Annotated in this window: 110 protein-coding genes, 1 other RNA gene and 1 pseudogene (1 of these 112 running past the window's edge); 35 read left to right on the plus strand and 77 right to left on the minus strand. The window is 46.5% G+C overall.

The window, feature by feature from the left end; all coding sequences use genetic code 11:
• The 12 genes from QUA44_RS07780 to QUA44_RS07835 form a co-directional block, all read right to left on the minus strand.
• On the minus strand, nt 1-311 hold a 311-nt coding region (locus QUA44_RS07780), incomplete at its 3' end, for a tetratricopeptide repeat protein (protein WP_333249657.1).
• Nucleotides 312-368: 57 nt separating this feature from the next.
• Nucleotides 369-974 carry a tetratricopeptide repeat protein gene (locus QUA44_RS07785; protein WP_333249659.1) on the minus strand — a complete coding sequence of 202 codons (606 nt, stop codon included), beginning with the start codon at nt 972-974 and terminating at the stop codon, nt 369-371.
• Nucleotides 975-1,001: 27 nt separating this feature from the next.
• Nucleotides 1,002-1,130, minus strand: a complete 129-nt coding sequence (locus tag QUA44_RS07790; RefSeq protein WP_333249661.1) for a hypothetical protein — start codon at nt 1,128-1,130, stop codon at nt 1,002-1,004.
• A gap of 356 nt (nt 1,131-1,486) precedes the next feature.
• Entirely contained in the window at nt 1,487-3,508 is a 2,022-nt protein-coding gene (locus tag QUA44_RS07795) for a S8 family serine peptidase (protein WP_333249663.1), read from the minus strand.
• Nucleotides 3,509-3,532: 24 nt separating this feature from the next.
• Entirely contained in the window at nt 3,533-3,778 is a 246-nt protein-coding gene (locus QUA44_RS07800; RefSeq protein ID WP_333309610.1) for a hypothetical protein, read from the minus strand.
• 64 nt (nt 3,779-3,842) lie between these two features.
• Nucleotides 3,843-4,079, minus strand: a complete 237-nt coding sequence (locus tag QUA44_RS07805; protein ID WP_333249667.1) for a hypothetical protein — start codon at nt 4,077-4,079, stop codon at nt 3,843-3,845.
• 37 nt (nt 4,080-4,116) lie between these two features.
• Nucleotides 4,117-4,758: a hypothetical protein gene (locus QUA44_RS07810; RefSeq protein ID WP_333249669.1), complete on the minus strand. Its 642-nt coding sequence runs from the start codon at nt 4,756-4,758 to the stop codon at nt 4,117-4,119.
• A 329-nt stretch (nt 4,759-5,087) separates the two neighbouring features.
• Nucleotides 5,088-7,418 carry a CHAT domain-containing protein gene (locus tag QUA44_RS07815; RefSeq protein WP_333249671.1) on the minus strand — a complete coding sequence of 777 codons (2,331 nt, stop codon included), beginning with the start codon at nt 7,416-7,418 and terminating at the stop codon, nt 5,088-5,090.
• Between the two features lie 6 nt (nt 7,419-7,424).
• Entirely contained in the window at nt 7,425-8,249 is an 825-nt protein-coding gene (locus QUA44_RS07820; RefSeq protein WP_333309613.1) for a DUF928 domain-containing protein, read from the minus strand.
• 147 nt (nt 8,250-8,396) lie between these two features.
• Nucleotides 8,397-10,352 (minus strand): CHASE2 domain-containing protein, encoded by a 1,956-nt coding sequence (locus tag QUA44_RS07825; protein ID WP_333249675.1) that lies wholly within the window; start codon nt 10,350-10,352, stop codon nt 8,397-8,399.
• Nucleotides 10,353-10,418: 66 nt separating this feature from the next.
• The gene (locus tag QUA44_RS07830) at nt 10,419-11,090 is read right to left on the minus strand and encodes a response regulator transcription factor (protein ID WP_333249677.1); all 672 of its coding nucleotides are present in this window, start codon (nt 11,088-11,090) and stop codon (nt 10,419-10,421) included.
• A gap of 31 nt (nt 11,091-11,121) precedes the next feature.
• Nucleotides 11,122-11,346, minus strand: a complete 225-nt coding sequence (locus QUA44_RS07835) for a hypothetical protein (RefSeq protein WP_333276453.1) — start codon at nt 11,344-11,346, stop codon at nt 11,122-11,124.
• A gap of 71 nt (nt 11,347-11,417) precedes the next feature.
• On the opposite strand from QUA44_RS07835, the gene QUA44_RS07840 reads away from it, so the two are divergent.
• The gene (locus tag QUA44_RS07840) at nt 11,418-12,236 is read left to right on the plus strand and encodes a methyltransferase domain-containing protein (protein WP_333249678.1); all 819 of its coding nucleotides are present in this window, start codon (nt 11,418-11,420) and stop codon (nt 12,234-12,236) included.
• A 423-nt stretch (nt 12,237-12,659) separates the two neighbouring features.
• On the opposite strand, the gene QUA44_RS07845 is transcribed toward QUA44_RS07840, so the two are convergent.
• The 6 genes from QUA44_RS07845 to QUA44_RS07870 all read right to left on the minus strand — a co-directional run bounded on the left by QUA44_RS07845 (nt 12,660) and on the right by QUA44_RS07870 (nt 18,253).
• Nucleotides 12,660-13,259, minus strand: a complete 600-nt coding sequence (locus QUA44_RS07845) for a Uma2 family endonuclease (RefSeq protein ID WP_333249680.1) — start codon at nt 13,257-13,259, stop codon at nt 12,660-12,662.
• A 79-nt stretch (nt 13,260-13,338) separates the two neighbouring features.
• Nucleotides 13,339-15,579 (minus strand): phosphoketolase, encoded by a 2,241-nt coding sequence (locus QUA44_RS07850; protein WP_333249681.1) that lies wholly within the window; start codon nt 15,577-15,579, stop codon nt 13,339-13,341.
• A 217-nt stretch (nt 15,580-15,796) separates the two neighbouring features.
• Nucleotides 15,797-17,020, minus strand: coding sequence for a COP23 domain-containing protein (locus QUA44_RS07855; RefSeq protein ID WP_333249683.1), 1,224 nt, complete (start codon nt 17,018-17,020; stop codon nt 15,797-15,799).
• On the minus strand, nt 17,017-17,229 hold the full coding sequence (locus QUA44_RS07860; RefSeq protein WP_333249685.1) for a hypothetical protein: 213 nt from the start codon (nt 17,227-17,229) through the stop codon (nt 17,017-17,019). Before QUA44_RS07860 ends, QUA44_RS07855 begins: the two co-directional genes overlap by 4 nt.
• On the minus strand, nt 17,226-17,684 hold the full coding sequence (locus QUA44_RS07865; protein WP_333249688.1) for a hypothetical protein: 459 nt from the start codon (nt 17,682-17,684) through the stop codon (nt 17,226-17,228). The genes QUA44_RS07860 and QUA44_RS07865 overlap by 4 nt, the downstream gene beginning before the upstream one ends.
• On the minus strand, nt 17,645-18,253 hold the full coding sequence (locus QUA44_RS07870; protein ID WP_333249690.1) for a COP23 domain-containing protein: 609 nt from the start codon (nt 18,251-18,253) through the stop codon (nt 17,645-17,647). Before QUA44_RS07870 ends, QUA44_RS07865 begins: the two co-directional genes overlap by 40 nt.
• 681 nt (nt 18,254-18,934) lie before the next feature.
• Here QUA44_RS07870 and QUA44_RS07875 point away from each other — a divergent pair.
• Together QUA44_RS07875 and QUA44_RS07880 are read left to right on the plus strand one after the other, a co-directional pair.
• Complete coding sequence (locus QUA44_RS07875) at nt 18,935-19,540, plus strand: hypothetical protein (RefSeq protein WP_333249692.1); 606 nt, start codon at nt 18,935-18,937, stop codon at nt 19,538-19,540.
• A gap of 138 nt (nt 19,541-19,678) precedes the next feature.
• Nucleotides 19,679-21,055, plus strand: a complete 1,377-nt coding sequence (locus QUA44_RS07880) for a cytochrome P450 (RefSeq protein ID WP_333249694.1) — start codon at nt 19,679-19,681, stop codon at nt 21,053-21,055.
• A gap of 540 nt (nt 21,056-21,595) precedes the next feature.
• Here QUA44_RS07880 and QUA44_RS07885 read toward each other — a convergent pair.
• Nucleotides 21,596-21,883, minus strand: a complete 288-nt coding sequence (locus QUA44_RS07885; protein ID WP_006632921.1) for a hypothetical protein — start codon at nt 21,881-21,883, stop codon at nt 21,596-21,598.
• A gap of 57 nt (nt 21,884-21,940) precedes the next feature.
• Between QUA44_RS07885 and QUA44_RS07890 the strand changes: the two genes are divergently transcribed.
• Nucleotides 21,941-22,150 (plus strand): hypothetical protein, encoded by a 210-nt coding sequence (locus tag QUA44_RS07890; RefSeq protein ID WP_333249697.1) that lies wholly within the window; start codon nt 21,941-21,943, stop codon nt 22,148-22,150.
• Between the two features lie 225 nt (nt 22,151-22,375).
• Nucleotides 22,376-22,636: a MoaD/ThiS family protein gene (locus tag QUA44_RS07895; protein ID WP_333249699.1), complete on the plus strand. Its 261-nt coding sequence runs from the start codon at nt 22,376-22,378 to the stop codon at nt 22,634-22,636.
• Between the two features lie 10 nt (nt 22,637-22,646).
• On the opposite strand, the gene QUA44_RS07900 is transcribed toward QUA44_RS07895, so the two are convergent.
• Entirely contained in the window at nt 22,647-22,907 is a 261-nt protein-coding gene (locus QUA44_RS07900; protein ID WP_333249701.1) for a hypothetical protein, read from the minus strand.
• Between the two features lie 108 nt (nt 22,908-23,015).
• Between QUA44_RS07900 and thrC the strand changes: the two genes are divergently transcribed.
• Both thrC and QUA44_RS07910 read left to right on the plus strand, forming a co-directional pair.
• Nucleotides 23,016-24,314: a threonine synthase gene (gene thrC / locus QUA44_RS07905; protein WP_333249703.1), complete on the plus strand. Its 1,299-nt coding sequence runs from the start codon at nt 23,016-23,018 to the stop codon at nt 24,312-24,314.
• 162 nt (nt 24,315-24,476) lie between these two features.
• On the plus strand, nt 24,477-24,752 hold the full coding sequence (locus QUA44_RS07910; RefSeq protein WP_333249705.1) for a MoaD/ThiS family protein: 276 nt from the start codon (nt 24,477-24,479) through the stop codon (nt 24,750-24,752).
• A 127-nt stretch (nt 24,753-24,879) separates the two neighbouring features.
• On the opposite strand, the gene QUA44_RS07915 is transcribed toward QUA44_RS07910, so the two are convergent.
• The 3 genes from QUA44_RS07915 to QUA44_RS07925 all read right to left on the minus strand — a co-directional run bounded on the left by QUA44_RS07915 (nt 24,880) and on the right by QUA44_RS07925 (nt 29,175).
• The gene (locus tag QUA44_RS07915; protein WP_333249707.1) at nt 24,880-26,760 is read right to left on the minus strand and encodes a ribonuclease J; all 1,881 of its coding nucleotides are present in this window, start codon (nt 26,758-26,760) and stop codon (nt 24,880-24,882) included.
• A 370-nt stretch (nt 26,761-27,130) separates the two neighbouring features.
• Complete coding sequence (dapA, locus tag QUA44_RS07920) at nt 27,131-28,024, minus strand: 4-hydroxy-tetrahydrodipicolinate synthase (RefSeq protein WP_333249709.1); 894 nt, start codon at nt 28,022-28,024, stop codon at nt 27,131-27,133.
• Nucleotides 28,025-28,131: 107 nt separating this feature from the next.
• Nucleotides 28,132-29,175 (minus strand): aspartate-semialdehyde dehydrogenase, encoded by a 1,044-nt coding sequence (locus QUA44_RS07925; RefSeq protein ID WP_333249710.1) that lies wholly within the window; start codon nt 29,173-29,175, stop codon nt 28,132-28,134.
• Between the two features lie 563 nt (nt 29,176-29,738).
• Here QUA44_RS07925 and tig point away from each other — a divergent pair.
• The 4 genes from tig (at nt 29,739) to QUA44_RS07945 (ending at nt 34,461) form a co-directional block, all read left to right on the plus strand.
• Nucleotides 29,739-31,154, plus strand: coding sequence for a trigger factor (tig, locus tag QUA44_RS07930; protein ID WP_333249714.1), 1,416 nt, complete (start codon nt 29,739-29,741; stop codon nt 31,152-31,154).
• Between the two features lie 353 nt (nt 31,155-31,507).
• A complete protein-coding gene (gene clpP / locus QUA44_RS07935; RefSeq protein WP_333249716.1) occupies nt 31,508-32,197 on the plus strand; it encodes an ATP-dependent Clp endopeptidase proteolytic subunit ClpP in 690 nt (229 codons plus the stop codon).
• A gap of 9 nt (nt 32,198-32,206) precedes the next feature.
• Nucleotides 32,207-33,550, plus strand: a complete 1,344-nt coding sequence (gene clpX, locus QUA44_RS07940; protein WP_333249718.1) for an ATP-dependent protease ATP-binding subunit ClpX — start codon at nt 32,207-32,209, stop codon at nt 33,548-33,550.
• A 152-nt stretch (nt 33,551-33,702) separates the two neighbouring features.
• Nucleotides 33,703-34,461, plus strand: coding sequence for a GNAT family N-acetyltransferase (locus tag QUA44_RS07945; protein WP_333249720.1), 759 nt, complete (start codon nt 33,703-33,705; stop codon nt 34,459-34,461).
• A 4-nt stretch (nt 34,462-34,465) separates the two neighbouring features.
• Here QUA44_RS07945 and QUA44_RS07950 read toward each other — a convergent pair whose 3' ends face one another.
• Entirely contained in the window at nt 34,466-36,544 is a 2,079-nt protein-coding gene (locus QUA44_RS07950; RefSeq protein ID WP_333249722.1) for a DNA polymerase III subunit gamma/tau, read from the minus strand.
• A 537-nt stretch (nt 36,545-37,081) separates the two neighbouring features.
• Here QUA44_RS07950 and QUA44_RS07955 point away from each other — a divergent pair.
• Entirely contained in the window at nt 37,082-37,993 is a 912-nt protein-coding gene (locus tag QUA44_RS07955) for a hypothetical protein (RefSeq protein ID WP_333249724.1), read from the plus strand.
• Nucleotides 37,994-38,010: 17 nt separating this feature from the next.
• Here the strand turns inward: QUA44_RS07955 and QUA44_RS07960 are convergent, their stop codons facing one another.
• The 5 genes from QUA44_RS07960 to QUA44_RS07980 form a co-directional block, all read right to left on the minus strand.
• On the minus strand, nt 38,011-38,733 hold the full coding sequence (locus tag QUA44_RS07960) for a DevA family ABC transporter ATP-binding protein (RefSeq protein ID WP_333249726.1): 723 nt from the start codon (nt 38,731-38,733) through the stop codon (nt 38,011-38,013).
• 107 nt (nt 38,734-38,840) lie between these two features.
• Nucleotides 38,841-39,680 (minus strand): Uma2 family endonuclease, encoded by an 840-nt coding sequence (locus QUA44_RS07965; RefSeq protein ID WP_333249728.1) that lies wholly within the window; start codon nt 39,678-39,680, stop codon nt 38,841-38,843.
• A gap of 195 nt (nt 39,681-39,875) precedes the next feature.
• The gene (devC, locus tag QUA44_RS07970) at nt 39,876-41,036 is read right to left on the minus strand and encodes an ABC transporter permease DevC (protein WP_333249729.1); all 1,161 of its coding nucleotides are present in this window, start codon (nt 41,034-41,036) and stop codon (nt 39,876-39,878) included.
• Nucleotides 41,037-41,206: 170 nt separating this feature from the next.
• Nucleotides 41,207-42,850: an HlyD family efflux transporter periplasmic adaptor subunit gene (locus QUA44_RS07975; RefSeq protein WP_333249731.1), complete on the minus strand. Its 1,644-nt coding sequence runs from the start codon at nt 42,848-42,850 to the stop codon at nt 41,207-41,209.
• 71 nt (nt 42,851-42,921) lie between these two features.
• Nucleotides 42,922-43,659, minus strand: coding sequence for a phycocyanobilin:ferredoxin oxidoreductase (locus tag QUA44_RS07980; RefSeq protein ID WP_333249733.1), 738 nt, complete (start codon nt 43,657-43,659; stop codon nt 42,922-42,924).
• A gap of 130 nt (nt 43,660-43,789) precedes the next feature.
• On the opposite strand from QUA44_RS07980, the gene tatA reads away from it, so the two are divergent.
• Entirely contained in the window at nt 43,790-43,987 is a 198-nt protein-coding gene (gene tatA / locus QUA44_RS07985; protein WP_333249735.1) for a twin-arginine translocase TatA/TatE family subunit, read from the plus strand.
• A 61-nt stretch (nt 43,988-44,048) separates the two neighbouring features.
• Here tatA and panB read toward each other — a convergent pair whose 3' ends face one another.
• From panB to QUA44_RS08015, 6 genes are all read right to left on the minus strand, one after another.
• Complete coding sequence (panB, locus tag QUA44_RS07990) at nt 44,049-44,825, minus strand: 3-methyl-2-oxobutanoate hydroxymethyltransferase (RefSeq protein WP_333249736.1); 777 nt, start codon at nt 44,823-44,825, stop codon at nt 44,049-44,051.
• 213 nt (nt 44,826-45,038) lie between these two features.
• Nucleotides 45,039-45,455: an aspartyl protease family protein gene (locus QUA44_RS07995; RefSeq protein ID WP_333249738.1), complete on the minus strand. Its 417-nt coding sequence runs from the start codon at nt 45,453-45,455 to the stop codon at nt 45,039-45,041.
• 153 nt (nt 45,456-45,608) lie between these two features.
• Nucleotides 45,609-46,091, minus strand: a complete 483-nt coding sequence (locus QUA44_RS08000) for a hypothetical protein (RefSeq protein ID WP_333249740.1) — start codon at nt 46,089-46,091, stop codon at nt 45,609-45,611.
• A 57-nt stretch (nt 46,092-46,148) separates the two neighbouring features.
• A complete protein-coding gene (locus QUA44_RS08005) occupies nt 46,149-46,946 on the minus strand; it encodes a hypothetical protein (protein WP_333309616.1) in 798 nt (265 codons plus the stop codon).
• 101 nt (nt 46,947-47,047) lie between these two features.
• The gene (locus QUA44_RS08010; protein ID WP_333309619.1) at nt 47,048-47,482 is read right to left on the minus strand and encodes a hypothetical protein; all 435 of its coding nucleotides are present in this window, start codon (nt 47,480-47,482) and stop codon (nt 47,048-47,050) included.
• A gap of 64 nt (nt 47,483-47,546) precedes the next feature.
• A complete protein-coding gene (locus QUA44_RS08015) occupies nt 47,547-49,307 on the minus strand; it encodes a serine/threonine-protein kinase (protein WP_333249745.1) in 1,761 nt (586 codons plus the stop codon).
• A gap of 785 nt (nt 49,308-50,092) precedes the next feature.
• On the opposite strand from QUA44_RS08015, the gene QUA44_RS08020 reads away from it, so the two are divergent.
• The 3 genes from QUA44_RS08020 (at nt 50,093) to QUA44_RS08030 (ending at nt 52,452) form a co-directional block, all read left to right on the plus strand.
• Nucleotides 50,093-51,523 (plus strand): form I ribulose bisphosphate carboxylase large subunit, encoded by a 1,431-nt coding sequence (locus QUA44_RS08020; protein ID WP_106332410.1) that lies wholly within the window; start codon nt 50,093-50,095, stop codon nt 51,521-51,523.
• 137 nt (nt 51,524-51,660) lie between these two features.
• Entirely contained in the window at nt 51,661-52,071 is a 411-nt protein-coding gene (rcbX, locus tag QUA44_RS08025; RefSeq protein ID WP_333249747.1) for a RuBisCO chaperone RbcX, read from the plus strand.
• A gap of 45 nt (nt 52,072-52,116) precedes the next feature.
• A complete protein-coding gene (locus QUA44_RS08030; RefSeq protein WP_333249749.1) occupies nt 52,117-52,452 on the plus strand; it encodes a ribulose bisphosphate carboxylase small subunit in 336 nt (111 codons plus the stop codon).
• Between the two features lie 186 nt (nt 52,453-52,638).
• Here the strand turns inward: QUA44_RS08030 and QUA44_RS08035 are convergent, their stop codons facing one another.
• A complete protein-coding gene (locus QUA44_RS08035) occupies nt 52,639-53,280 on the minus strand; it encodes a restriction endonuclease subunit R (RefSeq protein ID WP_333249751.1) in 642 nt (213 codons plus the stop codon).
• A gap of 69 nt (nt 53,281-53,349) precedes the next feature.
• On the opposite strand from QUA44_RS08035, the gene QUA44_RS08040 reads away from it, so the two are divergent.
• Nucleotides 53,350-53,625, plus strand: a complete 276-nt coding sequence (locus QUA44_RS08040) for a hypothetical protein (RefSeq protein WP_333249753.1) — start codon at nt 53,350-53,352, stop codon at nt 53,623-53,625.
• A 27-nt stretch (nt 53,626-53,652) separates the two neighbouring features.
• Here QUA44_RS08040 and QUA44_RS08045 read toward each other — a convergent pair whose 3' ends face one another.
• Nucleotides 53,653-53,886: a hypothetical protein gene (locus QUA44_RS08045; RefSeq protein WP_333249754.1), complete on the minus strand. Its 234-nt coding sequence runs from the start codon at nt 53,884-53,886 to the stop codon at nt 53,653-53,655.
• A gap of 9 nt (nt 53,887-53,895) precedes the next feature.
• Nucleotides 53,896-55,131 carry a hypothetical protein gene (locus QUA44_RS08050; protein ID WP_333249756.1) on the minus strand — a complete coding sequence of 412 codons (1,236 nt, stop codon included), beginning with the start codon at nt 55,129-55,131 and terminating at the stop codon, nt 53,896-53,898.
• Between the two features lie 254 nt (nt 55,132-55,385).
• Between QUA44_RS08050 and QUA44_RS08055 the strand changes: the two genes are divergently transcribed.
• Complete coding sequence (locus tag QUA44_RS08055) at nt 55,386-55,655, plus strand: hypothetical protein (protein ID WP_333249757.1); 270 nt, start codon at nt 55,386-55,388, stop codon at nt 55,653-55,655.
• 106 nt (nt 55,656-55,761) lie between these two features.
• Here the strand turns inward: QUA44_RS08055 and QUA44_RS08060 are convergent, their stop codons facing one another.
• Complete coding sequence (locus QUA44_RS08060; protein WP_333249759.1) at nt 55,762-56,136, minus strand: hypothetical protein; 375 nt, start codon at nt 56,134-56,136, stop codon at nt 55,762-55,764.
• 409 nt (nt 56,137-56,545) lie between these two features.
• On the opposite strand from QUA44_RS08060, the gene QUA44_RS08065 reads away from it, so the two are divergent.
• Nucleotides 56,546-57,115: a Uma2 family endonuclease gene (locus tag QUA44_RS08065; RefSeq protein ID WP_333249761.1), complete on the plus strand. Its 570-nt coding sequence runs from the start codon at nt 56,546-56,548 to the stop codon at nt 57,113-57,115.
• Nucleotides 57,116-57,122: 7 nt separating this feature from the next.
• Here the strand turns inward: QUA44_RS08065 and ruvC are convergent, their stop codons facing one another.
• The 3 genes and pseudogenes from ruvC to QUA44_RS30665 form a co-directional block, all read right to left on the minus strand.
• Entirely contained in the window at nt 57,123-57,656 is a 534-nt protein-coding gene (ruvC, locus tag QUA44_RS08070) for a crossover junction endodeoxyribonuclease RuvC (RefSeq protein ID WP_333249763.1), read from the minus strand.
• A 90-nt stretch (nt 57,657-57,746) separates the two neighbouring features.
• Nucleotides 57,747-58,856, minus strand: a complete 1,110-nt coding sequence (gene bchI / locus QUA44_RS08075) for a magnesium chelatase ATPase subunit I (protein WP_445243646.1) — start codon at nt 58,854-58,856, stop codon at nt 57,747-57,749.
• Between the two features lie 163 nt (nt 58,857-59,019).
• Nucleotides 59,020-59,226: pseudogene (locus QUA44_RS30665) on the minus strand (DUF4926 domain-containing protein).
• A 407-nt stretch (nt 59,227-59,633) separates the two neighbouring features.
• Here QUA44_RS30665 and QUA44_RS08085 point away from each other — a divergent pair.
• Entirely contained in the window at nt 59,634-68,306 is an 8,673-nt protein-coding gene (locus QUA44_RS08085; protein WP_333249768.1) for a PA14 domain-containing protein, read from the plus strand.
• A 163-nt stretch (nt 68,307-68,469) separates the two neighbouring features.
• Here the strand turns inward: QUA44_RS08085 and QUA44_RS08090 are convergent, their stop codons facing one another.
• The gene (locus QUA44_RS08090; RefSeq protein ID WP_333249770.1) at nt 68,470-68,607 is read right to left on the minus strand and encodes a hypothetical protein; all 138 of its coding nucleotides are present in this window, start codon (nt 68,605-68,607) and stop codon (nt 68,470-68,472) included.
• Between the two features lie 11 nt (nt 68,608-68,618).
• On the opposite strand from QUA44_RS08090, the gene QUA44_RS08095 reads away from it, so the two are divergent.
• The 3 genes from QUA44_RS08095 (at nt 68,619) to QUA44_RS08105 (ending at nt 69,541) form a co-directional block, all read left to right on the plus strand.
• Nucleotides 68,619-69,020, plus strand: coding sequence for a hypothetical protein (locus QUA44_RS08095; protein WP_333249772.1), 402 nt, complete (start codon nt 68,619-68,621; stop codon nt 69,018-69,020).
• Nucleotides 69,017-69,274 (plus strand): type II toxin-antitoxin system RelE/ParE family toxin, encoded by a 258-nt coding sequence (locus QUA44_RS08100; RefSeq protein ID WP_333249773.1) that lies wholly within the window; start codon nt 69,017-69,019, stop codon nt 69,272-69,274. The genes QUA44_RS08095 and QUA44_RS08100 overlap by 4 nt, the downstream gene beginning before the upstream one ends.
• A 135-nt stretch (nt 69,275-69,409) precedes the next feature.
• Nucleotides 69,410-69,541 (plus strand): hypothetical protein, encoded by a 132-nt coding sequence (locus tag QUA44_RS08105; protein ID WP_333249775.1) that lies wholly within the window; start codon nt 69,410-69,412, stop codon nt 69,539-69,541.
• Nucleotides 69,542-69,566: 25 nt separating this feature from the next.
• Here the strand turns inward: QUA44_RS08105 and QUA44_RS08110 are convergent, their stop codons facing one another.
• From QUA44_RS08110 to QUA44_RS08140, 8 genes are all read right to left on the minus strand, one after another.
• On the minus strand, nt 69,567-69,899 hold the full coding sequence (locus QUA44_RS08110; RefSeq protein WP_333249777.1) for a DUF5615 family PIN-like protein: 333 nt from the start codon (nt 69,897-69,899) through the stop codon (nt 69,567-69,569).
• The gene (locus tag QUA44_RS08115; RefSeq protein WP_333309622.1) at nt 69,874-70,206 is read right to left on the minus strand and encodes a DUF433 domain-containing protein; all 333 of its coding nucleotides are present in this window, start codon (nt 70,204-70,206) and stop codon (nt 69,874-69,876) included. Before QUA44_RS08115 ends, QUA44_RS08110 begins: the two co-directional genes overlap by 26 nt.
• A gap of 46 nt (nt 70,207-70,252) precedes the next feature.
• Nucleotides 70,253-70,450, minus strand: a complete 198-nt coding sequence (locus QUA44_RS08120; protein ID WP_333309625.1) for a hypothetical protein — start codon at nt 70,448-70,450, stop codon at nt 70,253-70,255.
• 167 nt (nt 70,451-70,617) lie between these two features.
• The gene (locus QUA44_RS08125; protein WP_333249784.1) at nt 70,618-70,914 is read right to left on the minus strand and encodes a DUF2442 domain-containing protein; all 297 of its coding nucleotides are present in this window, start codon (nt 70,912-70,914) and stop codon (nt 70,618-70,620) included.
• 14 nt (nt 70,915-70,928) lie between these two features.
• Nucleotides 70,929-71,063, minus strand: a complete 135-nt coding sequence (locus QUA44_RS08130; RefSeq protein WP_333249786.1) for a DUF4160 domain-containing protein — start codon at nt 71,061-71,063, stop codon at nt 70,929-70,931.
• Nucleotides 71,047-71,151: a DUF4160 domain-containing protein gene (locus tag QUA44_RS30670; RefSeq protein ID WP_445243649.1), complete on the minus strand. Its 105-nt coding sequence runs from the start codon at nt 71,149-71,151 to the stop codon at nt 71,047-71,049. Before QUA44_RS30670 ends, QUA44_RS08130 begins: the two co-directional genes overlap by 17 nt.
• Nucleotides 71,152-71,280: 129 nt before the next feature.
• Nucleotides 71,281-71,559 carry a hypothetical protein gene (locus tag QUA44_RS08135; protein WP_445243650.1) on the minus strand — a complete coding sequence of 93 codons (279 nt, stop codon included), beginning with the start codon at nt 71,557-71,559 and terminating at the stop codon, nt 71,281-71,283.
• Nucleotides 71,543-74,065 carry an EAL domain-containing protein gene (locus QUA44_RS08140; protein WP_333249789.1) on the minus strand — a complete coding sequence of 841 codons (2,523 nt, stop codon included), beginning with the start codon at nt 74,063-74,065 and terminating at the stop codon, nt 71,543-71,545. Before QUA44_RS08140 ends, QUA44_RS08135 begins: the two co-directional genes overlap by 17 nt.
• A gap of 303 nt (nt 74,066-74,368) precedes the next feature.
• Between QUA44_RS08140 and dapB the strand changes: the two genes are divergently transcribed.
• Nucleotides 74,369-75,196, plus strand: a complete 828-nt coding sequence (gene dapB / locus QUA44_RS08145; protein ID WP_333249790.1) for a 4-hydroxy-tetrahydrodipicolinate reductase — start codon at nt 74,369-74,371, stop codon at nt 75,194-75,196.
• A 335-nt stretch (nt 75,197-75,531) separates the two neighbouring features.
• Here dapB and QUA44_RS08150 read toward each other — a convergent pair whose 3' ends face one another.
• Nucleotides 75,532-75,750 (minus strand): hypothetical protein, encoded by a 219-nt coding sequence (locus QUA44_RS08150; RefSeq protein WP_333249871.1) that lies wholly within the window; start codon nt 75,748-75,750, stop codon nt 75,532-75,534.
• On the opposite strand from QUA44_RS08150, the gene QUA44_RS08155 reads away from it, so the two are divergent.
• The 4 genes from QUA44_RS08155 to QUA44_RS08165 all read left to right on the plus strand — a co-directional run bounded on the left by QUA44_RS08155 (nt 75,680) and on the right by QUA44_RS08165 (nt 77,751).
• The gene (locus QUA44_RS08155) at nt 75,680-76,390 is read left to right on the plus strand and encodes a phosphate ABC transporter permease (protein WP_333249792.1); all 711 of its coding nucleotides are present in this window, start codon (nt 75,680-75,682) and stop codon (nt 76,388-76,390) included. The genes QUA44_RS08150 and QUA44_RS08155 overlap by 71 nt on opposite strands.
• A gap of 209 nt (nt 76,391-76,599) precedes the next feature.
• Nucleotides 76,600-76,791, plus strand: coding sequence for a transposase family protein (locus QUA44_RS30675; RefSeq protein WP_445243647.1), 192 nt, complete (start codon nt 76,600-76,602; stop codon nt 76,789-76,791).
• A gap of 58 nt (nt 76,792-76,849) precedes the next feature.
• Nucleotides 76,850-77,509 (plus strand): ISAs1 family transposase, encoded by a 660-nt coding sequence (locus tag QUA44_RS08160; protein WP_333249868.1) that lies wholly within the window; start codon nt 76,850-76,852, stop codon nt 77,507-77,509.
• 29 nt (nt 77,510-77,538) lie between these two features.
• Complete coding sequence (locus tag QUA44_RS08165; protein ID WP_333249794.1) at nt 77,539-77,751, plus strand: hypothetical protein; 213 nt, start codon at nt 77,539-77,541, stop codon at nt 77,749-77,751.
• A gap of 294 nt (nt 77,752-78,045) precedes the next feature.
• On the opposite strand, the gene QUA44_RS08170 is transcribed toward QUA44_RS08165, so the two are convergent.
• The 4 genes from QUA44_RS08170 to QUA44_RS08185 form a co-directional block, all read right to left on the minus strand.
• On the minus strand, nt 78,046-78,669 hold the full coding sequence (locus QUA44_RS08170; protein WP_333122874.1) for a precorrin-8X methylmutase: 624 nt from the start codon (nt 78,667-78,669) through the stop codon (nt 78,046-78,048).
• Nucleotides 78,670-78,975: 306 nt separating this feature from the next.
• Nucleotides 78,976-79,782 (minus strand): TPM domain-containing protein, encoded by an 807-nt coding sequence (locus tag QUA44_RS08175; RefSeq protein WP_333249795.1) that lies wholly within the window; start codon nt 79,780-79,782, stop codon nt 78,976-78,978.
• 184 nt (nt 79,783-79,966) lie between these two features.
• Nucleotides 79,967-85,438, minus strand: a complete 5,472-nt coding sequence (locus QUA44_RS08180) for a WD40 domain-containing protein (RefSeq protein ID WP_333249798.1) — start codon at nt 85,436-85,438, stop codon at nt 79,967-79,969.
• 684 nt (nt 85,439-86,122) lie between these two features.
• Complete coding sequence (locus tag QUA44_RS08185) at nt 86,123-87,454, minus strand: ATP-binding protein (RefSeq protein WP_333249800.1); 1,332 nt, start codon at nt 87,452-87,454, stop codon at nt 86,123-86,125.
• A 336-nt stretch (nt 87,455-87,790) separates the two neighbouring features.
• Between QUA44_RS08185 and QUA44_RS08190 the strand changes: the two genes are divergently transcribed.
• Nucleotides 87,791-88,693 carry an FtsQ-type POTRA domain-containing protein gene (locus QUA44_RS08190; RefSeq protein ID WP_333249802.1) on the plus strand — a complete coding sequence of 301 codons (903 nt, stop codon included), beginning with the start codon at nt 87,791-87,793 and terminating at the stop codon, nt 88,691-88,693.
• Nucleotides 88,694-89,068: 375 nt separating this feature from the next.
• Nucleotides 89,069-90,337, plus strand: a complete 1,269-nt coding sequence (gene ftsZ / locus QUA44_RS08195; protein WP_333249804.1) for a cell division protein FtsZ — start codon at nt 89,069-89,071, stop codon at nt 90,335-90,337.
• A gap of 149 nt (nt 90,338-90,486) precedes the next feature.
• Here the strand turns inward: ftsZ and QUA44_RS08200 are convergent, their stop codons facing one another.
• On the minus strand, nt 90,487-91,266 hold the full coding sequence (locus tag QUA44_RS08200; RefSeq protein WP_333249806.1) for an MBL fold metallo-hydrolase: 780 nt from the start codon (nt 91,264-91,266) through the stop codon (nt 90,487-90,489).
• Between the two features lie 195 nt (nt 91,267-91,461).
• Between QUA44_RS08200 and thiD the strand changes: the two genes are divergently transcribed.
• Nucleotides 91,462-92,271 (plus strand): bifunctional hydroxymethylpyrimidine kinase/phosphomethylpyrimidine kinase, encoded by an 810-nt coding sequence (gene thiD / locus QUA44_RS08205; protein ID WP_333249808.1) that lies wholly within the window; start codon nt 91,462-91,464, stop codon nt 92,269-92,271.
• A gap of 62 nt (nt 92,272-92,333) precedes the next feature.
• Here the strand turns inward: thiD and dndE are convergent, their stop codons facing one another.
• The 5 genes from dndE to QUA44_RS08230 form a co-directional block, all read right to left on the minus strand.
• Nucleotides 92,334-92,735: a DNA sulfur modification protein DndE gene (gene dndE, locus QUA44_RS08210; protein WP_333249810.1), complete on the minus strand. Its 402-nt coding sequence runs from the start codon at nt 92,733-92,735 to the stop codon at nt 92,334-92,336.
• A 265-nt stretch (nt 92,736-93,000) separates the two neighbouring features.
• Nucleotides 93,001-94,998, minus strand: a complete 1,998-nt coding sequence (gene dndD / locus QUA44_RS08215) for a DNA sulfur modification protein DndD (RefSeq protein ID WP_333249812.1) — start codon at nt 94,996-94,998, stop codon at nt 93,001-93,003.
• Nucleotides 94,999-95,270: 272 nt separating this feature from the next.
• Nucleotides 95,271-95,900: a GxxExxY protein gene (locus tag QUA44_RS08220; RefSeq protein ID WP_333309629.1), complete on the minus strand. Its 630-nt coding sequence runs from the start codon at nt 95,898-95,900 to the stop codon at nt 95,271-95,273.
• A gap of 61 nt (nt 95,901-95,961) precedes the next feature.
• Nucleotides 95,962-97,677, minus strand: coding sequence for a DNA phosphorothioation system sulfurtransferase DndC (gene dndC, locus QUA44_RS08225; RefSeq protein ID WP_333249816.1), 1,716 nt, complete (start codon nt 97,675-97,677; stop codon nt 95,962-95,964).
• A gap of 22 nt (nt 97,678-97,699) precedes the next feature.
• Nucleotides 97,700-98,668, minus strand: a complete 969-nt coding sequence (locus QUA44_RS08230) for an HNH endonuclease (protein WP_333249818.1) — start codon at nt 98,666-98,668, stop codon at nt 97,700-97,702.
• A 223-nt stretch (nt 98,669-98,891) separates the two neighbouring features.
• Here QUA44_RS08230 and QUA44_RS08235 point away from each other — a divergent pair, with 223 nt between their 5' ends.
• Nucleotides 98,892-99,503, plus strand: a complete 612-nt coding sequence (locus tag QUA44_RS08235; RefSeq protein WP_333249820.1) for a hypothetical protein — start codon at nt 98,892-98,894, stop codon at nt 99,501-99,503.
• A 19-nt stretch (nt 99,504-99,522) separates the two neighbouring features.
• Here QUA44_RS08235 and dndB read toward each other — a convergent pair whose 3' ends face one another.
• Entirely contained in the window at nt 99,523-100,644 is a 1,122-nt protein-coding gene (dndB, locus tag QUA44_RS08240) for a DNA sulfur modification protein DndB (protein WP_333249822.1), read from the minus strand.
• Between the two features lie 248 nt (nt 100,645-100,892).
• On the opposite strand from dndB, the gene QUA44_RS08245 reads away from it, so the two are divergent.
• Nucleotides 100,893-102,485 carry a DGQHR domain-containing protein gene (locus QUA44_RS08245; protein ID WP_333249824.1) on the plus strand — a complete coding sequence of 531 codons (1,593 nt, stop codon included), beginning with the start codon at nt 100,893-100,895 and terminating at the stop codon, nt 102,483-102,485.
• A gap of 53 nt (nt 102,486-102,538) precedes the next feature.
• Here QUA44_RS08245 and QUA44_RS08250 read toward each other — a convergent pair whose 3' ends face one another.
• The 13 genes from QUA44_RS08250 to QUA44_RS08310 form a co-directional block, all read right to left on the minus strand.
• A complete protein-coding gene (locus tag QUA44_RS08250; RefSeq protein WP_332972632.1) occupies nt 102,539-102,754 on the minus strand; it encodes a DUF6887 family protein in 216 nt (71 codons plus the stop codon).
• A 14-nt stretch (nt 102,755-102,768) separates the two neighbouring features.
• Nucleotides 102,769-103,692 (minus strand): endonuclease/exonuclease/phosphatase family protein, encoded by a 924-nt coding sequence (locus QUA44_RS08255; RefSeq protein WP_333309632.1) that lies wholly within the window; start codon nt 103,690-103,692, stop codon nt 102,769-102,771.
• A 133-nt stretch (nt 103,693-103,825) separates the two neighbouring features.
• Complete coding sequence (locus tag QUA44_RS08260) at nt 103,826-104,296, minus strand: DNA phosphorothioation-associated protein 4 (protein WP_333249828.1); 471 nt, start codon at nt 104,294-104,296, stop codon at nt 103,826-103,828.
• An 80-nt stretch (nt 104,297-104,376) separates the two neighbouring features.
• Nucleotides 104,377-104,697 (minus strand): nucleoside triphosphate pyrophosphohydrolase, encoded by a 321-nt coding sequence (locus QUA44_RS08265; RefSeq protein ID WP_333249830.1) that lies wholly within the window; start codon nt 104,695-104,697, stop codon nt 104,377-104,379.
• A gap of 12 nt (nt 104,698-104,709) precedes the next feature.
• A complete protein-coding gene (locus QUA44_RS08270; protein WP_333249831.1) occupies nt 104,710-105,369 on the minus strand; it encodes a Uma2 family endonuclease in 660 nt (219 codons plus the stop codon).
• The gene (locus QUA44_RS08275; RefSeq protein WP_333249833.1) at nt 105,356-107,419 is read right to left on the minus strand and encodes an AAA family ATPase; all 2,064 of its coding nucleotides are present in this window, start codon (nt 107,417-107,419) and stop codon (nt 105,356-105,358) included. Before QUA44_RS08275 ends, QUA44_RS08270 begins: the two co-directional genes overlap by 14 nt.
• Nucleotides 107,416-107,691: a hypothetical protein gene (locus QUA44_RS08280; RefSeq protein ID WP_333249835.1), complete on the minus strand. Its 276-nt coding sequence runs from the start codon at nt 107,689-107,691 to the stop codon at nt 107,416-107,418. Before QUA44_RS08280 ends, QUA44_RS08275 begins: the two co-directional genes overlap by 4 nt.
• Before the next feature lie 186 nt (nt 107,692-107,877).
• Nucleotides 107,878-109,224, minus strand: coding sequence for a DNA phosphorothioation system restriction enzyme (locus QUA44_RS08285; RefSeq protein ID WP_333249869.1), 1,347 nt, complete (start codon nt 109,222-109,224; stop codon nt 107,878-107,880).
• Between the two features lie 90 nt (nt 109,225-109,314).
• On the minus strand, nt 109,315-109,890 hold the full coding sequence (locus tag QUA44_RS08290) for a Uma2 family endonuclease (protein WP_333249837.1): 576 nt from the start codon (nt 109,888-109,890) through the stop codon (nt 109,315-109,317).
• A 34-nt stretch (nt 109,891-109,924) separates the two neighbouring features.
• The gene (locus QUA44_RS08295) at nt 109,925-110,368 is read right to left on the minus strand and encodes a hypothetical protein (protein WP_333249839.1); all 444 of its coding nucleotides are present in this window, start codon (nt 110,366-110,368) and stop codon (nt 109,925-109,927) included.
• A 198-nt stretch (nt 110,369-110,566) separates the two neighbouring features.
• Nucleotides 110,567-110,947, minus strand: a complete 381-nt coding sequence (locus tag QUA44_RS08300) for a phasin-related domain-containing protein (RefSeq protein WP_333249841.1) — start codon at nt 110,945-110,947, stop codon at nt 110,567-110,569.
• A gap of 23 nt (nt 110,948-110,970) precedes the next feature.
• An RNA gene (gene ffs, locus QUA44_RS08305) (signal recognition particle sRNA small type) lies at nt 110,971-111,067 on the minus strand.
• A gap of 23 nt (nt 111,068-111,090) precedes the next feature.
• The gene (locus tag QUA44_RS08310; RefSeq protein WP_006632991.1) at nt 111,091-111,357 is read right to left on the minus strand and encodes a YciI family protein; all 267 of its coding nucleotides are present in this window, start codon (nt 111,355-111,357) and stop codon (nt 111,091-111,093) included.
• A 120-nt stretch (nt 111,358-111,477) separates the two neighbouring features.
• Between QUA44_RS08310 and QUA44_RS08315 the strand changes: the two genes are divergently transcribed.
• Nucleotides 111,478-112,059, plus strand: coding sequence for a 2'-5' RNA ligase family protein (locus QUA44_RS08315; RefSeq protein ID WP_333249843.1), 582 nt, complete (start codon nt 111,478-111,480; stop codon nt 112,057-112,059).
• A gap of 183 nt (nt 112,060-112,242) precedes the next feature.
• Here QUA44_RS08315 and QUA44_RS08320 read toward each other — a convergent pair whose 3' ends face one another.
• Nucleotides 112,243-112,929: a ComF family protein gene (locus QUA44_RS08320; RefSeq protein WP_333249845.1), complete on the minus strand. Its 687-nt coding sequence runs from the start codon at nt 112,927-112,929 to the stop codon at nt 112,243-112,245.
• A gap of 72 nt (nt 112,930-113,001) precedes the next feature.
• Between QUA44_RS08320 and QUA44_RS08325 the strand changes: the two genes are divergently transcribed.
• On the plus strand, nt 113,002-115,343 hold the 5' portion of the coding sequence (locus tag QUA44_RS08325) for a putative PEP-binding protein (protein ID WP_333249846.1). 145 nt of this gene lie beyond the right edge of the window; 2,342 of the gene's 2,487 nt are visible here — the first part of the coding sequence; it begins with the start codon at nt 113,002-113,004; its stop codon lies beyond the right edge, outside the window.

Below are 115,343 nucleotides of genomic sequence, written 5' to 3' on the forward strand. Positions count from 1 at the left end.
ATGGCTAAACTGAGCTGTGTATACTCAATGGCTTTGGTATAGTCGCCCAAATTGAGGTAAGCACCTCCCAAATTGCCAAGTGCTGTACCTTCCCCAAGACGGTCTTGAATTTCGCGGGCGATGGCTAAACTGAGCTGTGTATACTCAATGGCTTTGGTATAGTCGCCCAAATTGAGGTAAGCACCTCCCAAATTGCCCAGTGCTGTACCTTCCCCTTCGCGGTTTTTAATTTCGCGGGCGATGGCTAAACTGAGCTGTGTATACTCAATGGCTTTGGCCGAGTCGCCCAAAGAGCGGTAAGCGATTCCCAAATTGCCCAGTGCCCAACCTTCTGTCTGGCGGTCTCCAATTTCGCGGGCAATGGCTAACTATTGCTGTGCATACTCAATGGCTTTGGCCGAGTCGCTCAGAGAGCGGTAAGCGATTCCCAAATTGCCTAGTGCTCTACCCTCCCCTTCGCGGTTTTTAATTTCGCGGGCGATGGTTAAATATTGCTGTGTATACTCAATGGCTTTGGTATAGTTGCCCAGATAGAGGTAAGCACCTCCCAAATTGCCCAGTGCTCTACCCTCCCCTTCGCGGTCTTTAATTTCGCGGGCGATCGCTAAACTTTGTTGTGAATACTCAATCGCTTTGGCCGAGTTGCCCAGATCGAGGTAAGCGACTCCCAAATTGCCCAGTGCCCTACCTTCCCCGTCGCGGTCTTTGATGGAGCGGAAAATTTGCAGTGCTTGTTGCCAGGAGTCCAGCGCAGTTGGGAATTGGCTAGTCTGATATTGTTGAATTCCCTGCTGCAACAGTCGATCGGCCTCAATTTTACGATCATCGGTAGTTTGAGCGATCGCTGGCAAGAGAGAGCCAGGAGTAGTTAATAGCGGGATAGTGGCAAGCAGGAACAGGGAAATGGAAGCTAGGAAAACATTAGTGAGCCTAGAGTGGGTCGATTTGAGTCGCTTAAATGGGGAATAGAGCATAGGATTCTAGAGTTGGAATTTAGAGAATTAGCCCGATCGCTCTTTCTGCCGTCGTGCGATCGCCTCAATCTGCCACAGGCGATCGACCTTCATCAAAAAATTGGGTAGAAACCCCGTCCTTTTAGGACGGCTTTTTGTTACAATATAATTGGTCAATGACCCACCCGCGACGATGGAGACATAAACCCTAACACCAAAGCTTGCAATGACTGCAACGGGGAAGAAAAATCGGTAGACCGGGAAAAGAGGACAGGGCAATGGGCAGTCCACCCCTAGAATCAAACAACAAAGATTTTTGTTGGTATTCGACACATAAAACCGCAGGGCTTGCGGGGTTAGTCTGTGGAGCGAGCATAAGACCAAATCTCCTTGAGGGTGGAGGCCGCTGCTAAGAAGCAGAAAGGTTCAAGAAGTGATTCTGGGAATCACCGTGCCTTTAGGTCGGTGAGGATGTCAAAGAAGCTTACTCTGCCTCTCCAATCTCGCTGCAGGGATGGGAACTCTAATCTGAATTAGACGACTATTTTAGCGATCGCCCGATCGGCTTGAATCAAACCAGATCCACTAGCATAGTCAAATCCAACATCAAAACCGGGCGTGTTTGGATCGTCCATCTCCAGAGCCGTCTGCTCTAGTGCTCGATTAATTTCCGCAGGAGTTAAGCGGGGATTTGCTTGCAGCATCAAAGCCGCAACTGCCGCTACATGAGGAGCCGCTGCCGATGTGCCCGGAAAGTTGGGGAAACCGTCAGCATCTTGAGGAATGTCTGTGCCAAAGAACGTCGTATTGGTGTTGTCAGGCCCGACGAACTTCGGCTGCGGGCGAAACTCAGGTTTGGGTAAACGATTACCCCTCTCGTCAAACAGAATCGGAGTGCCGCCAGCCGAAGAAAAGTCTTCTAATCTTGCAGGATTTACACCGTAAGCAGGGGTGCCAAAGTAAGGGGCGGCTCCGACTGCTGCAACTCCCCTGGCATTTGCGTTGCCATATATAGTTGAACTATTGGTGTTGTAATTGTTGATTTTGAAGGTAGAGGAACCACTCGCCACGTACTTCATCAAACCGGGAGCAGAACCCGATCGCTTGCCAATCATGAGATTGAACTGATCCGAGCCAAACGAACCATCATTGCGGAATGTGAAATACTCGATCGGATCTCCTCCCACATTTGACAGTTGGCTGCCAGCCAAGATTTTTTGTTTTGTATTGTCAACCAGGTAAATATCGAGGTCGTTGGTTGAACGATCGAGCGGCGAGTCCCATTGGAATGAGATCGCGAGGGAATCGTTTTTCGCCAGTGTGATGCTTTGATAGAAATCGACCCCAGTTCCTGGATCGAAGTCATGAAGTTCTCCATAATCCGCGAAGAACCCAGCCGACTTGAAATCACTTTGATAGCTATCGCGAGCAAAGTTACCCGCAGCAGTAAAGTAGGAAACACCCTTTTTGACGACCTCATCGATCGCTTGGGCAATGATGCCATCTTGGAACATCGGTTGAGATGAAAAGCGCAGGTCGTCTACAATGATTTGCGCTCCTTGAGCTGCCAATGCGCGAATACCATCAGCCATAGCCTTTTCACTTGCTTTTAACAATTCTAGCGGGCTGTTGAACTGACCGCTGGCATAGCCTGTATGAAACAACAAATCGGCTCCTGGAGCAACATCGTGAATAAGTTGCAGCATGGCTCTGCCTTCATCGTTCGGCGGAAAAAAGTTATTGCCCAAATCTTCTGCCAACACCTTGCCTTTTACGGGCAAGTCACCGCTTGCAATGTCTTGGGCCGCCCCACCCAGCCTGTTGAAACTATTAGATAAAACCCCGATTTTGATGCCCGTGCCGTCTACCCGAAAACGATCGCGCGCGATATCCGATCGCATTGCCCGATCGCCCTGGCTGGTTATTAATCCTCGATTCCCCAAGGTGAGAAAGGCTGCATTGCCGATCGTGCTTGCATGGGTGTTGTTCAGAATTGCCAGTAGCTCACCGGTCTCGGTGCTGATTAATGTATCGTTGCGATTGTCTCCTGTGCCCTGAGAGATGGTCAACTCATCAAAAGTTAACCCTCCAGCTAAACCGATCCGATCGCGCTCACTCAGGTTGAAATCAACAATCGTATCAGTTCCTTCCTGTGGTTTCAGCGCAAAGATATCGCGATCGCTCCCACCGATTAAAACATCTCGCCCCGCACCGCCCCAGAGTGTATCGTTGTCAGCATTACCCCAAAGTGTATCGTTGTCACCGTTGCCCAAGAGTATATCGTTGCCAGCATTGCCCAAGAGTATATCCTTGCCAGCGTTGCCCCAGAGTGTATCGTTGCCAGTAGTGCCCCGCACGATGTCATCACAGCCCTGTCCAGCCATGCGATCGTCGCCGCCTTGTCCATCGATCGCATCGTTTAAGTGGTTGAATCCTTGAATCTGATTGTTCAGATTATTCGGGAATGCGATCGGGCTGGCGCTGTTGCTGTTGAGAAGAAGATTGTTTTGAGCGAGGGAAGTAGACAAGGTTATATCTGCAAAATCATTTTTCATGGAAGTTGCTCCAAATTACAAAATTCATTCATTAGGACGATCGCACGGGTGGTCAGAAACCGGGTTTTTTAGCGAATCTGCGGGTCGCAACCAAATATTTTCGTAAAAACCGGTTTCGAGGAGTCGGAGTGCGTCCAAGACTGTTCCTGCGAAACTAGACAGCACCTGGGCGAGGAAACGGTGCGTGAAATACATCTGAATTGACAAAGCAATCAACCCTTCAATCCTGTGTGTGCTTTTTTCTATAGATTGAAAAGCCAGTAATATCATTTCCGGTTGCATCGGAATGATGTTGACGGTTAACTGTTGACGGTTAACAGTTAACAGTTAACCGTTAACAGTCAACTCCTCCTCCATAACAAGTTGTTTGTTGATTTTTTTTAGTGACGATGCCCGAAGTTCTAACTGCTCTAGCTCGAAAGCCCACTTCGGTTCGAGAGCGATCGGGAATCGTCACATACATCGATCCGGCTAATGACCAGAAAAAACCAGGCAGGAATATGAAAAACAAGAGCTTTTCAAAACAATCATTGGTGTTATTTTTGTGGTTTTTGAGCATCGATCGATTCATTTGATTTCAACTCCTTTCCTGAGTTCAAAAGATTGATTTATCGACGCCTTCTTGGCTTATCCTTCTGCAGGTCATATTCCCTCTGCTGGTTATATTCCCTCATCTGGTCATATTCCCTCTGCTGGTTATATTCCAATTCACATTCCCTAGCACTTTTGCCAGCAATACTCTGATAGCGTTGTCTGCTTTGAGTTTGGTGGTCAATTCTAGCGGTGAAAGTACCAGATTCAATGATGGTATTACCGCGTTTGATATCATAGGAAAAGTGGTTTTCTCCGGGTTGCACAGCTAAAAATCTACCACGGTGAATTGTGCCAAGAGACACTTTAAATCCTTCCGAAGTTGGAGGTTTATCGTATTTACGATCGGTATAGGGAGAAGGGTTTTGGTCAATCCCAGGAGTGACATTTCGGATCGCAACGCGCAAACCTGGAGCAGGCGGCGTATTGCTGGAAATGAATGTTGCGCGCTCGGAGGCTTCCTCCGTGTGAGTATTGGTGTAAGTCTGAAAATTAGAGAAGTAAAACTGACCGTGACAACTGCCGGAGTCTCCTTCGTAAGTTGTAGAGACCGATACAGTAGTGACTGCACCCACATTGAATTCCTGAGATTGTTTAAATCTGAATCCGATTTGAGGGGCAGGCGATCCGGCGGATTGTGCATGGGTAAGATTGGACATGAGTGGAACACTCAACAGTGAAAATCCAATGACTTGAGAGACCCATTTTGCTTTGGTTGGTAGAATTGATTTTTGTGTTTTCATCGGCTTTACCTTGCAAATATCTGCAATGAACAGCGACTTTGAACAAACAGACGACTGATTTGAGAAATTATTTTTTAATTCGAGTCGTTCTTTACTTGAATCTTAAGCAACCCAGATGGGAATTTCACTCGTTCTACCCACAGACCTGATGAAGAGAGGGGTGCAATGTTGATTGCGGGAAAGTGCAACTGTACTGCAACGCACAAACTAACCCTAATCCAATAGAGAGCGCCCTTAATAAAAACTCACTCTGCCTCCCCAATTAAAGTAAATGCTGCCCAATCTCGCGGTTGTGGATGAGTTTTCATCGTGGTTAACATGGCCTGCCGTAATGCCTGGGCTTTATCGGGATTATTTTCCAAGTTTTGATAAAATTCCTGCATTAATTTGGCTGTAGGCGCATCGGGAACCCTCCACAGGGAGACGATCACACTGGGTACTCCTGCTGAAATGAGCGCTCGCGATAAGCCAATCACTCCATCCCCAGTAATTCTGCCTTCTCCAGTGTTGCAGGCACTCAAAACAACTAAGCTGGCTTGCAGTTTCATATCGAAAATTTCCTCTGCGGTCAATAAGCCATCATCGGTGCCAGAGGGAGCCAGGGCGATCGCACTTGCCAATCCGTTTACATTATCAAGCAATCCATGCGTTGCAAAGTGAATAATTGATGCTTGCGGCATTTTTTGGACGATCGCAGCTTTTGTCCCTTGTGCGCCTAAGATCGCTTGAGTATTGAGCAGAGGCGCGATCGCGATCGCTTCGGCTTCGGCTCCAGGTAGAGGAGACAATTGCTGTTTGGGAGCTCCCAGATAGGCAGACACGATCGGCATCGTAGGATTGCCCAAGACTAAAGCATTACCGCTGTGGGATTGTTGGCTCGATCGCTTCTGTCGTTGCTGTCGGGTTAAATCCAATACTTGAATCGAAGGGGCGGTGAGAATCGTGTGTTTTTGGATTAAGTAAGTGCCGTTGGCATCTTGGAGAGCTGGGAAAGGTACTTGGAACAGGGAACCTTGGGGAATGAAAATGACGTGGGCATTGGGATCTTTGGGGAGGAGACTGGCAATGGGATCGATCAGCAGTTGATGCAGGGTGGGTAAGTCGATTGGGCATTCGGTCAAGCCCGTGCTGCTGCGACTGCGGATAGCAAAGGATTCTTGTGTGCAAATGACTGGGTTGGCTAGGGAGACTTTGTACTTTTGCCAAAGGGGTTTGAGGTCAACTTGACGGAAGGTGATTTCGCCTGTGGGTTGAATCACCCAGATGTAGAGCGCCGATTCCCGCCCTACTTGTTTGCCCTGGATCTGGAAATTATCGTAGACGATCGAATACTGCACCAAAGTGGCGTTCTGTGCTTTGACGATTTGGCGGATTTGCTCCTGGTTGGGAGCAGTGGCGATGACCGAACTGGCATCACCAGTTGATAAGCGCTCTGTCAGGAGATCGACAAAAGCACGAGCACGTCCCCGTTCGGAAATTTCTAACGCGGCGATCGTTTTATTTTGATCCACCCGGACTTGTTGTAAAGTTCCATAAGTGCCAGCTTGTCCTTCAAAGATGGAGACTTTATTAGCGTCATTGGGGCCGAGCATTTGACGCATCGATTCCCAAACTTGAATCGCATTGATGAGCATTTTTTCAGCTTCTGTTGGGTTGCCAGTTTTCAAGAAAGCCACTCCGAGGTTGTTGAGCGCCCAACCCTCCCCGTCACGGTCTTTAATTTCGCGGGCGATCGTTAACCATTGCTGTGTATACTCAATCGCTTTGGCATAGTCGCCCAGATAGATGTAAGTACCTCCCAAATTCCCCAGTGCTGCACCCTCCCCTTCGCGGTTTTTGATTTCGCGTGCGATCGCTAAACTCTGCTGCATATACTCAATGGCTTTGGCATAGTTCCCTAGAGAGCGGTAAACGAGTCCCAAATTACCCAGTGCCAGACCTTCCCCTTGACGGTTTTTAATTTCGCCGGTGATAGCTAACCACTGCTGCATATACTCAGTAGCTTTGGGATAATCGCCTAGAGAGTAGTAGGCGAGTCCCAAATTGCCCAGTGCTGCACTCTCCCCGTTGCGGTCTTTAATTTCGCGTGCGATCGCTAAACTCTGCTGTCCATGCTCAATGGCTTTGGCATCGTTGCCTAAAGAGCGGTAAGCGAGTCCCAAATTGTTCAGTGCCGCAACTTCCCCTTCGCGGTCTTTAATTTCGCGGGCGATGACTAACTGTTGCTGTCCATACTCAATGGCTTTGGCATAGTTATCCAGAGAGTTGTAAGCGGCTCCCAAATTGCCCAGCGCCCAGCCCTCCCCGTAACGGTTTTTGATAATGCGATAAATTTGCAGTGCCTGTTGCCAGGAATTCAGCGCGGCTGGGAATTGGCTAGTGTGATACTGTTGAATCCCCTGCTGCATTAGCCGATCGCCCTCTGCTTCACTAACCTCCATCGCCTGAGCAACAACCGGGAGTGAGAAATGCGGAGGAATGTAAAAGGCAACAGACAAAAGGCAAAAGGCGAGGGGAAACAGGAAGCCCGATCGCACTTTACAATTGGATTTAAGTTTTAGCGAGAAAGACTGCATGGGATTTTAGGGTTTAGGTTGCGGGAGTTGGCGCTGTTGTTCGATCGCCCTAATTTGTCGCAATCGATCGCTCCATTCCTTCAGCGGTTGGGCTTCCGAACTAGCGAGAGCATCTAGCAATTCCAGCACGGGCGTTTGGTTTTGAGAAGTCTCAGAAGCTTTGCGCGCTTCGGCGATCGCGTCATACCACAGCCCAGCATCCGCATACAGATCGATCCGCTGTTGGGGAGTTGACGCGGCTGCAAGTTGAGCCTGCAACGACGCAGCAGGCTGAACTACTTGGATTTCTGCCTCCACCACCACATTCATCGAAGGAACGCTCGGCTCACACACCAATACTACTTGCCACTTGTACCATTGCCCGATCGACAGTGGGGGCAGATTTGGCGGCAGCGAAAACTGCATGATTCCCGGCTGACTCTGCATCTCGGTTCTGTAGAGTCCTTGTCCCGTAGAGCTCAACAGGCGGAATTGCATAAGATGAGGAGAGCGATCGGGTACAAACCAGGTAAAGGTCGGATGCCCAGAAATCGTCTCTCCCACATGGCTAAACGGCACCAAGACAGTCAATCCCGCCGATGAATTAGCTTCGCAACTGCCGCCGCGAGTGGTATTCGTGCTCGTTTGTTTCGGCGCAGAAGGCTTTTTAGGAGGAGTGTATTTTGCCAGCGCTACAGGAGCGATCCAGAACGAAACACTCAGCATTAAACTCGCAATGCCGGCAGAGTAAATGGTTCGACGCTTCAATCCGTGAGTCATCATCGCAATTCCCTCTGTAACTATTTCTACAGTAATCAACAATACACAAACAGAATAGAGGACAGCCCACAAGCTTCGTTTGCGGGAAAGCGCAAAGATATAGCAAGTGTGATATCAATTCCAGTTCGATCGGAATGATTTAACCGCAGAGAACGCAGAGAACACAGAGGAAGAGAAGAGAAAGATGAATACAGGACGATGCTAACTCTGAGGAACCAATTACCAGAACCACCGCCGCTTGGCTGACCAGGTTAATTCGCACACTATTCCCCTCGGTTGATTTGGGTAGCGCCGAAAGGTTCCGCCTAATTGTTTGGCTAAGTTCTTTGCCAACTGCGTGCCTAATCCTGAAGGTTGAAGTTTAGGGTTTAAATCTTCGCTTATCTCTCTGTCTCGATCGATTTGGGCTAAGCTAAGCGTTTCTGACTGAGACGGGTTTCCCTTGCCATTATCCGCCACCCGAATCACCTGCCGATCGCCTTCTTGAGTGCAAATTACAGTCAAGCGAGTGGCTTCGATCGCGTGTTTGCCGACATTGCAGAGCGCTTCTTCCAGAAAGCGGCAGAGTCCTCGCTTGTGTTCTAACCGCAGATGTGAGGTGTTCAAGGCATCGAACTGCACAATTTTGAATTTGAGCGTTTTGAGGTAAGGCAATTCTTGTTCGAGCGTGTTGCAATAGACCTTGTAGAGCAATTCATGCAGTGGAGCCTGCAGGGCCAATTCGATCGCGCTTCCCATGCGAAGATGCGGTTCATCTGCGATCGCATCTCGCTGCACCGATCCGTAAACTGCCCGTAATTCTTGATTCAGGCGTTGCAAATCCGGTAGAAATAACGGCGGTGTGGCTTCTCCCTGAGCGGTTCTCAAAATTCCCACCAATGTTTGTAAAGGCCCGCTGTGAATGGCATTAAACGTCTGCTCGATCGCAAACTGACGTTCCTCCAACCGCAGTCGCAGTTCCTGTTCGTGGCGATAAAATAATCCTGCCGTCAACCCAGCCCCATTCAACACGAGTACGAGCAACACAGGCACGATCGGCACCCACCATCCCAACAGCATCAGCCAGTAACAAAGCGCGATCGGGCTAATGCTGCCGATTAAGAGTCCGAGCAAAATTTTCCAGGGCGATCGCAGAAATCGTCCCAAACTCATCCCCAAGAGTCCCCAGACCGAAATCCAGAGCATTTCCCAGCCCTCCCCCCAAACCTGAAGCAACGGCCGCCGATCGAGTACCGCGCTAATAATCTGGCTGGTTTCGTGGGCTTGCATTTCGACTCCGTAAATCCGTCCGGGATTGATGCCTGCGATCGCACCTGAACTTACCAAATCCTTCGCGCTAAAAGACATCATCCCAATCAGCACAATCCTGCCTTGAATCCAATCCCGGTTGACCTTTCCCGATTTGATTTGCGAGAGAGAAAGCACGCGAAACGGCATTGTCCCGCTGCGAACATTCAGCAAAATCTGGTTTCCACCAGCCTCCGCCCCCACATATCCGCCAGAGTTTGACTGCACTCTGGTCAATTCAATGCTGCCAAAGCGCTTCGCGTCTGGGTCGCGTAGTCCATTACCCAACTCAATTCCTTGGGCTTCTAAATAGCGTTCTGCCAGCCGGATCGCCAACGAAAAACGGTATTCCTGCTGGGGGTTGTGAGCGCCCAATAAACTGCGGCGCTGGTAGCCATCCGCATCGAGAACGGCATCTGCAAAGCCAATTTGTTCTGGTGGTAGCGCGGGCCCAGGTGCGACGGTAAAGCCACTGCGATCGGGCAAGGCAATCTCCACTCCGATCGTATTCTTATTGCTACGAAACACCGATGTTAGTTCAGCATTACCCGGCTCAACCGGAATATCGCGGACAATATCCAGCCCGATCGCGATCGGTTGATAGGCCTGCAACCGTTTAAGCAAATCGGCAATTTCGCGATCGGGAATCGGATAAGTTCTGGCGCGTTGAATATCTTCCTCAGTGATACCCACAATTACAATCCGGTCATCCATTGGCTCAGGAGGGCGCAAGCGCAGAAATCGATCGAACGTCACCAACTCCCAAAACTGAAGCGCACCGGTCAATCTAGCCACCATCACAGCGACAATCACCATCAACCCTGGAAGCGAGCCTCGCCACCAAGTCGAGATATCTGCTCTCACTGCTTGTCCTCGATCGCGCTTCATCTCGTTTCCGGTTGCATCAATCAGTATTGTTCAAACAATTAAGAGTCAACAGTCAACAGTCAACAGTCAATCAATCAGTCCTTCTTCCCTAGCCCGCACTTCCGTTTGAATCCGCAGATTTTTGTCATCTTCGGGATACACTTCTAGCACATCTCGAATCTTCGTCCAGTAATACTGTACGGTGCGTTCGGAAACATTCATCCGTTTGGCGATCGCAGTGTCCTGCAAGCTATCTTGAAAAGCGAATTGCAACACCTCCATCCAAGCGGGTTTGAGTTGCAGCCCATTACGGATTTCTCTGGGAGTATAAATACGCTCGTGTAGCGCCCAATCGACCATCGTCAGCAACTCTTTCATCGGCTGACTCTTATCAACAACCGTGAATCCGCCCATGTGATTGTCGATCGACGGTTTCAGCCAAACCAATGTGCGAACATGAGCACTCTGCACTACAATATTCAGACTCGGATACTGCTCCATCAGCGTTTTGAGGAGTTGAAGCCCTGAATTGGCCTGAGCAGTTTCGCCGATCGCCTCTGGCATCACCAAATCCACAACCGCCAGATCCGGGGTTGTCTGCGCTATTTGCTCAAGGGCTTCCTGAGCCGTTGAAGCTGTCACAATCTCTACTTCTGGATACTCCTGCCTCAGAATATTAAGCGTACCGCCTAAAACCATCGCATGATCGTCCACGACTAAAAATGTTCGTTTCTCCGGTTGAGGTAAAATCTGGGGCATAATTGATTCGTTGCCGCACAACATCGTCAGTTTAGGTAATCCATCCTCTTATTACAATAGAGCCATTACCTGTCTCTCGTCCTGCATCTGTCCGCCAAATGTAGTTGTGGATGTCAGCAACGAGAATTGCACTAAAGCGCAGTTCCGGTAGAATCCGCACTTCATCATAATTATTCATCTCTCTCTTCTCTTCCTCTGCGTTCTCTGCGCTTTCTGTGGTTAAATCATTCCAATGCCACAACGATATTACGCACAAATAACTCGATCGGAGATTTAATTATATTTATGTTATAGTCCGGGTATCCGACTAAGAATAAAGATGATTCTATGCAAACAGAAGGTTCGTATAAAGCAAACACGTACAACCTGGAATTTGAGGGGGAAATCCAGCGGTTAAAAGCTCAAGTTCTGATAAGTTGGGAAAAGGAAGCGCGCAATTTAAAGTGGTTCGGTTTAGCAGACGGGATGAATGTTTTAGAAGCGGGTAGCGGGCCGGGATTTTTTACCGAAAAGCTGTTAGAATTGCTGCCAAACAGTTCGATAACAGCGGTAGAAATCGATCCGGTATTGCACGAAAAAGCAGTAGAATATTTAGAGGACAAAGGGGGCGATCGAGTAAATCGCATCGAAGCATCGGTTGCGGATACTGGTTTGGATGATAACACTTTCGATTTTGCGATCGCCCGTTTGCTGTTCGTTCACCTCCCAGATCCCGTCGCAGCAGCTAGAGAAATATTCCGCATCTTAAAACCCGGCGGAAAACTGCTGATTATTGATAACGATGCGGATCTATTTTGGCTGACAAATCCGCCTTGGTCAGTCGAGATTGTCAGGGAGAAATTCAAGCAGGTGATAGCATCGCGGGGCGGCAATTTATGCGTCGGGCGAAAGCTGTGTCGCATTCTCAAAGAAGCTGGGTTTGTTAGCGTTGATTTAGAAGCCGTTGTCAGCCACAGCGATATCATCGGAATTGAGGCGTTTCAACCTTTGCTTGACTCCGGCCCCATTTTGCAGATGGTCAAACAGGGGTTGATTTCAGAGTCGGAAATAGCCAGCTATCTGGTTTCGCGGGATGAGTTTGTCGCTGCGGGCGATCGATTAATGATGAGTTTTTGGTTGATGGCTTGCGGGGAAAAAAATCAATAAATTTAAGACAAATTTTTCACAAAACATTGATGTTCCGCCGCAGCAAAACCTCTAGCACTCTCCCTTCCGCTAGCATCGTCGGGCGTCAAATCTAGTCAACAGCCAAAAATCACGGATCGTGCAACCGGACTCGATCTAATTCATCTGCGTTAATCTGTGTTGCATCTGCCCTCATCTGCGGTAAAAAAAGAGAATTTCTCGGGCCGCAGATGACAATGGATTGACGCTGATTCACGCAGATGAAGGAAGAGAGAGAGGAATAATTTAGTAACTTTACACCTACAAGTCTAACCAATCGTTGGAGCCGATCGCGCAAAGGTTGTTTGTGAGAGCCAATCGTTGTCTGTCACATTTTAGCTTAACCAATCAAATCGTTAGCGAAGCCCTCGTAGACGATCGCACTTTTTACCAACTCCTCAGCATTCAACCCACTTGCCTAACCCCATTAAGAAACTCTGTCCTTCCCTCAATTATTGAAGGCATTAAAACGCAGCGTACCAACAATTCTAAATCCAACTCCGGCAAAAACTCACTTCTTGAAACTTGCTCGTAATCATCCTCGCGCAGCCGATAGACAGCAAGCCGATTATTTTCCCAAAACCAAACTTCAGGAATGCGAAGTCGCAGATATTTAGCTAGTTTATTTGTGCTACCGCTAGTAATCGTTACTTCCACGGCTAAATCGGGATGCTCTTTTCTTGAACCTATATAATAAGACTCGTCTGGTTCAAATGATACATCTCTTGCCCGGTCTCTGCGAGTTGCACTCCCTACAGGAAAGAATTCAATTCCGAGTTCAAAAAAGTATGCTTCCAGTAATATAGCGATCGCTTTTTTAAAGCTTTCATGTTCTTCCCCCACTGTCATAAACTCGATCCACCCATCAAGATAACTTATCCGCAAACCAGGAGAGTCTGCCATCAAAGATTCGATCGCCTCAAATTGCTCCCAACTATAATAACCGGGGAGAATCAATCGCTGTTCGCCAAGCGTAGCTATTTCTTTTAAAAGTTGTGCAGTCACAGGTATCACCATTTTATTTTAAATATTGCTAGCCCCTACCTAGCCAAAACCAGGCAGGGGCATTCACTCACATTCTAACTTAATGAACTAGCTCGATCGCCCTTTTAGTCAAAGCCTCAGCAGTCAACCCATTAAACGCCATCAACTGACCAGCACTAGCAGTAGTTTCCCCCCGCTTCCAAGCGAAAGTATCCCGCTTGCAATTGCTGCGTAGCATCACAGGTTCCAACATCCCAGAAGCACCACCTGTCACGCCAATTAAGGCATCTCCGCCAAACATTTCGGCAAATTTATCATCGCTCAAAAAGCCGCCGTCAGCTTCCGAACAAGTATCCCAAGCAACATCGCTAGCACGGTACAAACGCCGGGGATTCACAACAGAAACAATCCGCACTCCAATCCCTTCTGTTTCCAAAAATGCCGCCGCTTCAAACACTGGCATTAAAGTCATGTCGCCGACAACTGCAAACACAACTTTCTTGCTCCCCCCTTGATTGTGGGGAGCTTGCGGGGAATCGACTTCGTGCAGCACTATTGCACCGTCTTGCAAACCTTGGCGAGTCTGTTCAAAAGTAGTGCGAATTGGCAGCGGCGACTTGCTTGCAGTAATCACAACTCCCTTATTTTTAGCAGTCAAAGCCCACTCGTAACAAGCTTGAATGCTGTTAGCATCCGGTGGAAACAAAGGAAACACATTTCCGTTCCGCATCATCGCCGCAAAATAAGCCTCAATTTCCGGCCGCTGGTGCGTCCAACCGTTGCGGCCTTGTTCCAATGCACCCGCTGTAAATAAGGTGACAGTTGCGGGAGTTGGACGGCGCAATTCTGCCATTGCTTGGGTTACAGTTTGCCAAATTGGTAAACCGTTGATGGCAAAAGATTCGTAGGAACACCACAAACTCCGCGCTCCGAATAGCGATAAACCTACGGCTAAACCAGCGCAAGCATCTTCGCTCAAAGGTTCGTAAACTTGACCGTTAGGCGATTGATTGTACAGGTCATCTGTCGTCGGGTGAATAATCTTGAGAGCTTGGTTGATATTGGCAATTGCCGATGCTTCATTGCCGTCAGCATTAGTCACAAGAAAAGTGCGATCGCACTCGCCGACTTTCGCTACCAAACGTCCCATTGCTGTTGTCGAAATCTTCGAGTCTCCGCCAACCGCAAATTCTTCTAAAGGCAATTCGCCTAAATCTGCCAGTGGCAATGTAAACTCAGTAACAACGGTTTTCGCCGCAGGCCCGCCACCAGCGCGCTCGCAATTTGTCCGCACCAACTGCCAAGCCTCAGCAGTCAAAGCGCGCTCTTTTAAAGCGCTGATAATGTGCGGAGCATCCAGCGTATCTTTTGGATAAAGATTGTGAGATTTTGCTCCGCGCGCGTGCACGCCGGCACCTTTCAACTGTTTGATAATAAACACAGTTAATTTGCCGCCGAGAGCAGATTTTGCCGCTTTGTCAACTCCTTGTAAAACAGCTTTGGTAAATGCCATGCGCTGTTCGAGCGAAAAAGCAGTGCTGTCAACATAAGCTTCCGGTTGATTTTTATCGTCAAATTCCTTAGCATCAACTAAGATAATTTCTTCAAAACCGTTACCTTGCCAATAAGCAATCATTTCAGCATTAGTTTTAGTCGAAACCATGCTGTGATGTTCTTGAGAATATCCGTTCCAAACTAACACTGGTAAAAAGTTAGTAGCCTTGGGATAAGCAGTGTGGAAATGCCCCATGCTGCTCATCGGATAGGGTTCGCCCATGCCGCCGTCGCCCATTGTAAAAGGGAACAGTTTGTCGGGGTGCAAAAGCGCTCCCGCCATTGCAAAATGCTGCCCTTGTCCGAGGGGGCCAGCAGGTGCTAAAAGGCCGGGAATGAAACCGGAAAGATGTCCTAATAAACCGTCTTTTTCGCGGAATTTATCGCGCACTTGCTGTACGTTGACAATTCCCATGTCTTCTAAAGATCGATCGAGAAACATGGCACTATAAAAGCCGGGGGCGTGGTGCCCTACTTCGGTGACAATGTTCTTGTGTCCGAGCATCACCAAAGCGGCGTAGGCCTCTGCTTGGCTGGCAAAACCGCCCGGATGTCCCGATGCCTTGCTGGCGGTGACTTGCAGCGTCAGGTAGCGCAGGGCGTCTGCTCCCAGCATTGTTTGAAAGACGGCGACGGGATCTGCCGCATCGGCGATCGACTTGCTCCCCTCGGCGATCGCAGGTGCTTTCCCATAAGTCTCAAAACCAGGGACTGTTTCAGAAAAATATTGAATGCCTTCACAAAAAGCGGGCGTTGTTGACGTTGCCTGCGGGGTAGTTGCTGTCATGCTTGATACCTGAAAAATTTGAATTGGATTAATGTAAGAGTAATTTTATAGCTTCCGTGTTCCAAAAAATCATTAGTTCTATTATGTCAGTGATAAATAAGTAAAATATCTCAATTTTTAAGCTAATAAGTAGTTGTTTGAGAACCCCGACTTTTTTCATAAGTCGGGGTTCTCTGTTTACCCATTACTAATCCATCTCAAATCCCAAATCCCAAATCTAAAATTGTTCCAGCCGTTCCCGAACATCAATATAAAGCACAGTACCGCTTTCAGAAAGAGAAGGCACAGCCTTTTGATTCCCCAGCCAAACAAAAAAACTGCTCAGTGCAGGAGTCGGATCTTGATCGCGGCGCAGGGTGTAGATCAAACCTTCGCAAGGCCCATTAACGCGGCTACTCGTGCAAATCGCTTTCTGGTTATTTACAATACCCACAGTCACATAATTTAGCTGTTTATTGCGGTTATAATTCTCAAGGCGCTGAGTTACTTGTTGGCAGCGAGTTAGAGGATCGTAGCCAGAACTAGAAAAGAAATTAGAATTCCAGCGAATCCAAGGCTCCCTGAACCCTTGCGGATTTTGATACACAGTCACCGGCTCGCCCGTTGAGGTATCGCACACAAATCCTCCATAACCCAGACTCGGCTGGTTTTGATCCGAGGTGCTGCTGAGAGAAAGATTGCTGAGAATATCAAAGCCGTTACGCTTATTTTGTGATAGCAATGCCATAAAAGCATCAATCGGGATTGCCGCGTTCAACCCCGTTTTTATCTCCTCAATCTGACCGTTCCACTGACTCCTAATTGTGCCAATAGTATCCCCCTGGCCGTGAATTCCTACCACCCTGCCATCAGCATCAAATACAGGCCCGCCGCTCATTCCGCGCCTGGTTACAGCTTGGTAACGCAGACGATACCCCGATGATGCGCTGCCCAAGCGAGAAGAGATGATACCAGTAGTAAACTCAAGTTTTCGTTCAAATCCCGAAATTGGCAGCGGATAGCCAGAAACGTAAATAGCAGAACCAACAACAGCACGTTCTGACTCGCCCATTGGTGCTACTGGATACTGTTCTCGGCTCTGAAACTGTATCAAAGCCAAGTCTATATCCCGGTCATTTTTCGGGAGTCTCTGTATTCTAATCGCAGCATAATCCTTCTCCAAATGAGTGCGAATGCTGTATTTTTGAGCCAGGCTTGCCACCACATGATTAGCTGTCAGAATAGTGTAAATATTACCCTGTTTGGCAATAATTACTCCCGATCCACTAGCAAAAAAACCCAGCGTATTGTTGACTTCCACAGTTGTCAACGTTGCTAGCTGGGCAATTTCTTCGGCTGTTTTGGCACAGGCAGCATATTGTTGGCTGACAACCGCCGTCACTGTTAATGCACCTGTCAAGATGATTGTCAGCGCGTCAAACCGCAAACTCCACACATTCATCGATAACTCCCTAGATGAAACGAGGCGAACTGCAAATATATACTAATCGGAATTCCCCAACTGGATTTAACCATTTTCTCCAATAATTCCGCTGTTGGTTCATTTCCATCTTCAAAAGCATAGACGCCAAAATTTGGATCTCGATACTTGCCCCTACCGTTAATCCCCACCAAGAAACCTTTGGCATTAAAAATCGGGTCGCTACTCATACCGATTTTAACCTCATTTGTATAGCCCAAGCTATAACCTTGAGGCAAAGATTTGGGTAGCAACACCGAAACGAAGACCGCGTCACCGCTAAAGCCCCAACCTCAGCACCCGCAGGAAAGCAGACTGCCAGCACGGGATCAGACACCGCTCCTGGCTCAATGCTGAATGGTGCTATTTTATACTCGATCGCGCTGCGAAACTGAACGATCGCCCGATCGATATCGTCCAGCAGCCTCATAACTCCTAGCAGTGGGTGGAGGAGGCTGTCGTCGGTGACAAGCCCGATCGCCACAACCTGCCAGTTAGTCAGCACCCTATAGATTTGGCCCTGCTGCCGAACGGACGATCGTCCCGGAACCAGAAGATTTCCCCGTCGGGATGCGTACCGTTGTTTGATGCGCCAAGTTTTCCACCTCAATCCTTGGAATTGGTGATGGGATGGAAAATTTGCCAATCTTTAAGGCTGTCCGAAGGGTGGGGAAAAGGGGGCAGTTGCGCCCCATCGGCAATGTTTTCCCCTAGCTTTTCGCTGACATCAATGTAAGGAATTTTACTGGTTTCATCAAAAGACGACATCCCGACATATCCTTGGCGCCAAGCCAACAAATTATACAAAGAGCCGATCGGGTCTTGGCCGGGTCTGAGGGTATAAATCAAATTTTGACACCGCCCATTGACTTGATTCGCCGTGCAGATGACGTTCTGGCCGTTCATTTGGCCCGCAGTAATGTACTTAAGCATTCGTTGGCGGCGATAGGTTTCGAGGCGTTGAGTCACTAATTGACACCGAGTTGCTGGATCGTAGCCAGAACCGGAGAAATAATCGGAAGTCCACTCAATCCAAGGCTCTACGGCACCTTGAGCGTTTTGGTACACCGTCACCGGCGCACCGGTCGAGGTGTTACACCAAAATCCATTTTCCCCCGGTGCTCGCCGACCGTAACTCGGTCCAGAAGCAACCGTCAGGCCACTGAGGGCGATCGCTGTTGCCGCCAAAACTTTTGTCAATAATTGCTGTTTCATGATATTTTCACTCTTTATTTAGAGGATTCGGGACAAAAATCACCGAATGCTGAGATAACCCTCTTGACGCGCCTGTTCATTAAAGATCCGCTGACTTCGGAATAATGTGATTCGCGACTTGACCAGAAACCAGTTTTTTTTACGAAAACACTTCGTTGCAGCCCTTATGCCTGGTTAAAAAACCCGGTTTTTTTGCTCTTGATGCGTAAGTTTTGATATTGTTCGCGACTTACGTATTCCTTATAACCGCGCTTTCGACGCCGTTCACAAACCGCGCCGAAGGCGAGCTTAAAATACGCGTGCCAATCTGAATTCTGTCCTCATTACTACTAATCAAACTCAGGCTTTTACCAACCGGAAAGAGGCTTTTCACCTCAGACATTGGAAGAGATCGAGTTGCAACGGTACATCACACCACTGACAAGGTATTTGATATCACTTACGAGCTGGGTCGCGAGCTTGATCTGCTGAGACAGGTAAACTGCTGGGTTACACCACTGAGGGGTAAAACCCCTCTTGCCTGATCTCACACTAAAATCCACGTATTAACAAGAACTCTTAACTTGTTTTGATCTCCGTACTGCGGGAAATACTTCTAAGTGAGTGTAATCAGGGTCTAAGTGCTTTCTACCACCAAAATTCACCCTCCATACACTGACGTTTAGTAGAGTATTAAAAACTATGAACCATATCTGCAAACAGTTAGGATATTTAGGCGTTTGGTTAATTTTGATGGGCGGTAGCAGTTGTTCTAGCTCAGATGCAGCTACCTCAACCGAAAACCAGAGGCAACTCTCAGCAAGCGCCCCTCAGTTCCAACACCTACAGCTAACGGGAAATCAAATTGAGGCTCGATCGAGTCAATTAACGCAGCCTTCTAACTCTGTTGCGTCAGTTTTAGGCAGTGCTCCCCTCTCAGAAAATACTGCCACCATTACGGTTTATAAAGTAGACAATCTCTGTCAAACTCTGAAGCCTGAAACAGTTACAGGCCCAGAGAACCAGTTAATGTCATCGGCGGTTAATGAAGTGTTAAAGCAGCAGATTTTCGATAGTCTTGGTTTGGCTGGTTATCGCCTCAAGATCGATCGCGACCTCGGAATAGCTACCGTGGATCTTCGTGCATCGGGAAGTTCACGGCAGAAATTGCAAAATCTGTCCAGTTGTCAAATGTTAGGTTTGTTCGGGGGCGTGCGCCAAACTTTAACCAGTTATGCTCCTTGGCAAATCAAAACTGTTCGTTTTACAGAGCTTGGAGAGGATATTTTGAGTACAGTTCGAGAATAAGCTATTAAAATTATTGGAGATGGGACTTACGCAATTCTCCCCTTATAAACAAGGGTTGGGAGGGATTGAACAAACCTTCAAACCCTTTGATATTTGTTGATCCTGCTAAGTCCTGTGACCAAAACCCAGGTAATTCCTATGACACTACCTAACGGCCCCAAAGCTCCACCCTTGGTGCAGCTAATTCAATGGATCGGCGATCCCCTGACATTCCTGGATAAATGTGCCAAACAATACGGCGACATTTTCACAGCTCAAGTGAACAACGGGCAACCATTGGTGATGATCCACCACCCCCAAGCTGTCCAGGAGATGCTCAACAGCAACGCGTTTCACGCTCCAGGCCGCCTGAATAGTATTCTCAAAGCGCTCGTGGGAGAACAATCCATGTTTCTCCTCTCAGGAGAAAGGCACAAACGCGAGCGCCAATTATTGATGCCACCCTTTCACGGGGAACGGATGCGGAATTACGGCCAACTAATTTGCGATATTGCTCAAGATGTTGCCAGCAAATGGTCGGTCGATCGACCTTTTGTGGCCCGCAACGCGATGCAGGAAGTCACCATGCGGGTAATCTTGCAAGCTGTCTTCGGGCTCGATGACGGGCCGCGATTGGAAGAGCTCAGGCCCCTACTTGCCTCAGTCCTCGATATGACCAACTCTCCCCTGCGATCGAGTATGCTATTTTTCGGCTGGATGCAGCAAGATTGGGGCTCTTGGAGTCCTTGGGGACGCATGAAACAGCGGCAGCGGAAAGTTGACGCACTGATCGACGCAGAAATTGAAGAACGCAGACAGCAACCAGACGCCAACCGCACCGACATTCTCAGCTTAATGATGGCCGCCCGCGACGAAAACGGGCAACCAATGACCACTGAAGAATTGCGCGACGAGTTGATGACGCTGCTGGTTGCAGGCCACGAAACCACAGCAACGGCCCTAGCTTGGGCGTTTTACTGGATTCACCACTTGCCCTCGGTGCGCCAGAAGTTGCTGCAAGAATTGGACAGTTTGGGGGAAAATCCCGACCCGATGGAGATTTTCCGCTTACCTTACCTGAGTGCAGTTTGTCAGGAGACGCTGCGAATTTACCCCGTGGCAATGCTGACGTTTTCGCGAGAAGTGCTCACGCCCGTGGAACTGATGGGATATCAACTCGAACCGGGCACGGTTGTCATCGGCTCGATTTATTTGACCCACAGACGGGAGGATTTGTATCCAGAACCGCTGCAATTTAAACCTGAACGGTTTTTGGAGAGGCAATTCTCGCCTTACGAGTATTTGCCCTTTGGAGGCGGCAGCCGCCGCTGTATCGGCTTGGCGCTGGCGCAGTTGGAGATGAAACTCGTGCTGGCAACCATTTTGCGGAATTTCGACCTAGTATTGGCCGAGAAAAAGCCCGTACAGGCCAAACGCCGAGGGGTAACTTTAGGGCCTGCCGGCGGCGTGCGGATGGCGCTGCTGGGGCGGCGGATGCGGCAGCAGAAGCCTGAACCTGTCGCTACTGGGGTTTAAAGTCGCAGCGGTTACAGCGGGCGATCGAACTTTCTGCTTTGAGTGCAAACACTTTAGGGAGAATGTGCGATCGTCCGCAAATGCCACCATTTTTGGTAGCACCCGCTACAGATAAACAGCTAGAATCCTTAACCTGTAACCCTCGCCCCCTCTCACTTTTCAAATTTTCAGTCTAAAATGATATGAACCTTGCAAACACAGCCTGAAAGCAAAAGTGGGTGATTGCAATAGTCCTCTTGATATTTCAAAAGCCTGCCTGCCATACTTTAAAAACATATGCATACCCTGTTATTCAGCAAGGTCGGAAGCGCGTTGGCATTGCCAGCAATCTTCCGGCCTCTTTATTTTTTGGGCTACTTGAGGCATTGGGGACAAGATGTAGAAGGCAAGGCAAAAGTATAAATTCTCCCCCTGTCCTCGTCTCCCCCTGTCCCCAATCTAGAGCTTCTGCCTCTAATTCCAATAGAATCCGACAGCAAGTTTAAGGAATCACTAAGGAATAATTAATAACTTGTTAAATTATCTCCTTCTGTCCTTCTCTCAATCTTCTGTTTTCAGAAATTCCGATACCGAGACAGACTTCGGGAGACTCTCCAGATCTTGAATTTCGCTTTCGTGGGCAAAAAACTCGACTTCTTTGTCGTCAATCTGGATCTGATAGCTAGCGGTAGCTGTCACAACCCGTCGCTTTTTTTTATCTTCTATTAAAACCCAACACACGACAGGTCTTACCCATCTCTCAACGTGCTGGCTTTGCTTCGTACTCCCAAAGGCATACCAGCCTTTAGCTTCAATAATTTGAAGCACTTTAAAATCGTTATTTGCCATATTTCTATCGCGTTAAGTTCAGTATTCTTCTTAGATATAACGGCTAGCTTGCTAAGCATGGCAAAAGTTTGGCAATTCCAAGCCGCACTAGATAACCTGATTTTTAGTCAGGAGAAGCGGGTTGACAAGGCCTTGTCTGCGTTGTTGCCTGCTAAATGTAGTGCGAGCTTTTTGTACTCTCCCACAATTACCGTAAAGTATCTATACCGCATCCTCAAAAAATATTCTCGCATTAGCCTCAACAGCAGCCAACTAGACCTTAGCTAGCTGCATATAAGTGGATACCAACTGCTTCTAACGCCTGGTTGGTGAGAGCGATCGGCATACAATCTTGTTAAGACTTTTTGCTGCAATCAACTGTCATCTTTACCCGATCGGGTAAAACTTAACTAGAGATTGTCGATTTCAATTCTAAGCCTCGGCGCGCCTAATTCCTAATTAATTGTATGGTGTAGTTGATAATTGCCAAACTGTCGATCGCACTAAACTACCGTGTCTAACTCTTCGATTACCGTCACCGTTAAACTGTTCGCCGCCTTCGGTGAAGCCTACGGCGTTTCGGAACTGACATTAGAACTTCCTCCCGAAACCCCAGTGCTAAGAGTGCTCGAAAGCTCGATCGCCCAATATCCTCAATTAGAACAATGGCGCGATCGCACCCGCTTCGGCCTCAACCTGGAATTCGTCTCCCCCGACACCATCCTCCAAGACGGCGACGAAGTTGTACTCATCCCCCCCGTCAGCGGCGGGTAGGCTAAGTTGGTTAATCAAAAATTCGAGGTTTTGTAGTTGTGTTCGATCGCACGACTGCCCAATTCTTAGCCCAAAAAAGATTTATTAAGTTTTGTAACAATTCCGTCGGCAAATCATCCTTGAGCTCGATCGGGCGGGGACGCGAACCTGACAATCTCGATTCCCATCCCGATCCTGAAAAAAAGTCAAATCCTTGTGGGGAGTAGGGTTTGGGCATCCCGCCCGCCCAAATATCAAAGTTAAATACACCACTGTTTAACTGAAAAGTCACTGGAAATCAATCCCGACTAAAAAAATCGGGTATGGTTGACGGGGGTAAATTGACCGTGCTAATCTTGCACAAGAATTAACAAACATCGCAAAACTAGAGAGTTGAGCTATGACCCAGGCGACCCGAACACAATCCACAGCAGCAACCTTCACAGCCCTTAAATGTAAAGAATGCGGTGAAGAGTACGAACTCCAAGCTAAGCACGTCTGCGATTGCTGTTTTGGCCCGCTTGAAGTCAAGTACGACTACGACGCCATCCGCCGCAGCGTCACTCGCCAAACCATCGAAGCCGGCCCCAACTCGATCTGGCGCTACCGCGCATTTTTACCAGTCGCTACAGATAACGTCATCGATGTCGGCACTGGGATGACTCCTCTATTAAAATCCCACCGCTTGGCGCGCCGCCTCGGTCTAAAAAATCTTTATATTAAAAACGATGCCGTCAATATGCCCACTCTCAGCTTTAAAGACAGAGTGGTGTCAGTTGCCCTCAGCAGAGCGAGAGAATTGGGTTTCACAACGGTATCCTGTGCCAGCACTGGCAACTTAGCTAACTCCACCGCTGCGATCGCCGCCCACGCAGGCCTCGATTGCGTAGTCTTCATCCCCTCCGACTTAGAAGCAGGCAAAGTCCTCGGCACTCTGATTTACAATCCAACTGTCATGGCAGTTCACGGCAACTACGACCAAGTTAACCGTCTCTGTTGCGAAGTCGCTAATACACATGGCTGGGGATTTGTCAATATCAACTTGCGTCCCTACTATTCCGAAGGCTCGAAAACCCTCGGCTACGAAGTTGCCGAACAGCTAGGCTGGCAATTGCCCGATCACATCGTCGCTCCCCTCGCCTCCGGCTCTTTGTTCACAAAAATTTACAAAGGTTTTCAAGAATTCATCGAAGTCGGTTTAGTTGATGAAAAGAAAGTTCGGTTCAGCGGCGCCCAAGCTGACGGCTGTTCCCCCATCGCCCAAGCATTCCGCGAAGGCCGTGATTTCGTCAAACCCGTGAAACCGAATACAATTGCTAAGTCGATCGCGATCGGCAATCCAGCCGACGGTATGTACGCCTTGGAAGTCGCCCGCAAAACCAACGGCAACATCGAATCCGTCAGCGACACCGAAATCATCGAAGGCATGAAACTGCTAGCAGAAACTGAAGGCATCTTCACTGAAACCGCAGGCGGCACCACGATCGCAGTCTTGAAGAAACTCGTAGAAGCAGGTAAAATCAATCCCGACGAAACCACCGTCGCCTACATCACCGGCAACGGTTTGAAAACGCAAGAAGCAGTTCAAGGCTACATCGGCGAACCCATCACCCTCGAACCGAAACTAGAAGCGTTCGAGCGCGCCCTCGAACGCGCCCGCACCCTCGAACGCTTAGAATGGCAACAAGCTTCGGTTTAATTATTAGTCCTTAGTCATTGGTCATTAGTCATTAGTCATTAGTTGTTAAGCTCTTGAGTGATGACAACTGACTGCTAACAACCGAAAACTGACTACTGACCAAGGACTACTGACTAAGGACAACGGACAACTGACCACTGACTACTGACTAAGGACTAAAAAATGACCGTCAAAGTTTTAATTCCCACTCCCCTGCAAAAATTCACCAACAATCAAGCCACCATCGAATGCGGCGGCGGCAATATTTCCGAACTGATAGAATCCCTGGAAACAAATTGTCCCGGCATCAAAAAAAGCCTGTGCGATGAAAAGGGAGAACCCCGCAGATTTTTAAACTTCTACGTCAACAGCGAAGACATCCGCTTTTTGGAAGGCACAGGAACAGCACTCCAAGATGGTGATGAAGTTAGTATTGTTCCAGCAGTTGCTGGTGGCTGATTTTGCAACCGCAGATGGTGGCAGATAAACACAGATGAACGCAGATAGAATTAATTACTATCTGCGTTCATCTGTGTTTATCTGCGGTTGAGAAACAAGTCCCTGGTAAAGCCAGGAATTGTTAATTCTAGGAAACGACGGAAGCGACTTTTGCTGCTGTCCGGGGGCGACGGCGACCTGTTACTGCATTAGCAGGAACTGGCGCTGGCGCTGATGTCGATGATGGCCCTAATAGCTTGGGTGCTTCTAAAGAACCTGGAGCTACTGCTGCTTTTTCCCATTGGACAAATAATGCTCCTTCGGGAATTTGCATCAGGAATACTAGCATGGGATTGCTTTGAAGTTCCCGGCGCAGTACGCGCTGAATTGCCCGTTCAATTTGCGTTTGCACTCCAACCCAGTCCACATCAACTCCTGATTCGGCAGTTGTTGAAGGTCTGACAAATTCTGACCAACGATCGCCTAAAATAGTCTCAATCGTTTGTGTGATCGATTGTTGTAGCAGTTCGCGATCGGCTGATGTGACTACACCTTTCAAGTGTATTTGCGGCGTAGCAACCAACTTGCCTTCTGCATTTAACGCCGCAGCTACTGTCACCGCGCCATCTCCGGCCAACTGCTGGCGTTCTTTGAGGACGTTCGCCTTGACAACGCCCGATCGAGAAGAATCTACTAATTCAATTCCTGAAGGTACTTTAGTACCAAGTCGCATCGAATTTTCAGTTAATTCTACGACATCGCCGTTGTCAATAATCACCATATTGCTCGCGGGAATGCCCATGCTTTGAGCCGTCTTGGAGTGCTGAACCAGCATCCGGTGTTCTCCGTGCACTGGCAAGAAGAACTTGGGACGAGTCATGTTAATCATTAACTTTTGGTCTTCTTGACAGCCGTGTCCCGAAACGTGAATGCCTTTGTCGCGGCCGTAAACCACGTTTGCGCCCAGCATCATCAGTTTATCGATCGTGTTTACCACTGCGATCGTATTTCCCGGAATTGGGTTAGCTGAGAATATGACTGTATCGCCTTTTCTGATTTTCAGTTCGTGATGTTCGCCGTTAGCAATGCGAGTCATCGCCGCCATCGGTTCGCCTTGGGAACCTGTGGTTAAAATCAGTACCTTGTCTTCAGCCAAATTGCGGATTTCTTTCAGCGGTTTGAAAAGACTATCTTCGCATTTGATGTAGCCGAGATTGCGGCAGTGAGCGATGACATTCAGCATCGACCGGCCAACCACTCCGACATACCGATTGTTTTTCTTAGCCAAGTCCAAAACAATTTGCAATCGGTGTACCGACGAAGCAAAAGTCGTCAGCAGTACCCGTCCCGTTGCTTGAGCGATAATTCTGTCTAAATTCGGAGCCACAGAACGTTCCGAAGCGGTAAAACCGGGAACTTCCGAGTTAGTAGAATCGCTGATCAAGCACAGCACGCCTCTTTCGCCGTACTCAGCCAGCTTTTGCAAATCAAAATGCTCGCCGTCTACAGGAGTGTGGTCAATTTTAAAGTCTCCAGTGTGAATAATAATTCCGACGGGAGTGTGAATTGCCACAGTGAAACTGTCGGCCATCGAGTGAGTGTTGCGAATGTATTCGACTAAGAAATGCTTGCCAATTCTGACCGTATCCCGTGGTCGAACTGTTCTCAATTCAGTGCGGTGAGATACTCCGGCTTCTTCCAATTTTCCGGCGAGCAAAGCCATCGCCAAACGCGGGCCGTAGATGACTGGAATTTCAAATTGCTTGAGGTGATAAGGGATGCCACCGATGTGGTCTTCGTGACCGTGTGTCACGATCATGCCTTGAATTTTGTGGCTGTTTTCCCGCAGGTAAGTCATGTCTGGGAGGACAATATTTACCCCGTGCATTCCATCTGTGGGGAAGGCTAAACCGGCATCTAAAAGAATGATTTCGTCGCCGTACTCGAACACACAAGTGTTTTTGCCGATTTCGTGCAGCCCGCCGAGGGGAATAACTTTTAGAGCTGATGCAGTTGTATTTTTGATCATGCGTATCCTTTGTTAGTTGTTTTTGTTATTGGTCTGTTAACTGTTGACTGTTAACTGTTGACTGTTGACTGTTGTCTGTTGTCTGTTGACTGTTGACTGTTGACTGTTGTTTTTTTTCTACTGTCTTTTGTCGTCTGCTGTTCGTTGATCTTGGGGATTTTTTTCAAGATATTTGTGGAAAACTCCCCTACGGGTTTTACTCTCCCGTACAATCAGTCGTCTTCGGCCTTCAATCTTTAACTTTCAGTCTTTAATCATTCACTATTAGCTAATTACTAAAAGTTAATGACTAATGACTGATGACTAATGACTAATGACTGATGACAACCAAATATTCAGTTGTCTGAAAACTCGTTCTCGCCTATCTCGTCTAGCTAGCTGATACCTGTGCTAGCTGACTCAGTACGTCCTTTAACTTTTGAGTTACCTCAACGGGCGGATCGCACAGGGGCGGACGGGTGGAGCCTACATCCCAGCCTTGAAGCTTGAGAGCTGTCTTGACGAGAATGGGATTTGTGGTGAGAAAAAGAGCTTTAAACAGGTCAAAAAGTTGCAAGTGAATCTGGGTAGCGACTTGAACTTGACCGGCTTCGAAAGCTTTGATCATCTGTTGCAGTTGCTCTCCTACCAGATGGCTGGCTACGCTAACTACACCAGATCCTCCTACCGCCAACATTGGCAAAGTTAGGGAATCATCTCCAGAATAGATGGCAAATTCAGGGGATGTCAAGCACCGAATTTGACTTGCTTGATCCAAGTTGCCACTTGCTTCTTTTACGGCCACAATGTTGGGGATTTGGGCCAATCGAGCCACCGTCTCCGGCAACATATTCTGACCAGTGCGACCGGGGATGTTATATAACATTATAGGCAATTCTGGAGCAGATTGCGCGATCGCCCGAAAATGATTATATAAACCTTCTTGCGGCGGCTTGTTGTAATAAGGAACCACCTGCAAACAGCCGTCTAACCCAAGTTTAGCTGCTTTTTGGGTAGCTGCGACTGCTTCTGAAGTAGAATTAGATCCGGCTCCTGCGATTACCAACGCCTTACCGACCACCGCCTTTTGTACCACCTGAAATAATTCGTACTCTTCATCCCAGGTCATAGTGGGAGACTCGCCAGTAGTGCCGCACACTACCAAGCTATCTGTACCGCGATCGGCTAAATGAACTGCCAATTGTTCTGCTACCGCATAGTTAACGCTGCCGTCTTCCTTAAACGGCGTAATCATTGCAGTCAGAACCCGTCCAAACTTTACCACACTTTCTCCGATTTTAGACTGTTGATTTTTGATTTTAAATTTTTGATTTCAGATGAAAGGTTTATCTAAAATCCCCTATTTCAATTTCCCAATTGCGAGGGTTCCCGCTAATTAGAAGCCGCCGCCACTTGGGTTCGCAACAAATCTTTTTGGGCCAGCAACTCAGCTATCTGCACCGCATTTAAAGCCGCCCCTTTGCGGATTTGATCGCCAGACAGCCACATCTCCAACCCACAGGGGTGAGAAATATCTTGGCGAATCCTGCCGACTAACACCTCATCCTTACCGCTGGCCTCTACAGGCATCGGGAAATAATTAGCTTGCCAGTCTTCTACCAGCTTAACCCCGCTTGCCTGCTTTAAGATTTCCCTGGCCTCTATCGCGCTAAAAGGCTCTGCAAACTCTAGGTTAATCGCTTCCGAATGAGCTCGCAGTACGGGAACCCGCACACAAGTTGCCGTAATTTTAATCTCGTCCGTACCAAATATCTTCCGAGTTTCGTTTACCATTTTCATCTCTTCTTCACAATACCCTAAATCATTAATCGGGGTGTTGTGCGGAAACAAATTAAATGCTAAGGGGTAGGGAAATATATCTGTTTTGGGCGTTTCCCCCTGCAAAATTGCTCTTGCTTGAGCTTTCATTTCCTCCATTGCCCTCGCCCCAGCCCCGCTGGCAGACTGGTAAGTCGCTACAACGATGCGCTGTATCGGCCTAACTTTGTGAAGTGGCCAAACCGCAACTGCCATCAAAATAGTCGTGCAGTTGGGATTAGCAATTATACCTCGATGAGCTGCCGCCGCTTGGGGATTGACTTCTGGAACCACTAGCGGCACCGTCGCATCCATGCGGAAAGCGCTAGAATTGTCAATGACCACTGCTCCGGCTGCCACCGCTTGCGGAGCCCACAATTTAGAAGTAGAGCCGCCGGCAGAGGCGAGCACCAGATCTACATTATCAAACGATCGCGCCGAAACTGCTTCGACCGGCAGCATCTCGCCGCCAAAAGGCAAAGTTGTGCCTGCTGAACGTTCCGAAGCCAGCAGCTTCAAGTTAGAAATCGGAAAACTCCGGCTGTGCAATAGTTCTAGCAACTCGGCACCGACTGCGCCGGTGGCTCCTAAAATGGCAACTCGATAGGATTGAGACAAATTAGTTTCCTCCACAAATTAAAGTCTAAACGATCGAAATCAAAAATTTAAATAACTGCAATTCTCAATATCAAACTTAATTAATGTTATGCGACATCAGGAGCATGAGAGGATGGCAATGGTGCAGTTAACCGAAACGGGCTATCAAACTTCCCGATTGATCCGGGCGATCGTACCCAATACCAGTTTAGCATCTTTTGCTGCTCGCCCACGCCCAATCCGCATCCGGTTAAGTTTTGTGATATATCTGCATTTTCGCAGGCGCATCCATTGACTTTAACTAGCCGCAGAGGCAGGCAAGATTGACATCACAGGGCGATATGTGCTATGGTGCATCGGCAATTAGTGGACTTAACCTCCACATTCCTAGCAGCAAAAGCTAGTATCCTCAAACCAAAACTATTTGGCAAGAGCCAAAAAAGTAGCCGGCAATGACTTACAGTCTCATCCGGTAAAGGTTTTGTAGTTGTGCCGTTACGAGTCAAAGCGTACAAAATTAAAATGCAGGCAAAGTCAGATTTGTATGTATTTTATTACACTATTGTTAAATATCAAAAAAGCCGATGAAAGTAACCCAGGAAAAACTTCCAGCTAGCCAAATTGGTCTGGAAATCGAAGTACCGTCAGAAAAGTCAAAACAAGCTTACGAGCAAGTAATTAAACAATTTGCTCGCGAGGTTAATATTCCTGGGTTCCGCAAAGGCAAAGTTCCCCGTCAAGTTTTGCTACAGCGCCTAGGCCAGACTCGTTTGAAGGCGACGGCTTTGGAAAATTTGATTAATGATTCCCTGCAAAAAGCCCTCGAACAAGAAAAAATTGCCGCAATTGGCAGTTTTGAACTGAGCACTGAGTTTGAAGAATTACTAGCTAAGTTCGATCCAGAACAGCCTCTGGTTTTTTCGGCTAAGGTTGACGTAAAACCCGAAGTGAAAATGGGTCAGTACACAGGTTTGCAGCTTCAAGCAGAAGAAGCTAAGTATGATGAGGCTCAGGTAGATGAGGTACTGGCAAAATATCGATCGGACAAAGCTACTTTAATCCCCGTAGAAGGCCGGCCGGCTCAGTTGGGAGACACAGCTTTGGTTGATTTCTCCGGTAGATTTGCAGAAGCACCCGAAGGCGAAACTCCGGCTGAAATTCCCGGCGGCGATGCAGAAGACTTTCAAGTAGAACTGTCGGAAAATCAGTTTGTACCGGGCTTTATCGAAGGCATGATCGGGATGAATCCGGGAGAAACTAGAGAAGTTTCCCTGCAGTTCCCCGACGAGTACAGCAGCGAAGAATTAGCCGGAAAACCGGCAGTTTTTATGATTACCCTCAAAGAACTTAAGGAAAAAGAATTGCCGGAGTTGGACGACGACTTCGCCCAAGAAGTCAGCGAGTTTGAAACTTTAGCAGAACTGCGCGAATCCCTCGAAACTCGGTTTAAAGCAGACCAAGAAAACAAGACATCAGCTAATAAGGAAAAAGCTATATCAGCAGCCCTCGTGCAGCTCATAGAAGTGGAAATTCCCGAAACAATGCTCGATCGCGAAATTGATTACTTGCTGAATCAACAAGCCCTCCAATTGAAAAATTACGGCATAGATATCAACCAACTCTTTACCGAAGAAAATATGGGCCCGATGCGGGAACGCTCGCGCCCGGAAGCAGTCGATCGGCTCAAGCAGACTCTAGCTCTGGCAGAAATAGCCAAGCTAGAATCCTTATCTGTGGAAGACGCAGAAGTATTAGAAGAAGTAGCAAAAGTCAGAAAACAATTTCCCAAAGGAAATTTTGATCCTATAAAATTGGTGGAATTTGTAGGAGAAGACTTGCTCAAACAAAAAACCCTGAAATGGTTGGAAGAAAAAGGAACAATCGAACTTGTACCTGAAGGCTCTCTGACTCCGGCAGCAGCAGAATCAGAAGAATCAGACGCTGAAGATTCAGCAGAAGCAGCCACGAGCGTTGAAGTGGAAGTTGTAGGCGAAGAATAGAACTTAAATGTGTTCAAATGTCCTAATTGGGGCATGAAATCAACCGTGATTTTAACGGCGCACCTGATCCTTAACTACAAGCTCCGGGTGCGCCTGATCCTTACTAAAAGCTCGGGGTGTCCACTAGAAGTAGAAGCAGCGCTGATTTACAAGTAGGTCTTTTAACTCATTCACCCCGCGAGCCTTGCGAGTCACTCCAGCGTTGCGCCCAGCGCAGAAAGCAATTTCACAACTCAAAACTCGGCATTCCCCCGATCTCCGTTCAGAAGAGGCATAATAGTTAAAAGCTGGCAGCTTAATTTAAAGCTTTCATCAGCAGCAGCAAATTGTCTAGAATCCTTGACTGGTGTCTTATGGTTGTATCTCAATCTTCCAATTACCTAATTACAAGCTATAACGATTTTGATGTCAGTTCCAGCCCCAGCAATGTAGTGCCGATGGTACTAGAACAGTCGGGGATGGGCGAGCGGGCCTTTGACATTTACTCGCGCTTGCTGCGGGAGCGAATTGTGTTTTTAGGAACTCCCGTAACCGATGAAGTGGCTGACTCGATCGTAGCTCAGCTATTGTATCTAGATGCCGAAGATCCAGAAAAAGATGTCCAAATGTACATTAATTCCCCCGGCGGCTCGGTGACGGCGGGTATGGCAATTTATGACACAATGCAGCAAATCCGCCCGGATGTGGTAACGATTTGTTACGGTTTGGCAGCGAGTATGGGCGCATTTCTGCTGACAGCAGGAGCCCACGGTAAGCGGATGTCTCTTCCGAGTTCCCGGATTATGATTCACCAGCCACTCGGAGGCGCTCAAGGTCAAGCAGTGGATATTGAGATTCAAGCCAAGGAAATCCTTTATCATAAGCGTAAGCTGAATGAACTGCTAGCGCACCACACAGGTCAACCGATCGACAAATTAGAGGCGGATACAGAGCGCGACTTTTTTATGTCAGCCGAGGAAGCCAAAAATTACGGTTTGGTCGATCGAGTTATCGAAAAGGAAAACCTTCCGGCGGCGGGAGAGAATGTCACTCCACTGAAATAAGAGGCTGTTATGTCTAAGTACGACTCCCATCTAAAATGTTCGTTTTGTGGCAAGTCTCAAGAGCAAGTACGCAAGTTGATCGCAGGGCCCGGGGTGTATATCTGCGACGAATGCGTAGACTTGTGCAATGAAATTTTAGATGAGGAGTTGTTTGATTCGAGTGCAGTGCCCGCAGCGGCGGTGGCCCCGAAGCAGGAAACGACGCAAAAGCGCCGCGCTACCTCGGGCAAAAGTATGTTGATGAGCCAAATTCCGAAGCCGAGGGAAATTAAAAATTACCTCGACGAAAACGCGATCGGGCAAGATGAGGCGAAAAAGGTGCTCTCGGTGGCAGTTTACAACCACTACAAGCGCCTCAGCTTTATCCATGCCAAAAATAGCGGCAAGCACCCCCCGGAAGAAGTAGAACTGCAAAAATCGAATATTTTGTTGATCGGGCCGACGGGCTGCGGAAAAACTCTGCTGGCTCAGACGTTGGCGGATATGCTAGACGTGCCGTTTGCGGTGGCTGACGCGACGACTCTGACGGAAGCCGGCTATGTCGGGGAAGATGTGGAAAATATTTTGCTGCGGCTGCTGCAGGTGGCAGATATGGATGTGGAAGAGGCGCAGCGCGGAATTATTTATATTGATGAAATTGACAAAATTGCCCGGAAGAGCGAAAATCCTTCGATTACGCGGGATGTCTCTGGAGAAGGGGTGCAGCAGGCGCTACTGAAAATGCTTGAGGGGACGATCGCCAATGTACCTCCCCAAGGCGGCCGCAAGCATCCCTACCAAGACTGCATCCAAATAGACACCAGCAATATCATGTTTATCTGCGGCGGTGCTTTTGTCGGTCTGGAGAAAGTGATAGAGCAGAGAACGGGTAAAAAGTCAATGGGTTTTATTCAGCCCGGAGAAGCTCAGCCGAAGGAAAAGCGGGCTGCTGATGTACTCAAGCAACTGGAACCGGATGATTTGGTGAAGTTTGGGATGATTCCTGAGTTTATTGGGCGGGTGCCGGTGGCGGCGGTGTTAGAGCCGCTGGATGAGGAAACGCTGATGGCGATTTTGACGGAACCGCGCAATGCTTTGGTTAAGCAGTATCAAAAGCTGCTGAAGATGGATAATGTGCAGTTGGACTTTAAGCCGGATGCGATTCGGGCCATCGCCCAGGAAGCATACCGCCGCAAAACAGGAGCGCGGGCGCTGCGGGGAATTGTCGAAGAATTGATGTTGGATGTGATGTACGAGTTGCCGTCGCGCAAGGATGTTGCCCGGTGTACGATTACTAAGGAAATGGTCGAGAAGCGATCGACGGCTGAGTTGTTGGTACTTCCGTCTTCGCTGCCAAAACCGGAGTCGGCTTAAAAGTATCGGTTTTCAGGATAGCAATTGACCGTACAAGATTGCAAAAGTCCTGCTCATCAAATTTTCGGACGGGCAAGATGCCCATTCCACAAGAAAAAAAGTTTTTGTGCGATGGGAATCCTGCCCGTCTTAATTATTTTTGCCAGAAATCTATGGAAACTTCCATTCAAGCATACCTGCGCTTTGCCACCAGCCAGCAGCGCGACACCGAGCGCATCGGCCCCTTCCTCGCTACCTTCAGCCCCCACAGCGCCAACCCTTATCTCAACTATGCGATTCCCGACGACGGCGCCGCACCATCCCTCGCCGATGTCAACGCGCTAATCGCTGCATACTCTGGGCGCGCGCGAAAGCCACGTTTGGAATATTTCACGAAACTAGCGCCCGCTGTCGAAGAAGCCCTGATATCCGCCGGTTTCACCGTTGAGGGACGCTTGCCGCTGATGACTTGCACTCCGGGCTCCGAGAAATTGCTTCCGATTCCGCCAGATATCGAACTCATTGTGCCAGTTTCCGAGGCTGAGATCCTCGGTACAGTGGCGGCGCAAAACGAGGCTTTCACAGAGGCTGCACCAAGCCCTGAAGACGTTGACAGTCTTCGGAAAAGTCTCGCAGCGGGCGGCATTGCGGTACTCGCCCGCGTCGCAGCAACGGGGGAACCGGCGGGCGCTGGAGTCTGCACGCCCCCCCAAAATCAAACGACTGAAATCGCTGGTATTGGCGTGCGCGCTTCATTTCGGCGGCGGGGAATCGCAGGGGCTTTGACGGCGCGGTTGTTGCGAGAGGCTTTCGATGCGGGTGTTATGGTGGCGTTTCTGATGACGCTACACGAGCAGGAATTTCGAGTTTACACCAAAGCGGGATTTTGGGCGATCGGCGAAATCTTGCATATTTCGCTCCCGCCCCAGTAAACATTCACCAATCGATGAAATCATCCTGAGCTAACTCAGCAGATAACTCAGGAAAATCCGGTTCAGTTTCCAAGCTGAAACTCCCCGACTCCCAAATCTCTAAATCATCCGACAAATCGACTACTTGTCCCTCAAACATATCAGCCCATTGCCTACTCGTATTCGCGACAGCTTGAGCATCAGCCCGCACCGCGACAGCCTGAGCATTTAAGTCATTCTGAGAGTCTGTAGAGCCGTTTGTCTGCCGCAGAGGTTCAGAAACATTTGGCAGCTTGGCGGCAGTATTTTCACTCGCCCAGGAGTGTTTTTGCTCTTCTCCCCCATTCCCCAAGAAATCATCGGGAATCTCAGAACTCGCTGAGTGCTGCACCTGTTGATTCGTATCAATAACAGGAGGAGAATTCCTAGGAGTTTCGGCAACACTTCCGTGAGAATTTGGCAAATCCGGGGCGCGGGAACTATTAGTTTCAGCGGGATTTGTCACTCCCACTTTTACTGTTACTTGACGGTTAAAAACTTGCACAAAAGCTTCTTCAATATTAGCTACTTTGTCTTTAACCATCTTCAGCAACGGCTGCGAACTAATCTTAACATAAGCACTATCATTGCTAAAAGTTACTAGCTGTCCGTGTTGGCGAAGTAGCGATTGAGTACCGTGGGGGCGAACGCGATCAAGTACCTGTTCCCATACTCGATTTAAATCGATTTCATCGGCTGAATTAGTCGGGGAATAATTTGTTTGATTCGTTTCAGCAGTTGGTACAGGTGCGGGAATCGCTGCATGAGGTGTGCTTTCTATTCGATTAGCTACAGGCTGCGAAGTCGGTGGAGGATTTTGCGAATTGGGAACTGAAGATTGTTCAATATTAGATGTCTGGTCCCCCCCCGATTGTAGGGGCGGTGTCCCCGTGCCCGCCCTGGCTTGATGGGGGTGAATTTGTGATGGAGCAATATTTTTACCTGGTTCGGCTGTTGGTTGTGGCTGAGTTCTAATTGCTGATGGCAACAATCCCAACAGCGTTACTTCCAGCCACAAACGCGGCTGAGTGGTGTTTTTAATTTGCACTTCGTGGGTTTGCAAATGTTTCTGACTTGCCAAAATTAACTCGGCATCCCAAGCACGGGCAAAATCACAGAGTTTTTCCCAAGTTGCGGCAGTTAAAGCTACTAAATCTGAGCGTTTTGGGGCTGCTTTGGCTATTAGCAAATCTCGGTAAAAGCTGGCGAGACTTTGCAGCACGATTAGCGGTTCTCGTCCTCTATCCATTAGGTGGCGAGTCATGTCTACTAAGGCTGTAGCGTCATCGTTTTCAATGGCTTGCAGCAGTTCCATTAAGTCATTTTCGGGGACTGCACCGACTAAATCCCAAACTTTTTCGACTGTTATTTCACCCTGAAATAAGCTTAGTTGGTCGAGCAAACTTTCGGCATCTCGCAGACCACCTTGGGCGATTTGAGCAACCATTTGTACTGCATCGCTAGCAATATTGATATTTTCTAATTGGGCAATCTTGTGCAAATGAGCAATCATTGCATCGAGGGGGATGCGGCGAAAGTCGAACTTTTGGCAACGAGAAATAATAGTTGGTAATACTCTTTGTGGGTCAGTTGTTGCGAGAACGAATACAACGCGATCGGGCGGTTCTTCTAGGGTTTTTAGTAAGGCATTAAATGCCTGGGTACTGAGCATATGAACTTCGTCGATTACATATACTTTATAGCGACACTGTACGGGAGCAAATTGAGCTCGTTCGATCAAATCCCGAATGTTATCTACTCCGGTGTTGCTGGCGGCGTCAATTTCGATGACATCTAGTGTGGAACCTCGGGCAATTTCTTGGCAAACGTTGCATTTGCCGCAGGGTGTGGGGGTGGGGGCAACCGTAGAAATACAGTTGAGGGATTTGGCGAAAATTCTGGCGCTGGAGGTTTTACCGGTGCCTCTGGGGCCGGTGAATAGATATGCTGGTGCTATGCGCTCTTGTAGGATGGCGCTGGTGAGGGTTTGGGCGATCGCCTCTTGACCGACTAATTCGGCAAATGTCTGAGGGCGATATTTGTGGTGCAGGGGTTCGTAGGTCACGATCGAATATTGGTGGTATTAGCTGTAATCTTAGCTAAGGAGACGTTGTTTGATCGCACCATAGCTCGACTTTCACTGCAAGCCACCCGGTGGGCTTCCACGGCGGGAGTGAGCCAACAGTAGGAATTATCACCCTCCCAACGTCCTCCCCTCGATCGTGCGGGCGATCGGCTGTTCTGCTTGATGTTTTCCGCTGCTCGCTCTCAGAGTTACTATTAATTTATGTGTATTTCTTTTTATTTTGCTAAAAACGGATACCGCCGAACAAACATTTTTTTAACTGTATTGGTATAATATATTACAGACAATTCACCATTTCTACTAACCAGTACCAGCGCGGGATTTTCCGATATTTCGGAAACCTGCTTGCAGTTAAAGATAAAGTATTAATTAGAGGGTGCGTGCTCCGGTTGCAGAAATCCAGTTGTACCAAGATGATGGTGGAATGATGTCAATGTTGATTCATCCCGTTGCACTACCAGCTCTACTCTGGGGTTCTGTATAAATATAGCGTCAAATTTTACCCTTTAAAAGCCCATGTCAACCCAAATAATCCTTGTAGAACCAAGGTTGGCAGTAGCCTCTCCCAAACCTAAACAGGCTAAACCCGGACATCCGTCCTCAGACCAACTCTTCATGGGAGCCTCGGGATTACTGTTGTTATTGCTTATCGGTTTAGCGGTGTTTACCAAGTTAAAACTCGACGGTTTGAGCAAAAAGCTCACATTTGAAGAGTTTAGAAATCGAGAACTCCAGAAAAAATACAAAATGGCTCTGGAAACCATCTCAAAAATGGAAAAAAATCCCGACCTGATCCACTCGCGAGACTTTAATTTAGACTACCTGAGAATGCGGATGGCGGAAGAAGTTTTTCACTTTGGCATTGTGAACCAGATTAAGCAAAAAGTCAAAGAAAAAATTAGTATTGCCCTACGTCCGACGCAGAGTGCGGTGGGAGAGAAAAACGGGAATGCCGGCAGCGGCAGGCAAGTGGATTCGATGTTTGATATCGAATACGAAACTGGCGATCCCGCAGTAAAAATAGAAAAACGAGTGCTGTTTCGGATTCAAATTAAGCTGATGAAACTGCCGACTCAGGCAACATCGGCGACAATTAATCAAATTATTGACTGTTTGGAAACTTATCTGAGTCCTTCAGACGATCACGACAGTTGGCAGCCGACAATTCAAGGTCGCATAGTTCATATTGAGTGGGATCAAAAAGCCAAGCCGACGCCGATGTTGGTGCTGGAACAGTCGAATGAAGGGGTGAACGTTACCTTTAGGACTACGAGAACGCCTGCCGGACGACCTGCAAATGACCTTCAGAGCCAGTTGACAGGAGCGAAAGGCCAAAAAAGCGGCAAAAGTAGTTCTAAAAGTCCAGCAAAAGGTGCAACAAAAAGTCCTGCTAAGGTAGGAGGAAAGCGTCCCGGTTCTCGGAAATAAGTTGAGGTGGATTAATATTATTTTCCCGAAATAACGCCGGTTGTAGCGGCTGTAGATGTATCTTGTGCGAGGTAGCCGTCTTCCATGTGAATAATGCGATCGGCTATGTCTAAAATGCGGTTGTCGTGGGTGACAAGCAAAATAGTGCAGTGCTGTTCTTTGGCCAAACCTCGCATAATTTCTACCACATCTCGACCTGATTTACTGTCTAGTGCTGCTGTGGGTTCGTCTGCTAATACTAATTTCGGCTGGCTGACTAATGCCCGGGCGATCGCCACTCTTTGTTTCTGGCCACCAGAAAGACTGTCCGGGTAATAATCTATTCTTTCTCCCAACCCTACAGCTTCCAGCATTCCCTCTATTTTATCATTAGTTTCTTGGGGAGAAAGATGACTGTGCAGTTCTAAAGACATTTGCACATTTTGCCTAGCTGTCAAGCATTTGAGCAAATTGTGAGCTTGGAAAATATAGCCGATGTCGCGGCGGACTTTAACTAATTTATTTTTCGGCGTTCCCCGCAATTCTTGAGCGAGAATTTTCAGACTACCTTCTTGAATCGATCGCAAAGCTCCAATCAAGGTTAACAATGTTGTTTTACCAGACCCAGAAGGCCCAGTCATCAGCACGATTTCGCCCGGATAAATTTCGAGGTTGATGTCAAATAATGTCTGTTTGCGAAGTTGTCCTTCGCCGAAGGAATGATTGAGATTTTTAATTGAAATAACTGGTGTAGCGTTCATTCGATTTTGGATTTTCGCATTGAAGATTTTCGATGGGACAGGAAGAGCCTCGAATATTCGATCGCCCCCTTTTCCCTATCCTCACAAAATAAAGCAACAGCCAAGACTCAAATGAGGTCGGGATCGATTCCCCGCGATCGCAAATAAGCAGCCAATCGCTCTTTTTGTTCTCGTTCGCGATCGGCGCGTTGACTCTCGGCTTCAGCGCGTCGACTCTCGGCTTCAGCGCGTTGGCGTTCCTGTTCGGCGTGGAGGCTCTCCAATCTAGCTCTCTCGCTCCCGGTCAGCAACAAATTTCCCTCGCTATCCCACCAGCGCAACCACTGTTGTGTCTGATTTTGATAGCTACCCGACCACACGCCCAACTCTACTCCCATCAGGTCGATCGGGTAATGTCCGCGATCGTTCGGCTCCAAGCGCCGATATCTAGTATTCACGCAATTGTAGACTTCTAATTCATTGGTTTGGATCTTGTAAATAGCGTAGTAGGGAATTCTGATAATCCGCTCGTATACCCAAAACTTTCCCGGTTTCTGGTTTCCCCCGGATGGCAAAGCAGATAAGGGAGTATTGTCGAGTTCTTCAGAACCATCACCGCTAGCAAATTCGATCGCGATCAACGGCGCAATATACTCGCGCCACAACACGTAGGAACGCCGATATTGCCCATCTAATCGGGGAGGCACGTTGGGGATGTAGAACCAGTCAGGTGCTTCGGCTCCGCGTTCTGGAGGCTCGGTTTCGCGCCAGTAGATGCCACAATCTTGCCCGATCGCATACTGTCCGTCGGGATGCAGATTTTGCAGTGTAATTTCTAGGGAGTCGGTGAGCAAAATGCTCTGAGGATGTTCTTGAAAGTTTTTCACAAACGTGCCGTCAGATTCGGGGAGTTGGGTGTGATCGGGAAAGGCGGGAGGCAACGCTGTGGGGTTGAGGCTTTGGGTCATAGCGTAGAACCGAGGGAGAGTGCGATCGAGAGTGAGACGGATACTCTCCTACAGCATAGCGTTCGATCGGCACAGCTATCCAATTCCTTAAAGATACGAAGCAACCGGATTTCTGAGATTTCTTCCCTCAACATCCATCTGTGAAATTCGTTAAATACTGCACATTAATCGTTGTCAAACTTCCTTGTTCCTTCCTTAAAAAATATCCGCCGGGTCAGCCGCCTGCAACTTCCGAACTGCGATCGCCCCGGACACAGAACACATGACAACTGTCATTGCAAAAACAGTTCCAGCTTTCATCAAAGTCATGTACATCGGCAAACTCGTAGCACTTCTCCCTAAATTATACAGCAGCAGAGAAACCCCAAACCCCGGCAAATAACCAAGAATCGCCAAAATCAAAGCCTCTTGAAACACCACACCCAAAAAGTAAATGTCCTTATATCCCATCGCCTTGAGCGTAGCGTATTCGGGTAAATGATCCGTAACATCAGTATAAAGAATTTGATAAACAATCACTATCCCAACGATAAATCCCATTGCCGCGCCGAGAGTGAAAACAAATCCGATAGAGGTACTTTCCTGCCAATATTTTTTTTCAAAATCTACAAACTCTTCTTTAGAAGAAATTCTCACATCATTCGGCAAAGTTGCCCTCATTTTATCAACAACAGCCTTAACATCTGTTCCCGGCTGCAAGTGAACAATACCTATATCGATTAAACCTCTTGTTCTCCGCGTCGAAAAAATCCGCATAAAGTTCAAATCGCTGGTGACAAGATTTCCGTCGGCACCGAAAGAGGCCCCTATAGTAAATAAACCATCTACCCTAACGCGGCGATTGTCCACTTCAGTTTCAACAACTTTTCCCTGTTTGAAATATTCTGCTACCGGCCCAAACTCCGGGCGGGAAGCTTGGTCAAATAAAACCACATCCGAAATTTTGATTTTGTCCAAATTATTGTGGATTTCAGGCAGATCAAAGATGGGATGAGCGGGGTCAAAACCGATTACCATCAATTGGCGGGTATTTCGCTGGTTGGGGTCGGGGTTTTTCCACAATCCAAAGCCTAAATATACGGGACTAATTGATCTAACGCCGTCAAAACTCAAAGCTTGATACAAGCGACGCTGGGGAAAACTTTTCATGGCAATTAAAGCCGTTGACTGAGTGCTGGTGATAAAAATATCCCCTTTTAACTTCGCATGAAAGGTGATGGAGCTTTCAAATAGCGCGTCTCTAAATCCGAACTGCATAAACATCAGCAAGTCGGCAAATCCAATGCCGGCTAGCGCGATTACTAAGCGCATTTTTTCGCGGGTTAACTGTGCCCAAGCTAGCGGTATTTTGGCCATAAGAGTCTATTTTAGATTTTAGATTTGGGATTTGGGAGTAAATAATTTTAGGATTTAAGCACGGGTGTTGAGAAATCGTTTTTTTACCCTTATATTTGATTCAAACCCTTAATCTCGGTAAAAAACCCGGTTGATTGAGTCCCCATGCGTAAGTCCTGTCAAGGTAAAATTTAGATATTTATTTTGACTTCAACCTGCAAGTTTGTTAGGGTTGCAACTTTCTTGCTCGATTCCGGATCGAGGCGAATTCTCACTTCGATAACTCTAGCATCGGTGTCGGCGGCGGGGTCTGTATTGAGGACATCTTTTTTGCTGATTTGTTTGCCGATGCGAGCGACTGTTCCTTCTAAAGTGCCTGCAAATACGGGGCTGCTGACGGTAGCGCGCTGGCCGTTTCGCACTTTGGCGATGTCGGTTTCGTAAACTTCTGCTACGGCGTACATTTGATCGGTGCCGCCTAGTTCTACGATGCCGTCTTGAGTGTTGACACCTTCTCCTTGTCGGCTGTGAACTTTGAGGATGTAGCCGGATACGGGTGCTTTGACGTAGCTTAAGTTTAAGTCTACTTGGGCTTTTTGTTTGGTGGCGATCGCACTTTCGACGGCGGCTTGGGCGGCTTGCACGTCTTCGGCACGGACTTCACCAATTTGGTCGAGATTTGCTTTGGCTTGATTGATTTGTTCTTCGCCGGTTTCTGCTTTTTGTTTTAGTATTGCTTCGGCTTGATTGATTTGTTCTCGTCCTGTTTCTATCTTTTGATTTAAAATGGCTCTAGCTTGGTTAATTTCCTGCCTGCCTGTTTCTAACTTGCGTTTGAGATTGGCTCGCGATTGATTAATTTCCTGCTTACCTGTTTCTACTGTTTGTTTGATTGTGGCTTTCGTTTCGACTATTTGCTCTTGCAGTGTTTGCACTGTTTTTTCTAATACAGCTTGAGCTTCTTTGACTCTCTGGCGAGCCGTCTCTACTGCTAAACGTTTGGTGTCGTAGGCGGAAGCAGAAATGGCGCCTGTTTCTGAGAGTTCTTTATTGCGTTGTTCCTCGGCTTCGGCGTTGGTTAATTCGGCTTTTAGCCGATCGACTGTAGCGTTTTGAGAGGCAATTTCGCCCCGCAATTGAGCTTCTAACCTAGCCAATTTGGATTGCTGCACCTCTGTTTCTCTTTGCAGTTGTGCCTCAAATTTGGCAAGATTAGCTTGTTCGGCTTCGGTTTCTCTTTGGAGTTGTGACTCGAATTTGGCGACGTTAGCTTGTTCGGCTTCGGTTTCTCTTCGCAGTTGAGCTTCTAAGCGGGCGACATTGGCAGCTTCGCCTTCGGTTTCTCTTTGACGTTGAACTTGAAACTTGGCAACTTCTGCTTTCCCGGCGCCGACAACGCCTGTTTTTGCACCTGCTTGAATTTTCGCTAATTCTGCTTGTTTAACTTTGACTTCTTTGTCGGCTTGTTGGAGGATTGCTTGGAGCCGATCGCGCGTATCGAGAACTGCTATGATTTGTCCTTGACTGACTCGATCGCCCTCTTCCACCTGCAAAAGTTCAATTCTGGCTCCCTCCGACGCCGAAGGGGCCGACAATTTGATAACTTCCCCCTGCGGAGTCAACCTACCCAAAGCGGTAACGCTGCTGCGGGTGGCGACGGAAGTTGCAGCAGCCGTTGCCGCCGCCGCCTTTAACTCTTCGGCTTTTCTAACTTCCGATACTTGCCAAAAACCCACTCCTGTGGTAATGACAGTGGCGGCGATCGCTAAACCAATGACTCCTCGCCCTGGGGGTTTTAAAAATGATTTATCCTTGACCCGTGATTCCTTTACCATTACTTATAAAGTAGGTGATTTCCTAATTAAGTTTTGCCCACCTACTATTAAGTATTGTAAACAAATTTGAGCTATTTAGGGAAATCAAAAAGCACCTCGGTCATGTAATGTTCGGCCCAATCTTGACCGAAAGCTTTTTCGAGTACGCGGCGGGTTTTGTCGTTTTGCTGCTGCTGGGTGCAGTAGTAAATATGAGCGTCGAGAATTTTGGATTCTTCGGCGGCAGAGACTGGTTGGCAAGCGACTGCCTGTTGGCAGTGAATTTCCACGTAGGATTCAACTATGTCCAGAAATCTGTTTTCTTCTTCCATCGACTCTGGCCGCACAAACAGACAAAATTCTGAGAAAATATCCCCCCATTCGGGAATTTGGCGGGGACAAGAAAATTGGTTGATCTGCAAACTTTCCAGTTGGGTTCGGTAGGTTTCCGACAAAGTTCGATCTGGATTGAGGGGAGAAAGGTCTGCGATCGCGGCGCTAACTTGGCCTTTGCCTGCTACGATATCCGTACCGAACATCGGCAAAGCATAATTCGGTCTGGGAAACATCACGCAGTGCAGGATATCGAGCACGGGCCCGACTTTAGCGAGTTCGAGATGTATTTTGCGGAACTGGGGCGTTTGATAGCAGCGGTTTTCAATGATCAGTTTTTCTCCTTCCAAGCGCCCTTCTACGTATCCCAACTCAGCGGGCAGGTGGTAGGGTTCGAGGTCGAGATAGCGATGCCATACTGCTTCCATCCGATCTGCTAAATCGCGGATGAGATGGTGCTGTTGGTCGCGCAGAGAAGGCTGGGATATTTCTAACATTCCTATTTAGCGGCCGATAGCTTAATAAAACTTGATTCTACTGTTGCACGATGCAGGAAAAAAGGTAGATACTTTTAAGGATATCAGCAGATCGACTTGCCGATCGAGCAAGTTTTACGGGAGATTTTGTATGTTTGGTCTGGGATTGCCCGAAATGGGCATTGTTGCGGTAGTCGCTATTTTAATTTTCGGCCCCAAGAAGATTCCGGAGTTAGGAAATGCCTTGGGGAAAACCTTGCGTAGTTTTAAGGATGGCATCAGTCAATCTGATGATGAAGCTGTTGATAAGGAGAAGGATAAAGAAGAAGAGGGTCAGCCGAAAGTGTAAATTAGGTTGGTAGTGAGGACTTTATTCCTCATTTTTAAAGAGGAAAGTCCTCACTAAGAACCTATTGGGGAAAGTTGCCTTCTCTAACTTCGAGGGAATAATCTTTTACAGCTTGGGTAATTGTTTCTCGCAAATTGGCGTAAGCTTTCGCAAAAGGCGGCTGTTTTTCAGAAAGTCCCAACAAATCGGAAGTAACTAAAACTTGGCCGTCGCAGTGCGGCCCGGCGCCGATACCAATGGTGGGAATAGTTAATTTTTGGGTAATTTGAGCGGCTAAGTCTGCGGGAATGTGTTCTAAGACGATCGCAAAAACACCGGCTTCTTGAAGTGCGATCGACTCTGCTATGATGCGATCGGCTGCTTGGGCTGTTTTTCCTTGTTTTTTGTAGCCGAGTTGGTGTACCGACTGCGGAGTTAAACCGACGTGCCCCATAACTGGAATTCCGGCGGATGTTAGCTGCGAAACAGTGGCAGCCATTGCTGGATATCCGCCTTCCAATTTTACAGCTTGAGCGCCCGTTTCTTTCAAAACTCTCCCGGCCGAGTGCATGGCTTGCTGGGGACTTTCTTGATAAGTCAAAAACGGCAAATCTACAACAATTAATGCTTGTTTAACACCACGGCGCACAGCTTTAGCGTGGTGCAGCATTTCATCGAGGGTGAGGGGCAGTGTTGTCTCGTAGCCTAAGACTGTCATTGCGAAGGAATCGCCGACTAGGATGATATCTACGCCTGCTTGATCGATGAGTTGGGCGATCGCATAATCATAAGCTGTCAGGGCAACAATTGACCGCCCTTGTTGTTTCCATTGAATTAATTGATGAGTAGTGACTGACATTTTAGTGCAAAAATATAATATTATTTCTGGATATTACTAATGATATCAAATCCGGTTGATTCGTCCTTGTATAATTTGCGCTGTACAATTTGCGCGATGTAGGGGCGGGTTTTACCAACCATCTATGTTTAAAACTAAGTATATAGTAAACCCGCCCCCCTCTCATGTTAAAAGACAATGGGCAGTGTATTTATGGCAAAAACCATAGGAATTTTACACGCGAATATAACTTTGGCTTCCCTCTGCGGGCAAAACAATCAACCGCTGATTTTTCAAATCTGGTTCTAAACCCAAATCTTCGAGGGGAATTAAGCCGAGTAAAGGTTCTTCTCCTGCGGGAATTTCTACACAATCATACCTGCCTTCTCGTCCAGCTACGGCAAGAGTGACATCTTTGAACAGACGAAATTTTCTGGTTCCTATTGCCGTATGTCCGTCGATTTCACCTAGCATTGGCAAACCCAACTGACTGATAATATCTGCTGGTAAGCAGAGTCGAGTTGCGCCTGTATCGACTAAGACGTTATCGATGGTGATAGAGCGAATTTGCTCTGCGGGGATGAACCCTCTTTCTCCCAGAATTTCATCGATGTGATTGGTGACGGTTATTGTTGCGGTGACTCTGCCCATTATTTTATTCTTTTGTTTTGCTAGAGAATGTTTGCGTTGCTTTTTGGCGAAATTATATACAATTCAGGGTGCATATTCTATATTTTAACAATATTTGTAACTGAGAGCGATGTTGTTATTTATTGTTTAAATTGGATTGAGAAATCTTGCACATTAATAGCAAAAATGCTCTCTAATTATTGAATTACGAAGCTTCTGCCATTCTTGTTTAGAAACATCTGCACGAGTTTTGTCACCCGATGGATCGCGGATATCCCAAATTGTATCTGCAATCCGATCCTCTTCGAGGGCTCCGCTAACGAGCGATCGCCCATGAGAACGATAATCGAAGTCCCAGAAAGCATCACCGACGCAATCTCCTTGTGTAGTAATCATTTCTCGATCGACTGTAGTACGAATAGCATTCCATTCGCGGATGTAGGCAGAAGAATCGTCAGATCGCAATTTGCGATCTCCTAATTGAGGATTCACTCTATAAAAAAACCAATCCGTAAACCTATCCACAGTTTGAGTTCGTGATTCATAATCGCGCGCTGTAGCACTGTCTAGATTGGAACCACCGAGTACAAGGGCTATTAACGCACACACCCCTAAAAACTTCAATCTTGACTTAATTGAAAGTGATTTAATTAGCACGATTAAACCTAATAAAAATTGTCAATTGCCCCGATATAGCTGGTAATAAATCTTATTTTACCATCCATTTTTAGAACAAGAAATTCCTCCCCTTTTGGGTGCGAACGTAGATAAGCACCAATAATTTTTTCCATCAAACACAACGCCTTTTTTGATATATTGTAACACAGAGAGAGGTTGCCACGGTCGATCGATATTAGACTCGTCATAATATCGATATTGTTTTCCCTTGACCTCTAAACCCTGATCTGTACCTCCCAACCAATAACGACCTTCTTGAATTATGTTTGATGACGATTTGTGTTGATGGCTATCTGTCTTTTTCTCCATCCACCAATTCCTCACAAAACGTTTTGTATTTTCAGAACCTCTTGTCGTAGCGACTATAACTAGCAGTTCTTCTTGTTGATTGATAAACTCAAAACGACAAGGCCCCTCTCCTGTACCAGAACAATCCTTAATCTCTTTATATCCTAAATCAAATAGCTCTTTAACCGAACGATCTCTGAGGTTAGGTTGACCTTGTAAGCTGGGCTGCCACCCTTGTTGAATTAGGATTTGACGCGCGTCTTTGTATGGCATACCTTGTTGAAGAGGTATTTTTTTAGGGGAATTTACAGAATTTTCAAGGCTAACTTGAACTTCTTCACTTAAAGCAACGATTGTTGAATTTTTTTCAGGATTATTAAGGGATTTTTTTTGACTGGCTGTATCGATGTTTGCACTATTTTTGCTGGGATTTTGTTGCTGTGGGGCAGCACTGGCAAAACTTGTATATCCCATGGCGATTAGTCCAAGCAAGGCTGCAATAATTCTGGTTGTAACAAGAGTGCGATCGCATATCCAATTTTTCATACTCATCGGTTAAAAACCTTTCTTTTTACAGAGTTGTGTAAAGATGACCTCTACTCTAGGAGTTATCTTCGATAGATGCTGTGGCGTCAGGCGATCGAGTCTCACAGTCCACAATTGGAAATATACATTTCGCGTCGAATTGCTAACCATTGATTGCTGCGGGCTTTATCACCTATACTAATTTGCTGTCCTGTCGTTTGAGGATGACGACTATAAAAAATTATATCTGCAAGGCGATCGTAGATTTGCTCGTATGTCTCGCCGTTAATTACTGTGAATTCCCATCCTATATCTCCTGGGCCGGGACTATAGCAGACTTCTTGTGCGGGCTTAACTCGCGGATATATTGCTGCGCGTAATCTCTGCCATTCATTTATATAGTTGCGATCGCCCGCTTGCAGTTTGCGATTGTTGAGTCCAGGATTAACCCTGTAGAACAATAAATCGGTTAATCTATCTACGGTTTGATCGCGCGATTCGGCTTTGGCTAAATTGGCCCCACCGAGAATAAGGGCCAGCGCCAGAGCACCAACCATTAAAAATCTTGAGACAGACTTAATTGATAACGACTCGATTAGCATAGTGATTTGGTGTTAATTTCTACCGCCATCCCAACCACCTGAGCACGGGCACAACTAAATAATGACTGACTCCCAAACAAAGCCCGATCGCACTTCCCAACAAACCAAAAAACACAACCGAGCCCCAAACCTGCAACCAGCCGAAGGAAGCACCAGACGACAGCGACAAAATCCCTAAAAAACTCCCCGGAAAAATGTTCAAAACATTCAAAAACAAAAACAGTCCCGTAGAACAAACAGCCACTACCAAAGCATGAACTAATTGGTGACTCCGCAAACCCATTCCGATCGTTAAAGTGCCGATCGCAAAAGCCCCCAAGATCACCCCCTGCACACCACTAGAAGCTGTTGCTTCCATCCAGCACAAACCAGCCAACAAATAACCCTGAGCTCCCATCAATCCAGACAGCCAATACTGTTTTTGCTGGCGAAAACTCCCCGCATCCGTCAAACCGATCGCAGTTCCGAACCCTGCAAACCCAAACAGCAGCACTTCCGGCCCGACAGCGAAAGTCAAGTTAGGAATTAATTGCTGCAAACCTTGATTCAGAAAACTGGCAACTTCCTGGCCAATAGGCGAAGCATAACTCAAAACCAAACCGCCGATCGCCCCCGCACTTCCACCAACCCCGCCGAGCACCATTTCCCAGCCCGTATCGAGAGAAGCTACCACGATTTGGGCGATCGCGCCGAACAGTAAAACCGTCAAATTTGCCGTTTTTTGCGCCCCCGCTACCACTATTTGTCGGCAGAATTCCAAAACAGCTTGACCGGCTGGGGCAATCGCAATTTTGCCCTTACTCCTAGCATAAATCTCCTGCAAGCGCGATCGAACATCCCCAGCCGCAGCCGGACGCTGCTGCACATTCGATCGCACCATATCATCCAACAAATTCGCAAAAGCCGGACTTACAGACACAATATGTCGCCACCGCAACTCTCCCGTCATCGGATCTTCAATTTCAGCGGGATACTTCCCCGTCAGCAAATGAATGCAAGTCCGCCCCAGGGCATAAAAATCCGTCGCCGGTACCACACCGCCTCCCACAATTTGTTCCGGGGGACTGTATCCGGGCGAAATCAACCGCGTCGAGCTCGGAGAATCTTTCCCCACCGGTGCGCCACCGCCCATCTGTTTAACTCCCCCAAAGTCGATCGCCACCAATTGCAGTCCGCCCAAACCCTTGCTCAGCAAAATTTGTGGCGATTCCGCGTCTCGCAGCATCAAATTGCTCGGTTTAATGTCGCGGTGAATAATCTGACACCTGTGCAACTCCTCTAAAATATCCACAGCTTGACTCAGCCAACTAAACACCCATTCCTGCGGACACCCCTGAGAGTGTTCTTCGAGAATTGCTTCTAAAGTTTTGCCGTGAATCTTTTCCATGACCAAACAAGGCAAGTGCCTCGCTGTGACATTTCTATCCCCGCCTGAAAAATTTTGAGTTTTGACGTGAAAATAACCGTCCGGCTCGACTCTAGGGACACCTGAGTGCCGCAAACGTGCCAAAACCCAAGCTTCTTGCTCGAATAGTTTCAGGGCTTTCGGGGCAGTTTCGAGCAACACTTTCAGGACGCGATCGGTTTGAGTTTCTGTGTCCCAAACCGTGTATATGGCTGCAAAACCCCCGGAACCGAGAACTTCTAAAGGAACGTAGCGATTTTTTAGCCGCAGCGGAGTCCCACAATTCTGACAAAAATTGTTGCCCCAAGTCTGAGGGTAAGGCCTTGGGCAATCTGGATTGATGCAGTGGACGGCTTTTGAAGGGGGATGGGGCACAACCAGAGTAGAAATGGGGCTAAATATCCATACTAGACTTACGTGCAGCTAACCCAGAAACCCGGTTTTAAGCGAGGTTTAATTGCTGTAACGACGGATTTGCGTTGGTTTATACACCAGGTTGCTGCACAAGTCCCTGTCCATATTATGTGCTATGGTGCGGATTTTTGACTTGGTGGTCAGTCAGTCGATTTTAGATTTTAGATTTTGGATTGAAGAATTGAAGAATTGCTGGATTACTTGCCGATCGCACTTGCGACTTCAGAAACCCGGTTTCTTTGTAGATTTCTCGTTAATAAACGTAAATTTTTCGTAGAAACCGGGTTTCTCGCCCCCCACGAGATTTGAGATTTTGGATTTGAGATTTTGGATTGCAGACTGAATTGCAGTTGAGATCGATTTCAACTACAACCACGAAATCTAAGTATTTATAACTAATTCCCAATTTCCCAATTCCCAATTTCCCATTCCCAATTACCAATTCTGATTTTCCAGGATCAAATTCTTTACATAAACCTTATTTATCGGTTGTTTGGCTTGCTGCAAAATATCTTTCGCGCGATCGAACTTCCCCGCCCCCTCTGCGATCCCTAGCCTTTCCCCCTGCATCCTTCGCCGCTTGCATTTTATAAGATATGTTACAAAACATTGCCTAATGTAAAGTAAAATAAACAATACTTATGAGGATTAAAAGAATATTAAAATTTTAGAGCACCAGTTTATTGATATATTTTTAACAGCCTGCGATCGGGCAAAAAAATTAAGCGAATACTAGGAAGCGAGATATGGCTTACGCGCAAACCCAAACTCAATCAAAGGCTGGGTATAAAGCCGGAGTTCAAGACTATAAACTAACGTATTACACGCCGGACTACACGCCGAAAGATACAGATATTTTGGCAGCATTCCGCGTCACACCTCAGCCGGGAGTTCCCCCAGAAGAAGCTGGAGCTGCTGTGGCCGCCGAATCTTCCACTGGTACATGGACAACTGTTTGGACTGACCTCCTGACCGACCTCGACCGCTACAAAGGTCGCTGCTACGACATCGAACCAGTTCCTGGTGAAGACAACCAATACATCTGCTTCATCGCCTATCCTTTGGATTTGTTTGAAGAAGGTTCCGTCACCAACTTGCTGACCTCTTTGGTCGGTAACGTATTCGGTTTCAAAGCTCTGCGCGCCCTGCGGTTGGAAGACTTGCGGGTTCCCATTGCTTACCTGAAAACCTTCCAAGGCCCTCCTCACGGTATTACCGTTGAGCGGGACAAATTGAACAAGTATGGCCGTCCTTTACTGGGTTGTACAATTAAGCCCAAATTGGGTCTGTCTGCTAAGAACTACGGCCGTGCCGTTTACGAAGTTCTACGCGGCGGTTTGGACTTCACCAAAGACGACGAAAACATCAACTCGCAACCGTTCATGCGCTGGCGCGATCGCTTCCTGTTCGTTCAAGAAGCTATTGAAAAATCCCAAGCAGAAACCGGCGAAGTCAAGGGCCACTACCTCAACGTAACCGCCCCTACCTTTGAAGAAATGATGGAACGGGCTGAGTTCGCCAAAGAAATCAAAACCCCGATCATCATGCACGACTACCTAACCGGTGGTTTCACTGCAAACACCAGCTTGGCCAAATGGTGCCGCAAAAACGGTATTTTGCTGCACATTCACCGCGCTATGCACGCTGTGATCGATCGTCAAAAAAACCACGGTATCCACTTCCGCGTGCTTGCCAAGTGCTTGCGGATGTCCGGCGGCGACCACCTGCACTCCGGTACAGTTGTGGGCAAACTCGAAGGCGAAAAAGGCATCACGATGGGCTTCGTAGACTTGATGCGCGAAGACCACATCGAAGAAGACCGCAGCCGCGGTATTTACTTTACCCAAGATTGGGCCTCCATGCCTGGTGTCATGCCAGTAGCTTCCGGTGGTATCCACATCTGGCATATGCCAGCCTTGGTTGAAATCTTCGGCGACGACTCCTGCTTGCAGTTCGGCGGCGGCACCTTGGGACACCCTTGGGGTAACGCACCTGGTGCAACAGCTAACCGCGTTGCTTTGGAAGCTTGCGTCCAAGCTCGTAACGAAGGCCGCAACTTGATGCGCGAAGGCGGAGACATTATTCGCGAAGCTTGTAAGTGGAGCCCTGAATTGGCTGTTGCTTGCGAACTCTGGAAAGAAATCAAGTTTGAGTTCGAGGCAATGGATACCGTTTGATGATTTTGGGTTTGAGATTTTAGGTTTTAGGTCGCAAACTTGCTGGGAAGTCTTTATCTTTGAAGAAGATTTACTTGTAAGTTTGCATCCAAAATCTAAAATCCAAAATCTAAAATTTGAGGGAGCTGGGGTCAAAAATGGATCTCAAACAAGTTGCGAAAGACACCGCTAAGGTGCTGGCAAGTTACCTAACCTATCAATCCGTGCGGATTGTGGTCGCTCAGTTGAGCGAAACCAATCCTGCTCAGGCAATCTGGTTGAATGACTTTTCCACGAAGGGCAAAATCCAAGATGGAGAAGCTTACATTCACGAGCTGCTGAGGGAAAATCAAGATTTAGGATTTCGGATCATGACTGTGCGAGAATATCTGGCTCACGATGTGACGGAATTTTTGCCAGAAATGGTTTTTACTGGCATTCAACAGTCGAATATGGAACACAGACGCCAGCATTTGGAGCGAATTACGCAGCTTAATTGGTCTGTTTCTAGCAGTCATCCTGAAGCATCAATAGATTCTGAACCGAATCTAGATAATTTGTCGAGTTAATCGATCGACAAGTGCGATCGAACACACACCTTAGAGATACAAAAAATGAAGACTTTACCTAAAGAGCGTCGTTACGAAACTCTGTCCTATTTGCCCCCGCTGACAGACGCCCAAATTGCCAAGCAACTGCAATACATCCTGGATCAAGGCTACATTCCCGGCGTAGAATTCAACGAAACCTCTGCCCCTGAAATGCGCTACTGGACTTTGTGGAAATTGCCTTTGTTTGGTGCTCGCAGCGTCCAAGAAATCATGAGTGAAATTCAAGCTTGCCGCCAAGAAAATTCTCAGTCTTACATCCGCGTCATGGGTTTTGACAACGTGAAGCAATGCCAAGTGCTGAGCTTCATCGTGCACAAGCCAAACACCAGAGGCTACTAAGTTTTAACAGCTCTATTTTTTAGAGAAAAAGTTAGCTAAAAATTGAGGTAGGGAATTCTCCCTGCTTCATTTTTTTTTATGCAGAAGACTCGGCGGTTGAAACCGCATCTATACAGTTGAAGACTCGGCGGTTGAAACCGCGTCTATACAAACAAAACCCGCGGAGGCGGGTTGAAGATTGGATTGCTAGAGTTTACAAATAGCTTTCAAAACTTGCAGCAACACAACTGAAGATTCGGGTTCCATCAAAGTCAGAAAGGGCATTAACTGATAGGTGGGCGGATTGCCGCGACGGATATTAACGAACTGATAAAACTCTCCGCTGGTTGCCATTCCCCAGACAGACTCCTGATATTCTAAACTTTTATAAGCATAAGTTAGCAGTTGGGGCAAACCAGCACGCGGAGCAATTAGACTGTTTTTAGATTCTATTACTAAAATCCAAAATCCTATATCAGCGGCGATTTGTTTTTCTTTATTGATTGCTAAGATGTCAAATCGACCTGTAATCGTTGTGTCTTCATCTTCTATAGTAATATTAGCAATATTTTCTTCCAGACTCATCTTTAAAGGCGATCGATAAAAGCCAGCCAATCGCATTAAAGGAAAAGTAGCTAGAGCTTGTACCAGCCCTTCAGAGACTTTTTCCACTAAGAGGTATTCGCGAAAATCGTTGCGGATTTGGGCGAGTTCTAACTGTTCTATCTCTGTTAAGGATTCTAAGGATAAAAAATTTGTGTACGTGTCATTATTAAGCTGCTCTTGGAATTTCAAAAATTGACTGACTTCACCGAGCGTTATATTTTTGGCGTTAATAGTTGTTGTCATGTTTGATAGTTATTTAAGTTTTAGCTATAATTTTAACATAGAGATTGCGGTGATCGAGTAGCAAAATCCATGACCCCGAAAGAAGCACGAGAATTATCTATCAGTTTAAAACTTCCTGAATTAGTAGGAAATGCCTTAGAGATTCAGCAAGCAGAAATCATTAGAGCAGAGAAACTTCAACAAGTTCCCTTTTTCGAGGCTGAGTGGGAAATGTTTATGACTGAGATTGAGAATAAAGGTTACTATGACAACTCTCTCCAGCTACTCAAACAAAGTGATGTTGCTAAATTTTGGATAAAATACCGTGAATTAGATTTTTGGCAACTCCTAAAGCTTTTTCAGTAAAGTTGCACATTCACCATTTAATCTATTTTAATCTATTCTCTCCATCACAATACAGTCAACAATTTCGTATCCCCAATTATAATGTTTATTTGCCATTTGCTTGGCCATGTCATATTCACCTAAATAACACAGTTCAGCTAACTTTTGATACCCCTCCTCTTTCTCTTGCTGCCATCTTTCCCGGCGCAGCCTTTTTCTTTCTGCTTCTGAGAGAGAAGGTCTTTCTAAACCAAATACATCTATTTCGCTAATTCGTTGCATGGTTGCCTCCTAAAAAGGAATTGATTCTACGATCTCACCGTCAACTATTTCGTAGCCCCATTCTGGATGTTCGGTGATTTGTTTTTCAACTATACTCCGACCCATCGGAGTTTTGCAAGCTTTCTGCAAAGATTCAATACTGGGATCTTCAACAACTGAATTTGACTCTTTTTCTTCACTTTCCTGTTGTTTTAAAGTTCTGGGGGAAAGGGTGTTAGCAGTCGATGGTGTGAGGGAAATTTGAGGTGCGATCGCTTCCAGTTTCTTCATGACACTTTCTTTGGTAAATTGAGGTTTTTCTGTAAAGGAAGGTGGCAGATAGGGTGTCTGCACTCCTAGGTTTTTGGCTTTGAGTGCATCGTCAGCAATACGATCGCACTTTCGCAAAAAACCCTCCCACAAATCCTTCCCCAACACCGGATTTCTCAAGTCAGCGCGGGCCTTAGACACTGCTGCTTCCAGCGGTTCGCCCTTGTGGACGTAATACTGAATTCGCTCCTCTTCAAACGCCGGATAAGGCACTTCCGGCTCGATTTCCCAATCCCGCTGGACTTTCTGACTTTCTCCTAACGGAATTCCGGCGATAAATTCCTCCCAAAAAGCCGAGGTTAAGCCTTTTGTCATCCTGTCAATAATGTTAAATGCCCATCCCGAAGGATTGCCAAACCATAAATTACGTTCTTTGGCATATTCTTCTAAAACCCGCTGAAAGTTGTGCAATTCTTCTTGGGAATTCCAAGGCCCGCTAAATTGGTAATGAGGCGTGACAGCAACGGCTATTTGCTGGCGGGGTTGCCCGAAATATTTGTCTGTTTTAACTACATGATTTGGGGGTGATGTTTCGCGGAAAATTTCTACAGGGTGATTGTTGTTTTCGCGACTTATCGGTGTTATAATATCTGGCGGATTCGGTGTCCAAAAGTTATTAAGTTTTTCCTCGAAAGCGTCAATGTCCGCCCAGAGTTCTAGGGTGTCCGTGTTGGGATTTGTTAATTTTTCTTTCAGGAACGATCGCACTTTGAGCAGGCGTCTCGCGAGTTCTTGTTCTTCGTGATTTAAACCGGTGGCTTTTTCAATTTCGCTGCTGTTGGTTTTCACCCATTCGGCAGAGTTGGAGTGTTGTGATTGCCATTGTAATAATTGGCAAAGAAAAATGCTCGCCGCGACTCCGCCGGTAATTGGAGCAAGTTTGGGATAGTAGATGGCGGGATTTCCGAGATTTCCTAAAAATATTCCTATTTTCATTTTGTATATTCTTAATTCCCTTGAATTTTAGGGTTATTATTGGCGCAGCTTAGCTTGAATTTTAGGGGGCGCATCGGGCCAACTTGCCTCGACTAAACTAGCATGGAGAAACTTAAGATTTTCTTTAAGCTTCTGTGTATTCCTGACTGAATGGAGTTTCTAGAGTAAAAACGGGGATCGCTTATTCGATCGCCTGATTGACAGGACTGAGTTAAACGTAATAATAAATTATTTACTGTACCGATCCTCCGAAAATGAATCCAGAACGCCAAGAGGCTTATTTGAACTTGATCGAGCGAGTGCTTACCTGTCCCAACGGCCAAGAGCCAGAGGTTTTGAGTTCGTGTTCCGATTTAATTGATGCGGGATTTGTGCAAATGCTAATCCAGATATCGGCTTCAATGGCGCGCGAAGGTGACGAAGATACTGCTAATTTTTTAGTGCAACTTGCACGTTTGCTGGGGAAATCTTTGGCTTTGTCGCCGGATTTTGTGCCGGCTGGGTACAGCAGTGCACAGGGATAGAGCAAAAGTGCGATCGGCTCGTTATATGATGTTTTGGGAAATAAGGGCGATTCCGTACCCTTCGGGATAGCTTTGCTTCACCTAATTTTTAAATGCAGCTATGGCTTTACAGTTTATATTCGAGAGGCTCGCAAAACCCATTCACCCCAGTTTTAAATACATAAATAATCACCGAAGTGACCAAAATATCAGGGCAAATTTTTGCTGCAACTAAATCTCTAAATGCTGCATTCAATTGTCCGTTTGTCAACTCTTCTTTAACCTCTGATTTGCAGATAGCAACGCGGCATCTTTTAGCCAATCCGTCTAACCAATTTTCCGAGATATTCGGTTCTTGTCCGGCTTGAATTGCTAGAGATATCGCTGCATCTTCGATGTTACCTTCGCAATCTTCGATTGCGTCTAGGGCTTTTAGGGCTTCGGGATATTCGGCTAATTGTGAGCGAAATTGGGCAATTTGTTGTGAGGTAATAATCACCATATTATTTTCCTGTGTTCTCTGATGGTGGGATTAGCTTAGCAATTAAAGTGGATATTATAGCATTTTTTTGATTGAGGTGGGAATTGCGCGATCGAACTTAATTACTTTTCCCAATGATATTTTGCACTTCGCAATAGTCCGCTGGGGTTTAAATCCCCATCTTACAGCTTAAGTCCGGGCGATGAGGACTGATGTTGAAATTGACAAAAAGTGCGACTAAAATAGGTTTGTAGGACTCATATTTATGGGGCAATACGGTTTACTTAAGGCTTTTTGACGAATTTCTTAAGTCAACCATAAGGCGGTAGGGGCGGCTTGGGCGAGCGAATTTATGAAATAATCGACTGTATCAAGGCAAAACCCGCCTCTTAAGTAAACCGTATTGATTTATCGGGAGTTAGTAGGAAAAATGACAACCATTACTTTAAACTTAGATACTGTCGAACTAACAGACGAACAGTTTTACCGCTTGTGCCAGATGAATCGAGATTGGCAATTTGAACGGACACCTAAAGGACAAATCATTATTATGTCACCCGTAGGCGAAGTTAACGGCAATCGAGAAGCCTATTTAATTACAGATTTGGGCTTGTGGAACCGTAAAACGCAGCTAGGCAGAGTGTTTAGTTCATCTACAATTTTTCGCTTGCCTAATAATGGCTATCGAGCCCCTGATGCCGCTTGGGTTAGCTTAGAAAGATGCTCTGCTTTAACAGCAGAAGAACAAGAGAAATTTCCGCCAATTTGTCCTGATTTTGTCATAGAATTGCGTTCGCGCCCAGACCCGCTGCGGCCGCTTCAGGAGAAAATGCAGGAGTATCTAAACAGTGGTTTACGCTTGGGTTGGCTGATTAATCCTCTAGACGAAAAAGTGGAGATTTATCGCCCTTCTCGCGAAGTAGAGATTGTACAATTTCCTGTAAGTTTATTGGGAGAAGATGTCTTGCCCGGATTTGTGCTTAATTTGCCGATGATTTGATATTGCATCAAACTTTTTCTGTTTCCAAGTGTATTTTCTTCGGACAAATATCATCATCGTACCAACCCGTCAAAGCCACCGCCAAAGCATCCGCCGCATCGTCTGGTTTCGGAATGTAACCTAACTCCAACTCCCGCGCCACGGCCTCTTGCACTTCGGACTTATCCGCATTACCGCGACCTGTCAAAGCTTGCTTAATTTGAGCCGGCGTAAACTCGAATAGCGGAACTCCACACTGCGCCAATACTAGCGTCAAAACGCCACGCGCTTGGGCTACAAGTATGGTATTTCCCATCTTGTAAAAGAACAGTTTTTCGGCAATTGCAATATCAGGTTTAATCTGTTCAATTACCTCGTGCAAATCGTCGTAAATTGTTTTCAACCGCTGTCCCATTTCCTGTTTTGGCGTTGTTTTTATCACGCCGCAATCAATCATGGAAACGCTGTTTTCATCTTGTTTCCCCGGTACAATTTGACAAGAAATTGCCCCGTAGCCAAGATTTGCTAAGCCCGGATCTAATCCTAAAATTCGTTTTTCCATTGCGAGAATTAGTAATTGGAACTGGGGAAGGAGGCATTAAAAATTTGGGAAATGTTTCCTCACCACCCATTACCAATTACCAATTATTAATTACCCCTCGGTTGTTTCTAGGCCGAATACTCGATCGAACACTTTGGTCACTTTAGAACCCGAATCGATCGATTCTAGCGGGTCTTTCCGCAATCGGTGCCGCAAACACAGGGTCATCACCCGGCGAATATCGTCCACAGTGACCTCTGTTCGACATTCTAGGGCGGTGAAAGCTTTGGCGGCCCGATTTGTGACTAAATCGCCCCGCAGTCCGTCTACGTCCAATTCAGCGCAGACTTGGGAGATTTTTACTCGCAAATCTCGATCGATAGTTACGGATTTCAGCCTTTCCTGGGCTTCGACCAATTTCTGCTGCATATCATCTTGTTCGTGCTGATATTTGCCGAGAAACTCTGAGGGATTTTGGTCAAAACTCGATCGCTGTTCGACAATTTCCACTCTTAAATTCGGGTCTTTCACAGTCCGAATTTCCGCGTGCATCCCGAATCTGTCGAGCAACTGCGGCCGCAATTCTCCTTCTTCTGGATTCCCGGAACCGATGAGAATAAACTTAGCCGGGTGGCGGATCGAGATGCCTTCTCTTTCAACAGTATTCCAACCGCTGGCGGCGGAGTCTAGCAAAACATCGACTAAGTGATCGTCGAGCAAATTGACTTCATCGACGTAAAGAATGCCGCGGTTAGCTTTAGCTAACAGGCCTGGTTCAAAAGCTTTAACTCCTTCGGCCAAAGCTTTCTCGATGTCGATCGTACCGCAAACTCGGTCTTCGGTAGCGCCGAGCGGCAAGTCTACCATTTGGACTTTTTTGCGGGCGATCGGCATTGTACCGTGATGCAAAGTGCGATCGCGCACCTCATCGCTCATAAAATCCGGATCGGTGGGATGACTGTTAAAAGGATCGTCAGCCACCACCTCAATTTCTGGCAGCAAGTCAGCGAGGGCGCGGATTGTGGTAGATTTGCCCGTACCGCGATCGCCCATAATCATCACCCCGCCAATTTTCGGATCGATGACATTCAACAGCAGCGCCAGTTTCATCTCCTCCTGGCCAACAATTGCAGTGAAGGGAAAAACAGCGCGGCGGGCTGCGGTAACGGTTGGCAGAGCGCCCGCATTTAAGGTATTGCTGACTTCGGCAGTAGGACTCACAATAAATTCTTTACTCTAATGACAGTCCTCTATTGTGACATACAGGGGTACATTAGTCGATCGACTATTTCTGAGTTCGAGAACGCGCCAACTCTAAAACCTGTTGCTGGCGTTCATTTGAAAAACGTTCAACCGTCGCAGCTAATAGCTCAGATACAGACAACTAACGCCTTTCTTTCGCCTTCCAAACAACTAAAAATTGCTCTGGCGATAGAGTACACAAAGCTATCATTGCGCCGGAGCGATCGCTAAATTCTACCTCCTAAGTTTCATCATCATAACAATCAATAATTGCCCCTCTAATACCTACTTGCAATTTTTTTTCGGGCAATTTCACTAATAATTCGACTGCATCAAATAATTCTGGCACGATCGCGCTTACCTCCGATCGACTTTCAATTTTACAGCCCCAGACGCGACGCGCGAGCAGTCAGAAACCGGGTTTTTTCGAGAATACCTCGCTACGACGCACAGACTCCGCCAAAAACCCGGTTTCTTTGGTATTTACGCGAGAAAGCAAGGGCGTGAGCCCCCAAATATAAACTTATGTAACGATTTCCCGGATTTTGCATAAAACCCTCAACTTCCCCCAGATATATCTTTGAGGGCGAATTCAGCCAACTATTTTTCCGGGGTAGTTTGGCTGAACTTAACTTTGGGCGTGAGCCCCCAAATATAAACTTATGTAACGATTTCCCGGATTTCGCATAAAACCCTCAACTTCACCCAGATATATCTTTGAGGGCGAATTCAACCAACTATTTTTCAGGGGTACCAATGGCTGAACTTAACATCGGGGCATTGACTGACAGCAACAGCTACACAGGTAGCGTTGACACTACAAATATCTACGACCTTTACAAATTTAACATTAACAGTCCGGGAAGCTTCAAATTTGCGATCGACAATTTAAGCGCGAATGCCGACATCGTTTTATTAAACGATAGCGGCGCAACACTTTACAGTTCCACCAACGCGGGAAATGCGGCACAAACAATTAGCGCTGACAGCTTAGTAGCCGGAGACGATCCACTCAAAGTTTTACAAGTCACCGGCGACATCAAATACACGCTGAATTTAGTATCAACTAACACTCAAAAATCATCTGAAGACACTCTCACCGGTGCAAAATCAGACGATCCACTTTCCTCAAACAGCGCCGCCATTTCGGAAAAACGGACTGCGAATAAAGATGTCATTACAGGAGATGCTGCTGATGACAAGAATGTCACAGCAGAAATAACATCAGAAAATCCCGAAAAACCAGTTACCACAACCTCAGAAACAGCTTTAACATCCGAACCAGAAAAACCTGTAGCAGTGACTGAAACTGCGGCAGAAGCAACATCAGAAACTCCCGAAAAACCCGTTGTTACAACCTCACCAACAGCTTTAACATCCGCACCAGAAAAACCTGCCACAGCTACTGAACCTGCGGTTGAAACAACATCAGATACTCCTGAAAAACCCGTTACCACAACTTCACCAACAGCTTTAACATCCGAACCAGAAAAACCTGCAACAGCTACTGAAACTGCGGCAGAAACAACATTAGATACTCCTGAAAAACCCGTTACCACAACTTCACCAACAGCTTTAACATCCGCACCAGAAAAACCTGCCACAGCTACTGAAACTGCGGTTGAAACAACATCAGATACTCCTGAAAAACCCGTTGCCACAACTTCACCAACAGCTTTAACATCCGCACCAGAAAAACCTGCCGCAGCTACTGAAAATGCTGCAGAAGCAACATCAGAAACTCCCGAAAAATCAGTTGTTACAACCTCAGAAACAGCTTTAACATCCGAAGCAGAAAAACCTGTAGCAGTGACTGAACCTGCGGCAAAAGCAACATCAGAAACTCCCGAAAAACCCGTTGCCACAACCTCAGAATTAGCTTTAACATCCGAACCAGAAAAACCTGCAACCGATTCTGGATCTGCGGTTGAAACAACATCAGACACTCCCGACAAATCAGTTACTGGTTCCACAGATACCAGCAAGCCAGAGGACGAAAAAAATACTGAAACCAACGGTGACGATACCAAAACAGACAATACCAATACTTCAATAGCGACTGCTGAAACCACAAAAGAACTAGAACCGACTGCGGATAAAAAATTAATTTCTCCCTTTACATCGGGGGTATTTACTGCCGATGCTACTGGTCGGATCGGTGTAGACTACACCTTTGACGGTGGGTTTTTCCAAGGTGAGTTGGCTTTTTTCAGTTTGGACGATTTAGAGAAATTTGAACCGGGTTCGGAAGCATTCATCAAAGAAGTAGCTGCACGTTCTTTAAGTAACTCTGTGAAAGGTCATGTAGTAATTAATGATGCTACAGAAGGTGCGCGTTTTGCTGGTGAGTTAGGAGAAGCTAATGCCAATGAAGGAGTTTACTTAGGAGTCAAGACTTTTGCGGTAACTTCTGGGGGCAAATATGGGGTGATGTTGGTACCTAACGGTAGTGTCAAGTCTGTGTTCGACAATCCGACTGCTGGCGGTGCCGGGCGTCCTTTGTTTTCTATGGCAATGGCGAATCCTGTGGAGGGATTTCACTTTGGTCAAATTGCCGATGTCACGGGGGAAGGCAATACGTTTGTGATGGAGGATATGCGGTTAGATGAAGGCAGTGACAGGGATTACAATGATATCATGTTCCAAGTGCGGGGTGCGACGGCAAAAACTGCTTTGTTGGATAGTGCGATCGATCCTGATAAAGAGTGGCGGAAAACAGATTTAGGCAAGGCAATTATTGCTTATGCCACACCTTATGTTACCCCGGAACCAAAACCAAATGTAGATACTGAACTATCGGATTTGCTTGATGATTTGGAAAAGGAAGTTATGCTGCCATCAACTTCAGATAAAGAGACTGAAAACAACCAAGTGCCTGCCACAAATACCGACAAAGATACTACCGATGCAACCAAAGTTGAAACAACCGACAAAGTAGATACCAAGCCTACTGTTCCGGCGGTGACGACTGAGGAAGAAGTCAAAGATACTGAGAATAATTCTGGGGATTCGACTCAAGTTGAGACCAGCGATAAGCTAGATACAAAGCTGTCAGGGACGACAACTTTACCAACTGCTGACAAGGAAACTGCGACGGATTCGACTGAAAATTTACCAGTTGAAAAAACGCCTGTTCCGACTGCGGCAACTGAGGTAGAAGACAAAGTTACTGAAGCGCCGCCGGCGACAACTTTGCCAGATACATCTACTGCTGATACGGAAGTTGCTGCAACGATATCAACTGAGAAAGTAGAAACAGCGCCGGAAGTTTTGCCAGCGGAAATCAAGGTAAAAGAGGAATCGCAGCCGGAAGTTTTACCAGCGGAAATCAAGGTAAAAGAGGAATCGCAGCCGGGAGTTTTGCCAGCGGAAATTAAGGCGAAAGAGGAATCGCAGCCAGCGTTAGTAACTGAGGTAGAGAAAACTGAAACTACTAAAGTTGTTGTAGCCACAAATCCTGTAGAGTTGGCGAAGGAAAGTCAGCCAAAAGCGGCGATTGAGACTAAAGAGACTGCTGAAGTTAAGCCATTTTTGCCGGCGAAAGAGACAAATCTGGAAATTATGCCAGTGACGACTACTAACAAAGGTGAAGAGTTGCAGACGAAGGATATATTTTCTGAGACTGCGGCTGTTAGTGATGTGGTGATTCCCAAAGAGTCGTTGCCGACTTTGCCGATAGTTGAAGAATCAACTGAGGATGATTCTACTACTGCTGAAAATTCCCAGCCATTTGTTGATAGTTTTCCTGCTAGTTCTGAAGTAGATTATTCTCTTTCTGCCAATTTGATAGCGCGATTGGAAAGCATGAAACAAAGTTTGAATAACTTGGGAAGTGCCGACGATCCGGGTGGGAATAGCAGCAACGAGACTTTGATTGCGCGTTTAGAAAGCGTGGTTCAAAGGTTGATGAGTTTTAATGAATCAACGCCTGTTTCGGATAATACAGTGACTTTAGTTTCGCGGTTAGAAGAAACGGTCGATCGACTAACCATACCGCCCATCCAGCCACCATTACCATCAATTGATATAGTACAGTTTGATTTTCCTGTTGAGAATCAGCCGATAATCGGAGTGATTGACACGGGATTTGCCGGCAACAATCCCGATATTGACTACTCGCGAATTACCTGGGGACAAGACAAAGTAGATGGCGATGCTGACCCCACAATCGAGCCTGGGAAAGGCAACGAACACGGCACTCATGTTTTAGGAATTATTGCCGCTACTCAAAACAACGGTATTGGGATTAACGGTATTAATGAAAAAGCGCCGATTTGGGCAGGAAGGGCGATCGGTTCTGGAAAATGGGCAGAATCTTTGGTTGAATTTGTCAATACTGCGATCGAGTCAAATCAACCGAATGCTGTTGTCAACCTGAGTTTAGATTTAACTCAAGTTAATCCCGATGGTACGACAACAACTCGCTACGAATTTACGCCGGAGGAAAGAAGTGCGATCGAATATGCGCGCCAGCATAATGTATTGCTGGTAGTTGCAGCCGGTAACGATGGCGGTGTGATGTCTGTTTTGGGTCAAGCTTCCCAGGAATTTGACAACATTATTACTGTCGGTGCGGCGGAACGAGTTAATGATGAAATTGCACTTTCTAAAGCTTACGATCGCACCGATTATTCCAGCTACGGTCGAGGTTTAGATATTTTAGCACCTGGAGGCAGTGTTCAGTATCCAGAGTTATCCACAGTCGGAGATGGCGTTGGGACGATGGCGGGAACATCGGTAGCGACGGCGAAAGTTACTGGTGCTGTTTCTCAAGTTTGGGCGGCGAATCCAAGTTTGAGCTTCCGTCAAGTAATTCAAATTATCAAGGATACAGCTACCGATCTGAAAGAGCCAAATTGGGATGATGAAACGGGTGCTGGAGTGGTGAATTTAGAAGCTGCTGTGGCTTTAGCTCTAGCTACAATACCGCAAGATTATGATGTGGTAGCAACCTTAGTTCCTGAAACTTGGAGTGGCGAAGGGAAGGTAACACCTAGCGAACGAGCTGCTGATAGTCCTTTCTGGCCCACTGTCGAATCAACCAACTTTTCTGCTTGGGTGATGACAACAATGGGTGCAAATGTGCGATCGGGCCCCGGGACTAATTTTGCGATAGTAGGTGGCTATCCTTATCAAGCAACTATCCAATTTGACGGTTGGACTTATGGGGAGCGCATTCCTGACGAGCAACTAGCAACTCCTGATGAGCGGTGGTATCGCATCGCAGGTACAAATAACTGGATAGCAAGTGCAATTGTTAACGGGAATGCACCCGGATCTACCCCGCTACCACCTGTTCAAGCGCCGCCCCAACCTCTCCCCCCTGCCCTTTTACCCGGACAAGGAAAAGTGCCAGCTAATGCAGGCTCGTTTATAAAGACAGTAGTCAGCAATCAAGTAACCACTCACTACTACCAGAACGGATATTTGATGGTGCAGCCAAATGGGCAGCAAAGTTGGTACGCTTTGGGTTCGAGTGCGTTGCCATTGCTACCAGTTCCGGTTCCAAAGCCCGTTACAGTATTGCCGTCGCCTCACGACAGCAATGGGGAGTGGCAAGTGCAATTTTGGAATAACAAAGATTTCTCAGGCAATCCAACTTTTACTCGCGCCGAACCGCCAGGAGAATTGCGATTTTTGGCTGCGGGAGTTCCATCTGGAACTTGGGGAATTCCTGCTGACGGTTTTTCAGCCCGCTGGGAAACTACTAGCAATTTTGAAGGCGGTTTTTATAACTTCATCAGTGAGGCAGATGATGGAGTCAGAGTTTACATTGATGGTGTCAAAGTTGTTGACGATTGGACAGAGAGCCCCGATCGCAATGATGCTTTTGTCGCTGTACCGAAAGGCGAACACAAAGTAGTTGTTGAATACTTTGAATACCTCGGGCCTGCTGTTAATAATCTCCGCTGGGTAGCGTCAAATCTTCTAAAAGATTGGACGGGTGAATTGCGCCCGGTAGGTTACGACGGCGGAGCAGTTCACAGCACTTATGTCAATACCTACCAGCGCAACGGCGCAATTTCCAAACTCGGCTATCCAATTAATAACGTCCATGCTTGGGGCCCAGGTTATATTCAGGACTTTGAGGGGGGATCTGACGGCAAAGGCGGGATTATGAAGTCACACGCCAACGATAATTCTTACTGGGTTGGCAACGATTTCTGGACAACTCTTTTAGCAACGGGTGGTGCTGACGGTATTTTAAAACACCCGACTTCCGATCGCTACTTCACTAAGTCTGGCCAACGACAAAATTTCCAAGGCGGTGCCATTCTCAAGTCTAACAATGGCACATTTCCTATCTTTGGCGGCATGGCTGGGAAATATTTCGAGCTAGGCGCAGAAAACAGCTTTTTAGGATTCCCCACTAGCGGTGAAATAGGTCTGGGTGACGGTTGGATAATTCAGAATTTTGAAGGAGGTTACATTCTTTATAAGGAGGGAATGCCGACGATTGCTTACGATACTAAAGCAATAGAAAAATTGCCACCGGATAGCGGTCAAGGCAGCACTTCGGACTGGCACGGTCAGTATTGGAACAATAAGAATTTAGTTGGTTCTCCGCAGTGGTCACAATACGAACAAAAAGGTGAATTGCGGTTTGCCGCTGGTGAAGGAGCGCCGCCCAATACCAGAGGAATTAAAGAGGATAATTTCGGCGGGCGTTGGATTACCACTAGCTATTTTGACGGTGGCATCTACAACTTTATCAATCAAGCTGATGATGGAGTACGGGTTTATGTTGACGGCAAACTGACTATTGACAAATGGACAGACTCGGCGTTTGAAAAGAAAACAGCTTTCGCAGCTATTGAGCCTGGATACCATCAGGTAATGGTGGAGTATTTTGAGCATGGTTCTGCGGCAGCTAATACGCTGAAGTGGGAACAAGCTAATCCTCCTAAAGAATGGGCTGGCGAGTTCTACCGAGGGAAGGATCTAAATGATAAAAACTTCGCTGGAAATCGCGGTGGTGGAACGAGTTTCTTAGATAAAGATTGGGGAAACAGCCATGAGGGAGGCGTTCCGATTGGAGATGATGATTTTTCAGATCGTTGGTCAACAACTCGCTATTTCGATTCAGCGGGAATTTACAAGTTTACCAGTCAAGCCGATGATGGTGTCCGGGTATGGGTGGATGATAAGTTGGTCATTGATAAGTGGCAAGATCAAGCGTTTGCTAACAATGAAATGCTGGTGTCACTCGATAAAGGCTATCACAGAATTCGCGTGGAGCATTTTGAAAATGCTGGTGCTGCATCAAATAAACTGAGTTGGCAGAAGTTACAATTTTCGCCAATACCCGTTCCAGGTGTCATCGGTTTAGTTGAACAGGAACCTTGGGTTGCTGAGTATTTCAATAATCGAGATTTAGCCGGAGCACCTGCTGTAAATCGCACGGACGGTTCTACTACCGCAGGATTGAATTTAAACTGGGGTGAGGGTAGCCCTGACAGCCGAATTCAAAGGGATAATTTCTCATCGCGACTGACAACTCACCGGCAATTGCCTGCTGGCACTTATAAGTTTAAGTTGCAAGCTGATGACGGGGCGCGATTGTATATTAACGGTGAAAAGGTAATCGATCGTTGGAACAATGCGCCTTTTGACGGTCACGAAGTAGAAATTACTCTCCCGGCTGGACTGCATACGCTGCAAGTCGAACACTCGGAAGATGTCGCACCAGCTTATCTGAATTTAGATTGGGATTACTCTCCTAATAGCCTTAATTACCCGATCGATCCTGCTTTGCAAGCTACTTACAATGATTTAGCAAATAAGCTAGGTGCCAGCGCGATCGGAGTTCCAATAAATCAATTATTGCCCAACCCTTTGAGCAATAAGATTCAAGAATTTCGCGGTACTTTAGGGCGGGGAGCTTTGTTGAAAGAAGCTGGCAGTCCCACTGTCAGCTATGTATTCGGTAAGTTGTGGGAGGCTTACCAACAAGCTGGCGGTCCGAATGCTTTGGGCTATCCTTTATCTTCTCAGAAAGATGTGGGTAATGGCGCTTATGAGCTTGAGTTGCCGAATGGAAAGTTGTTCTGGGCACCGGGAATGACGAATCCCACTTACTATGAATATTTCAACAAGAGTTTGACAATTCCTGCTGATAGTTGGCGCGGGGAATATTTCAATAACCGAGATTGGGCGGGCGCTCCTGCAGTAGTTCGAGGTGATAGTTCTTCAGCCGGCAATTTGGATAAATCTTGGGATTTGGGCAGTCCTGCACCTGGGGTGCAAGCTGATAATTTCTCGGTGCGCTGGACAACAAATCGACCGTTCGATCGAGGAACCTATCGCTTTATTGGCAACCATGATGACGGTTTTAAAGTGGAAGTTAACGGTCAAGCACCCATTGACAAGATGATAGAAGTTGCAACGCTGACAAATGGCTACGGGACTTTTACTCAACCCGGTCAATATCCAGTGCAATTGAAATATCGGGAGTATGGTGGCGGTGCAACGGCTCAACTTCGCATGGAGAAAGCTTCTGATTTTGTTGTCGCTCTTGATGATAACAATAACCCGAGCGTAGAATTGCCTGATGCTTTTAACAAACATGGCGGCTACGATCGAGTTGGCGTACCGACTAATAACGTTCATTTGTGGGGTAATGGTGTTGTTCAAGATTTCGATGGCGGGGCGAATGGTTGGGGCATCCTGATGCGGCGTCACAATACGACGGTGTTCTATTATGTTTCTGGCAAAATTTGGGAAGCTTACCGTAACACCGACAACGGTGCCCCCGGTTGGTTAGGTTATCCCACTAGCGATCCTTTTGAGGAAGGAGGAGTTACTCGTCAAAACTTTGAAGGAGGTTACATTACTGGCGATGGTCAAACAGCAACTGTTTATCGATATTCGAGTAACTCTAATGGTGAAAATCCATCTAAACCTAATCCCAATTACATTTACAAAGAGTCTGATTACTTGAATGCTTTGTACCAAGACAATGTTGGCAACATAGTTAGTTCTGAATACGACTGGACCCACAAAAATCGTTACTCCATTGATTCCACAGATGGAGATGCAGATGGCAATTTGCATGCTTTAGTTGGCGGCGAAGTGATTGAAGCAAAAAATGGCAAAGAAGTTGCTTCTAAGTCTTGGGGATATAATGGAACGGTTGCTATTTACAACAAGGAGCTTGACAAAACATTCATTTACTGGCATCTTGCAGAAGGCTCAATTAATGAAAGTTGGAAGGGTAAAACAATAGCTGCAGGGGACCTAATAGGAAAACAGGGTAACACAGGTACAAGTTATGGCGCTCACACTCATGTAGAAGTTCATAATGGCCGAGCATACGTTGATATGTCTAATCCTTCTGCTCCTCAATCTCCGGCTAACAGTGGTCGGCTTTATATACCAAATGTGTTCCAAGATGCAGTAAGGAAAGGATTGGTTAAGTTGTATCAATAGTCTTGGTAGGGCTTAGTATGGTGGGCATTGCCTACCTTCTGATTACTATAATCTCCTGATTTTGACTCGCTTGCTTGATGAGCCAGATCGCCCTACCTCCACTATCCGAGAGGTCGATCGCTCTTTTTTCATAGAAAGGTCGATCGCCCTTAATTCCCATTTCTCAACTAAGGTCGATCGCTCTTTCCTCCTCTTTCTCAAGTACGATCGCCCTTAACTCCTTTTTCACGCGCGAAGGTCGATCGCACTTTTGGAATAAGTCAAAAAGTGCGATCGCCCTTAACTCATCTTTCTCAACCAAGATCGATCGCCATGAGTGGAATTAGTCACAAAGTGCGACGCTTGGGATTGCAGATGGGCGATCGCTTGCCGATTTGCTACGATACAGTAGAACTATCCTGCAACGAAAGGTTGAATACGATCGTGCAAATTACCCTTAGCCAAGCCCAAACCCAAGTTCTCGAAACCCTCGTCAAACAAGGGCAATACCCCTCTTTAGAAGAAGCTATCAACACCGCCTTACTGTTACTGATTGATGACGTTGCGCTACCCGATTCCGATCGTAGCCCAGAATACTTAGTCTGGGCCGAAGCAACTCGCAAAAAAATTAACATCGCACGGGAACAAGCACAGCGTGGCGAAGTGTTAGAAGCAAACGTGGTGCTAGCTCAACTGAGAGCTAAAGTGCAAAGCGCCAAAGAAGCAGCAGTATGAAACGTTTGGTTATTACGATTGATGCGAGTCGAGATTTATCAGAAATTTCCGATTATTTTCTAGAGCAAAGCATAGATGCAGGCGATCGCTTTGTCGAAGGTTTTGGCAAAAAATGTCAGTATCTCGCCGAGTTTCCGTATTTGGGCCGATCCTACGATCGGTTTGCTCCTGGTTTGCGAGGGATACCGTTGATGGACTACATCATTTTTTACCAAATTGTTGGAGAAGGTATTGAAATTTTGCTCCTTAATTAGTGGTTATCGTAATTTGCAAACTGCTTTTAATCAAAACTGATCCAGAGTTTCTCCTCGAAAACTCGCAGATGCACGATAGTGCTGTGAACTCGGCGATCGTCCTTAACTCATCTTTCTCAAGAAAGATCGATCGCCATGAGTGGAATTAGTCACAAAGTGCGATCGCCCTTTACCCCTTTTTCTCAAGAAAGATCGATCGCCATGAGTGGAATTAGTCACAAAGTGCGATCGCTCTTTTGGGGATATGGAAATGGCGATCGCTCCTGACGGGTTGTGAGTGCGATCGACCTTTTCAAATAAACTCTATATGGTTCTGCATATCCGACGGTTCAAGTACCTCCCAAATCAGAATCAAACCGCGCACAATTTCACCAAGTGAACGGCTGTTTTGGTGACAGTAAACAATACCGCAATGCTCTAAACCCCGCTGATGAATTGCCAAAAAATCGTCATCCTGGGTAAAGATTACTCGTTCTTGAGAAATTGCAAAAGCTAATTGTTCTTCATCAGCAGCACTTAAAAGTCCTGCTTCCGGTGTAGTCGTAACATCAATACCGCGCCTTCTCAAAGCTTCTGCGATCGCCCGTTCGACTTGTTCATCACAATGAAATCGGATCTTTTCCAAGATTCTGCCCTCTCAATTTCTGCTGCACCTTGGAAGGAGTTTTAGCTTGCAATTCCCGCACAAAAGCATCACTATCTCGAATCTGTTGTCGAATTTCGTCAAGATGGTCGTGGTAATAAGTCAAGGCTGCGTATACATCTGCTAAATTAATTGTGGGATACCGCGACACAATTTCATCAGGAGACATTCCCATCTTTTCGTGCCAAATTACAACATCTTGAACCCTAATTCGATGTCCGGCTATACGTGGTTTACCGCCACAAATACCCGGAGTAATTTCAATATGTTCTTGGATTACCGATGGCATAGGCATCTGAGTCATGATTTTTTATCGCACAATGCGGAATTAGTTCCTATTTTAACAACAACCAAGGCGGTATAGATAGCGATCGCCCTTCCTGAGTCAACTTTTCCAGACTCAAATCCGATCTTTGTAAAGTTTTCTGAAGATTAGGCCGCGTTCTGTATAAAACTAGCGCCTTCTTCCAGATAGATAAGTCACGGTTGGTTTTTGAGTGCGACGGTCGATCGCCATGAGTGGAATGAGTCACAAAGTGCGATCGCCCTTTACCCCTTTTTCTCAACAAAGGTCGAGATCCCTTTTGGAATCAGTCAAAAAGTGCGATCGCCCTTAACTCATCTTTGTCAAACAAGGTCGATCGCCATGAGTGGAATTAGTCACAAAGTGCGATCGCTCAGAAGAATCGGGCATTATTTCTCAGCGAGCAACATGATGAATAGATTCAATATATCGCTCGATTTCCTCATCCGTGCAACTAATGCCATTCTGCCAAAGTTCATATTCACTAATATCGATATCTTCATTCCAAACCAGTCCATAACCACCCGGTTCAATTCTAAAATTCCTGAAAAACCCAGGATTGCGTAAGGTCGCAAACATCGGATTTTCTAATAACTTAGAAATGTCGTATTTTTTCACTTCTAGATTTGTAAACTTAACTATCAAGGTGCGACCGTCAATAGCTTGAGCAGAAACAATGCGCTCAGATTTCATAAAAAAAATCCCAGTTATTTTAATGGTGGAAGTTTACTAAATTCTTGGCTGTTCCACATATCCAGCAGTTCTTTCTGGTACAATGTAGCCCATTCTATTACCAGCTTTTGAACCCGATTCGGTAAGTCTCCTTCAATAATCTCTGGCATACTCAATACCGATTAAAGCATTGTACTCACCGTAAACTGCGTGAAAATGAGGAGGTGGATGATCCCCAAAGAAAATTTTGATGATTATTCCCTAAAATCGTGCAACTTCTGGCATAAAGGTTCTTTAAATAATGATACGAGGACTATTATAGCCGAGCTAATGACACAATGACAGTCGAGATCCCTTTTGGAATTAGTCACAAAGTGCGAGATCCCTTTAGTCCTTTTTCTCAACTAAAGTCGATCGCCCTCTTTCGATCGCTCCCAACACTACATGATTTCGTAAAGTTTTATGATAATTAAGCCGCGTTTCGCACAAAACTAGCCGATCGCACCTGATAGATCGATGACGGTTCACCTCAAAAGTGCGATCGTCTGCGAAAAAAATGCTTGCGGGCGACGGTATTGACCAATAACCAATAACCAACAACCAACAACCAACAACCAACAACCAATAACCAATAACTAATAACCCACAACTACCACTGCGGCTCAGAAGCCATCAAAGCAGTAGCAGCCTCGCTCGGTAAAGGCTTAGCAAAAAAATAACCTTGACCGTATTCGCAGCCGATCGCCCTCAACCTAGCTAATTGTGCCGCCGTCTCCACACCCTCAGCAATCACATCCATACCCAAAGCGTGAGCCAGCGCCACAATCGTCCGCACGATCGCCACATTCTCCCCCTCGCTTTCGATCTCCATCCGCCCCACAAACGACTTATCAACCTTCAAAGTATCCGTAGGAAACCGACTCAAATAACTCAACGACGAATAACCAGTGCCAAAATCATCAATTCCCAACTTGACATTTAACGCTTTCATCTGCTTCAAAACCCCGATCGCCGACTCCACATCCTCCATCACCACACTCTCAGTAATCTCCAACTTCAAACTCTCGGCACTCAAACCCGTTGTTTCCAAAATCACCTGAATGCGATCGACCAAATCCGGCTGAGCAAACTGCTTCCCAGATAAATTTACACTCATAATCAAAGGTCGATCGAAATCAAACATTCCCTCCCAAAGCCCCAACTGCCGGCAAGCCTCCTCCAACACCCACTCACCCAGCGGCACAATTGCCCCCGTTTCCTCAGCCACCGGAATAAACTTCATGGGCCCAATCAAACCCCGCAGCGGGTGTTGCCAACGCACCAAAGCCTCAAAGCCAATAATCCTACCGCTTGCCAAAGATACAAACGGCTGATAGTGCAGCAAAAACTCCTGACGCTTGAGGGCCATCCGCAAATCAGTTTCCAACTGCAACCTCTCCACCGCCAAAGCGTGCATCGAAGCATTAAACACCTGATACCTTCCCGTTCCCAAAGCCTTCGCCCGGTACATCGCCGTGTGGGCATCCCGTAGCAAGTGTTCCGGCTGTTCCCTGACAGTAGCAGCGGGTTCGCCCCCCAGGGCAATCCCGATGCTCGCAGTCACAAACACCTCCTGCCCCTTCAACTCAAAAGGCACAATTAAAGCTTGGTGAATGCGAGCGGCCAAATCCACAGCACTGTCAACATCAATATTCCTCACCAAAATCGCAAAATCGTCGCCCCCCACCCGCGCCACAGTATCCCCGGGGCCAATAATCGCCCTCAACCGCAGCACCACCGACATCAGCAGTTCATCCCCCACCAAATGACCCAAAGAATCATTAATCACCTTAAACCTGTCTAAATCCAGAAACAGCACCGCAAACAGATAGCTGCGGCGGCCCCTAGTATTGGCGATCGCCCGCCCCAGGCAATCCACGAACAAATCCCGGTTGGGCAAACCCGTCAGAGAATCGTGAAAAGCATCGTAAAGCTTCCTGTAAGCACTGACACCCACACCAGTCACCACCAAACCCAAAGTCGGCGACACTAACGGTACCCACCCACCCCCAGTAAAAATCCCATAACTAATCCCCAACAGCCCCATCAATGCAGCACCCCCAGCCAATCCCGCCCTCACAGGGTGCACAATACGCCAAGCCAAAACCCCGCCAATCACCGCCCAAGCACCGTTCCACAAAATTTCCGCCCATTCCGGCCACACCCAAAACAGCGATCGCCCATCCAAAACCGCACTCAATATTTGGCTGAGCATTTGCGCGTGCAGCAACACCCCCGGCATTTTCGGACTTTGCTTTTTAACCGGGCTGTAAGGCGTCAAAAACAAATCTCTGGTACTCGGTGCCGTCGTCCCGATCAACACAATCTTGTCCTTAACCCAGCTTGGTTCAATTTCCCCCTTCAATACCTGCCTGATACTGACTTGTCGCGCCACATCCTTACCAGAACGGTATTTGAGCAGAATTTGGTAGCCTTTGGCATCGAGATTTGCATAGCCGCCACTGTTAGAAGTTAAAGGCACAAATTCTGCCTTTCCCCAGTTGATTTGGTGGGGATGAACAGGGCTATTTTCCGGCTGCACTCTGTCTTTGAGATACAACAAAGCCACTTGCACAGAAAACGAGAAAGCAGTATTCTTCTGTGCTTGCGAGACTGAGAGCAAATTGCGGCGTACAACGCCATCAGGATCGAGCACGAAGTCGTTAAAACCGACCCGATCGGGCGGTATCCCCGGAGGCGCAGGCACTCCCTCACTTTCTGAATCCCTCAATTTATAAATCGCCACCACATTCGGTGCTTTCAGCCCGGCCAGCAATTCTTCGTGTCCCGGCGCTTGAGGCAAATCCCGGTACAAATCCAAACCGATGACTTTTGGCTGATACTTTTGCAGTTTTGCCAAGGTTTGAGCGATCGTCTTGTCGGAAATCGGAAATCTCCCCAAAGCTTGAATATCGGCTTCAGAAATTTCCACTACCAGCAGCCGCGGATCGGGGCCGGAATCTGGCTGCAAGCGCACTAACGAGTCAAAACTCCCCAACTCCCAGCTTTGCAGGCCTCCCAACTGCCGAACTCCCATATTCAGCAGCGTTACAGTCGCGCCCACAAGCATTGCAGGCAAAATCCTGACCCGTCGGTTTTGAGAACTCAGGTTGAGGCCAGTTGCCACAGACATGACATATCGAAGATTTCGAGAGAATTTGGCAGTCACAGAAAAAATATGTCGGTGCAAATTAGCTTTGCACAAGTCTGTTCTTACAGAATTGAGCTTAATATGAGATTGAATGTAATTTTTTCAGAACTTCTGCCGCAACCGAGTTTCTTTAAGCTAATTACTCGATTTGGCAAAGTATTTCTCGAATCGGAACCGGGTTTTTGAAGATTTGCCGACAAATCCTGTCTTTAATTCCCCCGTTTCCCCCAATTCCCACAAGCGTTAAAATTTAGTCGATCGAACTTTCAGGATATTTTTGAGATTATGGCGAATCAACTTCCGATTCCGGTGATTGTTAACGGTGCAGCAGGCAAAATGGGCCGCGAAGTAATCAAGGCGATCGCCCATGCTAGTGACATGACCTTATTTGGGGCTGTAGACCGCTCTCCTGAGTGCCTCAACGCCGATGCCGGCGAATTAGCCGGATGCGGCCCGTTAGAAGTTCCCATCACAGACGACTTGCAAGGAATGCTGGTATTAGCAGCTCAGGAAAAGCAGTTAGGCGTGATGGTAGATTTTACACACCCTTCGTCAGTTTATGAAAACGTGCGATCGGCTATAGCTTACGGCATTCGCCCGGTAGTCGGCACTACTGGCTTGAGCAGCAAGCAAATTGAAAACTTAGCTGAATTTGCTGACAAAGCCAGCATCGGCTGTTTGATCATACCCAATTTCTCGATCGGCATGGTTTTGCTCCAACAAGCCGCCGTCACGGCATCTCAGTATTTTGAACACGTAGAAATTATCGAGCTGCACCACAATCAAAAAGCCGACGCTCCCAGCGGCACGGCGATTCAAACTGCCCAAATGTTAGCAGAAATGGGAAAAACTTTCAATCTGCCAGAAGTTGAGGAAACCGAAAAATTAGCCGGAGCGCGGGGATCTGTGGCGGATGAAGGGATTCGCATTCACAGCATCCGTTTACCCGGTTTAATTGCCCACCAAGAGGTAATTTTTGGCGGCGCAGGTCAAGTTTATACTTTACGACACGATACGAGCGATCGGGCTTGTTATATGCCCGGAGTTTTGTTATCAGTGCGAAAAGTCATAGAATTGCGATCGCTCGTTTACGGATTAGAAAAAATCCTGTAATTAGCGATCAGTTGACAGTTGTCAGTTGATAGTTGTTATTAGTTTCAACAATCGCCTTAAACCTTTGATTAATCTCGCTGATTGCCAAGTCTCGATCCCCCTAAATCCCCCTTAAGAAGGGGGACTTTGATCAGAATCTTGTCCCCCCATTCTTAAGGGCTGCGTCAGGGAGATCGAGTTATTGTAGGGTGCGTCAGGGCAGAATGTTTTGACAACAGACTAACAACTTTCCCCCTGACGCACCCTACGGTTGATTAGCTTCTTCCCTCTTCCTTCTTCCTTCTTCCCTCTTCCGACTTCCATCGGACTTCCATCCGTTACATCCGTTACATCCGTTACATAATCCGTTGCCGAACTTCCCTCTTCCTTCTTCCTTCTTCCCTCTTCCGACTTCCATCCGTTACATCCGTTACATCCGTTACATCCGTTACATCCGTTACATAATCCGTTGCCGAACTTCCCTCTTCCTTCTTCCTTCCTCCTATGCTAATTCCCCTAACCCAAGAAACCTTCAAAGAACTAATTCCCGCCGTCGCCACGGGAGCGCAATACAAATATATCTGGGGAAAACCGCCCGATTTTTTGAGGCGAATGTTAATCTCTGCAGTCAGCGTAGTTTTCCTCCTGGTAGTTTACAACTTCGTCGGTTCCGATGTCGGGCCGCTAGTTTTAATCACCGGATTGATAGCTGGTTTGTACTGGCTGTGGGGGCCAATTTTGTGGGCAAGTTTGCGGAATGCAGAATGCCGCAAACATAAATATTGTGGTTTTTGGCAAGGGCGAGTTTTGGATATTTATATCACAGATGAAATCACCAGTCAAGAAGAAACAGTCAATCAAAAAGGACAACTCGTAATAGTAGACAACCTAGAACCGCGCATCAACCTAGAAATAGGCGACAAAACCGGATTTACTACCACATTGCGAGCACCCCTGCGAAAAGATCACCAGGGAATTGTCCCCGGCCAAGCAGCATTAATGTTAATCATGTCAGATATAGAAGACTTAGGCAGAATCGCCAAAGTTTCCGACATTTACATTCCCAGCCGCGACGTGTGGGTAAGCGATTATCCTTATTTACGCAGAGATTTGTTTGTAGAAATGAGCCAGCAAATCAAAAAAGGTAGACAGAAAAAAGGGCGGGATACAAACAATCAAAGCAGAGATGTAAAAAGACGAACCGCCGATTATTAAACAACAATTTCTCCATCCCCAGAAACCCACCCATAAACCGGGTTTTTACTCCGAAAACCTGTAGTCTCTCTCGCTGATAGCCGAGGCCAGATTCCCCTAAATCCCCCTTAAGAAGCAGGGTGGATTAATTGTCAACGCAATAATGTATCATAGAAGAGGCAATCAGATATTACCATCGGGTAAGACTATCACTATAGGACAAAGAATTAATGAATTTATTAGAAGCGATTAAATTAGTTCCAGACCATCGAAAAAACCGAGGAATTAGACATCCACTCTGGCTGATGCTCACAATAATTTTGTTGGGTAGTTGCACGGGATATTGGGGGTATAAGCCCTTGGTAGAATTTACAAAAAATCATCGAAAAAACCCTCATAAAATTATTGGCTCTCCCGCCTGATATTCGCTTTCCATCAGATTCAACGTTTAGAAATATAATTCAAGCATGAGATTTTGAGATTTTAGCAGTTCTTTTTAATGTGTGGTATAAACAAACATTGTCAATAGACGAAGGAGAATGGATGGCAATGGACGGAAAAGGCATTAAAAGTACCTTAACAGGTGGCAACAGCTCTTACCAAAACTTTGTCACTATGGTTTCCGTTTATAGTCATCATCATGGATGGGTAGTGAGACATCAAGTTATGGAAAACAAACAGAAAAGTGAAGTCGAAGTCGTACAGGATATCGTTCAAGAACTCTCCGGTAATAAAGTAGTAATTACCCTCGATGCACTACATTGTCAAAAAAAAACGCTAGCGTTAATTATTAATTGTGGCAATGACTATATAGTTACGCTCAAAAAGAATCAATTAAATCTGTTTAAAGCGGCTAAGAAATTAGTGAGTTCTGCCGTGGCGACTGACGAATACGAAGTCTCTGAATGTGTACATGGGCGAACCACAACTCGCCACACCAAGATTGATCCAATTCCACCTCAATTATTACCCCTTTGGAGGAGTGCAAAACACATAATTGTGGTCAGGAGATCTGGAACCAGATGGGAGGGAAAAAAAAGTCGTCGTCACCTGATTAATTTCGATGAAGTACACTATTATTTAAGTAGTCGGGATTGGTCTGCGAGTCAATTTGCCGAGGCTATTCGTGGCACTGGTTAATTGAGAATCGACTGCATTGGGTTAAAGATGTGACGTTAAACGAGGATAACGATATTCGTCGCGGTGGCAATGCACCTGCTAATTGGGCAATGGTCAGGCAATTTTTAGTGTCATTGGCTCGAATGAAAGGTACTCATACTTTTCCTGAAGCTTTAAGATTAATGGCTAATCAAATAGAAGATTTGAGTGAGTTGCTTTTTGATTTATCTGGTCAAGATAAACCTGTTAAATGCCTCGCATAAAGTTGGTCAATAGCCTTCATAGCCTTGATTTCGCCTCTCGACAATTAATCCACCCTGCTTAAAACGCAAATCTGCTGCAATTGCCGATCGCACTATAAATTACAAAAAAACCAATTCCTGTAGGGGCCGTGCCAAAAATGCCCGCCCCGATTCATGTATAGCAACCGCCACATCGGTGAGGACATAAATAACTTCATGAATAGAGCCGATAGCCGTACTGCATCAATGATTTGATTCCCGTTATGCAACTGTCAACTGTCAACTGTCAACTGTCAACTGCTATAACAAACCGCATCAACTGTTCCCCTCTTGGCCATAAGCCTGCCAAGCCAAATCCACCAAACCGTTAACAATAGCCACAGCCACCACCGCAGAGCCCTTGCGGCCCTCAATCCGAATGTGAGGAATCATCGAATCGTGCAGCCGCGACTTAGCCACGTCAACCCCCACAAACCCAGAAGGAGTCCCAATTACCAAAGCCGGCCGAATTTCCTCAGATTCAATCAAATCTACGATCGCCGACAAAGCAGTTTGAGCCTGGCCCACAACAAAAATCCCTTCAGGATAGCGTTTTGCCAAAGTTTCAATCCCCCAAGCCGCCCGCGTCCTTTCCTTTTGAGGGCGCGTCAAAGCCTCCATCGAACAGTAAACCGGATTCGCAAAGGTACTTTGGATTAGGGGCGTAATGCCCACCTGCACCATCGGCACATCTACCACGATCGTAGTCCGAGCAGCCAAAGCTGCCGCCCCAGCCTGCAAAGCCTGATCGGAAAAACTAATTAAAGACTTGTACTCAAAATCAGCAGTCGCATAAATCACGCGGCGGACTATTTCGTACTCCGCCGCTGAAAAACCGTGGTCGCCAATTTCGTTATCGATTAATCCCAGACTCTGGGCATCGCTTACGTGCCATTCCATTTGTTGGATAGCTGTCGCCTGTGAGTTGTCAGGTATCAGCTTACCAGCTTTTAGTCATTCGTTGACTGTTGAGTAAAATCTGCTTTCCTGCCAACTGCCAACTGATATCGTTTCCGGTTGCATCGGAATAATAAAATCGAGTCAACAGTTAACACTCAACCATTCAGTTTTTCGATCCCTCCTTCTACAGTCAACAGCGATGCCCGCTCGCGAAGTCGAAGGGTCAACAGTCAACAGTCAACAGTCAACAGTCAACAGTCAACAGTCAACAATCATGTATGAGTGCAACCGGAATTGATATGACAACTAAGTTTCCGACGACGAAGAAGATTTGCCCAACACCGGAGTCAGGAATGCCACCAAAGCTCCGATCGCAAAACCGGCCACATTCCGAACCACAGGCAACCAGTCAGAAGTCCGAGTCACCACCGGCCCCAGTCCGAAAGCGAAAAACAGAATGCCCCACAGCGGCGAAAAAATCAGCGCCCACTGCCAAGCCACAACCTGTCCCGGCTTCCGAGGCTGAGCCGCAAACCCGCAGATGACGCCGCCAACCACCGACGTAATTAACGTCAGAATCCACTGTTCCCTGGGCAAACCGGGAACCACGCGGCATCCGCCCTGACGCAAACAGCCTTCTATCGACTCCAAAGATTCAATAATCGCTCGATCTTCCCCATTGTCCCGCACAAAAAATTGATTACCGTAGCGGGTTTGCAGTTCCACCCAAAAAGTGCGTGGCAGCAGCGGATACAGCGAGTCGCCCACATTAAAATTGAGCAAATTGCCTCCTCGGGGGTCAGCAACTAGCAACACACTCTTGTTATCTAGCCCCCAATAACTTTTGACAGCCAAACCGGGCGTGCGATCGTACTGAGTCAGCACTCGCAGTTTCCAGCCGGTTTCGGCTTCAAATGCCTTTAAATTTTTTGCCAAATTTTGTTCTTCAATATCCGTAAGGGCTTTAGCTAAGTCAATGATCGGCGTCTGAGTTGAAGGCAACAAATCGGGATTATTGAAAGCGTGGGCCGCAGGTGCGATCGTCCACACAGACAAAGCCAGAAAAAATGCGGCAACAGAGGCTAGAAATTTTCGCGGGAAAAGCTGTGACATAGGAACTTATAATCCGGGTCTTAATTGTGAATGCTAGCTGGCGGTCTTAACCAGAGGATAAGAGAAAACTCATATTTCTTTACAATTATTTACTTTACAGGAAGCCGAGAGCAAGGGGAAGAGTTCAAGCAAGGAAAGTTTTGAACAGTCAACCGTCAACAGTCAACCGTCAACAGTCAAATGACTAAAATTGAGATTTTGCCCCAACCCCCTCACAGAGACGCCGATCGCGATCACTCACATTAGGATTAGTTCTCAGATAATCTCCCACCCAGTCACAGCCCCTCACCAGCAAATCGTCAAGATCCAAATTCCACAAAATCACCCGATTATCCCGGCCCGCAGAAGCCAGAACCTTCCCATCCGGGCTAAAACTCACACTCATCACACTATCCTTGTGACCCGTCAAAGTTTTCAGCAAAGTCCCGCTGCGACTCCACAGCTTCACCTTATGGTCATAACTGCCCGAAGCAACCAACAAACCATCCGGGCTAAAACCCACGCTAGTCACGCTGTCGCTAGAACCCTTCAGCAGCGTCGCCACCAAAGTCCCGTCTACCTTCCACAATTTCACCGAATTGTCGTAACCAGCCGAAGCCAGCATTTTGCCATCAGGGCTAAAAGCAACCCCCAACACAAAACTGTTGTGAGCTCCTTCAAAAGTTCTTAGCAAACGACCATCCCGATTCCAGAGTTTGAGAGTACCATCATCACTTGCAGAAGCCAGCATCGAGCCGTCGGGACTGAAAGTCACCCCAGTCACCCAGCCTGTGTGTCCCGTCAAAGTCTTAATCAGCCTGCCGTTTCTAGTCCAGAGTTTCACAGTCTTATCCTTGCTCGCCGAAGCCAGAACTTCGCTGTCGGGGCTAAAACTCACGCTCATCACGCTGTCGGCGTGGCCGTCGAGAGTGAACAGCACAGAAGGCGAACACGGAAACAGCGGAGCCGAAGGACAAGGAAGAATATTACTCATCCCCTCCTCTTTCAGACTCCAGACTTTCACCGTTTTGTCGTAACTCCCAGAAGCAAGTAGCTGGCCGTCGGGGCTGAAACTGACGCTGGCGACTCTCTGAGTGTGTCCTTCCAAGGTTTCCAGCAAAACCCCCGTGCGGCTCCAGAGTTTGATAGTTTTGTCCGTAGAAGCAGAAGCCAGCCTTTGGCCGTCGGGGCTGAAAGTAACGCTTTGCACCCGGTTTTGGTGTCCGTCGAGGGTTTTGAGCGGCACGTCATCGAGCCGCCACAGCCTGACAGTTTTGTCAAAACTTGCCGAAGCCAAGGTTTTGCCTTCCGGGCTAAAACTCACCTGAGTAACTCGATCGGCGTGTCCCTCAAAAGTTCTCAGTAAGCGACTTTCTGGTTTAATGTTGCTAGCATCGGTTGGGCGTTTGTCGCCAACACCAGCAAGACTCCAGAGTTTGACAGTCCCGTCTGCACTTCCAGAAGCAAGTGTTTGACCGTCGGGGGAGAAACTGACACCAAATACCCATTTGCTGTGTCCCCGCAAAGTTGTTAGCAGTTCGCCCTTATTTGCTTGTGTTGAATTTTCTGTTGCTGGGTGTTTTAGTGCAGCGATGCTCCAGATTTTCACCGTTTTGTCTTCACCCGCACTGGCGATCGTTTCACCATCGGGGGAGAAACTGACGGTGTAAATTTTCGAGGGTTGTCTGTTTTCGCTATGCCATAAATTAGCGATTAACCGGCCGTCAGAACTCCACAGTTTCACAGTACCGTCATCGCTCGCCACAGCGACTATTTGGCCGTCGCGGCTGAAGCTGAGCCAATTTACGGGAGCAAATTGTTCGATCGTTCGCAGCAGCGTGCCGTCGGTTTTCCAAAGTTTGATAGTTTTGTCTGTAGATCCACTGGCGATCGTTTGACCGTCAGGGCTAAAAGCAACGCTGGTAACACTATTAGTATGCCCGTTGAAAGTTGCCAGCAAACTGCCGTCTGTTTGCCAAATTTTGACAGTTTTATCTAAACTTGCCGAGGCTATGATTTTGTTGGCGGGACTGAACGCGACAGAGGAGACGCTGTTAGTGTGACCCTTGAAAGTTGCCAACAAACTGCCGTCGCGCTGCCAAAGTTTGACGGTTTTATCTACACTGGAAGAAGCTATTGTTTCGCCGTCTGGACTGAAGCTAAGACCCCAAACTACATCGCCGTGTCCTTCCAAGCGGTTGCGTTCTTTGACTCCATAAACTGCCTGCTGGAGGGCAGCAGAAATCAGAATTTCGGTGTCTTTGAGAGTGTACATTTGTTGGGAGTGTTCGATCTGTTTCCACTTTTTACCAGCTCTCAAACTTTCCATCATGGCGTCAAATTTGTTGTTTGAGAAATAAAGTGCTTCCGAAGCTGCAGTCAGGGTACTGATTTCGGCTCGCTGAGTTTGAGCGACAGCTAGCTGTTTTTGACCCACAGCCCGCCACCAAAAATTTACGGCGGCGATGGTGGAACTGGTTAGCAGCATGACGCCGATCACTGCTAATCCCAGCAGTTGCTTGAGAAAAGTATTGGCTCGGTAGAGCTGTGCTTGACTCATTTTTTTGTCCGCTTCTGCTTTGTGTAGTCTGGCTTCTAAGCCGAATCTTTGGCGGATCGGCCGCACTAAATAGTCGTGTACCAATTGATAGCGGTCTTCTGGGGCTTCCCGCAGCAGAAATAGCAAACCGTGACCGACTAAAATGTCTAAAATTAAGTCGAGGTTGTCGGTTTTCTTTTGTCGGCTTTCTGGGTCTTTTGCGAACTGTCGCTGTAGGGAAATTCGGTTTCTGCCGATCGCCAATAATTCTTTTTCGCCCGCATCTGCTGGCTGTTGGCCTGTCACTAACGAGAGTTCGTGTTTTGTTTTTATCAGGCGAACGCCTCTTTCATCTGTCAGGGAAAACAAGATTTTCCACGCTGCATCTTCGTTAACCAGACCGCAGTCAGAGATGACTCCTTCGAGCGATCTTTTCACTAATTCCGCTTTGGGATTGTCCCCCAATTGCTGGTATTGTGCTAGACTGGTAATACCTTCTTCTTGCAGTTGCGCTCCCACTACCTGCAATTCGATTGGTCGCACTTCTTGCAGTTCGTCTGCTAAATCTTCTACGAAGGCATCGATCAGTGCCGGCTCTAAATAAAATTCCGCCCGTTCTGTTAAGTGTCCGATGACAGCCCGCGCGTCTTTGATAGAAAAACTCCGCAGTTGGTAGCGGATGCTTTTGTCGAGAATATTATTGTTAATAGCGTCAAGATTTGGGAAGCGATCGCAATCCAGTAAGTAGTGTAAATAATCTTCGCGCAAGCACAGAATTATCTTGACGTAAGGCAGGTTCAAAAACAAGCGCAAAAAGTTATAAAAAAGTTGTCTTTGTGCCACCGAAGTCGAAACAAAGAAAAACTCTTCAAATTGATCGAAAATCAGCACAGTCAACAAATTATTTGTGGCATTTTCGCGCAACTGCTCTATAATAAAAGAGGAGATTTCCGAGCTGCGAGCGGGGATAACCGAGCAACTTTTTTTGTGAATTCCCTGTACTCCTTTGGAGATTAATTTCCTTTCCTCTTCGGCTTGTTTGTCGTACAGCGCGCCGTTCAAAGCATTTTCTAACTCCACCAACCAGTCGGTGTAAACTTTGACTACTACGGGCAATGTATCGCGCGCGCCCGGAGTAATATTTTTCAAAGCTGGTACTAAGCCGGCATTGACTAGAGAACTTTTCCCGACACCGCTGGGCCCGTGAATAATAGTTAATTTATGGTCGTCCCTGCTAATTCTTTCTAGCAAGTTATTGATGTCTGTTTGGCGCGAGTAAGCTGTCATGGACGCTGCGATGGCGGCTTGATTTTGAGCTGAGGGGCCCGAAGGATTGACGGCTTGTCGCTGCTGCTGCAATTGGCTGGCTCCGATAAAAGCCCTAAATCCGTATTGATATTCGATCGAACGCTGGGTTTTTTTAATCCGAAATGCTTTAAGATACTCTCCCTGCTCGAAATAAACCGCTTGCAATTCCGTCAAAATATCGATGTAAAGTCGGGGGTCGTACTTCGGCTCGCTTTGAGATTGAGCCAACTCCAAAGAATGAACCGCTGCTTCCCACTGCCCTAGCTGTCGCAAACTTCGGGCTAAAAGTAAAAGATACGAACTCCTGTCGGATTTGGGATGTTGGATTTTAGATTTGGGATCGTTACTTGACTCGTTAGTACCTACAAATTCTGGGTAATTTCCTTCAAACCCCAATCTCAAATCTTCAATCAGCAATCTCAAATCATTAGGCGTTTGATCCAAAATCGCCAAAGCCAACTCGGCTAGCTGGCGGGCTTGACTCCACCTCGACTGTTGCAGGGCAACTTCAGCCAAAAAGCCGTAATCTTGAGCTAGTTGGCTGGGAGTACCGTAAGTGAAGTGCAACTGCAAAGAATTTTCAGCTAATGCTTGCAACTCTCCCCAAGCTTTCAAGCGCTGCAGCACTTGTCCCAGGTGTGCTGTCACCTCAGCTACCAATTCCGGGCGTGAGGCAAGGGAGAAAGCGTTTCTAGATTGTTCCAGGCTAATCCAAGCTTGTTCCCAGTGTTGGCGGTTGGCTACCGGGTTTCTGGCTGCTTGCAAGCGGTGACACAGGGCTATGTGAAACAGCACTATGCCTTCTCTCTCTAAAAATAAAATTTTGGGGACAGGATTCGACAAGGAGGAGAAGGTTTCTGGGTTTTCGGAATGTTCCAAGTTTGCCAGTTCCCAGTTGCCCGTTTTCTGCTGCCAAAATATTAAGCTTTCTTGGTAGTGAATTAAGGCTGTTTCGGTTTGGTCGCTGACATAGTAATCTCGACCGAGAACGAATTGCAGGCTGGCTTTGAGGGCGGGTTCTAATTCTTGACCGCGATTTTGTAAATCTCTTAAAGCTAATTCTAGTTCTCGGCGTGGCAAAGAGCCGATCGCCAAATCGAAGGTATTGCCCGGACTCAAGGGCGAATAGGAGTGGACATCTGATAGTCGTCGGTTTTGGGGCCCTGAGTTAACAGTTAGAAAGCGTTCTCCAGGGCTGATTTCGCGCTCTAGGTCGCGTTTTTCGCACGGGGTTTCGCAGGTCTCACCATTAGCGATGGTGCTGAAGTTGCTGCTAGCGAGTTCTTGATTGAGTTCGCCTATTTTAAATATAGTATCGGCCCGCCTAGCGAGGAAATTAATTAATTCGTCAACGCCCATTTCAAATTTAATTGTGGCGGCGGCCCAACTTTTGAAATCCGGGGCCAGACGAATCATTTTGGTCACGATGTCATCTGTTACCCACAAAATCACTGGGCAGGAAAAATTCTTGCGAAATTCGTCTCGCACTTGATTGGTAGAGGCCATCAGTTCGTCGATCGCTACTACTGTTTCTAAACCGAATACCATCAAAGCCGAGGCGGCACCGACAGGCGAGTACCCCTCCTGGAAAGTGCTTGCCTGCAGAGTAGTGTAAAGGGTTTTGACTGAAGCTGGCAGGACGATATCTTGAATTGGAACTGGGGACACTTCTCGCAGCCGCTGCGCTATTTGCTGCCGCAACTGCTCGTAGTTGCAGCGCACCAAAATTAGCGAGAATTGGTGTTGAGACATTGTGATAGACCTGACCAGAGTTTTGAGCGAGCGCTCGTTGTAGTTGGCAGTTTCTTGTACCTTAATTAGATCGGTCATGCGTGCACCTCTTTTGCATTAATCAATTACCTAACGCTCGCCAATCGTGACTGAAAGCGTATCTACTTAGACATAGCCGTCTCTGTCTGACGCTTTATCTCTGTATAAATACGTAGTTTTCCGTACTTGTCCTATCAATACTTACATAGTTATTATAGCCAATGTAAAGATATCATACCTCTCAATCTCAGAGAATGCTAGACTTCCCAATAAAAATTTAAGGTCATCTTAGATTTTTCGATTCAGCTATATATAAAAAACTACCGATCATAAATAGCCAACCGCTAAGTTCATGATCATACCGACGACTAGCTATTAGTAAACAACTCTGATATATCTGTAGCAGGCATTTAACACAACCGCAAAAAAAAACTGTCGTCCGGGATGGGATTAGTTGAAATTAAGAGCAACAGATAAAAACAGACATAGGGGGTCTGACATTGCAGATATGAGAGTTGAGAGTGGGCAAAGTCCTTAGTGGTGGCAAAGTTTTACACGACAATAACATTCACCGCCTATAGCCAGCATTCACCAGAAATCAGCCAGTGGCAAAAACCGCTGACTGATTTCTGTATTGGATTGTAAGATTTCGGAGTTGTGAGCGATGAATTTTCAGTTAAATACTTTCTAAGTCCCTCGTGGTTAAGGGTTCTTAGAGTCACGAAGCTATCTCAAAAATCCCAACTATTTTGCTTCAGTGCGCTGCTGCCACTCCTTATATTTTCGGGTTTCTGCTAGGGCTGGATTAATCCCAAACCAACGACCTTCTTGATCGCGGTATTCAAAGACAAACATACTTCGCAACAAGATTTGAGACTCTTCTTCGCCGGTTACACTTTGTCGGTTGACGACTTGAAACAGCAATTCCCATTCCATGTCATTGATGGCTCCCAAAAGGTCATCGCGATATTCTTGAATGACGCTTTCGAGGCATTCGCGAGAGAAGGGAGGGTCTTCGTGCTGCAAACAGCTATACAAAAGCATCAGTAGATTGCGAACGTGACCGCCACTAATCCGACACAGCCGATCTAAAGTTTCGGGAGAGTCAAACACCTGGGAAATCAAATCAAGGCGTTGATGGGGAGCAACTTTCGGGAAAGCTCTAGCTAATACTAGCTGCCGCAGCAGTGCCATTCCTTCAATGTGGTCTTCGCCCGATCGCATTTGCACCGGTACCATCGGCATCACCTTGGGCTTGACTCCAAATCGACTAGCGAGGCGGCCGAAGTCGTTGGAAAAAATCAAAGTCAAGGGAATCGTGTAGACAACATGGCAATTAAGTTTTTTCAACTGTTCGCCGCGGTCTAAAAACAAGTATTCTGGCTGGGTGCGTCCGCTGGGTTTGAGGGAGGCGTCGAGGCGATCAAGGTTGTCAACAATGACTGCGAGCCCTTTTTTGCCTTGGTGCTTAAGTTCGGCGTTAGCTTTGTTGAGAAGTTCTTCGTTGATCGACTGCAAAATGCTGTTGGTGCGGGGTTCGAGATATTGCCTGAGTTGCGATCGCAGTTTGGGAGAGTCTTTAGTTTTAGCAGTAACTCTAGCAATGCCTACAGATAACTCGGCTTCCGCTGACAAATCTATGGGAGTCTGCAAAAATTCTGCTACTTCTGCAAACAGATTTGTAAAATAGCTCGGTCTGAGTTTGATTTTAGCCGATTCCATAGTTTCGCTGACTTGGCGCGCAATGCTCAGCAAAATATCGCTGATGTCTACATCTCCCATGTCTAAGTCTTGGGAAGACTCGAAGTAGACGACGCAAAAACCCTCTTGCTCTAACTCAGCTTTCAGCCGAAACAATTCGGTAGATTTGCCACAGCCGATATGTCCTGTAAATAGCTGACAGGTTGGCTCGTTGGGGGAGATGCGGGTAATGGTTCGCTGTAAAGATTCAATGATTTTGCCGCCACGCACGGAACCAAAATCAATGTAGTATTGATAATCTCCTGGGTCTCCCGCAACAAGGGTCTTGCTCGGGTTGCAGGCTTTATAGAATCTGTCTAATTCGAGTGCGATCACAATAGAAGCCGACTAAAAGTTAAAAAAGTTAATCGAAAGTCTAAACTTTCTTTGCCTGAGTTTAGTTTGATTTGTAACCTTTTGCACTGTGGGGTAATGCCCTAAATACCCAAACAACCTGGAGCTGGTAAGGGGTTTTCCCGGCGCTGGAATTGGAAATTCTTAATTAAAACTTTTGAATTACCTAGCGGGCTCAGTGATATTACTGATCTTGGCAGGAGTCAGGGTAAATTTGTGGGGATCTGGTTAAATGGTAGGGGAAAACAGGGTTCAAGAGAGAGATTAAACAGTTTTGAATTTGTGCTAATCCTTAATTACTATATTGTCAAGACGTAGATGGCTAGTTTTGGAGCGGTTTCTCAAACAGAGTTAGGGCGCAGGCGCCAAAAGTTGCGGCAGCAGAGGCGCGCTCGATTGGCGGCTGTTGTGTGGCAAATGCTGGCAGCAAGTGCAATGGCTGGAGGTTTACTGTGGTGGATTGCTCAGCCGGCTTGGTTAATTGCCCGATCGGAACAAGTGAAGGTGGAGGGCAATCAGTGGCTGTCGGATAAGGCGGTGCGGTCTTTGGTGCCGCTGTCTTACCCGCAGTCGCTGTGGGGGATTCAACCGCAGGCCCTGGCCGAAAAGCTGGAGTCAACGGGGCCCATCGCTAAAGCGAAGGTGACTCGTAACTTGTTTCCGCCGAGTTTGACTATAGAAGTGGCAGAACGCCTGCCGGTGGCCGTGGCGCAGCCGACGGCGGTGTTGAGATCGAACAGTGACAAGGAAAAAGTGGGGTGGCTGGACGCTCGCGGAGGTTGGATGCCGTCGGATAGTTATACTGCTGTACGATCGCAGAATAATTCGATCGGGCCCGGCAGCATTCCGGGAACGCAGCCTCAGCGTTCTTTGCCCACTTTAAAAGTCATCGGGCCTTTGGAACAGTATCGCGCCTCTTGGCCGAAGTTTTACCAAGGACTCAGCGGCTTAACGGTGAAAGTGTTTGAGATTAATTGGCAAAACCCGAATAACTTGATCTTGAAAACAGAGATCGGTACCGTACACTTAGGGCCGTACAGTTCCAAGACTGCGGAGCAACTTAAGGTTTTAGACCGAATGCGACAATTGCCAAAACAGCTAGATTCAAGCAAAATAGCCTACATTGACTTGAAAAATCCTGCTTCGCCGATCGTCCACTTGCCAGAACCCCCCCCTAGTTTGGAGAGTGCAAGTCCCCCACCAACTCGCGGTCAGAATTGATCCTCTGTCAAGAAAAGGTAGAAGTATCCGTCATCCGGCAGAATTTTTACCGCTCTGGATAGATACGCAGGGCTTGACATAGGGACAATTGTTTGATAGGGCTCCTTTAGGGAAAAAAATCCTGCTTTTTTTCCCCTAAAGAAGCGTCTCCGGCTAGTGTTGATGTTTTGTTGTTCTGCAAAGCCCTACAAATGCCGAAGGCACGAGCGCCTGAACGGGGCAGGGGCGAGGTACGGGCGATCGACACCGACAAAATCCGAGATTCCTAACATTCAGCCTCGATCTGTGTTAGTTTTTCGGCAACTTTAGCCTATAGTTGATGTGAATTGGCGTTTAGTTAAGTTAAAAAGCTGTAATCTACTATCCCCGACTCTAATGAAGCTTAATAATAGACAGGGGTCTGATCAAGACAGTCCCCCTTCGGAAGAAGTAAAAAATTTTCCGGTGGCTCTCGATTCTGCCAATCCGTTTAGACGCAAGTCTGGTTATGTAAATGTAGATAGTATTGATATCGATCCTATGGTGAATCCCAAAGACATAATGCCCAGCAGTGCCGCGAGAATCAAAGTAATTGGTGTCGGCGGGGGTGGCGGCAACGCCGTTAACCGGATGATTGCTAGCGAGATTTCTGGGGTCGAGTTTTGGTGCGTGAATACGGATTCCCAAGCCCTGGTGCTGTCAAATGCTCCCAAACGCTTGCAAGTCGGACAAAAGTTGACGCGCGGCTTGGGTGCTGGAGGCAATCCGGCGATCGGACAAAAAGCAGCCGAAGAATCTCGCGACGAAGTTGCTAATGCTTTGAATCACGCGGATTTGGTGTTTATCACAGCCGGCATGGGCGGCGGTACTGGCACGGGTGCGGCTCCGATTGTCGCTGAAGTAGCCAAAGAAATGGGCGCGTTGACTGTGGGCATAGTAACGCGGCCTTTTACGTTTGAGGGACGGCGGCGCACCAGCCAAGCCGAGGAAGGGATTGCAGCTTTGCAAACCCGGGTGGATACGCTGATCGTGATTCCTAACGACAAGCTGCTATCGGTGATTTCGGAACAAATGCCGGTGCAAGAAGCTTTTCGAGTTGCTGACGATATCTTGCGCCAAGGGGTTCAGGGTATTTCTGACATTATTACGATTCCTGGTTTGGTGAACGTTGACTTTGCTGACGTGCGGGCTGTAATGGCAGATGCGGGTTCGGCGTTGATGGGCATCGGCGTGGGATCTGGCAAGTCGCGGGCTCGGGAGGCTGCGATGCAGGCTATTTCTTCCCCGCTGCTGGAAGCTTCGTCTATTGAGGGCGCTAGAGGTGTGGTGTTTAACATCACTGGCGGTACTGACATGACTCTGCACGAGGTGAATGCCGCGGCTGAGACGATTTACGAGGTTGTCGATCCGAATGCGAATATTATTTTTGGAGCGGTGATTGACGAGCGGCTTCAGGGCGAAATTAAGATTACTGTGATCGCTACTGGTTTTTCGGGAGAAGTTCCACCTTCTCCTGCGGGGCGCACTCAAAATGTGAATGCTCCTTGGCGGGCTGCAACTGTGCCGGTGACTCCTGCTCAACAGGCGCCTGATCCGAAAATTAAACCGCAAGATTTGGGATTAGATATTCCTGAGTTTTTGCGTAACCGTCGCCCACCTAGATAATTGTAGATTTTAGATTTTAGATTTGGGATTGTGGATTGGGGATTTGGAATAAGTCTAAAATCTCCAATCAAAAAAATCTAAAATCTACAATCTATTGAGATTGTGGATTTGGAATTAATCAAAAATCTCCAATCAAAAAAATCTAAAATCTAAAATCTAAAATCTAAAATTTCTAGGGTTTGGCCTGGTTCGGGTTCGAGGAGTTGGGTGGAGAGTCCCGATTTTGCTAGTAAATCGCGAAATTCGGGGAGGCTGCCGAGCGATCGCGCTAACATTGGTAAAATACCGGTGGCTCGGATATCTCCTGCAGTTGTAGGTAAGAAAAACTTCGGTTTGAGAGTTTCGGCGAGTTTGAGGGCTTCTTTGGGCCCCATGATGACTTGTCCGAGGAATGGGAAGATTTGACCGATGACGGGGGCGATGGCTACGTCTACCGTGTCTATTTTCTGTTTGACTTTTTCTAAGGGCGGTAAGTGCGGTTCGTAATAAAGTGTCTCGCCGCTGCTTAAATCTTTTAACAAATAGCCGTTTTCTTCTTGTCCGGGCTGAATTTCGGCTCCGGGTACGGCGATTATTTGTAATAATTCTTTAAATTTAAACTCTTGCCAATTGGCTAAAGATGTGATATTGGTGTATCCCAAACTGCTGAGGACTTTGGCGGCGGTGGGGGAGGCGATCGCGGGAATGGTGCGATCTAGTTTTTCGAGTGTTGGTCTGTGACAGTGGTCGTCTAAGCCTTGGGAAATTAGGATAAGGTCGATCGGCGGTAAGGTGTCGGGCGTAAAGGCGACGGGGGTGTTGTGGTAGGCGGTGAACAGCCAGGGTTGACCGTAAAATACCAGGGGATCGATTAGCCACGGATCGACGAGGATGGTTTGGCCGGCGATGTGGAAAATCCAGGAGTTGAGGTCGATGCGGGTGAGTTTCATAGTTTGCAATAATTCTTTACAATTGGTTTAATCATAGCTAATTTTGTTTGGGATTTTTTTACCGCAGATGAGGGCGGATGAACACGGATTAACGCGGATATGATGGGATTTTTTTACCGCAGATGAGGGCGGATGAACACGGATTAACGCGGATATGATGGGATTTATCTGCGTTTATCTGCGGTTGCAAAAAAGATGATTAAATCTAAGATTCCTGTGGGTTTGACTGTGGCTGGATCTGATAGTGGCGGTGGGGCTGGGATTCAGGCGGATTTGCGGACTTTTGCGTTTCACTGCGTGCACGGTACGAGTGCTCTGACTTGCGTGACGGCTCAAAATACTTTGGGGGTGATGCGGGTGGATGCAATGCCTGCGGAGGCTGTGGCGGCTCAAATTGAGGCGGTGGTTGGGGATATTGGGGTGGATGCTGTGAAGACTGGGATGCTGCTGAATCGGGAGATTATGGCGGTGGTGGCTTCGCAGGTGGAAGCTTTGGGAATAGGGAATTTGGTTGTCGATCCGGTGATGGTTTCACGATCAGGCGATCGACTGATTGACGATGGGGCGATCGCGTTTTTGCGGGATGTTTTGATTCCAATGGCTGCTGTCGTGACTCCGAATCGGTTTGAGGCTCAGATTTTGAGCGGTTTGCAGATTGATTCTGTGGATGATATGCGATCGGCGGCGCAGCAGATTTATCGTTTGGGTGCGAAAGCTGTTTTGGTCAAGGGCGGCGGGATGAAGGGGGATTTGCGGGGGATTGATGTTTGGTTTGATGGTACGCGGTTGGACGTGTTGAAGACTGAAAATGTTGATACTGGGAATACTCACGGGACTGGTTGTACTTTGAGTGCTGCGATCTGCGCTAATTTAGCATTAGGTAAAGATTTATTTACAGCGGTGATATTGGCGAAGGATTATGTTACTAATGCTCTAAAATATGCTTTGGATATTGGGGAAGGTCAAGGGCCAGTAGGTCATTTTTTCCCACTTTTACTGAAGTAAATTGTGAACTCATCCCTTCTTTTCCCTTCTTCCTTCGCGTCCTTTGCGTCTTCGCGGTTCGTTTAACTTCTTAATTTTTCAGGCGAAAGAGCGATCGCCACTAAATCTTCTATTTTCTTAAGATTCGGATCGCCGGCTAAATAACCAATCCCTCGATGCAAGTGTAGGCGAAATTGTTTAGCTAGAGTTTCCTTTTCCGTGCCCAAATTATCTTGGTGACAGCGCTGCTTGAGGGCCATTATCAAGATATCAGCCATGTCGCCGCCGAAGACATCCCAGCTTAATTCGACGTTGCTGTCGCTGGGAATTGGCACTGGGGATGGGATGCTGGGCTCGGCGAGCGATCGGCAAAATCCCCACCTGCATAGAATATTCCACTGATCGATTTTGGTCGATCGTTTCAGTTTTGATAGTTGGTCTTTGCCGGTTTGGGAGAGGCGGATGCGATCGACTGGTGGTTCCATGAGTTTGAGATTGTTTGGTATATTGTAAAAAGTGTTAATATTGGGGAAGCCAAGCCTCTAGATAACTGGAAATAATTAACATTTTTTTACACGACGCGACTTGATTAAATCGTTTTTTTTTGGTATTCTTATTTTAGTAGGATTTATCCTTAATAATGGGATGGTGGCAAAAATAAAATTTTCGCCACCATCCCATTATGCTATATATACTACCGCAACTCCCGGGCAAAGTCAAGGGGTTGCGGCTATTTTTTAGGGCGAGTTTTTATTCCCAGAAGTAACCTTTTTCGACGGTGGTTTGGTGTTTGGCGGAGTCGTATTTGAGGAGGTAGCTGTGGGCGATCGCCTCCAATTCTTGCAGCTTATCATATTCTACTTTGCTAATTTCCGTGTCGGTAGAAAGCAGGATGACTTGGTGGCTGGCCGAGGGGAAATAGCGTTCCACTAGGTTGTTTCTGTGGGAGGAGTCGAGGCGGCCCAAGGGAGTGTCGATCGCCACTGGCAATTGTCTCCCGGATACTCTAGCCAATCCCCACAAAAAGGCGATCGCTAGCAACTGTTTTTCCCCGGCAGAAAGTCGGTGTTTGGGTACCGGTTTGCCTTCTGGATCGTAAATGGAGAGGCTAAATGTTTGAGTGTCGATCGCAACTCTGTGCACCAAGTCGGTTTTGTGCAAGAGGTAGCGAAAACAGTCGGTAATTTCTATTTCGAGTTTGTTGAGTTTTTTGAGGGTGAGTTTTTCTTTAAATAGTTTGAGGGTAGCTTGGGCTTTGGCGATCGAAGCGATGACGTGTTGGCTGTTTCTGATGGTGATGTATTCGCTGCTGTAGTTTTCTAGTTCTTTTTGGTTTTTGGCTAATTCTCTCTCTAATTCATCGACGCGGCGGTTGGCTGATTCGCAGGCTGCGGATGCGATAGCGACTGCTTTTTGGGCTTTTCTGACTTCTTCTTCTAGTTTTTCGTAGGCTTCGGGGGAAGCTGCGGCTGCGAGTTGTCTGTCTGTAAAGTCGATTTCTGCTTCGATGCTTTTGATTTCTTCTATTTGGTTGCGGGCTAGAATTTGCTGGGCTTTGATTTGGTAGCTAAGGAGGTTTTCTAGTTGCTGGATGCTGTTGTTGTCGGCGTTCATCCAGGGCGGAATGTCTGTTCCCACTTGCTGTTCGAGTTCTTGGTTTTCTTGGCGGATGAAGTCTTGAATTTTATCGAGTTGTTGGGGGTTTAATGAGATTTCCGCGATATAGTTGAGAAGGCGATAGCTGCTTTGTTTGATAACATTTTGGGCAATCTTTGCTTGCTGCTGGCTGGCTTCTGTTTCTGCTTGAATTTTAGCTTCAGTTAGCAAGGGCGAAATTAGGGCTAGTGGGAGCGTATTTGAGGCTACTTCCATCATGGCTTGACGGGTTTTTTCTGCCTGATTTCTGTAGTCGTTTAGCTGTCTGTCTAGCTGACTGCGATCGGCGGCAATTTTCCCGCCTTCATAAATAAACTTTTCTGATGCTTGTTGCTGATTTTTTTGAGCTTTATCTAATTCGTTTTTAAAGCTGGCTTGTTCTTGCTTAGCCAACTCTATTTCATCAGAAAGTTTCTGAAAAGTTTGTTCGATTTTCTCTAAAGCAGCCAAGTCTTTTTTGCCAGCAATTTCTTTCCGCTTGCGGCCGGCTAAAATTTCTAAATCGACGGCGAGGCGTTCTGCTAATTCTAAACCTAAAAGAGATTTAATCGCCCCGACGACAAACTCTGGCGGAGTTTCGAGTTCGGCGAGTTCTTTTACTTGTTCGCCGTCAAACAGAAATAGGTTGGAGATTCCGACGGGCAAAAGGGTTTCGATGTATTCGTCCCAAGTGTTAGTAATTGCTTTGTCCGACCACCAATCGCTGACAATCTCGCTGTATATGAGAATGCTTAAATTGTCTTTGATGTCTAGTTTTTTCCAGTATCTAACTATTTTGAATTGAGCTAATTTATCATCTTGGACTTGTTCAAATGTTAGTTCGACGCGGGTATCTTCTAATGGGGGAGTGTGGCGGTTGACGCATTGATTGAGAAAGTCGCTGTAGCTTAAATTCCCTCTGGTGGAACATTGGGCGCGGCCGCCGTAGAGGGCGAGGCGAATGGCGTCCATGAGGGTGGTTTTGCCGCCGCCATTCATGCCGCCAAATAAAATAACTGGGCAGGGATTTCCGTCTTTTTCGGGGCGGAGATTGATGGTTTGGGTGCCTGCATAGGGGCCGAAGTTTTTGAGGACGAGTTCGAGGAATTGCATTGTAGATGTAGATGTTGTTGGTTGGTGGGGGGGCGGTTAGCAGCGGATTTTGTAGCGGATTTAGCGGATGGGTGGTTGGTTGGGCGGCGGTTAGCAGCGGATTTTGTAACGGATTTAACGGATGGATTGTGGGTTGGTGGGAAAATATTAGGAAGCGATTTGATTTGATAATTAATCAGTGACTAATCATCCGTTAAATCCGTTACCGAATCCGTTGCTAATCATCCGTTACATCCGTTACAAAATCCGCTGCTAACCGCCCTCCTCCCTTGCTACCAATCAATTACATCGGTTGAATCTTCCTCTTCGTTTTGGGGCTGAATGTTGGGAGGTAATGGGAGTTCGTCATCTGTTTCTTCATAGGTTCCTGCACTTCCTCTCGTCCAACCTCTGCCATTTGTTTTCGGCCGCCACAAGTATGGTTGAATGTGTTGTTGCCAACCTTGTACGGATTTTGGTGGGAGAATGCGGTGATATTCTAATTTACTGCGACCAAAGTTGATAAATAAACCTACTTTCGCTCCTGTCGATGCTAAGTAAGCTATGATTTGAGCTTGGTCTTTATCGGTCATTGGATAATTTACGGCTTTATCTTCTACTACAATACATTCATTTACCCAATGGTCTAGATAGAGAATTCCCATCCAAACTTGACCGTCATAAATTTGTCGGGGAGATTCCATTTCTGTTGTAATACTGGATTTCAGCATTTCTGCATCAAATGCTCTTTGGTAATGTTTTTCTCTTAAACCTTTTTGTGTCCTCCGGTGTACTCTCATTGCACAACCGATGATGCTGTATGTAAGATCCTGATGGGGAATATTAGGGTCAAGCATGGTCGTAAAAATTGTGTAATTTAAACGATGGTGGTTTGTTAATGCTGCGGTTAGTTGAAAAACCATTATATGCGATCGCACGGAGTGGCTGTCAACAAGTTTGGGTTTAACCGCAGGCTAGGGCGTGCTAATCGCTAGGTTTTTCCTCTCCTGAATTGGGCGGTGAAAATTTAATATCCGCCCAAGATAGCTGTCTGCTTTGATTGCTGTTGCTTTCGAGTTCTTCTTTAAGTTTGGCAATATCAACCGTATCGTTTTTTGCGGAACTGTTGGTTTGGGCGATCGCATCTTTGACTTGCTGAATATTCTCAGTCGGATTTGCTTTAACAGCATCCACCGCTGTTTTTAAGTTGCGTTGATAGTGGGCGTTACCAATGGCTTCCTCCTGCGATCGCGAACTGGTTTCAAAGCATTTATCCAAATCGGCGTAAATGCCTGTACGGCGGGGTTTTGTGTAGTATTGGCGTTCTGTATCAAGGAGTTTGGCCATCAATTCAAGGTGCATTTTGTCCTCGCTGCAAATTTCTTCGATCGCAGTCCATTCGTCGCTACCTAGCAGTTTTCTTTCGGCTGCGGGACGGGAATCTGCAAAAGGTTCGCCGGTGACTTCTTCGTAAATCCGGGGCAAACTATCATCAAATTCGTGCTTTTGTTCCAGCCAAATGCGGCGGATTTCGCTAAGTTCTTCCGGGGTAATTAAGGTAATGTCGCGCATTTCTAGGGGTGCGGTTTTGCGGATGTGGGTTTGTGCTTCCAAGACTCGCCTCAGCCAGTGTTCTCGCCAAAATTTGGTGTAGGGGCCTGGGATGGGTTCGACGGAGGTTTTGTCGTCGCCCATGTTGCGTTCAAACAGTTCTACTCTACCGTAGATGCGTCGAAAGTCTCTTTTTGGGCGATCGTCTTTTATATCTAATTCGTTGCGAATATCGAGGAGAGGCTGCATCCATTCTTTTTCCTCATCGTTTTGAATCATTGCCTCCATAGATTTATCTTGGCTTACCATTGTGCAAACCCAGCAGCCAAAGCGAGAACTGCCGCAGCTAGGGGTAGAAGTATCGACAACTAAAGGACATTCATTATCTGCAGTTGCACCTCGATACATGGTGAATAAATCTTTGTTGCTATTGTCCCAAGGATTAGGCCACTGATTCAGATAAATCCAGACTTCATCAGTTCGCCAATCTTCAATCGGACTATAAATTAGGGAATTAGGGAGACTAGGACTCTGATAAAGCAGAGATTTAATGGAACTAGAATTATCATTTAGACGGTCACTCATTCGACCTATTTCATGTTTCTCCATTGAAACAGCGCGTTTAATACTTTCAGCTTTGCGAGTACCCAATATTAGAATCACTTCTCCATTGATTCTCACCATGTCACGAACAAATCGATTAGAAGGAAGGATTTTCAGGCGCTCAGTACACCAGCGAAATCCATGTCTCGGTGCTGGATAGCCTTTTCCCATCAAGTTAACCCAGAAACTATCTTTAACATCTGGATAAAGCAAATGAGGTTCTATTGGTAACTTTTGCTCTATAGCAGCAGACTTCATCTGTTTTAATGACTGACGTACCCACAGGGAAACAATCGGGTTTTCTACCAGTGTATCCGTTGTGATTACATAGATTTTTTTAGTTCTTTTTTCAGGTGGTAATTCTGCTATTGCATACCATATAAGCTGCACTACAGTAGTGCTATCTTTTCCTCCAGAATATCCGACCACCCAAGGAATATCATCTAAACAATATAAATCTCTAATTTCTTGACTTAATTTTTTTATTTCTTCTACTAAGTCCCTAACGGTACGGGGTGGAAAAAGTGGTAGCATTGTTTCTGTCATTTGTTCAAACTCAGTTAGGTAGTTAAGCTCTAAATACATTCACCCGATGCCAGTGTAGCGATTCAAGTCTTGGTAGATATTGAGCTAAAGTTGGCAGGAGAATAGTTTCACTATGAAAATCTTTCATACATCTGGCATTTGGCGATTCCTCTTCTAAGTCATTAGCGACGATAATTCTGTAATTATCATCTATAGCAAACCAACCCTGGTCAAAAGCCCAATGATGATTTTTACACAATGATATCCCATTATTAATTTGATTGTCATAAAACTTTGAAAATGGCTTAATGTGTGAGCCATCTACAATATTTTGAGTGAGATTCCTGATGACTTTTAATCTACAAAATGCACATTTGTAATCATACGTATGTACTACGGCTTTCCTAAAAATAGCATTTCTTACAGCGGATTTTGTTAAATAGAACCGAGGTTCTGCCTCAATATTTCCTGCTATGCCTGATATTTCTGTTTCTGCCTGAGCAACATTTTCAAAGTCTTGATTAACTTGCAAAATATCTCCAATATCATCCTTATTAGATGAAAACCAGACAGCTACCAGTGTATCTATTAATTCCGAGCGAGAATTTTGGTCTTGGAGTAAATTGAATAATTCATTATCCCAACTCGCGTATTCTACAGCTTCTCTTAGCTTGTTAGTTGTTTTAGGTTTTGAACCATTGAATCCAGATTTAAGTGTGTTATGCCAGAATCCATCGCTTTCCAAATGCCAAAATGGATAGTGCAAACCACGCTGATGAGAGTCAGAACCTAAGACATCCCAATACTTGTTAAATGTTTTAACCAAATCATCTGAAACATAAATTCGATTATACCTAATTATTCCTTGAGCAATTAGGTCGATGATTGACAATAGTAATATTGGCTTATGATGAGCGCTACCACGTTGGCGTGTACGACTTACATTAAGCTCTGCAAAACGTTTGCGATAATAAGCTAAATTCTTATTTTCAGACTCTTCTCCTGTGTTCATGTTATCCTCCCGCTATGATCAAATACAATCAAACCTAAAATTTTACACTATTTGCAACCGATAGTTAAGCACCGAATCGCAAAACCATAAGGCAGAAACTCGACAATTTAAGCAGTGTCAGCAGAGTAAAAAGTAATTTTCTAGCCTAAACAGGAGATAATTATATCACTGTCCGCGTGCATCTGCGGTCAAAATAATTATCTCTCCCACCCCCAACTTAAATATGTCCTACAGCGACTTCAAAACGATCGACCAAGCCGTCTCAACCCTGGAGCTAACCGTTGAAGACATTCCCCACTTATTCAGCCAAATCACCCCGATCGCACCTTCAGAACGCCTCAAGCAAACCCTAGACGAAACCTTAGACTTAGCCTCAAGCATCAGCACCGAAAAAGCTCGATCGGAATTAATCATTACCCCCATTTTACTAGAAATACGGCGCACTTTTAACAACAAAATTGGCTACTTTTCCGGCAACACATTTAACGTAGAAGAGAGCAAAGGATTAACAGGTGCTTGTGACTTTCTCCTCAGCGCATCGAGCAATCAATCCTTGGTGACTGCTCCAGTTTTGACATTGGTTGAAGCAAAAGACAACGATATTAGAATAGGATTGGGACAGTGTGCGGCTCAGATGGCTGCTGCTCAGATATTTAATGCTCGCAAAGGGCAAGAACAATCTGCGATTTATGGAGCAGTTTCAACTGGTACAAACTGGAAATTCCTAATCCTAGAAAATCAGTTGTTAAAAATTGATTTGACTGAATATTTCATTACTCAGCTAGACCAAATTTTGGGCATTCTTGCAGAACCGTTTCGACGCTATTTTAATTAAAGTCACAGATTTTAGCGTGTCACAGGCGTCGCGCCTGTGGTGCGCCTGCGGTTTCCAAGCCCAACCGCTTGTTCAAATAATCAGTCATCCAACTGACACTCGCCCTCGATCGCGAAATCCCCCCTTTCAACCAAATTCCTCCCTCCCAATCAGGATTAGAAATCGACCAATCAACCTGCTGCAAAAGGCTCAAATGTTCCTCCCAACTCTCAGGAAAAACGGACAGCAAAGCGGCGCCCACTTCCCCCAAACTTTCCAGTACAACAGCGTGACAGTGTACGGAATCCCGGCGTATTTCCCCCGCCGCAACTTGCTTGTGCAGAACTAATTGCCAATCAGGAATAAAACTGCTAACCGCATTCCAATAACTAATCGCTAGTTGTATTTGCTGAGTAAGTTCTTCCTCTTTTTCCTGTTTTGTGGCGCGGTAACGAGAGGGTTTTGCCTGTTCGCTGCCGTGAATATTAGACAGCAAAGCCACGATCGCACGATCGATCGCACTCAGCGTAAACAATTTGGGCGATCGCCCATTCAAACTCCCTTTCTCCATCTCAGTCAAACACCGGAAAACCTCAACCTGCTTAACAACCGATTTTACAACCAAAGCGCGATCGCCCCGGTGGTTGTAAAGTAGACTTAGCGACGACTCCAAAGGAACTTGAAAATTGTTCAAATCAGCAAACATCTGCTGCGACTTTTCCAACCCAATATCCAGAAACAAAATCAGCGCCACCGTCTCATATCCCAACTGCGGATTTTCCTGCAAAGCCATCTCAAAAGCCGCGCGCCGATGCTGTCCGTCATTAATAGTAAACTTAGCATCCATCGGCACCCGCAAGCGACCGATTTTCCTTTCCTCCGCCTCATTTCCCACAGCTTCAAAACTAATATCCGCATCAATCGAAGCCGCAATTGCCCCACAAGTATAATTTGTAGGATTCTTGACAAAATAATCAGCAATTTCGGGAATCCTAGCTTTGTTAAGCGCGCGTTTCGCCCGCATAGACGGCGGCAACTCTTCAGATTCAAAGGGAAACAATTTCGGCAAAAAACGCACCGGACACATCGACACGTAATATTCGCGGCCCGCTTGAATTCCCCGGATGACCGGCAAAATGTATTCAAAGGAAGGAGTAGACATATTTTTTTTGTGAAACCGCAAATACACGCCGACAAACGCAAAGGAATAACTCTTATCTGCGTCTATCTGCGTTCATCTGCGGTTTAAATAAATAAATCATTGACATCGTGCAATAAATATGGTATGCAGTCTGGGGACTGTTCTCCATCACTCAAGTATTTCACAAAACTTTTTAAAAAACAAGAGTTGACATAAAGTTTAACTCATGATATTTTTGAAAAGATAGCCTAATTATATAAAAAATGCCAATGACTACCAACCCAGCGGATGACCTCGCTAGCAAAATTTTAGAAAAAGAAAATAGCGACAGACAGGAAATCGCACTTTTATTAGATAATTATTTAGGAAAGGACGATCGCATTTTCGTACAAAAAACCCAGATGGGAAACACTGAAGCATACATCGGTTCAGTCACCCTAGAATGGTTAGATTCTCGCGTCCGTTTCGCCTCGCAAATGCCGCTTTTCCGCCAAAAATTCGACCTCCAAACCAACAACATCGTCCGCGACGACGAAACCATTGACGAAATTATCCAGCGTCCCTTAGATTGGTCGCGCCAAGCCGCCCTCACTCAATATTTAGCAGCCCGAAAATCGCACAAATTCCCCGCAGTTTTAGTCGTCGTCAGTCCCCCGTGGGTAGACAATCCTCACGCCGACGAATGGGATAAAAATGGCGTAGCAACTAAATCTGCTGCTGAATTTACATCCTTTGATAAAAACGAGAACTTAGGGCTTTTGAATGTCTCTCAAAAAGTCTCAATCTTTGCCTTAGACGGCCAGCATCGGCTGATGGGAGTTCAAGGTTTAATGAGTTTAATTAAAACCGGAATCCTGCAAAGATACAACAAAAATAAAAAACCTGTCGGCGCTGCAATTACTCTGGAAGATTTAGCAGAGGAGTATCAAATCGACCCCGAAACAGTGTATAAATTAGCTCACGAAAAAATCGGGATTGAGTTTATCCCGGCGGCGGTAGCGGGGGAAACGCGACAGCAAGCACAACGGCGCGTGCGATCGATCTTTGTGCACGTTAACCTGATGGCGGTAACGCTAAGTCAGGGACAACTAGCATTATTGAACGAAGATAACGGATTTGCGATTTGCGCCCGCAAACTTGCCGTCACCCATCCCCTATTAAAAGAACAAGAAGATAGAAATCCCCGCGTCAATTGGGACAGTGCGACAGTCGCAGCCAAATCAACGGTGTTAACCACATTGCAAGCGCTGCAAGATATGTCGGAACGGTATTTAGAATACAAATTCCCCCATTGGAAGCCAGAAAAAAAAGGTTTAATTCCCATGCGGCCCGAAGATGAGGAACTGAAAGAGGGAATTGAAGAGTTTCAGAAATTGTTCGATCATTTAGCAACTTTGCCCAGCTATCAAAGAATTGAAAGCGGCGAAGAAACAGCCGAATTGCGCCGATTTAGTTTTGAAAAGCCGGGGGGCGAGGGAAATATTTTGTTTCGTCCAGTCGGTCAAATTGCTTTAGCTAATGCTTTGGGAATTCTAGTATTTAGAAAGAAATTTTCGCTGAAATCTATTTTCGACAAACTCCGCAGGTACGATGTGGATGAAGGATTTAGCCACATGGACAATCCTGAGTCTGCGTGGTACGGGATTTTGTACGATCCGAACAAAAAGCGAATGCTAGTTTCTGGAAGGGATTTAGCCGCGAAGTTAATTGTATATTTGGTCGCGGGAATTAACGATGATATGGATCGGGCTCATTTGCGGCAAGCGGTGGCCCAAGCGAGGACTTTTGAGGATAAAGCTGTTAGTTTTAATAGCAGGTTTGTGCATCCGAAAGAGGTGGGATTGCCGCCAGTTCTTACCTAGATAATGTCAAGATAGTATGCAACTGCTTGCAATTCAAGGCTATTGTTAGATAGCTAACTGCTACCATTTCTTGCAGCTTCTAACTTTTGCCGAATTGCGGCTTGAACTTTCTGATCAAAATCAGGATCGCCGGGACTTGCAATAATCCTCAGCGGATGCTGATTGATTCTGTCTAAGTACGCTTGAAATGCGGCTCTATCTCCTCGATGTCTAAGAAAATACATTTTCAATTCAGCATTCAACATTGCGTTAGAGTTAACTTGGCTCATCCGCAAACTCTCCTTTATTTTAACAAAATAAGTTCTGCTCCCACGGGCAAATGATCGGACTCGGTGGCCTCCAAAACCGAACTCGATTTAGCACCCCAATGCTTTGAATACCAAATATAATCAATCCGACAAACGGGATAATTTAATCTCAAATTCGAGCTTTTCAACAAGAACTTAAGTTCCCAACCGTGAGGCCAAGTAAAACCAAACCCAAACCCCGATTTTCGGAAAGAATCTTGCATAACTTTCTGCACATTATAGTAGTCTTGAGTTTCGTCTGTCATGTTAAAGTCGCCCGCGACAATTACCGGTAGAGTTTCTTGCTCAACTCGCTGGACTAAATCTTGAATTTCCGGCCCTCGTTGTCCATATTTGTAAACTGGAATTTTGAGAAAAGGCAAGATGTTATATCTCTTAAACCACGGCCCGGTAGCTTGCATATTATAAATCACTACTTCTTGTTCGTTAAATTTAATAATTGCTCGCTGCTGCGTTTCTGCATGACCGGCTAAGTGCAGTATTTCGCTGGAGACAATGGGATATTTACTGAGAATTCCTACCGGAGGAATCCCAATTTGATATGGGTAGTCTATTTTTAACCATGTGAAAGCTCTTTCGGTATGTTTTTTAACGATTTCTTGTAAAAAGATAATATCGGGTTTTTCGCGTTCAATTAGTTTAAATAAAGTTGGTGATTGTGTTGTATACCAGCCGAGGTTATGGGATAAGATTTTGAGGTGGGGTTGGGAATCTGTGATGTTGATTGGTGAGGGGGAAAAGTATTTTATGTGCAGCCAACTTATGAAAAGAATGCAGGATATCGCCGAAATTATCGAGAACCATCTTTTTTTGATAATTGACAATCCGATGATGGGAAGCAGGAAAGTTGGGAATAAAATTAAGGGCAGAAAAGTGCTAATTAAGGCAATAATCCACATTCGATCCCAAAAGATTAGTTTGAGAATGAAATAGCAGATAATAAATCCTGAGTAACTGTAAGCGAAAATTTTTGCAAATTCCTTCAGCCCTTTCTTTATTATATCTTCTGATATGTGCTTCATTGGGAACCTATTAGAATAAAAACTTGCTTAAATCGAATTCTTCATTTGACCGATGTTGGTTGTCTCTTTCTGAAATCAAAACCAACAACAGGCGATCGGTATAATCCGCCGCACCCCGCAACTCTTCGCGCAATATTTCCAGTCCACCATTAGCATATTCTTCAAAAATTTGCAAGCGTTCTGCTTCCAATTTTTCGTCGAGATGGGAGAGAATTTGAGGATTTTTGGTTTCGGCGATCGCAATTAACTTAATCGCCATATCGTAACCCCTCGATACAAAAATATCAACGTCGATCGCACCCGGTTCTCGTTTGGAAATTTCACCCAAGGGCGATCGTTTTTTCCGCTGATTTCCCAAGGCGGCGGCGAAGGCGATGACATCGGCGTAAGTCTGAAAGGGCGCGGAGTTGTTATCCGATAAAGTTAAGGATTTGACTAACTCGGCTTTATCTTTAGCAATTCTAATTCTGTTGGCAACCATTGGGATTAATATGTAATTTTTAAATTGATAGAGTAACCGCAGATGTCAAGCAGATAAACACAGATTAACGCAGATAGTTTTTAGAATGTCCGTAATAACATAATTTTTTGGGCAAAACTTCCTCTGGCTTCCCGGCGCTTGATTTTTTCGGCCAAAAGCCGATCGCCCGAAATGCCAAAACTCAGCATCACCGCATCCATCACCTCAGACAAATCAGCCAATTCCGCCACCAAATCATCCTCATCAGCCACCGCTGCTTCCCCCGCTTCCTCAATCAATTTCTGGCGCAAAGCTTGACGGTATTCGCGATCGGACAAAATGACAAACTCGCATTCACTCCCGCTTTGGCGAATAATTTCAGGAATGCGATCGCGCACCAACTTATGATACTTTTTTTCCATGTCAAACTCCCTTCAACCTTGACTAAAAGTTTGAATCAACCAGCGAGTAATTTCCCCATCATCTTGAGTTTCACTGCGATTCAAAGCTTCCTCAACTAAGGCGATTTCCAGCCCAGGTAAAACCCGGGACTCTTGAATTCTCCCGCTACCACCGCCATTAATCGCAAAGGCAAAAACCTCCTGCCTATTCGCACGATCCACCCAATATTCGCTAATTCCTGCGTCTTCATAAAGCAACCGCTTGCTGCCTAAATCATCATCAAAAGAAGATGCACCAATTTCAATTACTAAATTCGGCGGATCATATTCATTTAAATCAACAGGTGAATTGCTGTCATTAGGAGGCAGTCTTAAATCTGAACCAATGTAGTAAGCTAGATCGGGTTGAAACTCATGAATACCTGTTTTCCGAAAACTGGCATTAATCAACTGCACTACTCGGATATTTTTCAATGTAGCAAACAGACTGACTACAGATGAAAAAATTGAATGTTGATGCCCGTGCAATGGCCCTACTGGTGACATTTCTACCCTTATTTGTTCTTGACAATAATAAAATTTGCCCTTTTCCCAAGTTACATCCTCAGCAAAATTTAGAAACTCTTCCCACGTCGCTTTCACCCAAATATCCGTTTCCCAAACCTGCGTGATTACCGAACTAGAAGACATCATCCACCTCTACTATTTCTGTATATTCAAATTCATTCGGACTGCGCTTAACTAAAGGATAGCGCATCCCAGCCAATTCGATCGCATCTTCTTCACAATCAGCTTTCGGAGAATTGTACACCAGCACGTATTCCCTGCCGGTGCAGCTTTCCATCTCTTGAGCAACTTCTCCGCGCCACTGAGTTTTTGTTACCAAAACTACCAATTGATTCGCCAACTTCGGTAGCTTATTTGCAATTTGCTTGCGATAAATCTCGTCCAAACTGCCAAAGGGAGAATCCATTACAATTGGAAAGGTACTGCTATCCGGGCCCATCAAAGTATTCTTTTGACTCCACTCACGCACGCCCTCAATAATCCCGCCGATAAACGATAAACTGAGAATTTGATTTTCTCCTGTAGAAGCGGCAACTAAAGATTCTTTGCCCGACGTATTTTCTACTAGCGTTAGTTCGTATTTATCGCTCAATTTGGGGATGTAAGGAGTAAAAGAAATGTCGCTAAAAATATCTTGCACCCGTTTTTCTAACTGAGAACAAAACTGTTTTTCTAAGCGCGATCGCACTTCAGTTAGGCGATTGATCGCATCCTGAGTCGCAGCAATCCGGCGCTGGGCTAATACTTGCCTTTGCTCGTTCAGTTGCTGCTTGTCTATTTGCTTGTCCAAAGCCACAACCTGGGCATTCAAACTCTCAATCTGCTGCTGGTTAGAGCCTGTTTCCCGGTGCAAATCGCCAATTTTTGCCTCAATTTCATCCAAGCGCTTTTGCAAGCCACTCACATCGCCGTCTGGAAAGTTTCGCAGCTTGTTTTGAATATCGTCTAACTGTGTTTCCACGCGAGAAAGTTCGGCTCTGGATCGGCTGACATTGCCTTGCTGGCGGTCAATTTCCTCCCAGAAATCAGCCACTTTTCTATCAATTTCATTTACCCGATCGCTAATCCGAATCGTAGTTTCTTCCACATCGCCAACACCCGCTTTATCCATCCAACCGCTAACATTTTCGCGAGCTTCAGAACCCTCCACTAATTCTGTACCGCAGATGCAGTGCTGCTGCGCTAATAACTTTTCCAAAAACGGCCGTTGAATCCCCGAAAGCAACTCGCCTTTCTCCCGCAAACCCCCGACAATTACGTCGAATTCAGCCGCAGCATCCGACAGAAATACCGCGTAACCGCGCACAGAAATTGCTCGTTTGATAGCTTCTGAACCCAGCACAATTTGTTGCTTAAATAAACTCCGCTGCTTTTCCAACTCGTCTCGCAAATTTTGCAACTCGGCAGCACCGCCCAGTTGCAGCAAATCACCGTTAACTGCTTTTCTTAACTCGCCTTGATGAATCAATTCTTGCTCAATTTCTACTTTTTTTTGCAAAAATTGTTCTACCTCTTTCTGAAAATTTTGCTTCTCTTTCAAAAGTTTCTTAATTTCGGAATTTCCAATCATTCTTAAATCTGTTTCTATAGACTTTCTGGCATCTCCCAAATGTCGGATCGAGCGATTCAGTACCTCTACTCCCAGCAATTCCTTAGTAGCTTCAGCAATTTCTGCTTTCTTATCGTGGCGGACAATTTGCTCGATTCGCTCCCCGTCAAAAAAGAAATATTGATGCAAACTTTCCGGCAAAATTCGTCCGATAATATCATCAGGATGCTGGGGCGGCAGCATCCAACGACCGTCATCTTTTGCTACCTGCATGAACAATTCGCTTTTGCTGTGTTCGACACTATTTTGACTTTTGTAAGCGTGACAACTGCGCCTTACTTGGTAGCGCTTGCTGTCGTGTTCAAACACGATTTCCACCCAACAAGGTACTCGTTTGCCCGGTTTTGCTTCCGCAATAGCGCGTTTATTTACTGATTGTTCTTCCGTAAAACCCGCGCTCAAATTTCCGTAAAGTCCCCAAGTAAATGCATTCATCAAAGCTGTTTTTCCAGCACCGTTATTGCCGTGAATCACTGTAATATTTTGCGCGCCCCATGCTAGCTTAATTTCGGGTGTTTGGCCGAAAAACTGCCGGAAATTGCACAGACTAATTGAAATCAGCTTCATACAATTGCTTCCTTAATAACTTTCAAAATGTCATCGCTAATATAGCGGGGAGCCCTCATGTACAGTTTATCTTTTTCAATTTCTAATACCCGCTCGATAATTTGCCGAACTTCCGTCGGCGCGCTAGTAATTGGTTCCTGTACGTCGCTCAATTCCTGATGAGTTTGATAAGAAGAACGCTTTTCTGCTAAAATGCTTGTCTGTACGGCTGCGATCGCGCTATCTTCATATCTAAAAGCCATAATCAAATTTTCATTCAGATTTTCTGTCATATTTTTTTGGCCAATCTTAAAAACTAGCAACTCAAACTCCAATAACAGGACTTAGGCAAAAAGTAGTTTGACGCGCTACTTATAGCGGTAAGGCGCGCCCATAAGCACCCTACATAATTAAGTTCTGCGTAAGTCCTGGATAAAATAATTCTATATTCTCAAACATAAACCGAAACCGGGTAAATGTCAAATGTCTAACAGCCCGTAACGTCTTTGAATTTGCAACAATTTCACTCTAGCTTCCCCAGCATTGTCAGCTAAATCGGCAAATTCCAAGAACCGCTTCAACTCTTTTCGCAGCAAATTGCGCTCCACTTCTAAGGTTTCCCGACCTAAATCTGGAGGCAAAACTATCATGTCAAATAAAGTTGCCCTTTCCTTCCCCGGATGTGGCCGCAAAATCCGTCCCCGGCGCTGAATAAACTGGCGCGGATTGCTGCTGCTTGCCAAAATTACAGCATTGCGAATTGCTGGAATATCCACGCCTTCATCCAAACAGCGAATCGCGACTAAACCTTGCAATTCTCCACTCTCAAATTGCTGGCGCAAGCGTTCTCTTTCTCCTAAAGGAGTTGCCGCCGTATAAGTGTTAACTCGGTAGCCTAATTCTGAACCCAATAACTTCGCGGTTTCTGTTAGTTGGCGATTGTTATTGCGGCGCGCACCTCCTTCAATCGCACCGTCGCCGCAGTAAAATAAAGTATGGCTTGTGTCGAGACGGTGAATCATTAATTCTCGCAAAGCTACTAATTTATTAGCCGCTGCCCCAATTAACCGAGCCCGCTGCATTAATAAAGTCGTTAAAGCATCGTTTTCTTCTACTTTTTCATCGCCCCAAAGCGCCCAGCCAATTTTTTTAGTTAAGTAGGAATATTTGCGGGTTTCGGCTTCGGTCAATTCTACTAAAATCGGATAGTATAAATAATGTACTAATGCTTTTTGGCGGATAGCATCAGCCAGGGTGAGTTCCGGCTGCAAAACAGGGCCGAAATAATCTAAAATAGCTTCGGTTCCCTGTTCGTCGAAATGTCTTTCTGGGGTGGCGGAAAGGGCGAGTCGCAGTCCAATATTGCGCGGCAAACTTTCTCCTAAACGGGGCGCGCCTAAGTTGTGAACTTCGTCTCCAATAATCAGGGTTTTTTCTGGGAAATAGCGCAGTTGCGATCGCAAGCTATCTCCCATTAAGGTAGCATTAGTAGTGATAATTGTGAGGAATGCTCGCTCGCCAGATCGCACTTCATACAAACCAGCAGCCAGCTTATTTTGCCAACTGCGGGCGCTATCAAAAGCCAAAATAGGTTTTAAACCAAATTTCTCGGATTCCCGCGCCCACTGATTCACCAGGTGGCAGTAAGGGCAAATTACGAGCAGGACTTGCAGGTTAATTTTATTGTATAATTCAGTGGCGATCGCCAGTGCAGTAATCGTCTTGCCGCTACCCGTCGCCATCTTCAGCGTACCGCGTCCCTGATTCGCAAACCAATTAGCAACCGCCACTCGCTGATACTGTCGCAATTGCAGCGATGGCGGCATTTTCGGAAACCCAAATTGCGAATTATTAGCCGTTGAGCGATTCACCTTTAAATGCCGTTAGATGCAAAATTCCCTATACTCAACTGTAACTCACGGGCGATCGAAACTTAACAGCCCAAACAAATCCGCCGCCGACATTTGCAAACCCGACAGCACATCGAGCACAGGTAAAATATCCTGATTCTCCTTCGCCTCTGGTTGCTGCTGCGGCTTAAAAACAAGAACTAATTTTTCTTCCGGGTCAATCAACCAACCCAGTTTAGTTTTATTTTTGATGCAAAACAGAATCTTCTTAATCACGCGAGTTGAACTTTGATCCGGCGATAAAACCTCAATTATCCAATCCGGAGCAATTTCAAACGTATTTTCAATTTCTCCCTGAGAATTCAGAGGAATGCGCGACCACTCAAATACTGCTAAATCTGGAACAACAGCACATCCCCCAAAAGTACAGCGCAATTGGGGAAAAGCAAAAGCTAACTTTTGCGGTTGGCCAACTTGATTAATAGCTGATGAAAATTGGATTTGTAACCTGCTGTGTTTTCCTTGCGGCATAGCTTTTTGAGAAATTTGACCGTCAACATACTCGCTAGCAGGCTTAGTCTCTGGCAATAGCAGAAACTCTTCCAGAGAAATCTTTGACAGAGACTGAATTGACGTTACCATAAGCCATTAACCCCTCAACAACTCAACTCCGCCATTAAAAATCTGCATCGCCGTCTGTTTCCCAATCCGCACAACTCTCCGATTCCACACCCGTAGGGTGCATCGCACAAACCAACAAATTTCCCCCGTAAACTTGACCGTGATAGTTGCGACAACCGCGACAAGCCGGCTGCTGCGTCGGCGAAGGGTCTACATAAGTCACCATCGACAAATCTATCTCATCAAATTCCGGGTCGAAGTCGCGGCAAATTTCAATTATCGGTTCGATAAATTCATTAAATAAACCATCAAATTCATTAAAATAACCGTCAATGTCGTTAATCAGATTATTTTGTACTTGTTCTGTAAACTCTTCCGACATTTTTGCCAAAACGTCCAGCATTTCGACAAACTCTTCGCCCATGTCGCTGAAAAAATGCTCTACTTCAGAAACAGCATTTTCCATTACTCCAAAAAAATCTTTAGACCAATCTTCCATGAATTTGACAGCTTGCTATTACAAAATATTTTACAGACAAGTGCAGCCAGCCTCAAGTGAAGTGCTTGCACCTACTTTCAATTCTATTACCTATTGCCTGATATCCGTCCACATCGGACAGGGAAGATATTCAAAAAGGGAACTCAAGAGTATTATCCTGAGTTCCCTTTATGCTTTGCTGAGCGAGCTTTTTTGAGTTTAATCTCGCTTCAGCCGCCGCAATTCCTCTTGTAAATTCTGCACCTGTTCGCGGAGCTTGTCTACGCCGCCTGTCTCTTTAGCATCTTTTGCCGAGACATCTTCTTCCTCAGAAATAATTTCAATCCGTCGAGGTTCAGCCGGTTTTTTGTCGCCAGCCGATTCTACAGGGGGCTGCTGCTGAGCCTGTTGCACCATGTCATCAACAAAGCGGCGAGCTTCTTCCGTTGACATCTCGCCACGCTTGACTAATTCGTCTGCCAGCTTTTGGGCTTCAGTGCGTAATTCAGTTAACTTGCTGCCAGCTTTTTCACCAGCGTAGGAAGCTAGCCCGACACCAAGGTAAACTGCTTTCTGTAAAATATCTCCGAAACCAGGCATAGGAGCTACACCTCATAAAACTGGGTGAACCGGAGACCACGCCTATTACAAGCATCCCGTGTTGCTGCTACCTTCCGGTCCTGACAAGATTTGGGCGTTGGAATCGCGTGGATCCAGTTCATTTATGAGTATAACACAGTTATTTATTCTTCAACCACACACCAGTGATAAATTTCATAAATAACGCAACCGTTCTTCACCAGCGGGTCTTCAGCGACGATCGCCTTCGCCTCATCCATCGAACCCGCCTCAAACAGCAACATACCGCCGCCCCGCCGCCCCCAGTAGCCAGTTTTCGCTCGGTGTCCTTTAGAAATCAACTCTCGGACATAAGCTCTGTGAGCTGGCACGTATTGGTCAAAGACAGGCTTTTCGACAATTCCTTGCTCAATTTTGACAAACCAAGGCATTTTTATTTGGGATTTTAGATTTTATATTTTAGATTGGGAATGGGTGATCAGCAATGGGATCTAGGGCAAATGCTCTATATTCCATTTTGCACCATCCTTTCTTAACTGCGATGTTATCCCATGAACCAGTCAAAACAGCGATTTTTTATTGCCTTAGTGCCACCTCTCGATATTGAACAGCACATTACTGAGATTCAACTGTATTTTGCGGAACACTACAACAGCCGCGGTGCTTTGAATTCGCCGCCGCACATCACGCTGCAACCTCCTTTTCACTCGTTAGCGGAGGATGTTCCAACATTAGAGGAAAGTTTGAAGGAGTTTTCTGCAAATCGGCTGCCCATTCCCGTTACTCTATCTGGTTTTGCTGCTTTCGCGCCCCGCGTCATTTACGCTGATGTTGTCAAATCGCCCGAATTGCTGGAGATTCACAAAAATTTGATGAGTTATATCGAGGCAACTTTGGGAATAGTCGATCTAGTTTCTCAGACTCGCCCATTTGTACCGCACATGACAGTAGCCTTTCGCGATTTAACTAAGGAGAATTTTCAAACGGCTTGGTTGGAATTTGCAGGGCGATCGCTCAACTTTGAGTTTACCGCTTCCGCGTTAACTTTACTGCTTCACGACGGCAGCCGTTGGAACATCAGCAACCAATTCCCACTTGCAGCCGAGCCTCCAACAATCCTAAATCCATCCTGAACACTCTCCCTTCTCTTTCTTCTCTTTCTTCATGTCCTTCGCGTCTTCGCGGTTCGTTTTCCCAAAAAAATCTTGTTAGCAAATCCTGATAAATATCTGAGCCGGTAAAACAACTCTTACAGGTTTCTAGCGAGGATTTAATTGCTCACTAAAAACCTGTTTAAATTTAAAGGCATTCACAGCTTACCGATTAATCTTATTAGGAGTTGCAAGTGCCACAGTTCCATAAACCGAAATTCCCGAGTCTTCCAATATTTTAATGGCCGACTTAACCGTAGTACCGCTAGTGTAAATATCATCAACTAACAGCACTCGATCGCGCGGGCGCCGACGACGAAAATCTTTCCCCAAACTTAAAGCATTTTTCATTTCCGCTTGTCGCTGCTGTGGCGTCAGAGCGAATAAAGCCTGAGTATTTTTCACCCGCTGCAAACCGTGCCGCTGCAAAGGCAAACCAGTCAACTCGCAAAAACTTTCAGCCAAAAGTTCCGCCTGGTTAAAACCGCGCTCCTTGAGCTTTTCTTGGTGCAGGGGAATCGGTACAACTGTTAAATTGTCTATAGCTAATTCGGGAAAACTCAACCAAGCTTCGGCCAGCCAGCCACCGAGAGGTTTGGCTAATTGCGGATTGCCGTCATATTTCAAAGCTGCGATCGCCCGTTTGAGAGCCCCGCCGTACTCACCCCACACAAAAACACGCTGCTCTGAATGCCAAAATCGACCAGGATCGGTTAACTGACATCGCTGAAGTTGCTTGTGACAGTACGGACAAAACTCTGTGGCGGCAGGTCGCTGACAAAGAGGACAGTTAGACTTAAGAAATAGATTGAGAAAAGATTTGACTAATCCCGTCCATTTTCGCTTGTTCATCCTAGAATTGTGGTAAGTGATTAATGGGAAAAACTATCAAATTCAATCTGTTTCCACGGACAGGCTCGCAGCGTGAAAAACCTCTACTGGCTAGACAAAATTCAACCTTCAGACCGAGATGCAGTAGGAGAAAAAGCATTTTACTTGAGCTATTTGCTCCAGAAAAATCATCCCGTTGTACCGGGTTTTGTCGTACCGGCTACAATATTTTGGCAGTTTTTAGAGTCGATCGACTGCCTAGAACCGCTGTTTGCTGACTGGCCACACTCTTCCCTGCACTTGAATGTCGATGAACCCAGACAACTGCAATCGATCGCCCGCAGCATCCGCCACCAAATCCTCGCAGGCAAACTGCCAGATTCACTGCTCTCCACCCTAGAGTCTGCTGTTTTTCAACTCAACTCACAGTCAAACTTCAACTCCACAGCCTTAATTTTTCGCCCTTCCCTGACTTCCTGGAACCCGAAAACAGTCGGCATTCTGGAATCTCAGGCAGTACGGGCAGAACCCGAAGCCATTGGGGCCGGACTCAAACGAGCTTGGGCAGAAATGTTCAGAGCCCGAAGTCTATTTTACTGGCAGCGGTGCGGCCTGCGGGTACAGCAAATCAATCCCGCAGTTTTGGTGCAGCCACTTCAAGAAGCGATCGCCGCGGGCGAGGTGAAAACAAAGGCGGGTGAACAGTGGGAAATCCAAGCCACCAGCGGTTTGGGATTGTCCCTCGCTAGGGGAGAAACCATCCCTGATTACTATCAAGTGCAGCCAGAAACAACGGCGGTTAAATTCCAGCGTATCGGTTACAAAACATTAGCCTACAATCTCAAAGTCGGCGATGGTGAACCGAAAAACAAACTGCTGCTGGGCAAGTTTTCTGCTTTCCAAATTCCCGATTCTCCATTTATAATTCCTGATTTTGCTGACTGTTGCGTGCAAGTTTTAGCGCTGGGAGAGGAAGCACAAACAGAATACGTTTTAGAGGAATGGCAACTGCAAGAAATCATTGAATTGAGTAAAAAAGCGATCGCAGAATTTGACTCAGATTTAATTTTGGAGTGGACGCTAAACCAGACAGCAAACAGTGGCGAACCGCAGTTTTATTTCACTCAAGTTCGTCTTGTGAAAGGGGAAAAAGTCGCGCCACTAGAGGAAAATTTGATCGCCCTCCCGCAGCCAAACTCGATCGCCCCAGCCCGAACTCCTGCCATACTCAGAGGTGTGGCAGCAGCATCAGGAAAAGCCGAAGCAATTGCCCAAGTTATGAGTAATTCCCACCCAGAAAACGCGGAATTCTTAGCCGGAGGCATTTTAGTAGCCCGGACAATCGATCCGAATTGGCTACCTTGGCTGAAGGTTGCTGCTGGGGTGGTTGCGGAACAAGGAGGTATGACAGGCCACGGCGCCATTTTAGCGAGAGAATTGGGAATTCCCGCCGTTGTGGGAGTGACCGGGGCCACGCGGGTGATCGCCTCGGGCGATTCGGTGTTGGTAGACGGCGATAGCGGAGAAGTTTTTGCCCTCGCCCAACACGATGCGATCGAGATAGGAGACAGCAGCCGACTTCGGGACACCGCAAAAAAGGAAGGATTATACAGTACAGCAGCCAAAATGTCAATAGCCAAGCACCAATCTTCAACCTCAGATCGATCGTCCAATTCCGGGTCTAAATCTCGACAATCTGAGTCTACTCAATATGTTTGGGGCCCACCAACGGCGACTCAACTGCTAGTTAATGTCAGCCAAACAAGTTCGATCGACCGCCTCAAAAATCTGCCAATAGACGGCATCGGATTGCTGCGATCGGAATTAATGGCATTAGAAGCTTTGGACTGTCAAAACCCCAAAGTTTGGCTACAAGACGGTCGCCAATCGGAATTTGTCGATCGCATGGCGGATTGCCTCAGCTTATTTGCTGCGGCCGTTTCGCCGCGACCAATATTTTATCGCTCTCTCGATTTACGCGAGTCAGGCGCCCATGGCAGTTTCAGTTATACCTTTGAACCAGAATTATTTGATTGGGAACTCTGCGTACTTCAAAAAGTCTGCGAGTCAGGCCATACCAATGTTAATTTAATTTTGCCTTTCGTGCGCTCGGTTGAGGAGTTTATCTACTGCCGCCAGCGCTTAGAAACAATTTGGAAAAACCGCTCATCCGAATTTCAATTGTGGATTATGGCGGAAGTTCCTTCAGTGTTATTTTTATTGCCAGATTACGTAAAAGCTGGAGTTCAAGGAATTTCTATCGGCACTAACGATTTAACCCAATTGCTGTTAGGAATTAACCGCAACTCCGACCTGGTAGCAGGTGCTTTCAACGGGCGCGATCGAGCAGTGATGAGGGCGATCGAACAATTAATCAAACAGGCCCGGGCCGCCGGCATTCCGTGCTCAATCTGCGGCGACGCTCCCGCATTGTA

This window comes from Microcoleus sp. N9_A2, assembly GCF_036701775.1.
Lineage (GTDB): Bacteria > Cyanobacteriota > Cyanobacteriia > Cyanobacteriales > Microcoleaceae > Microcoleus.

What these genes read in the sequence shown, in the direction of transcription:
- QUA44_RS08115 (WP_333309622.1), bottom strand. Translation starts at nt 70,206, where the DNA reads ATGCCATCGGTAATCCAAGAACATATTGAAATTACTCCGGGTATTTGT.
- ftsZ (WP_333249804.1), top strand. Translation starts at nt 89,069, where the DNA reads ATGAAGCTTAATAATAGACAGGGGTCTGATCAAGACAGTCCCCCTTCG.
- QUA44_RS08175 (WP_333249795.1), bottom strand. Translation starts at nt 79,782, where the DNA reads ATGTCACAGCTTTTCCCGCGAAAATTTCTAGCCTCTGTTGCCGCATTT.
- panB (WP_333249736.1), bottom strand. Translation starts at nt 44,825, where the DNA reads ATGTCAGTCACTACTCATCAATTAATTCAATGGAAACAACAAGGGCGG.
- QUA44_RS07795 (WP_333249663.1), bottom strand. Translation starts at nt 3,508, where the DNA reads ATGAAAAATGATTTTGCAGATATAACCTTGTCTACTTCCCTCGCTCAA.
- QUA44_RS07840 (WP_333249678.1), top strand. Translation starts at nt 11,418, where the DNA reads ATGCAAACAGAAGGTTCGTATAAAGCAAACACGTACAACCTGGAATTT.
- QUA44_RS08245 (WP_333249824.1), top strand. Translation starts at nt 100,893, where the DNA reads ATGACTACCAACCCAGCGGATGACCTCGCTAGCAAAATTTTAGAAAAA.
- QUA44_RS08060 (WP_333249759.1), bottom strand. Translation starts at nt 56,136, where the DNA reads ATGGTGATTATTACCTCACAACAAATTGCCCAATTTCGCTCACAATTA.
- QUA44_RS30675 (WP_445243647.1), top strand. Translation starts at nt 76,600, where the DNA reads ATGAATTTATTAGAAGCGATTAAATTAGTTCCAGACCATCGAAAAAAC.
- QUA44_RS08200 (WP_333249806.1), bottom strand. Translation starts at nt 91,266, where the DNA reads ATGAAACTCACCCGCATCGACCTCAACTCCTGGATTTTCCACATCGCC.
- QUA44_RS07915 (WP_333249707.1), bottom strand. Translation starts at nt 26,760, where the DNA reads ATGATCAAAAATACAACTGCATCAGCTCTAAAAGTTATTCCCCTCGGC.
- clpX (WP_333249718.1), top strand. Translation starts at nt 32,207, where the DNA reads ATGTCTAAGTACGACTCCCATCTAAAATGTTCGTTTTGTGGCAAGTCT.
- QUA44_RS08320 (WP_333249845.1), bottom strand. Translation starts at nt 112,929, where the DNA reads ATGAACAAGCGAAAATGGACGGGATTAGTCAAATCTTTTCTCAATCTA.
- devC (WP_333249729.1), bottom strand. Translation starts at nt 41,036, where the DNA reads ATGGCCAAAATACCGCTAGCTTGGGCACAGTTAACCCGCGAAAAAATG.
- QUA44_RS08155 (WP_333249792.1), top strand. Translation starts at nt 75,680, where the DNA reads ATGCTAATTCCCCTAACCCAAGAAACCTTCAAAGAACTAATTCCCGCC.
- QUA44_RS08280 (WP_333249835.1), bottom strand. Translation starts at nt 107,691, where the DNA reads ATGACAGAAAATCTGAATGAAAATTTGATTATGGCTTTTAGATATGAA.
- QUA44_RS08290 (WP_333249837.1), bottom strand. Translation starts at nt 109,890, where the DNA reads ATGGTAACGTCAATTCAGTCTCTGTCAAAGATTTCTCTGGAAGAGTTT.
- QUA44_RS08050 (WP_333249756.1), bottom strand. Translation starts at nt 55,131, where the DNA reads ATGAAAATAGGAATATTTTTAGGAAATCTCGGAAATCCCGCCATCTAC.
- QUA44_RS08100 (WP_333249773.1), top strand. Translation starts at nt 69,017, where the DNA reads ATGAAACGTTTGGTTATTACGATTGATGCGAGTCGAGATTTATCAGAA.
- QUA44_RS08295 (WP_333249839.1), bottom strand. Translation starts at nt 110,368, where the DNA reads ATGGAAGATTGGTCTAAAGATTTTTTTGGAGTAATGGAAAATGCTGTT.
- QUA44_RS08315 (WP_333249843.1), top strand. Translation starts at nt 111,478, where the DNA reads ATGAACCAGTCAAAACAGCGATTTTTTATTGCCTTAGTGCCACCTCTC.
- clpP (WP_333249716.1), top strand. Translation starts at nt 31,508, where the DNA reads ATGGTTGTATCTCAATCTTCCAATTACCTAATTACAAGCTATAACGAT.
- QUA44_RS08040 (WP_333249753.1), top strand. Translation starts at nt 53,350, where the DNA reads ATGACCCCGAAAGAAGCACGAGAATTATCTATCAGTTTAAAACTTCCT.
- QUA44_RS07870 (WP_333249690.1), bottom strand. Translation starts at nt 18,253, where the DNA reads ATGAAACAGCAATTATTGACAAAAGTTTTGGCGGCAACAGCGATCGCC.
- dndC (WP_333249816.1), bottom strand. Translation starts at nt 97,677, where the DNA reads ATGACAGAAACAATGCTACCACTTTTTCCACCCCGTACCGTTAGGGAC.
- QUA44_RS08035 (WP_333249751.1), bottom strand. Translation starts at nt 53,280, where the DNA reads ATGACAACAACTATTAACGCCAAAAATATAACGCTCGGTGAAGTCAGT.
- QUA44_RS08020 (WP_106332410.1), top strand. Translation starts at nt 50,093, where the DNA reads ATGGCTTACGCGCAAACCCAAACTCAATCAAAGGCTGGGTATAAAGCC.
- QUA44_RS07830 (WP_333249677.1), bottom strand. Translation starts at nt 11,090, where the DNA reads ATGCCCCAGATTTTACCTCAACCGGAGAAACGAACATTTTTAGTCGTG.
- dapB (WP_333249790.1), top strand. Translation starts at nt 74,369, where the DNA reads ATGGCGAATCAACTTCCGATTCCGGTGATTGTTAACGGTGCAGCAGGC.
- thrC (WP_333249703.1), top strand. Translation starts at nt 23,016, where the DNA reads ATGACCCAGGCGACCCGAACACAATCCACAGCAGCAACCTTCACAGCC.
- tatA (WP_333249735.1), top strand. Translation starts at nt 43,790, where the DNA reads ATGTTTGGTCTGGGATTGCCCGAAATGGGCATTGTTGCGGTAGTCGCT.
- QUA44_RS08065 (WP_333249761.1), top strand. Translation starts at nt 56,546, where the DNA reads ATGACAACCATTACTTTAAACTTAGATACTGTCGAACTAACAGACGAA.
- rcbX (WP_333249747.1), top strand. Translation starts at nt 51,661, where the DNA reads ATGGATCTCAAACAAGTTGCGAAAGACACCGCTAAGGTGCTGGCAAGT.
- QUA44_RS08235 (WP_333249820.1), top strand. Translation starts at nt 98,892, where the DNA reads ATGTCCTACAGCGACTTCAAAACGATCGACCAAGCCGTCTCAACCCTG.
- QUA44_RS07890 (WP_333249697.1), top strand. Translation starts at nt 21,941, where the DNA reads ATGGCAAAAGTTTGGCAATTCCAAGCCGCACTAGATAACCTGATTTTT.
- QUA44_RS07850 (WP_333249681.1), bottom strand. Translation starts at nt 15,579, where the DNA reads ATGACAGCAACTACCCCGCAGGCAACGTCAACAACGCCCGCTTTTTGT.
- QUA44_RS08180 (WP_333249798.1), bottom strand. Translation starts at nt 85,438, where the DNA reads ATGACCGATCTAATTAAGGTACAAGAAACTGCCAACTACAACGAGCGC.
- QUA44_RS08255 (WP_333309632.1), bottom strand. Translation starts at nt 103,692, where the DNA reads ATGTGGATTATTGCCTTAATTAGCACTTTTCTGCCCTTAATTTTATTC.
- QUA44_RS07785 (WP_333249659.1), bottom strand. Translation starts at nt 974, where the DNA reads ATGCTCTATTCCCCATTTAAGCGACTCAAATCGACCCACTCTAGGCTC.
- QUA44_RS08300 (WP_333249841.1), bottom strand. Translation starts at nt 110,947, where the DNA reads ATGCCTGGTTTCGGAGATATTTTACAGAAAGCAGTTTACCTTGGTGTC.
- QUA44_RS08085 (WP_333249768.1), top strand. Translation starts at nt 59,634, where the DNA reads ATGGCTGAACTTAACATCGGGGCATTGACTGACAGCAACAGCTACACA.
- QUA44_RS07800 (WP_333309610.1), bottom strand. Translation starts at nt 3,778, where the DNA reads ATGATATTACTGGCTTTTCAATCTATAGAAAAAAGCACACACAGGATT.
- QUA44_RS07975 (WP_333249731.1), bottom strand. Translation starts at nt 42,850, where the DNA reads ATGGTAAAGGAATCACGGGTCAAGGATAAATCATTTTTAAAACCCCCA.
- dndE (WP_333249810.1), bottom strand. Translation starts at nt 92,735, where the DNA reads ATGGAACCACCAGTCGATCGCATCCGCCTCTCCCAAACCGGCAAAGAC.
- QUA44_RS08130 (WP_333249786.1), bottom strand. Translation starts at nt 71,063, where the DNA reads ATGCCAGAGATTATTGAAGGAGACTTACCGAATCGGGTTCAAAAGCTG.
- QUA44_RS07960 (WP_333249726.1), bottom strand. Translation starts at nt 38,733, where the DNA reads ATGAACGCTACACCAGTTATTTCAATTAAAAATCTCAATCATTCCTTC.
- QUA44_RS08030 (WP_333249749.1), top strand. Translation starts at nt 52,117, where the DNA reads ATGAAGACTTTACCTAAAGAGCGTCGTTACGAAACTCTGTCCTATTTG.
- QUA44_RS07910 (WP_333249705.1), top strand. Translation starts at nt 24,477, where the DNA reads ATGACCGTCAAAGTTTTAATTCCCACTCCCCTGCAAAAATTCACCAAC.
- QUA44_RS08220 (WP_333309629.1), bottom strand. Translation starts at nt 95,900, where the DNA reads ATGGTTTTTCAACTAACCGCAGCATTAACAAACCACCATCGTTTAAAT.
- QUA44_RS07875 (WP_333249692.1), top strand. Translation starts at nt 18,935, where the DNA reads ATGAACCATATCTGCAAACAGTTAGGATATTTAGGCGTTTGGTTAATT.
- QUA44_RS08140 (WP_333249789.1), bottom strand. Translation starts at nt 74,065, where the DNA reads ATGTCTGTGGCAACTGGCCTCAACCTGAGTTCTCAAAACCGACGGGTC.
- dndD (WP_333249812.1), bottom strand. Translation starts at nt 94,998, where the DNA reads ATGCAATTCCTCGAACTCGTCCTCAAAAACTTCGGCCCCTATGCAGGC.
- QUA44_RS08310 (WP_006632991.1), bottom strand. Translation starts at nt 111,357, where the DNA reads ATGCCTTGGTTTGTCAAAATTGAGCAAGGAATTGTCGAAAAGCCTGTC.
- QUA44_RS08190 (WP_333249802.1), top strand. Translation starts at nt 87,791, where the DNA reads ATGGCTAGTTTTGGAGCGGTTTCTCAAACAGAGTTAGGGCGCAGGCGC.
- QUA44_RS07945 (WP_333249720.1), top strand. Translation starts at nt 33,703, where the DNA reads ATGGAAACTTCCATTCAAGCATACCTGCGCTTTGCCACCAGCCAGCAG.
- QUA44_RS07995 (WP_333249738.1), bottom strand. Translation starts at nt 45,455, where the DNA reads ATGGGCAGAGTCACCGCAACAATAACCGTCACCAATCACATCGATGAA.
- QUA44_RS08270 (WP_333249831.1), bottom strand. Translation starts at nt 105,369, where the DNA reads ATGATGTCTTCTAGTTCGGTAATCACGCAGGTTTGGGAAACGGATATT.
- QUA44_RS08260 (WP_333249828.1), bottom strand. Translation starts at nt 104,296, where the DNA reads ATGGTTGCCAACAGAATTAGAATTGCTAAAGATAAAGCCGAGTTAGTC.
- QUA44_RS08265 (WP_333249830.1), bottom strand. Translation starts at nt 104,697, where the DNA reads ATGGAAAAAAAGTATCATAAGTTGGTGCGCGATCGCATTCCTGAAATT.
- QUA44_RS07965 (WP_333249728.1), bottom strand. Translation starts at nt 39,680, where the DNA reads ATGACCCAAAGCCTCAACCCCACAGCGTTGCCTCCCGCCTTTCCCGAT.
- QUA44_RS08250 (WP_332972632.1), bottom strand. Translation starts at nt 102,754, where the DNA reads ATGAGCCAAGTTAACTCTAACGCAATGTTGAATGCTGAATTGAAAATG.
- QUA44_RS07860 (WP_333249685.1), bottom strand. Translation starts at nt 17,229, where the DNA reads ATGAGTAGCGACCCGATTTTTAATGCCAAAGGTTTCTTGGTGGGGATT.
- QUA44_RS07810 (WP_333249669.1), bottom strand. Translation starts at nt 4,758, where the DNA reads ATGTCCAATCTTACCCATGCACAATCCGCCGGATCGCCTGCCCCTCAA.
- QUA44_RS07980 (WP_333249733.1), bottom strand. Translation starts at nt 43,659, where the DNA reads ATGTTAGAAATATCCCAGCCTTCTCTGCGCGACCAACAGCACCATCTC.
- dndB (WP_333249822.1), bottom strand. Translation starts at nt 100,644, where the DNA reads ATGTCTACTCCTTCCTTTGAATACATTTTGCCGGTCATCCGGGGAATT.
- QUA44_RS08105 (WP_333249775.1), top strand. Translation starts at nt 69,410, where the DNA reads ATGAGTGGAATTAGTCACAAAGTGCGATCGCCCTTTACCCCTTTTTCT.
- QUA44_RS08095 (WP_333249772.1), top strand. Translation starts at nt 68,619, where the DNA reads ATGAGTGGAATTAGTCACAAAGTGCGACGCTTGGGATTGCAGATGGGC.
- ruvC (WP_333249763.1), bottom strand. Translation starts at nt 57,656, where the DNA reads ATGGAAAAACGAATTTTAGGATTAGATCCGGGCTTAGCAAATCTTGGC.
- QUA44_RS08275 (WP_333249833.1), bottom strand. Translation starts at nt 107,419, where the DNA reads ATGAAGCTGATTTCAATTAGTCTGTGCAATTTCCGGCAGTTTTTCGGC.
- QUA44_RS07825 (WP_333249675.1), bottom strand. Translation starts at nt 10,352, where the DNA reads ATGAAGCGCGATCGAGGACAAGCAGTGAGAGCAGATATCTCGACTTGG.
- QUA44_RS08010 (WP_333309619.1), bottom strand. Translation starts at nt 47,482, where the DNA reads ATGGTTGGTGCTCTGGCGCTGGCCCTTATTCTCGGTGGGGCCAATTTA.
- QUA44_RS08045 (WP_333249754.1), bottom strand. Translation starts at nt 53,886, where the DNA reads ATGCAACGAATTAGCGAAATAGATGTATTTGGTTTAGAAAGACCTTCT.
- QUA44_RS07855 (WP_333249683.1), bottom strand. Translation starts at nt 17,020, where the DNA reads ATGAATGTGTGGAGTTTGCGGTTTGACGCGCTGACAATCATCTTGACA.
- QUA44_RS08285 (WP_333249869.1), bottom strand. Translation starts at nt 109,224, where the DNA reads ATGCCGCCATCGCTGCAATTGCGACAGTATCAGCGAGTGGCGGTTGCT.
- thiD (WP_333249808.1), top strand. Translation starts at nt 91,462, where the DNA reads ATGATTAAATCTAAGATTCCTGTGGGTTTGACTGTGGCTGGATCTGAT.
- QUA44_RS08055 (WP_333249757.1), top strand. Translation starts at nt 55,386, where the DNA reads ATGAATCCAGAACGCCAAGAGGCTTATTTGAACTTGATCGAGCGAGTG.
- QUA44_RS08230 (WP_333249818.1), bottom strand. Translation starts at nt 98,668, where the DNA reads ATGAACACAGGAGAAGAGTCTGAAAATAAGAATTTAGCTTATTATCGC.
- QUA44_RS07815 (WP_333249671.1), bottom strand. Translation starts at nt 7,418, where the DNA reads ATGCAGTCTTTCTCGCTAAAACTTAAATCCAATTGTAAAGTGCGATCG.
- tig (WP_333249714.1), top strand. Translation starts at nt 29,739, where the DNA reads ATGAAAGTAACCCAGGAAAAACTTCCAGCTAGCCAAATTGGTCTGGAA.
- QUA44_RS08125 (WP_333249784.1), bottom strand. Translation starts at nt 70,914, where the DNA reads ATGAAATCTGAGCGCATTGTTTCTGCTCAAGCTATTGACGGTCGCACC.
- QUA44_RS07955 (WP_333249724.1), top strand. Translation starts at nt 37,082, where the DNA reads ATGTCAACCCAAATAATCCTTGTAGAACCAAGGTTGGCAGTAGCCTCT.
- QUA44_RS07880 (WP_333249694.1), top strand. Translation starts at nt 19,679, where the DNA reads ATGACACTACCTAACGGCCCCAAAGCTCCACCCTTGGTGCAGCTAATT.
- QUA44_RS08170 (WP_333122874.1), bottom strand. Translation starts at nt 78,669, where the DNA reads ATGGAATGGCACGTAAGCGATGCCCAGAGTCTGGGATTAATCGATAAC.
- QUA44_RS07885 (WP_006632921.1), bottom strand. Translation starts at nt 21,883, where the DNA reads ATGGCAAATAACGATTTTAAAGTGCTTCAAATTATTGAAGCTAAAGGC.
- QUA44_RS07805 (WP_333249667.1), bottom strand. Translation starts at nt 4,079, where the DNA reads ATGAATCGATCGATGCTCAAAAACCACAAAAATAACACCAATGATTGT.
- QUA44_RS08005 (WP_333309616.1), bottom strand. Translation starts at nt 46,946, where the DNA reads ATGAAAAATTGGATATGCGATCGCACTCTTGTTACAACCAGAATTATT.